Here is a 115,343-nt window from a genome sequence, read left to right on the forward strand (position 1 = left end):
ACGCCTACCCCGCAGTCATCGACGGGCGCGTGAAGTGGATCGTGGACGGATACACCACCAGCAAGTACTTCCCGTACTCCACGCAGCAGGAGCTACAGGACGCCACCACTGACTCCCTGACCCCCGGCGCTGCGGCCCTGCCGCAGGAACAGGTGAACTACATCCGCAACGCGGTGAAGGCCACGGTTGACGCCTATGACGGTTCCGTGGAGCTGTACGCCTGGGACACCGAGGATCCGCTGCTGCAGTCCTGGCAGAGCGTCTTCCCCTCCACCCTGAAGAAGTACAGCGACATGTCGGCGGACCTGCTGGCGCACGTCCGCTACCCGGAGGACCAGTTCAAGGTCCAGCGCGAGCTGCTCGGCAAGTACCATGTCACCGAACCGGATTCCTTCTACCAGAACGATGACGCGTGGAGTGTTCCTGCGGATCCCACGGGCGGCAACGGCAATATCAAGCAGCCTCCGTACTACCTGTCGCTGCAGATGCCGGGACAGGACGAGGCAACCTTCTCCTTGACCACGCCGTTCATTCCCTTCGTGAATGAGGGCGGGGACCCCCGCAACGTCCTGTACGGGTTCCTTTCCGCCGATGCGGATGCCGGCACCGGTGAGGCGGGCGTCAAGAGTGACACCTACGGGAAGCTCCGACTGCTGGCACTGCCCACCGACACGGGCGTTCCCGGGCCGGGCCAGGCGCAGAACACGTTCAACTCGGATCCCACCGTTTCCAACGCGTTGAACCTCCTGCGCCAGGGTGCCTCGGAAGTCATCAACGGCAACCTGCTAACCCTCCCGGTCGGCGACGGCATCCTGTACGTCCAGCCGGTCTACGTCCAGTCCTCCGGTGAAGCGTCATACCCGACGCTGCAGCGCGTACTGGTCAACTTCGGCGAGAAGGTCGGCTTCGCCCCGACCCTGGATGAAGCGCTGAACCAGATCTTCGGCGGTGACTCCGGTGCCTCCACAGGGGATTCCGGCAACGTCGGAGCCACGCCGCCGGCTCCGGAGGGGACGGACGTCACGGCCCAGTCGGAGCTGTCAACAGCCCTTTCCGACGCCGGACAGGCCATCCAGGACGGCCAGGCAGCCCTTGGCCGCGGCGACTTCGCAGCGTACGGCGAAGCGCAGGCACGGCTCCAGGATGCCATCACCCGGGCCACGGCAGCACAGGAGCGGATGGAGGGTTCGACGGGCGGAGACGCCGCCGAGCCGGGCGCCACAGCGCCCTCCGACGAAGCCACCGCTCCGGCAGAAGAGGGCAACTAACCGGGCGCGGCGGAGCACTCCGGTGTTCCGCCGCAGCCGACTGCCGGTTTGCACCCTCGTCCCGCGGCGGGTAGAGTTAGATATTGCGCCGCGGGGTGGAGCAGTTCGGTAGCTCGCTGGGCTCATAACCCAGAGGTCGCAAGTTCAAATCTTGCCCCCGCAACCAAAAGCAAGTCCCCCGAGGATCCGTAAGGAACCTCGGGGGACTTTCGCTTGTCCGGGTGCGGGCAGAATTCGACTTCCTTCATGGGGAGCACCCCGTCGCGCATTCCAGGGGCTGGATAGTGTCCAGGCGGGTGTCTACCTGTCCCTGGGGGCGCTCTGCGTCCTCGTCACCGCGCTGCTGATGTCAACGGCTTGCAGACGGCGAAGGGCGGGCACCGGCGGCGCCCGCCCTCAATAGAGCCCCGGGAACGGGAAAGGCTAGTCCTCGAGGGCGGACTGCTTCGTGCCCGAAGACTTCAGGGCAGCCAGGCGGGCTTCCACCTCGGTCTGCTCGCCGAGATCTTCAAGGGATTCGAACTGCGCGTCCAGGCTGGAGGCCGCGAGCTCGTTGGCGCCGCGGACGCGGGCCTCTTCGCGCCGGATCTTCTCCTCAAAACGGCCCACCTCGGAGGTGGAGTCCATAACGTCGATGCTCTTCATGGCCTCGTGCATCTGCGTCTGGGCGGAGGCGGTGCGGGCGCGGGCAATCAGTTCATCGCGCTTGCTGGAGAGCTGGTCCAGCTTGCCCTTCATCTGGTTCAGTCCGGTCTTGAGGCGGTCAACGATTTCTTCCTGCGAGGCAATGGTCGGCTCGGCGCCCTTGGCCTCGTTTTCTGAGGCAATCTGCCGCTGAAGGGCCACCTTGGCAAGGTTGTCGAATTTCTCGGCATCCGCGGTGTTGCCGGCGGCACGGAACTCATCAGCCTTGCGTGAGGCAGCCAGCGCCTTGTTGCCCCAGTTCTGGGCGTTCTGGATGTCCTCGTTGTAATCGTCCTGCAGCATCCGCAGATTGCCGATGGTCTGCGCGACGGCGCTCTCGGCCTCGGCGATGTTGCTGCTGTAATCGCGCACCATCTGGTCGAGCATCTTCTGCGGGTCCTCGGCCTGGTCCAGGATGGCGTTGATGTTGGCCTTGGCCAATTGGGTGATACGTCCGAAAATCGACTGCTTAACCACGGTGTCTGCCTTTCAATCTGCTGTGTTCGGAAAATTCCCGCCTCCGCGTTTGACGCGGTACGGGTACATCTTGGTGCACTTTCGCTTCGTTCGACCCCGGCAGGCTAGAAGTTTCCGCCGGACGAGCCGAAGCCGCCGCCGCCACCGAAGCCGCCGCCACCGAAACCGCCGCCGCCGAAGCCGCCGAAGCCGCCGCCGCCCCATCCGCCGCCGTGCGAGCCGCCGCGCAGGATGGAATCAATGAGGATACCGCCCAGCAACGCGCCGCCCAGGCCGTTGCCCCCGCCGCCCCCGCCGTAACCGCCGCCGAATCCGCCGCCGAAACCGTCAACGTCCTGCTGAGCCATGTCCGCGGCCTGGGCGGCCAGGGCATTGGCCTGCTGGGCGTAGGCCAGGGCGCTCACCGGATCCCCGGCCTGCATGGCCACGGCTTGCTGCAGGTTGCGTTCGGCTTCAGCCAGGCGTGTGCGTGCCTCGCTTCCCACGCCGCCGCGGCGTGCGCGGATGTAATCGGAGGTGCCGGAAATCTGGGCCTGTGCGGCCATGATGGCGTGCTGCAGGGAATCCCGTGCCCGCCGTTCCTGCTCCTGGCGGTCACGGATCCCTTCCAGCGCGGCATCGAGCTGGGCGTTCGCCGTCTCCAGCCGGCGCAGCAGGTCCACCGGGTCAATGGGCCCGGCCTGCGTCGCCTGCTGGACTGCGTCAAGGGCGGAACGGACTCCCGCCGCAGGACCTGCGAGGCCGGGGGCAGTCCCGCCCTGGGCGATGGCGCCGGCCTGGGCGAGGTCCTGGTTGGCATCGGCAACGGCGCGCTGCAGTTCTTGCCGGGTGCCGTCGAGTTCCTGGCTGCGCTTGTCGATCGCGTCCAGCAGCACGTTTGCCTGATGGACCGCTTCTTCGGCAGCACGGACGGAAACCACGGCCGAGGAAGTATCCCCATCGGAGAGTTTTTCATTCGCCGTTGCGGCGGCATTGGTGACAAACGCCAGGCGTTCGTGGGCCTGGTCGATGTTGTCGCTGACCTGGCTGACCGCCGAGGCGGCATAGCGCGAACGCAGCGAGTCCAGCGTCGCCGCGGATGTGCTCAGGCGCGAGGCGGCCTGGTCTGCCGCCTCGCGTGCCTGCTGCAGTGCGGCCGGAGCGTTCTTCTCCAGTTCCCGGAGGGAATCGAACTCTTCCTTGTGCGCCTGCAGCGAATCATTGACGGCCTCGCACCGGCGGATGATTTCCTTCAGCCAGGTGCGCTGCTGCTGTTCGGTGTCCGGTATGTGGTCATCGAGCTGCTGCTGCAGCTTGAAGGATTCACCCATGTGGGCCCGCGCCGCGGCCAGGTCCTCCGAGAAGGTGGTCACGGCGTCTTCACCGTAGGCAGCCATGGCGAAGCCCAGCTCCTGCTCACTGGATTTGATTGCGTCGTCCGCTGCCACGAGCAGGCTTCCCGCACGCTTGCGGAGGTCCGGAACGCTCATGGTGTCCAGCGGATCCACGGGTGCCGCCGGCGCCTGCTGCTGCGCGGGGGCAGCTCCGGCGGATTTGCGGCGCCGGCTGCGGATCAGCAGGGCGGTTCCCAGTCCACCGGCCACCACCACCCCGCCGACCACCAGGGGAGCCACGGCGGCTCCGCCGGACTCCTGTGCGGCGGCAACCTCCCCGCTTCCCCCGCCGGCGATGTCGGCCAGGGAATCGGCGGCGTTCACGGCACTGTTGGCCCACTGGGCGGAGGAGATGTCCTGGGATCCCAGCAGGGGATCAGTGGCGGCGGCCAGGATGGCATTGCGGCGGGCCTGGGTGAGGACGCTCTGGTCCCCGGTGGAAACCTGGATTTTCCGGTCCTCGGTGGCAATGCTCAGGAGCGCTTCCTTGGCTCCCATGCCTTTGCCCTGGACCACCTCCCGGGACCAGGCCACGGGGTCCGAGGGGTTGGTGAAGGAATCCACGTAGACAACATAGAGGGTGTACCCGGTGTTGCGCTGCACCTCGGAAATGGCCTCCTGCACCTCCGAGGCATCGCTGCCCAGCACGTCGGCCGGGTCGACTATGTATTCGCCGGGCGGGATCCGCACGGGTGATTCGGCCGGAACACGGATAACCGATCCGGCCGCGGCCCGGGGAAGGTCCAGGGGTCCGGCGACAGCCGCGGCGGGGACCAGGACCGTCACTGCGCTCAGGCCGAGTACGGCCGCCAACCTGTTCCGTAACCGCATAAAACATCCTTTGGTTTTCGACTTGGCCGGTTCCACAGGCCGTGAGGGGCAGCATATGACCTTGGTACCGAGTCTAGGGGCCGCCCTATGCCGCGTCCACCGGGCCGCGGGCGGGCCGGCGCTGCGTAGACCTCCGGGCCGGGCGGCCTGACCTGCGCATTTACCGCAGCTGAGGGCGGTTCCCGATACAACGGGCATTCGGGTTGTTCACAGCCGATGTCCAGCAACCGTCCTCGTATGTCCCAGCTTGCACTGTCATAGTTGTACCAACACGTTGTCGCTAGACCATGGGCAAACCGAACCTTGAAAGGACAACCCACATGACTGAGCAACACGGGGGAGCCGACGAGCGTCCGCTGCCTCCCCGCCCGCCCGCTCCGCCGTCGTTCCCGGGAGCCCAGGGGGGTCAAACCTCCAATGCTCCTCAGTCCGGCGAGCGGATCAATCCGCCCACGGAGCCGCTTCAGGGCGCTCCCGTATCCGGACAGCCGGGCACCGGAAACGGACCCGCCGCCCCCGGCGCAGCTCACGGATCCTCCCCGTACGGGGCTGCGCACCCCGGCACCGCATTCCAGGCCCCTGCCGGAACCGCACCGGCACGCGGGTCACGGGCGAAGAGGTTCGGCGCCGGCACACTGGTTGGGGGCATGCTGCTGGCAGGGCTGCTCGGCGGCGGCGTGGCTGTAGGGGCCAACGCCCTCATGGACGACGGCGACGCAGCTGCCCGGGCCAGCCAGCCGCAGACCGTCGTGGTGAACAACGAAGACAGCGTCAACTCCGTCACCGCAGCGGCAGTAAAGGCCGGTCCCAGCGTTGTCACCATTGAAGTAGCCGCCTCGGGAAGCACCGGCACCGGGTCCGGGATCATCCTGGACAACGACGGCCACATCCTGACCAATACGCATGTGGTGACGCTCGGAGGCACCGCCGCCAACCCCGACGTCGAGGTCCAGACCTCCGACGGACGGGTGCTGACCGCCACCGTGGTCGGTACGGATCCGGTATCGGACCTCGCCGTGATCAAGGTGGATGCCGACGACCTGACGCCGGCTGCACTGGGAGACTCCGGGAAGCTGAATGTCGGAGACACCGTTATTGCCATCGGTGCGCCGCTTGGCCTGTCCGGAACCGTCACCGACGGTATTGTCTCCACACTGAACCGCACTATCAGCGTCCAGTCCTCTGCCGCCCCGGAGGGGTCGGACAGTTCCGATGCCCCCGAGGACAACGGTTTCGGCTTCCGGTTCGCGCCGCCGGACGGCTCCTCGCAGGATCAGAGCACCGCTGAGAGCTCGATCTTCCTCAACGTCATCCAGACCGACGCCGCCATCAACCACGGAAATTCCGGCGGCGCCCTGGTGAACACCGACGGCGAGGTCATCGGCGTGAACGTGGCCATCGCCTCGGCCGCCTCGGGTTCTGCCGGCGAGGACAGCGGCAACATCGGCGTCGGCTTTGCCGTGCCGATGAGTTACGCCGAGCGCGTCGCCGAGGAAATCATCAAGGACGGGTCGGCTACGCACGGCTACCTCGGTGTTTCGGTTACCCCGGCAACCGCGTCCGACTCCTCCTCGACCTTTACGGTAGGGGCGAAAGTTGCCGAGGTAGTGCCCGGCTCGCCCGGTGAAAAGGCAGGACTGCGCGCGGGGGACGTGGTCACCTCGGTGGACGGCATCCCCGTGACCGATGCCCAGTCACTCACGGCTGCGATCCGCATGCAGCCTGCCGGAGGCAAGGTGACCGTCGACTACACCCGCGGCGGGAAGGCAGACAGCGTCGACGTCACGCTCGGTGATTCGGCCAAGCAGTAAGCGCATCTGTTTCGGCAGGAGCCTTATGGCGGCTCACTGAACAAGGGCAGGGCCGTCCTGCGGAAGACCTCCGCAGGGCGGCCCTGCGGCTGTCTGCCGGGGCTCCGCCGGGGCTGACGGGAAAGCCCGTCCAGTGTGTGATTAGCTTTAATGGCACCGCTGCCCGGGCGGTGCGCGTCGGCGGGGGAATCCCTTAGCCGCTGAGAACCGATTTCCTTACCGGAAAGGCGCCGAATGCAGGAGTCAGCCACCCGTCCGCTGAACATTGTTGTTTTGGTCAAGCATGTCCCCGACGCACAGTTTGACCGGCACCTCACCGGACCCGGGCATACCCTGGACCGCGCCGAAAGCATTCTCTCCGAGCTGGACGAATACGCCCTCGAAGCCGCGCTGCAGCTGGCCGAGGCACGCGGCGGGGAGAGCGCCGGCAACCGCGTCACGGCCCTGGCCATGGGACCGGCGGCCGCAGTGAACGCAGTGAAGAAGTCCCTGCAGATCGGCGCCTATGCCGGCGTACACCTGACCGACGATGCCCTCGCGGGATCCGACGCGGCCGGCACCTCACTGGCCCTCGCCGCGGCCGTGCGTGCCCTCGAAGAAACCCAGGGCCCGGTGGACCTGGTGATCACGGGGATGGCATCCACCGACGGCGAAACCTCGCTGGTTCCGGCGCAGCTCGCCGAAAGGCTGCAGCTGGCACAGGTGACCTTCGCCTCCGAGCTCGCAGTCGCCGACGTCGACGGTGCGGCGGTAGTGACGGCCCGCCGCGACGGCGACTCCTTCACGGAGACGGTCGACGCACCGCTGCCCGCGCTCGTCTCGGTGACGGACCAGGCCAACAACCCGCGCTACCCGAACTTCAAGGGCATCATGGCGGCCAAGAAGAAACCCGTCACCGTCCTGACACTCGCCGATATCGGCGTGGACCCCGCACAGGTGGGGCAGGACGGCGCCTGGACCGCCGTAGCGGCTTCGGCCCCCCGGCCGCCGCGCTCGCAGGGAACCGTCATCACCGACGACGGCACAGCCGGCGTGCAGCTGGTGGAATACCTCGCCGCGCAGAAACTGATCTAAGACTTCTCCTGCATTGAACCGGCGCTGCGCAGGCGCCGCCGCCTACATCCCGAAGGAGCGCATCATGGCGTCCGTCCTGGTTTTTCTTGATGTCCCAGCCCTGCCCCTGCCGCGGGCTGCCCGCGAACTGCTGACCCTTGCGGGCACCGTGGGGACACCGGTGGTCGCTGCCGCACGCCGTGTGGATCCGGCCATGCTCGATGCCCTCGCCTCCCACGGCGCCGTGAAGGTCTACGAACCGGCAGGGGAGCTGGACGCCGTCCTGGTGGCCGCCAAGGCCGCCTTCCTGGCAGATGCGGCGAAGACCGAACAGCCCGACGCCATCCTGCTGGGCAATTCCTTCGAGGACCGGGAGATCGCCGCCCGCACCGGCATCAAGCTGGGCTCCGGTGTCATTACCGACGCCGTGGCCGTGGCTCCCGATCTCGCCGTCACCAAGTCGGTGCTGGCCGGGTCCTATACGTCCACGTGCCGGGTACGGACGGGCACGCCCGTGATCACGGTCAAAGCCAACAGCGTCGAACCCGCACCGGCCGATCCGGCTGCCGCGGCCCCGCAGCTGGTTGAGGTGCCGCTTTCCGACGCCGGCCCCGCCGCCCGGGTCACCGGCCGTTCCGGCAAGCGCGTCAGCGGACGTCCCGAACTGGCCGAGGCGCGGGTCATCGTGGCCGGGGGCCGCGGCATGGACGGGAACTTCGGTCCCGTGGAAGAACTGGCGGACCTGCTCGGCGGCGCAGTGGGTGCCTCGCGGGCGGCGACGGATGCCGGCTGGATCGAGCATTCCGCCCAGGTGGGCCAGACCGGCAAGACGGTTTCCCCGCAGCTGTACATTTCCGCCGGCATCTCCGGTGCCATCCAGCAGAAGGCCGGCATGCAGACCGCCAAGGTGATCGTTGCGGTCAACAAGGACGCGGACGCGCCGGTGTTCGAGATTGCGGACTTCGGCATTGTGGGCGATGTGTTCTCCGTGCTGCCCCAGGCGGCCGAGGAGATCCGGAAGCGCAGGGCCTAGCATGGAGTCCCTGCAGACCCCGGCCCGGGTCCTGGCTTTCGCCGCCCATCCGGATGACATCGATTTCGGCGCGGCCGGAACGCTGGCCGGCTGGGCACGCTCCGGTGCCGAAATCACTTACTGCATCATGACCGCCGGAGACGCCGGCGGTTTCGATCCCTCCGACCGCTCCGGTGTCACCGAACTCCGCAGTGCGGAGCAGCGCGAGGCCGCCCGCCGGGTGGGTGTGCGGGACATTGTGTTCCTGGGGGAGCGGGACGGCTATCTGGAGGTGAACCACGCGGTGATTGCCCGGGTGGTGGAGCAGATCCGCCGGGTGCGTCCCGACGTCGTGCTGTCCATGCACCCCGAGCGGAACTGGGACCGCCTCCAGGCGAGCCATCCGGACCATCTGGCCTGCGGCGAAATTGTCACGCGGGCCGTGTACCCTGCCGCCGAGAATCCGTTCGCCTATCCGGAACTCGCGGAGCAGGGGCTGCAGGCGTACAAAGTGCCGTGGCTGTGGTTTTACGGTGCGCCGCGGGAGCGGGAGAACACGGCGGTGGATGTCAGTTCCACCGTGGACGTCAAACTCGCCGCCATCCGGGTCCACGCGAGCCAGCATCCGGACCTTGAGGGCATGGATGCCTCGGTCCGCCGGTTCCTGCAGGACAATGCCCGCCGGCACGGCCTTCCGGAGGGTGCCAGCGCGGAGACGTTCCACGCAGTGGGCGTGAACACCCCGGAGACCATCGCCGGGTTCTAGCGGGGGCCGCTGCTGCCGGACCCCCGCTGCTGCCGGACCCCCGCTGCACGGGGTACTAGGGGCGGACGGCCGTGGCGATGAGGGTGCCGGTATCGAGGGCGAAATCCTCGCCGAGCTCCGCCAGGAAAGCGGCACGGACCCGCTCCACCGCTGCCGGATCTTCGGGCAGGAGCAGCCGGTAGCCGCCGCCAAGCACCATCGACCAGGCCAGTGAGGGACTGAGCTGGACCTGCCCCGGCGTGGCCGCGATGGTGATGTCGGTCAGGCCCAGGGACTCCAGCCAGGAGGTGAGCTTCCCCGGTGTCTGCAGCCGCTGCACGTTCCGGCTTCCTGACAGGGGAAGGTCGGCAAGTTCAGGGCGTTCCTGCAGGCAGGCTTTCCACAGCAGCTCCCGGAACGGCTCCCAGGATCCTTCGGCCCAGGTGCTGAGGGCGAAGCGCCCGCCGCTGCGGAGCAGCGACACGAGGTGGGCGGCGCCGGCATCCATATCCGGGAGGAAGAACAGGGAGTAGGCGCTGACCACCGCGTCATAGGGTGCATCGGACTGCCAGGAGGTGACGTCCGCCTGCGTCAGGAAAACATTGCTGAGTGCGAGGGTGTCTGCCTTCGCCTGGGTCAGGGACAGCATCTGCGCGCTGAGATCCACGCCGTCGACGAGGCCGTCGGGGCCGGCGAACTGCGCAGCCGGAATGGTGGTGGCACCGCTGCCGCAGCCGGCGTCCAGGACCCGGTCGCCGAGGGTAATGTCAGCCGCAGCCACGAGGGCGTTTCCCATGGGGTTCCAAAGCGAAGGTGCAAGCCGCTCGAAGTCGGCGGCGCCGGCGTCGAACGCGTCGCCGAGGTGGAGTTCAGGCATGGGAAGTGTCCTTCGCTAGAGCTGGGCGCCGGCGAAACCGTGCTGGCGCCAGGCTTCGTAAACGGCAATGGAGGCGGAATTGGCAAGGTTCAGGGACCGCAGGGACGGCAGCATGGGAATCCGTACCCGGGCGGTGATATGCGGATCTTTCTTCACTTCGTCTGACAGTCCCACCGACTCGCGGCCAAACATCAGGACGTCTCCGGCACGATACTCGATATCGGTGTGGGTGGTGTCCCCGTCCGAGGTGAACGCATACACACGTTCGGGTTTCAGGGCATCCCAGGCGTCCTGCAGGTTCGCATGGACGTGCAGGACGGCCAGGTCATGGTAGTCAAGCCCGGCACGGCGCAGCTTGGAGTCCTCCAGGCTGAAGCCGAGGGGCTCCACCAGGTGGAGTTCGGCGCCGGTGATGGCCGCAAGGCGAATCGCGTTTCCGGTATTGCCGGGGATTTCAGGGGAATGGAAAAGGATACGGAACACAGCCCCATCCTATGCCCGGCTTTGCGGGCCGAACGCATCGGTTAACGGGCAGACGCGTCGATCAGCGGTGCCAGCACCGGCAGCTGGACGGTGTTCGGCTGCGGGCCCTCGGCAAAGAAGCGGCGCAGTTCCCGCAGCAGGCCGCCGGGGTTGGCGACGTGCAGCGTGGCGGGTGCTGAGCGGCTAAGCGCCGGCGGGTAGTCAACGATGGGTTCGAAGGGGTTTCCGTTGGGGCTGTGGAGGACAAGCCAGCCTGTGACGTTGCACTCGGGAAAGCGGGTCTGGAGGGTCCGCACCGCATCGGCCAGCCGCAGGGTGGAAACCTCCCGGCCGCGGTGCAGCAGGTGCTGTCCGTCCCACCGGTAGTTGCCCGGCGAGGCCATCAGCGACCCCAGGACCGCCATGCGGTAGCCGCCCAGCAGTACATGGCCCACGTCGAGGTTGCCTCCGCGCGGGCCCGCATCCGGGATATGGAGGCCGTTGACCAGGCGCCCGGCCGGGTAGTCCTCCAGCAGTTCACGCTCCAATAGGCGGATGGTGAGGTTCTCGGCATCAAACCGTCCGGCGGCGGCACCGAACCGGGACAGTAAACCGGGACGGCGCGGTGCGCCGTGTACCTGCTGTCCGGCCAGGACCAGGGGGATGAGGGGAGGATCCTTCGGGGAGAAATCCGGGACAAACACCGGCGGCCGATCCAGGTCCGCCGGAGTCCGTTCCGGGGCGGACCGGGTTCCCGCGGCCCGGCTGGCCGGGCTGCCGGAGCTGCTGCCGGCAGCGGCGCCGGGGCTGCCGGCGTCCGTGCCCTGGCCGAACCGGCGATCGTATGCGGCCTTTCGCTGCGGATCGGAGAGCACCCGGTAGGCTTCCGTGACCCGGTGGAAGCTCTCGCTCGTGCCGCCCTGGTCCGGATGGGCGTTCCTGGCTGCCTTCCGGTAGGCGGTCTTGATTTCGAGCGCCGATGCCGCGGGGGTCAGGCCTAAAACCTCATAGAGCGTCGGGTCTGACGGGCTCAAAGCGGTTCCTCTCGGGCGGCTGGTCCGGCTGCGTGAGGCAAGTCTACCGGTCGTCCCTGCACCGCGTCCGGGCGCGGAAGCGCTATCCGGCAAGATGGTTTTTCCGCGCCGGGGGCAAAGGAGGACAGTGTGTGTCCTGCGGGATCCGTATGGTCGGCGTACATCGGGGATTTGTCCCCGACCTACGACCGGCGGAGGAACCCGTGAATGAGCAGATCCAGCCCTTCAGCATCCCGATCGACCCGGCTCTGGTAGACCGGCTCGGCCACAGGCTCCGGGGAACGCGGTTCGCGCCCGCACTGCCAGGGGAAGAATGGGCAACGGGTGTCCCGGCCGGCTACCTCGAACGCGTGGTTGCGTACTGGGCCGATGAATACGACTGGGCGTTGCAGGCAGCTGCCCTGAACGGGCTGCCCCAGTTCACCACTGTCATCGACGGCCAGCGGATCCACTTCCTCCACATCCGCTCGAAGGTCGAGGGCGCGTTGCCGCTCCTTCTCACCCACGGCTGGCCCGGTTCCTTCGTCGAGTTCCTGGATCTGATCGGCCCGCTCACCGACCCGGCCGCGCACGGCCGGGACACTGTGGATGCTTTCGACCTGGTGATCCCCTCCCTCCCGGGGTTCGGATTCTCTACCCCCGTGACCGAGGACACGCCGCGGGAAACGTCAGGAAAGTCCCAGCCGCCCGAATCGGCAAGAGCCGCCATGACCGCTAGAATTAGCTGGTGCCCGTGTATCTAGATCACGCGGCGACCACGCCGATTTCGGCTTCGGCCCTCGCCGCACTCACCTCAGAACTCAGCCGCAGCGGCAATCCCTCGTCCCTGCACGGTTCGGGCCGCCGCGCCCGGATGGTCGTGGAAGACTCCCGGGAAATGCTGGCCGCAGCTGCCGGCTGCCACCCCTCGGAGATCATTTTCACCTCCGGGGGCACGGAAGCGGACAACCTCGCCGTCAAGGGCCTGTTCTGGGCGCGCCGCGACGCTGGTCCGGCCCGCACCCGCATCCTGGTCTCCGGCATTGAGCACCATGCCGTCCTGGATACCGTCCAATGGCTGGAGAAACACGAAGGCGCGGTGCCGGTATGGATCCCCGTGGACGGGGACGGCGTGATTTCGCTCAAGGCCGTCCGCCGGGAGCTGGAGGCGAACGCCGACAGTACGGCGCTTTTGACTGCCATGTGGGCGAACAACGAAGTAGGCACCGTTCAGGACATCCGCGCCCTTGCGGCCCTGGCCCACGAATACGGCATCCCGGTGCATTCCGATGCGGTGCAGGCCTTCGGTGCCCTCCCGGTGGATTTCCGCGGCGCCGGCCTGGACACGATGGCCCTCAGCGCGCATAAGATCGGCGGTCCCGTTGGCGTGGGCGCACTGGTTGTGGGCCGTGCCGTGAAACTGACTCCCGTCCAGCACGGCGGCGGGCAGGAACGCGATATCCGCTCCGGCACCCTGGACACTGCCGGGATCGCGGCCTTCGCCGCGGCGGCGCAGGAAGCCGTCGAGCATCTCGCGGACGAATCCGAGCGCCTGCGCACCCTGCGGAACTACCTCATCACCGGCGTCGAGCGGGCCATTCCGGCGGCCGTCCTGCGCGGGGCACGTGACGACGACGGCGGGGGCCGCCGACTGCCGGGCAACGCCCACTTCACGTTCCCGGGCTGCGAAGGGGATTCACTGCTTTTCCTCCTGGACCTGGCCGGCGTCGAATCCTCCACCGGATCCGCATGCACGGCCGGGGTCCCGAGGCCCTCGCATGTGCTGCTGGCCATGGGGCTGAGCGAAACCGAGGCACGTGGCGCACAACGCTTCAGCCTCGGGCATACAACCACTGCCGAAGACGTTGACACATTGTTGCAGGCACTTCCCGACGCGTATGAGCGGGCCAAGAAAGCCGGCATGGCCGGACACGTAAGCAGCATCCAGACAGCAGGAACAGGTTTTAGTTCATGAAGGTTTTGGCAGCAATGAGTGGCGGAGTCGATTCCGCCGTAGCCGCGGCACGGGCAGTGGAGGCAGGGCACGACGTCGTCGGCGTCCATCTGGCACTGTCCCGGATGCCGGGCACCCTGCGCACCGGCAGCCGGGGCTGCTGCACCATCGAGGACTCGCGGGACGCCTGGCGCGCCTGCGACATCCTCGGCATTCCGTATTACGTCTGGGACTTCTCCGAGCGGTTCAAGGAAGACGTGGTGGACGACTTCGTGGCCGAGTACGCCGCCGGCCGCACCCCCAACCCCTGCATGCGCTGCAATGAGCGGATCAAGTTCGCCGCCCTGCTGGAAAAGGCGCTGGCGCTGGGCTTCGACGCCGTGTGCACCGGCCACTACGCCAAGGTCCTCACCAACGCCGACGGCGATCCGGAGCTGCACCGCGCCGCCGACTGGGCCAAGGACCAGTCCTACGTGCTGGGCGTGCTGACCGAGGAGCAGCTGCGCCACTGCATGTTCCCGCTGGCCGAAACCCCGTCCAAGGCCGAGGTGCGCGCCGAAGCCGAACGCCGCGGCCTGTCCGTGGCCAACAAGCCGGACAGCCACGACATCTGCTTCATTCCCGACGGTGACACCCGCGGCTGGCTCGAAGAGCGCATCAACATGACCGAGGGCGACATCGTGGACGAGACGGGCGAGAAGCTTGGCACCCACCCCGGTGCCAATGCCTTCACCGTGGGCCAGCGCCGCGGCCTGAAGCTCGGCACCCCGGCCGCGGACGGCAAGCCGCGCTTCGTGCTGGAAATCCGGCCCAAGGAAAACAAGGTAGTGGTCGGCCCCGAGCAGCTGCTGAACATCGACCAGATGCGCGGCATCAAGATCTCCTGGGCCGGACGCCCCATTCCCGAGATCGCGGCCCGGACAAGGTTCAGCTGCACAGTCCAGGTGCGGGCGCACGGCGACCCCGTGGCAGCCACCGGCTGGATGGAAGACGTAACCGATGACGCCTCCGGGGCAACGCGTTCCGAGCTGGTGGTCCGGCTGGCGGAACCCATGCGCGGAGTGGCCCCCGGCCAGTCCATGGTGCTGTACCAGGGCACCCGCGTGCTGGGCCAGGCGACCATCGACTCGGCGCGGTCGCTGGAATGGGACCCTGCCGCCGTCGCCTAGCAACGGCATCCGTCCGGCCCCCGGGCCGGCGGTTCCGCGGAATCCGCGTAACCTGGCCCGGGTCGGGAACCGCGTCCGCCTAAACTGGTGCAATGAGCCAGACAGGACAGCACAGCGCTTCACCGGACGATGAGTTTGATCCACGGGCAAGTTCCCTCTCCGGGAAGGTTGCCGAGGAGGTCATGGAGGAGCTGCTTGCCATGCGCAGCAGCATCGATAACATTGACGCGACCCTCGTGTATCTGCTCGCCGAACGCTTTAAGGCCACCCAGCGGGTGGGCCACCTGAAGGCCGAGCATCATCTGCCGCCGGCCGACCCGGGACGGGAAGTGGCGCAGATTGCACGGCTGCGCCGCCTCGCCGAGGACGCCCACCTGGACCCTGCCTTCGCGGAGAAATTCCTGAATTTCATCATCAGCGAAGTCATCCGCCACCACCAGGCGATTTCCGAGACCCGCAACGGCGGAGCAGATGCAGCAGGGCGCTGATCCGGAACGCCGGGGCAGCACGGTTCCGGAGCTTCCGCCCCGCCCCGAGGCCCGCACCGGAACCGTCACCGCGACGGCGGCGGGCAGCTGGCCCGGCACCGATCCGGTCGAATCAAGCCGGGTGGTCCGCGGCGAGCTGGGGGATCCGCATCTGCCCTTCCTGGTTGAACTGCCCCAGCGCGGTCCCGGAGCGGACCCGCTGGGACGCAGCGCCGCCCTGCTGGTGGATCTTTTCGTGGACCTCCAGCCGCACGGCTGGCGCCTGGTGGAACGCCCCGGCAAGGAGCACCGCCGTGCGGTTTCCCTGCTGACCCAGGACCTGAATGCACTGGCGGACGTCATCGGCGCCGAGGAACGCCCCGGCGAGGCCCTGAAAATCTCCCTGCGCGGGCCGCTCTCGCTTGCGGCGAACCTGTACCTGCACAACGGTGAGCGGGCACTGGCCGACGCCGGTGCGCGCCGGGACATTCTTCAGTCCTTCACGGCCGGAATCGGGGACTACGTGGCACGCGCGGAGTCGTCGGCCCCCGGCGCACGGATCACCGTGCAGGTCGACGAGCCTGACATTACCGCCGTCCTGGCCGGCGGGATCCCCACCGCCAGCGGCTACCGCACCCTCCGTTCCGTGCCCTCCTCCGAGGTTTCTGCCGCCTGGCACCAGGTCTGCGGGGCAGTCTCGGCCGCCGGAGCCGACACTGTTTTTGCCCTGCCCCGGGCGGAAAGCTTCGGCCCGCTCCGGGCCGGCACGCAGTCTCCGTTCGAACTGGCACTGGGCGCCGGTGCTTCCGGCGCGGCGCTGGCGGCGGACGGGCTGGACGCCCGGGACTGGGAAGGCATTGCCGAAGCAGTCGAGGGCGGCCGAAGGGTCTGGCTGGGAGTCCTGCCCGTGTCGGCGGCCGGTACCGATGTGCCCCAGGTGAGCGCCCTGGTGGAGCGGGTGCTGCGGCCCTGGCGGAAACTGGGCCTCTCGCTGCAGGACCTGCCCGCGCTTCGGCTCACGCCTTCCGAAGGCCTCGCCGAGGTGTCACCGGATGCGGCACGGAAAGTGCTGTCCCGCCTCACGCAGACGGCCTCCGCCCTCGACCAGGTGGTGGCGGAGGGATAGGCCCCTGCCTGCCCGGCGGCGCCGCTGTCCCTAGGTGCGGTGCTCCCAGCGGCGGGGGACGACCTCGGCCGGAAGGGCGCCGTCGAACTCCCGGTAGGTGTAGGTGAACGCGCCGTCGTATTCGAAAACGGTGCCGACCTGCCGCTGGACAACCCGGGTGCGGATCCGGAACCGGTGCTGCTGCGTGTCCCACCACTGCTCCACCTGGGCGTCGGCGGCCGCGAAACGGGGGAGGGGCAGCCGTAGCGGACCGAGGAAGAGCCTGCTGTCCGGGGAAGTCATGTGCAGGTGCCCGTCCTCCGAAACCCGCAGGGCCAGCCCCGTGGCGAGGTTGCGCCGCCGTCCGAGGTAATCGGTCAGGGTCCCGGAGCCGCTCAGCACGGTGGTGTCCTCGAAAATCCGGCGCCTGCCGGGAAACTCAAAGCGGCGGACAGCGGTCAGCGCCGGCCTGCCCCACGGATCCCGGTGCGGAAAGTTGCGGATGGAGAAGGGAACGTTGGTTCCGAACTCCGGGAAGAACGCGTTGGACACCGGAACCAGCGGCAGCAGCGGCCGCAGCCAGGGCCGCGGGCAGCCGGCCCGCAGGAAGACGCCGGTGCCTTCCCCGTATCTGCCGCTGTCCGCGCCGAGGCCGAAATACTCCTGCAGCTGCGGCTGCAGGCGGAGGAACCCTGAGCCCAGGACCTGCCGGTACACGGAGTCCACGGCTACAGCTTTCCGGTGGCTTTGAGCCGCAGGTACATGTCCGCCAGCTTCGGTGCCAGTTCGTGCGGCGGCTCGTCCACCACCTCCGCACCCATCGAACGCAGCTGCGCGCTGACGGCCGCCCGGTCCAGGAGTGCGCGTTCGGCGGCAGCGGCACGGAAGACGGCCGGCGTTGTCCCTCCGCCTGCGCGCAGTTCGTCCAGCCCCGGGTCCCGGACCGAGGCAACCACCACCACATGCTTGGCCAGCAGCTGGGGCAGGACCTGCACCAGGCCCTCCTCAACCGCTCCGGAATCCAGTGCGGAAATCAGGACCACCAGGGACCGGCGTGCCGTCACGGCCTGCACGGCTCCGGGCAGCAGGGAAAAGTCCGCCTCAATGAGCTCCGGTTCCAGGGGTGCCACGGCCGTGACCAGCCGGCTCAGCAGGTTATCCCGTCCCCCGGAGTCCACCCGCGCCCGGATCCGGCGGTCGAAGGCCAGGAAATCCACGCGGTCCCCGCCGCTGCGCGCAAGCACCGCCAGGAGCAGGGTGGCTTCGATGCCGGTGTCCAGGCGGGGTTCGTCCTCGATCCGGGCGGCGGACGTGCGCGAGGTGTCCAGGGCAATGACCACCCGGCGGTCGCGTTCCGGACGCCAGGTGCGCACCACGGTGTCCCGGCGCCGTGCGGTGGCACGCCAGTCAATGGACCGGACGTCGTCGCCGCGGACGTATTCGCGCAGGGAATCGAATTCGGTTCCGGCGCCGCGCAGCTGCACCGAGGTATTGCCGTCCAGTTCCCGAAGCCGGCGCAGCCTGGAGGGCAGATGCCGCCTGGAGTGGAAGGGAGGCAGCACGCGGATTTCCCCGGGTACCGGAAGGGTCCGCTGGCGTGCGGCAAGCCCCAGCGGACCGAAACTGCGCACCGCCACATGCGCGCTCTTCAGGATGCCGCGGCGGGCAGGTTCCAGCCGGACATCCAGGGTGCGGGCTTCACCGGCGGGGACCGTTGCGTGCTGCTGCGGGTTCCTGGCCCCGGCGGAGGGCTGCCACCCGTCGCGGACCATGGCCTGCAGGCGGCGGCCGCCGTTGTTGCGCAGGACCAGGGTCCCTACCGTGGAGTCGCTGAGCCGAACACTTGCCGGCAGGCGGCGTTCCACCCTCAGCTGCCGCGGTGAGGCTGCGAGCAGCAGGTCCAGGCCGGCTGCGGCAGCCAGGAACGCCAGCCAGAGCAGGATGGCGGCGGCACCGGGAAAGAAGACCACGGCAGCGGAGCCCAGGAGCGCCAGCAGGACGAGCCGGCCCGAGACAGCCATCAGCGCTACCGCGGGACCGGCACGGTGGCGAGGATGCTGCCCAGTACGTTGTCCGCATCCACCCCGTCCATCTGGGCCTCCGGTCGAAGCGCCACCCGGTGCCGCAGGGCCGGCAGGGTCAGCGCCTTGACATCGTCCGGTGTCACGAAGGCGCGTCCCGAGAGCCAGGCCCAGGCCCGCGCGGTGTTCAGCAGGGCGGTGGCGCCGCGCGGCGAAACCCCCAGCTGGAACGACGGCGCCGCGCGTGTGGCGCGTACGAGGTCCACGATGTAGGCCAGGACCTCGGGCGCCACCGTGACCCGGGCCACCGCCTCGCGTGCCAGCTCCAGGTCCCGGGCGGACGCCACCGCCCGGACTCCTGCGGCAGCCAGGTTCCGGGGATCAAAGCCGGCGCTGTGCCTGCGGATCACCTCGATTTCATCGTCCCGGCCGGGCAGGTCAAGCGTGAGTTTCAGGAGGAAACGGTCCAGCTGGGCTTCGGGGAGCGGATAGGTGCCTTCGTACTCCACCGGGTTCTGTGTTGCCGCAACAATAAACGGCTCCGGCAGGGGACGGGTGACGCCGTCCACGGTCACCTGGCGTTCCTCCATGGCCTCCAGCAGGGATGCCTGGGTTTTGGGCGGAGTGCGGTTGATTTCGTCCGCAAGCAGGATATTGGTGAACACCGGTCCTTCCCGGAAGGAGAACTCCGAGGAACGGTTGTCATAGATCAGGGAACCGGTCACGTCGCCGGGCATGAGGTCCGGTGTGAACTGGACGCGCTTGGTGTCCAGCTCCAGCGCCGCGGAAAGGCTTCGGACCAACAGTGTCTTAGCCACGCCGGGCACCCCCTCAAGGAGCACGTGTCCCCTGGCGAGCAGGGCAATGATCAGCCCGGTTACGGCTGCGTCCTGGCCCACCACGGCCTTCGCCACTTCCCGGCGGACCTGGGCGAGGGCCTCGCGGACGGGATCCTCGTCCGGCGGGAGGGGCGGCGCCGTTGCGGTGCCGTTGGCGGCTCCGGAAGGTGCGGGTGCATACGGCTCGTACTGCTGGCTCATGATGAAGTGGCCTCTTCCTCTAGGTCTTTCAGGTCCCGGGCCCAGTGCACGAGTTCCGTGCCGGTTCCGGGGAGTCGCTGGTTGAGCAGGTCATCGGTGGCGGGATAGCTGCGGCCGGAGGCGTCCGCCGCCGCACGGGTCACGTCCTCGGCGCCGGCTTCCGGCCCCAGGCGCAGGTGTGCGGCCAGCCGGGTCATGGCGGCGGCACGCAGGGTTGCGGCCGCGTGGCCGACGGCGCGGCTGTCCTGGTACAGGCGGGCCCTGCCCTCGGCGGTTTCTGCGGCATGGACAACCACGGGCAGGGGTTCCTCGACCAGGGGGCCCAGCCGGCGGCCGCGCCAGAACGCGGCCAGGGCGGCGACCAGCCCGAGCCAGAAGAGGAGCGGGTTCACCCATGGCGGCAGGAGGGAGAAAGGATCGACGGGTACCTGGGACGGGGGAACATCGAAGGGGTCGGCCTGGTACCACACCAGGGTGTCGTCCGCGCCGAGGGTGCGGAACGCCAGCGCCGCGTTGCCCTCGCGGGCAAGGGTTTCATTGGCGAGCAGGCCGGCACCGCCCAGCACCACTGCGGAGCCGTCTTCGGTGGCCGCGTACGAGCCTGCGGCGTCCGTACCCGTGCTGCCGGGTGCCGGGAAACACGTGACCGGCCCGCGGTAGGTTTTGCCCCCCGCCTCTATGCTGCCGGCCGCCTCCGCATCAGCATTGCTGCATTCGGCCTCCCGTTGTTGGCCCTCGGCAGCCGGGGGAAGGAGCCCGGCCGAGAGGATCTGCGGGGCAAAATCGGCCAGCTGGTCAAGGGACGGTTCCACCAGCACCACCCGGCCGGCGGCGTCGGCCAGATCCCGGCGCTGTTCACCGGTGAGGTACCCGGCGGGATCAAGGAAAAGCAGGGTGGCTCCGGGATTGTCCTCCAGGGCAGCCCGTGCCTCGGCCTGCAGTTCGTGGTGCTGGACGTCCACACCCCGGTCCGCCAGGATCTCGGCAGCGGCCATGGCGCCGTTGGGGGCGGGATTGGCGGGGGACAGGGCACTGCTGTCCTCGTCCGTGCGGCCCCAGGCCGAGGCCAGGGCCACTGCCGCCAACAGCGCGAGCAGCAGCAGCGGGACCCGGTGCCGGCGGAGCCGGGCCATGAAACGGGTGCGGACAGAAGGTAGCTGCGGCTCCTCGCCGCCTGCCCCGTTCCGGCTCCCCGCTTCGCTGAGATTCGCCTTTTCGGCAGCAGCCGCGCTCATCTGGGCACCGCCGGGACGGGGTCGTTGGTTGCGGAGGTGGAGGGGCTGGCGGCCTCGAGGGCGGTATCCAGCGCCTGTGCACGGCGGTAATCCGCGTCGTCGGCGCCCGCCTTGCCGTAGAGGACTTCATCAAACCGCAGCCGCAGCTCCATAAGCTCCGGACGGAAGGCCGGGAAGGCGCCGGCCAGGCGGGCGCCCGCCTCGGCTGCCGTACGGGCTGCCTTGGCTTCGAAGATGACGCGTTCCTCCGCTGAGCGGACCATGGCCCGGAAGCGCTCGGTCAGGGCCTCGTCCCAGCGGTGCTCGGCGGCGGCCTGTTCGGCACGTGCCCGGTGATCGGAAGCCCGTTCCACCACGTCGTCGGCGAAGACACCGGAGCCCTTCCGGACCTTGGCGTTCAGCCGCGGGCGGATGATGAGGACGGCGGCGGCCACCAGCACGACGGCGGCCAGCATCAAAACGAGGCTCCCGGGCCCGGCGCCCAGACCGTCGGCACCTTCGAACAGGTTGTTCAACCAGGCGCTCACGCGCTCCCAGAGACGGTCAAGCAGACCGGGTTGGGCCTCCTGGTAGACCTGCTTCCTCAGTTCCTCCCGGGCCCAGTCCCGTGCCTGGTCGGCATCCGGTCCCACCGGAGCCTCCAGGGACAGCACGCCCGCAATCCGATCCGCCGCCGGACCCGCCGTCGAACGCAAAGAGGACAGCACGTCTACTGCGTGCCTGCCGACGGACCGTACGGCCCGTGCGCCAGGGGGACGGCTTTCCGGCCGGGCAGGAAATCCGGGTCCAGGGACTCGGGGCTCTCCTGGTACTTCATCAGCGTAAGGTCGAAACCTTCCCGGCGGATCCGGAGATCGATATACAGCAACGCGGTGACCGCGGATTGGAAGGCGCTGGCCACGGCCCCCATGAGCAGGGAAACGGCCACGAGCAGGACACCGCTGAGCACGGCCACGGCCACGCTCGGCACCAGGGTGAGGGCACTGACGGCGAAGCTCAGGGGTACCGAAACGATCTGGGTCAGGACGTTCACGATCAGGCTGGTAAGGGCCAGGATCCCGAAGGTCCGCCACCAGTTGCGGCCGGTCATCTGCCAGGACCGCCGAATGGCGGCAAAGACACCGATGCCCTCCAGCACCAGCGCCGCCGGGGCCAGGGACAGTTTCACCGCAACCCAGACGACGGCGGCGAACACGGCGAACACTGCCGGAATCACGACGAGCAGTCCCATGTTGCCGACGGAGTCGATGATCAGGTAGCCCACAACGACAAGGACCGTGACGCCGACGGCCGCGCAGGCAAGCAACAGCAGGGCGAGGCCCGCCAGCGGCCCGAGGGAACGGCGGCCCAGCCGCCAGACCTGGCCGAAGCCGGTTTTCAAATTCAGGGTGGACCGCACCACAGGCAGCACGAGCAGGCCCTGGACTATCAACACCCCGATCACGGACAGCGCGCCCAGGAGGGACACCGAGCCCACTATCGTTCCCACCAGGGGGCCGGTGACCTCCCCGCTGGAAGCATCGCTCTGCAGCCAGCCGTCGACGGACGCGATCAGCCCCGCCCCCATCCCGATGAGCAGCAGCATAATCACCGCCTGGACCACAAACGCATTGCCGAAGGCAGCCAGCACATTACGCCGGCAGGCCTGGAAGGCTCCGTCCATGATTTCGCCGAGTCCCAGGGGACGCAGGGGAATGATGCCGGGCTTGGGCGGGGGCCTGTACCCGGGGCGGGGGACGGTGCCGGCGGCGGCAGCATAGGGGTTCGGCTGGTCCCAGGCGGATCCCTGCGCGGGGGCCGGCTGCCCCCAGGGATTGCCCTGCTGAGCCTGCGCCCAGGGATTGGTGCCGGGAGGGGGCATGTCCGGAGAGGGCATATCCGGACGCTGCATGTCCGGCGCCGGCGGGGCAGGGTGCCGGAAACCGGCCGGGCTGCCTTCGGGGCTCCACGGTCCGGAGCCGGACTCCGGTGTCCCCGGCTGCGCGGGGCCCGCGGGCACGCCGTCGCCGTCGTTCCGGTTCTCCCGGCCCGTATGCTGCCGGCCGCTGTGTTCTTCCTCGCTCATGTGTACCCGTTTCCCCCGCAGGTGCTGGCGTTTATTACCTTGACTATAGTGATGCTCCGCGCAAACAGCATCCGGCGAGCCGCGGCGCCCGATGTGTCCCTTAGGATGATAGGGATTAACGTAGGCGGCGAAAGCCCGCCGTGGGGAGCGGCAGCCGTCAGGACTGCTGCAGCACCCGCGCAGCGGCGTGGGTGAAGGCAAGCAGCGGAAACAGGGAGTTATGAAGGCACGCATTCTGGTCGTAGACGACGACGAAGCACTCGCCGAAATGATCGGGATCGTCCTGCGTAACGACGGGTTCGATCCCGTGTTCTGCAGCGATGGTTCTTCCGCGCTGGAAGTGTTCCGCAGCAGCAAGCCTGACCTGGTCCTGCTTGACCTGATGCTCCCGGGCATCGACGGCATTGAAGTGTGCCGGCAGATCCGCGGCGAGTCCGATACGCCCATCGTGATGCTCACCGCCAAATCCGACACGTCCGACGTCGTGCGCGGCCTGGAATCCGGTGCGGACGACTACGTGCCCAAGCCCTTCAAACCCGCAGAACTGGTGGCGCGGGTCCGTGCCCGGCTGCGCCCGGGGGACCAGAAATCTCCCGAGACCCTGCGGATCGGTGAAGTCTCCATCGATGTGGCGGGCCACTCCGTGGCGCGGGGCAGCGACAGCATCTCGCTGACGCCGCTGGAATTCGACCTGCTTGTTGCCCTGGCCCGCAAGCCCTGGCAGGTCTTCACCCGCGAAATGCTGCTGGAGCAGGTCTGGGGATACCGCCATGCTGCCGACACGCGGCTGGTAAATGTGCACGTGCAAAGGCTCCGCTCCAAGATCGAACGCGACCCCGAAGCACCCGAGATTGTACTGACGGTGCGCGGTGTCGGATATAAAGCGGGCCAGAGCTAAGGTGCCGGGTTTCCTGGCCGGGATGGCTGGAAACCCGAAGTATTCTTCGTCGCTGCAGGCCCTGGCGCGCCACGGTGATGCGTTTAACCGGGCCATTTTCCACCGCATAGCCCGCCAATGGCGCAGGTCGCTGCAGTTCAAGACCGTTGTCTCCACGCTCCTGCTCGTGGCCCTTGCCGGTGCCGGCATCGGTGCCTTCCTCTCGCATCAGATTGCCGGGTCCCTGTACGAAGAGCGGCTGGCCCAGTTCCGCACCGAAGCGACGACCGGCCTGTCCAAGGTCAAGGACAACTTCCGGGACACCGCCGCCAGCGACCGGGAAAGCACGGACCGGCTGGTCATGGACACCCTTCCGCTGCTTCAGGGACAGGGAGCAGACGCACAGCGCACCTATCTGCTCACCCCGTTGCCGACGGATGACCCCCTCTACATCACCTCCTCGGTCAACAGCGGAACCATCACTGCCAACGGCATCCCCGTGGCACTCAGTGAGACCGTGGCCGCCAGTGAGGCCTCGGAATCCGATGCGGATTACGTGTTCTGGTCTCCGCTGGAACTCGCCAGCGGAGAACCCGGCATCGCGTTCGGCACCAAGGTCACGCTGCCGCCGGACAGCTCCGAATATGCCCTCTACCTCATCTATGATCTCCAGTCGATGCAGGAAACCCTCGACAAAATCCACGGCATCCTCTGGATTGCGGGTTTCCTCCTGCTCGCCATCAGCGGCACCATCGCGTGGATCGTCGCCAAGGCGGGGCTGGGGGCAGTCAGCGACGCGGCAGCCGTTTCGGAGAAGCTGGCTGCGGGCGAGCTGCAGGAGCGCATGGAGGTCAAGGGTGAGGACGAAGTAGCGCGGCTCGCGGCGTCGTTCAACCACATGGCCGGTACCCTGCAGGACCAGATCACGCAGCTGGCCACACTGTCACGGATGCAGCAGGTCTTCGTCTCGGATGTCTCCCACGAGCTGCGGACGCCGCTCACCACTGTGCGGATGGCCGCGGAAGTGCTCTACGACGCGCGCGAGAGCTTCGATCCCATGTACCGCCGCTCCACGGAACTTCTCTATCACCAGGTTGAACGCTTCCAGGCGCTGCTGGCTGATCTGCTGGAAATTTCCCGGTTCGACGCCGGGGCGGCGGCCCTCGACCTCGAGCCCACCGACGTTTTCCATATTGTCCGGGACGTCATCGACGCGACCGAACCGCTGGCCAACAACTGCGGTTCCGAGGTGATCATCGTGTCCCGGGAGGCAAGCTGCGTAGTGGACGCCGATCCGCGCCGGATCGAACGGATCCTGCGCAACCTGTTGGTCAACGCGCTGGAACACGGCGAAGGAGAACCCATCGAAATTGCCATAGCGGCTTCCGACGACGCCGTAGGCATAGCGGTCCGCGACCACGGCATCGGGATGACCGAGGAGGACGCCGGCCATGTTTTCGACCGCTTCTGGCGGGCGGATCCGGCCCGCGCACGCACCACCGGAGGCAGCGGCCTGGGGCTGTCCATCGCCACCGAAGACACGCGCCTTCACGGCGGCCGGCTTGAGGCCTGGGGTGAACCGGGAAACGGATCGTGCTTCCGCCTGACCCTTCCGCGCCGCCACGGGGCGGGCTTCGAAGCGTCTCCCGTGCCCCTGTCACCCCGCGAGAACACTGCCGGACCCCTTGCGCTTGCCGCGGCGGCCCCGGGCCGGGAAGAGGAACCTGATGCCTAAAAGGAACATGCTGCCCGGGCGGATGCTGGTTCTGTGGCTGAGCGCCGTGCTCATGCTCGCCGGCTGCTCATCAATACCCACCGTCGGACCGGTCGGCACGGCCTCGGCCGAACACAAGGGGGAGACCGGGGAAGAAGCCGTGTTCTCGCCGGAGGGTCCGGCCGACGGTGCTTCGCCGCAGGACATCATCAGGGGCTTTATGGATGCGGGCAAGGGAGCCGCGGATGACTACAGCGTTGCCCGGCAGTTCCTGGCTCCGGAACTGGCGAATACCTGGTCGCCCACCGAACGGGTGACCATCTACCGGTCCTCCCGCGTCGTGGCCGTACCGGAGCCGGACATGTTCCAGATCCAGCTGGAAATGCACGGAAGCATGGATTCCCGGGGCATCCGCACCGACGCCCCCGACGGCAGCACCGAAACGTTCCCCGTGCGGCTCGAACAGGTCGACGGGCAGTGGAGGCTCAGTGCCGTTCCTGACGGCATCATGGTGTCGCTGGCGAACTTCCCCGTGCTTTTCATAGCCCACAACCTCTACTTCTATTCCAGCGATTACCAGTACTGGGTACCGGACACCCGATGGTTTATCCAGCGTGCCGGCATCGCCGCCAACATCGTCAAGGAGCTGCTCGTCGGCCCGGCGCCGTACCTGCAGGGCGCCGTCGTCAGCGCCTTCCCCGCCGGGACCACGATGGCCCGCGATTCGGTGCCTGTGGCCTCCGGGGAGGCCGTGGTGGATTTCGCGGCCGAATCGCTGCGGGACTCCAGTGACTTGAACCGCCAGCAGATGCTGAATCAGCTTGAACAAAACCTGCGCGGCCTCAACAACGTGACCGGCGTAAGCATGGTGGTGGGCCAGCGGGACGTGGACCTCGGCAAGGGCAACGGCCAACTCCAGTCCGCGGTCAAGGACCCCTCGGCCGGTGCGACGCAGATTGTGGTCAGCCAGGGGGAACTGGCCTACTACACCGACGGACCCGAGCCAATCGCGGATGTGCCCTCGGTGGCGGAATACGGTCCCCGGGATCCGGGCGTGTCCGCGGATGGATCGGTGATCGCGTTCCTGGACAGCCGGGAGGACACCCTGTTGATCACCGGACCCGGTCAGGGTGTCCGGACGGCGGCGGAAGCCGGGAAGTTCACGCCTCCGAGCGTGGATCCGCGCCGGTGGGTGTGGACTGCCCAGCCCTCCGGTACCGGGTCACAGGTCTTCGCGGTACCACCCGGCGGAGACCGCAGTTCCGCCGCGGTCCTTACGGCGCCGTGGCTGGAGGGGCTGACGGTCACGGAACTGAGGGTCTCCCGCGACGGTGCACGGGCACTCGTGGTGGCGAACCGGGGCGGACGCAGCGAAGTGATGATCACCGGCCTCGTCCGGTCACCGGAGGGGGATCCCGTGTCCCTCACGGCGCCGATGACCCTTCAGGTGCCCTCGAAGGCCGGAACCGTGAACCGGGCCAAATGGGCATCCGAGGACACGGTGGTTGCGGTGCAGACAGGAACCGAAGAAGCCGCCCCGGTCATCCTCGGCACCGGACGCGAATCTGAAATGCTGTCCCCGATGGCAGGAATCGCAGGTCTGAGCGCCGGAAACGGAGTCGAAGACATCTTCATCCAGACCGAAGAGGGCATCTTCAACAAGGTCGGAAGCAGCTGGTCACTGCGGACGGAGGGAACACAGGACCCGGCCTTCCCGGGCTGACGCGGGAGCACCTTCCCTCCACACCCGGACACCTGCGCAGACGCGGGCAGGCGGAGGCAGCGGAAGGGCCTGGGCCGGCGCTGCCTTCCCGCCGCCGCTCCAGACTGAAGCGATGGACATGCCACTCCGGCAGCTGGACCGGCTGCTGTACTCCCGTCCGGGACAGAGATGCGCCGCCGCCGCGGCCGGACTTGCCGCAGTGCTGGCACCGGTTTGCTGCGTGGTGTGCGGAGCCCCGGACAGCTCGCTGTGCAGCGGTTGTGCCGGGCGGATCCGCCGCGGCACACTGCATCCGTATTTTGCACAGGAGGGTGCGGATGCCCTTCCCGCAGCGGAACCTGCAGCCCCGGAACCGGGGACGGGTCCGCCCGGCACGGCGTCCGGCGGCTGCGGCGACGCGTCCTTTACTCCGCTGCCGGTGATGGCCGCTGGACTGTACACCGGCGGCCTCGCCCGGGCACTGCTGGCCTTTAAGAACCGGGGACACACCGACCTGGCGGGGTTCCTCGCACCGGTGCTGGCCGGCGCCGTGCAGGCATCGGTGCTCCGGATGAGGCGGGACAGCGGAAGTCCTCCACTGGTCCTGGTGCCGGTTCCCGGCACCGCGGCCTCGCGCCGGAAACGCGGCTATATTCCGCTGGCACTGCTGCTCAGGCGGCTCCAGTACCGGCAGCTGCTGCCGGCCGGCTGCACGGTGGCGTTCCTGGTCTCGCCGGTAAAAGCCCACGGCCCGGCGGAAACGCTGCGGCGGCTGTGGAAAGCCGGCGCGCCGGTGCCGGGTCTGTCCGGTCCCGGCCCTGCGGGGTCCCGGGGCCCGCAGAAGGGCCTCAGCCGCAAAGCGAGGCGGCGCAGCGTCCGCGGTACCCTGACCGCCGGTCCGCCCGGTGCCCTGGCCGGAGTCAACTGCCTCGTGGTGGATGATGTGCTGACCACCGGGGCCACCATTGCGGAGACTGTGCGGGCGCTGCGCGCCGCAGGGGCGACGGTCCTCGGCGCAGCGGTCATAGCGGCAACGCCCGCCCCGTCGCGTAACACTGGCCCCGCAATCGCTGCCGTTCCGGGGGCGATTCCACGGGCAGTGGAAACGGAATCGTGAGACGTGAATAAAGCCCGGCAGTGATCTAACGTGTTGGTTATGGATAGCTTCAAGTAGCGGGGCTATCCTGCGGCAACGGTCGCGAAGGAAACTGACAGCGGCCGTTGTTGTGTCACCGAAATCTATTGGAGGGCACCATGGAATTCATGATCAGCGGACGTAACGTTGCAGTATCGGACCGGTTCCGCGAATACGCCGAAGAGAAGATCGGCAAAGTGGAAGCGCTCGGCGACAAGGTTCAACGAGTGGAAGCCAGGGTCACGAAGCAGGGTAACGTCCGGGACGCTGACAGCGCCCTCACCGTGGAAATCACGGTCACCGGACGTGGCCCGGTAGTCCGTGCCGAGGCAACATCCGGGGACAAGTTCGCGGCGTTCGACCTCGCGTACGGAAAGCTGCTGGAACGGCTGCGCCGGGCAAGTGACAGGCGCAAGGTGCACCACGGACGTCACGCACCGATACCCGTCCGGGTTGCCACCGCTGATCTCGGTCCCGTAAGCACGTCCGAGCCGCTCTACGCGCAGGTGGCTGCGGCCTCGGCGGAGAGCGAAGAGGACGCCGAGGACACGGCAGCCGATGAAGTCACCGGTGAATGCCCCGTATTGATCCGCCGCAAGGTTTTCCCGGGTGCCCCCATGAGCCTTGACGATGCCGTGGACAATATGGAGCTGGTCGGCCACGACTTCTACCTGTTTGTGGATTCCGCCACGGGTGCGCCGTCGGTGGTGTACCGCCGCCGCGGCTGGACCTACGGAATCATCTCCCTGGACTCCAAGTGCGCCGACGGCGCGGAAGAGCCCCGGGAGGAAACCCGCGGTTACCGCGTGGCGGAAACGCCCACGGACGGCCGCGCCACTGCCTGACCGTCCGGCCGGAGGCCCCTAGGATAAGGGGATGAAAACCCGGCTCTCGCTCCGTCAGGCCCGCCGCACCGCGCTGGCGGCGCAGGGACTGGCACGGGAACGGCCCACCGGCCTTGTTAACTCAAGGCAGGTGGGCCGTACCTTTGACAAGCTGGCCCTGCTGCAGATCGACTCCGTGAATGTCCTCACCCGCAGCCATTACCTGCCGCTGTTTTCCCGGCTGGGTCCCTACGACCAGACACTCCTGGATCGGATGGGGACCCGGAGGCCGCGCCGGATGGTCGAATACTGGGCACACGAGGCAAGCTTTGTCCGGCCCGGGCTGTTCGCGGATCTGCGTGCCGTCCAGCGGCGTACCTGGATGACTGCCGGCTCCCTGCCGCCGGAGCTGGCCGAGGACCTGCGGCACCGCATCCTGGGCCTGTTGTCGGGTGCCGGCAGGCCCCTGACGTCCCGCCAGGTGATGGGGCTGCTGGGACACAGCACGGCCCGGGATACCTCGGACTGGGGCTGGAACTGGAACGCCGCCAAGCGTGTCCTGGAGGACCTGTTTGCCGCCGGCCTGATCGGATCCGCCGGGCGGACGCCGCAGTTCGAACGGCTGTATGCTCCCACCGCGGCCATCCATCCTGCCGGCGCTGCTGCGTTGGAACCGTCCGACCCGGAGCAGGCGGTGCTGCGGCTGACCGAGGCTGCAGCCCGGGCCCACGGCATCTCCACGGTCCGGGGGCTCGCCGACTATTTCCGTCTCCAGCTGGGGGAGACCGCTGCCGCAGCCGAGGTCCTGGCGGGAAAGGGCATCCTGCAGCCGGTGGAGGTCGCCGGCTGGCGGCAGCCGGCGTATCTGCATGCAGAAGCGACGGTTCCCCGGACAGTATCCGGCCAGGCACTGCTGAGTCCGTTCGATTCGCTCATCTTCGAGCGCCGCAGGGTCGAAGAACTCTTCGGCTTCCACTACCGGATCGAAATCTATACGCCGCTGCAAGCCCGAAGGTATGGCTACTATGTGCTCCCGTTCCTCCTGGGGGAGGAACTCGTCGCCAGGGTGGACCTCAAAGCGGACCGTGCCGCGGGTATGCTGCTTGTGCAGGCAGCCTATTCGGAACCCGGGGCACCTCCGCATACGGCGCGTCAACTCGCCGCGGAGCTGCGGCTCATGGCACAGTGGCTGGGGCTCGGGCAGATAATGGTGAAGCCCGCGGGAGACCTGGCTCCCGCACTGAAGCTGGCAGTATGCAGGGAATAACGGTCATAAAGGAACAACGGACCGTCACCGTACGTCTCTCACGTAGACTGGGGACGCCAGATTTCGGCAACTAGATTGGGAGCAAATCAGTGGCATCACTACTCGAACGAGTTCTTCGCACCGGCGACAAGAAAACGCTGAAGACACTGCGTAACTACGCCGACGCGATCAACGTGCTCGAGGACGAGTTCAAGGGCATGACCGATGCCGAGCTCAGGGGTGAAACGGACCGCCTCAAAGAGCGCTACAAGGGCGGGGAGTCCCTCGACGATCTCCTTCCCGAAGCCTTTGCCGCTGTCCGCGAGGCCGCCGGCCGTACCCTCGGCATGCGGCACTTCGATGTCCAGCTGATGGGCGGCGCCGCCCTGCACCTGGGCAATATTGCCGAAATGAAAACCGGTGAAGGCAAGACCCTGGTGGCCACGGCACCGGCCTACCTCAATGCGTTGACCGGACGCGGCGTCCACATCGTCACGGTCAATGACTACCTGGCGGAGTACCAGTCCGACCTGATGGGGCGCGTCTTCCGCTTCCTCGGCATGACCAGCGGCTGCATCCTCTCCAACCAGGACCCTGCCACCCGGCGTGAACAGTACGCCGCCGACATCACCTACGGAACCAACAACGAGTTCGGTTTCGACTACCTGCGCGACAACATGGCCTGGAGCGCCGCCGAGCTGGTGCAGCGCGGCCACCACTACGCCATCGTCGATGAAGTGGACTCCATCCTCATTGACGAGGCCCGTACCCCGCTGATTATCTCCGGCGCGGCGAGCGGCGACGTGAACCGCTGGTACACCGAATTCTCCAAGGTCGTGCAGCGGCTGACGATCGATACGGACTACGAGGTGGACGAGAAGAAACGGACCGTCGGCATCCTCGAACCGGGCATCGAAAAGGTTGAGGACTACCTCGGCATCTCCAACCTGTACGAGGCCGCAAACACTCCCCTGATCGGCTTCCTGAACAACGCCATCAAGGCCAAGGAACTGTTCAAGCGGGACAAGGATTACGTGGTCCTGAACGGCGAAGTCATGATCGTTGACGAGCACACCGGCCGCATCCTCGCCGGACGCCGGTACAACGAGGGCATGCACCAGGCGATCGAGGCCAAGGAAGGGGTGGTCATCAAGGCCGAGAACCAGACCCTCGCCACGGTCACCCTGCAGAACTACTTCCGCCTCTACGAAAAGCTCGCCGGCATGACGGGCACGGCCGAAACCGAAGCCGCCGAGTTCATGAGCACCTACAAGCTCGGTGTGGTGCCCATTCCGACGAACAAGCCCATGGCCCGCATTGACCAGTCCGACCTGATCTACAAAAACGAAGTGGCGAAGTTCGACGCCGTCGTGAAGGACATTGCCGAGCGCCACGCGTCCGGCCAGCCGGTGCTCGTCGGCACCACCAGCGTGGAAAAAAGCGAGTACCTCTCCAAGCAGCTGGCCAAGGCAGGCATCCGGCACGAAGTCCTCAACGCGAAGAACCACGCGCGTGAAGCCGCCATCGTCGCGCAGGCCGGACGCAAGGGAGCCGTCACGGTAGCCACCAACATGGCAGGCCGCGGCACCGATATCATGCTCGGCGGCAACGCCGAGTTCAATGCGATTGCCGAGCTGGAACGGCGGGGCCTGGACCCGAACGAGAACCCCGAGGACTACGAAGCCGCCTGGCCTGACGCCCTCGAGAAGGCACGCGAGGCCGTCGCCGCCGAGCAGCAGGAAGTGGTTGAACTCGGCGGGCTCTACGTGCTCGGCACCGAACGCCACGAGTCGCGCCGCATCGACAACCAGCTGCGGGGCCGCTCCGGGCGGCAGGGCGACCCGGGCGAATCCCGTTTCTACCTTTCCCTGACCGATGACCTGATGCGCCTGTTCAACTCCGGTGCCGCGGAACGGATCATGAACAGCGCGTCGATGCCCGACGACGTCGCCCTGGAATCGAAGATGGTGTCCAAGGCCATCCAGAACGCGCAGGGACAGGTCGAAGGCCGCAACGCCGAACAGCGCAAGAACGTCCTGAAGTACGACGACGTCCTGAACCGCCAGCGCGAGGCGATTTACGGAGACCGCCGCCGCATCCTGGAAGGTGACGACCTGCAGGAGAAGATCAGCTTCTTCCTGGAGGACGTCGTCACCGCCGTGGTCAACGAGGCGACCGCTGAGGGCCATGGCGACGACTGGGATCTGGAGCAGCTGTGGACCAACCTCAAGACGCTGTATCCGATCAGCCTGACCATTGACGAGGTGGTCGAGGAGGCCGGCGGCAGGTCCCGGCTTTCCAGCGACTTCCTGCACAAGGAAATCCTCTCCGACGCGAAGCTGGCCTACCAGGCCCGCGAGGAAGCCCTCGGCTCAGCCACCATGCGGGAACTTGAGCGCCGCGTGGTGCTGTCCGTCATCGGGCGCAAGTGGCAGGAGCACCTCTACGAGATGGATTACCTGAAGGAAGGTATCGGCCTGCGGGCCATGGCCCAGCGCGATCCCCTGGTGGAATACCAGCGCGAGGGATTCGTGATGTTCCAGACGATGATGGAAGCCATCCGCGAAGAAAGCGTCGGGTACCTGTTCAACGCCGATGTGCAGGTCAGCCAGCCCGCGGCCCCGGCTGCGACGGCACTGTCCGGCATCAAGGACGCCCGCGGCGTCGTGGCCGCCCCGGTCATCAAAGCAGCGGGGCTGGAGGAGCCGAAGCAGCCGGCCAGCCTGCAGTTCACCGCACCGGACAGCCAGGGTGGGGTGGAGACCAGGGTGGAGCGCACCGCATCACGCGGCACTGCGCAGCCGTCCGCCCGGAACGCCAACAAGTCTGCGGGCAAGAAACCCAAACGACGCAAGTGACCGGTTGGATCGGCCGGGCCCCCGGGCCTAGCCGATCTCCAGGGCAGTGACTTTCCAGAGCCCGCGCCGCAGCTGAACCCTCAGCGCGACGGCGCGGGCTCTTTCGTGTTCCACGACCACCACCGCGGCCTCGTAGATTCCCTCCGACACGGGGCAGAGGCGGCAGGAGCGGATCCGCACGCCGCGGTGCAGCAGCTGCGGATCCGGCGCCGTCCTGGACCGTGTCCGTGGATCCTGCTGCAGCCCCCGGACGAGGTTGGCACGCATCTGCAGCCGCTCATAGTTGTCCGGATCCAGCCAGCGGGCCATCTGCTGCAACGGACGGACGCCGGCCAGCACTTCCAGCGCCGCCAGCGCCACCGATTGGCAGATCGCTTTGACCCGGGTGTCGTCTTCCGGGGACGAGGTCCAATTCCCGGCTCCCGGTGCGGGACCTGGAGACGGATCCGCCGGCCGGCGGCAACGTTCGCGGGGTGTGGCGGGGACAGGGGCGGGAAGCACCTCCCGGGAGGGGGACAGATAGACGGCGATGGGTCCGGACGCTCCGTCAGCCGGTGGGCCCGGGGATGCAGGCGGGGCATCGGGAGCGGGTAGGAATATCACGCTGGTCATGGTGCGTCCTTTCCTCTCGCGGAAGTGCTGGGCAGTGCTGATGGAAACGGTCGGGTCGGCTGCAGGCGGGGAACACATCACGGGGGTGGAACGGCCAGGACCTGGCCGGGATGGATCAGGCCCGGGTCAGGCCCGATAACCTCCCTGTTCAGTTCGTACCAGCGGGGCCAGTGGGCGGCAGTCTCAGCGTCCGTGGCCTGTGGCCCAAGCTGGGCTGCAGCGAGCGACCAGAGGGTGTCTCCCGCGGCCACCACCACCTCCCGTTCATCGCGGCGGGGAGTCCCGGTCAGCAGGCCGCCGTCCGGTGGGGAAGAAGCCGGGGGAGAAGGCCGCCACAGCGGAGAGACGGTGTCCGCCGTGTCTTCCGGTCCGCCGGCCGGCCGTGCAGCAACCGCCTCCGGCCCCGGGACGACCAGCGGCGAACCGGTCCCGGAGCCGGTGGCCTGGAAGACAGCTGCGGCGGAAGCGGATGCGGCGGGCAGTGCTCCCAGGGGGCCCCCGGCAGCCAGCGAGATCCCCAGTGCGGCCGATGCCAGCCGCCGCAGCGGCCCGGGCGCCAGGGCCAGCGTCCGCCTGCCCGCGCTCCGGAACCCGGAACGGTGAAGGAGGCACCCCGCCAGCGCGCAGGCAAACCCTGCCGTCCACCAGAGGGTCAGCAGTACCCCTGCTGACGCCGCTCCCAGGCCGGCGATCTGTGTCAGGGCTGTTCCGGAAAGCCCCGCTCCCCGGTGAGGGGAGAGCAGGGGGACACCTGTTCCCAAGGCCTCGGGCTGGATCCTGGACCCGCACCACAGCAGGATCACGCCGGCGGCCGCAATGCCTGCGGTGACAAGGGCATCCGCAGCCAGCCCGGGGCGGGAGGTCATTCCGGTCATGGCGTTCTCCGTTCTGGAGAGTGAGCAAAAGCAGGTCGTCCTGCTCGTTTAGGCTCATTTGATGAGTTTGGTGCCGATTAGCTTGCTTGGTCGGTTTTCTGCGTATTTGGTGCCGTATGACTCATGTGATGCCCGTGTCTACACTTCGCTTCGGTTGCTGTCCAGAGTGGTCGGCATCCTCTCTGGACGCTAACCTTGGGCGATGCGATGGGATGCCCTGTTCGGGGACATGGAGGCACAGCTGGCCGCAGCTGCCGGGCTGGCCGCGGAAAGCGAGATTTCGGAGCGCGTACGGATGGAACTGGGCGGCATCCGTCTCCAGGACAGGCTGCGCAGCCAGAGCGGAAGGGAGCTGCTTTTCGAGCTCGGGGCGGCCGGAACAGTGCAGGGAATCCTGCGGCATGTGGGGGAAGGGTGGGTAGTGCTGGAGCAGGAGCGCGGCGCAGTCCTGGCGGTGTTGTCGCACGTAGTTGCCATCAGGGGCATGGACCGGTTCGCGGGCGGTCCGGCAGGACACGTGCGGCTGGGGGTGGCGTCCGCGCTGCGCAGCATCGCCAGGGACCGAAGCCCGGTGGTGATCCGCTCGGCCGGGGCAGCAGCCGAACGTGCCCTGCACGGAACCATCGACCGCGTGGGCAGCGACTTCCTCGAGCTGGCAGTCACACCGTCGGATCTGCCGCGCCGCAGCACCAACGTCACCGGGGTTTACGTCCTTCCGACAGCCACCGTGGCAGCGGTGCTTTCCCAGCGAAACGGCTGGAACTGACGGAAGGAAGGGAAAAGGGTCCCCGTCCGGCCTGAACCCGGCTCAGCTCCCGGCGTTTTCCTCCAGCGGTATGCCCTGCCGCACCGCGGCAGCCGACCTCCGGTAGGCGCGGGCAATGTAATCCTCCAGCTGCTGGGATTCGACCCGCCACTGGCCCCTTCCCCCGATCTGGATCGCCGGAAGCTCGCCGCTGCGGACCAGGGCATACGTCTGTGAAGAGGAAATGTTCAGCACTTCGGCGACATCGGCCAGTGTCAGGAATCTCTTATCGCCCATGCCGCTCACCTTCCGTACCGCACTCCTGCGGTTTGCACCCGTTGATTACCACGCAGCACCAGTGTGACACCGGCAGCATAGTACCCGGAGGTTATCCACAGATTCGACTTTCCTCCAAACCACCGTTTGCTTCCCCGCGCAGTTCCCCCACAATGACCCCAGTCGCTGCCGCGGTCCGGGCAGCAGGAAACCAGGGGAGAAACGGGGGAGCATGAGCCTGCACCTAACCGACCGCGCACGGGGTGCGGAACCGTCAGCGGCACGGCTGCGCAAACCTTCCTGGCGGGACCCCCGGCTTCTGCTGGGGATCCTGCTGGTACTCGGCTCCGTTGCAGGGGTCGTTACCCTGGTGGACAGCGCCGACCGGACAACGGAGGTCTATGCCGTCTCCCATGATGTCCCTCCGGGTACGCCCCTCCGTGCCGGTGACCTGCTCGCGGTGCCGGTCCGGCTCGGCAATGCGGAGGAACTTTACCTGCCCGTTGCCTCGGGGATACCGGAGAATTCCGTCGCGGGGGCCGCGCTCCGCAAGGGTGAACTGGTTGCACGGTCCTCCCTGGTCGAACCGGACCAACTGGACCGCAAACCGGTGGGCCTGCGGATTGAGGACCCGTTGCCGGCCAGCACGGAGGCGGGATCACGCGTGGACATCTGGGCGGCCATGCCCAACGCGCGGAACGGGTTCGCGGAACCGAAGCAGTTGATCGAGTCCGCGGAGATATCGGAACTGACCGTGACCGAGTCCGCGCTGGGAGCCACCCGCAGTACGGAGCTGCTGGTCCTGGTGGATGACTCCGATCTGCCGCTGCTGCTTAGCGCGTTGTCCAACCAGGCCAAGATCACCGTGGTCCACAACCCCACTCCGGGCCCGTGAATATTCCCGTCGCCACCGTCGGGGCCGCCACCGCCGATGCCCTTGACGGGTTGGAGCGGCTGCAGGGGCCCGTGACCGTGGTTCGCCGGTGCACCGAGCTGACGGAGCTCATAGCCGTTTCCCAGAGCGGAACCGTGCGCGCCGCCGTCGTCGCCGACGAGGCAGGGGACCTCACCGCGGCACTGGCGGAACGCCTGGCCGCCGCCGGAGTGGCGCTCGTGGCGCTCGCCGACGATCCGGTCCTTCGGCAGCGGCTGGACGCCCTTCGCATTGTCAATGCTCCCGGCGGCGTCCACCCGGGAGTGCTCGCCGAAATGATTTCCGCGGCAGTGCAGGCCCTGGAGGAGCCGTTGGACGGCCCGCGGACGGCGGCCGGCAACAGCTTCGCGGACCCGGCTGCTTCCTTCGGATCAGGGGCCGCCGATCCGGGTCCGGAAGAGGCAGCGGAACCGGACGGCCGCCGGGGCACCGTCACCGCTGTCTGGGGACCGGCGGGTGCCCCGGGCCGGACCACGCTCGCAGTGAACCTGGCTGCCGAGGCGGCAGCGGCGGGTGCAGAAGTGCTCCTTATCGACGCCGACACCTACGGCGCCAGCGTGGCCGTCAGCCTGGGCCTGCTCGATGAATCCGCGGGACTTGCCCAGGCCTGCCGCCTGGCCGATCAGGGGCTGCTCGACGACGCCGCGCTGCGCAGGCTCTCGACCGGCGTTTCCCTCCGCGGGCGCCGGTTGTCAGTGCTGACGGGGGTCATCCGCTCGGACCGGTGGGTGGAACTGCGTCCTGCCGCCCTCTCGGGCGTCCTCACCGCGGCCCGGCGGAGCGCAGACCTGACCGTCGTGGACTGCGGATTCTCACTCGAAACGGACGAGGAACTCAGCTTCGACACCATGGCCCCGCGGCGCAATGCCTCCACCTTGCTGCTGCTTGAAGCGGCGGACACCGTGTATGCCGTGGGGACGGCCGATTCCGTCGGAGTTCCGCGTCTTGTCCGTGCCCTTTCGGACCTGGCCGAGGCGGTTCCGGGCCTCGAACCGCGCGTCGTCCTGAACAAGGTTCGGGCTTCCTCCGTCGGACGGCAGCCGGAGAGCCAGCTGCGCGGCGTCTGGGAACGGTTCGGGCCGGGCGGGGGAATCACCGCCTTCCTTCCGGCCGATTACGCCGCCGCCGACGCCTCCCTGCTCTCCGGGACGGCACTGCTGGAAACGGCGCCCGGCTCGCCCCTGCGTGCCGCCATAGCGGAACTGGCCGGCGTGCAGACACCCCGGCGACGCCGCGGCGCACCCCGGATCGGGGCAAAGTGACCTTTCGCGTATTCGCGGCTAGGCTCAATAGGAAGAGGCTGCAACGGCGCAGTTGGACGTAGGTACTATCGGAGGCGTATTACATGTCGTCAGGATCCCGCATTGCGGATCTTTTCAGTTCGGACACTTCCCTTGATGAATTCATCGGGAACTACTACGAGCACCTGGCGCGTGAAGATGCGCAGGCCTATGCTCCGCCGGTCCTGAGGGAGCGGGCGCAGAAGCACATGGAACTGGCGCTCAAACGCGCCGAAGGCACCGCCGTCGTCGACGTCCTGGACCAGGGCGACACCAGCGTCATCCTGATTGTGACTGACGACATGCCCTTCCTCGTCGACTCCGTCACCGCAGAGATCGTGCGCCGGAACGCCGCGATCCGGCTCGTCGTCCATCCGATTTTCCTGGCCACCCGGGATCCGCGGACGGGTGAACTGCAGCAGGTGCAGCGTGTTCCCGCAGCTGCCGGTGTCTCCAGCGGAGACACGGCTGCCCTCCCCAACCTGGCCGACCTGCTGGGCGGAAACAGCGGCACCACGCGGGTGGAATCCTGGATTGCCGTCGAGGTCGCCCGCATCACCGGCGAGGACAAGCGGTCCGAGCTCGTTGACCGCCTGCAGAAAGTCCTCGGTGATGTCCGTGTTGCCGTAGCTGACTGGCCCGCCATGCGGACGAAGGTGCACGAGATAGCCCGTTCCCTGGAGACCGTGCCCGGCGCGCGCGACATTCCCGACCTGCAGCAGGCACGGGAACTGCTGACGTGGCTGGACAACGGCAACTTCACCTTCCTGGGCTACCGCGAATACGACCTGATTACCGAAGACGGGGAAGACGCGCTCCGCCCCACTGAGGACACCGGCCTGGGGCTGCTGCGCCTGCATTCCACCCGGCGGGTCCAGCGGCTGACCGGTGCTGGCCGTGCCAAGGCACGTGAAAAGCGTGCCCTGGTCATTACCAAAGCCAACTCGCGCTCCACGGTGCACCGTCCCGCCTACCTGGATTACCTCGGGGTCAAGCGGTTTGACGAGCAGGGCAATGTCAACGGGGAACGCCGCTTCATCGGGCTCTTTGCCACCGGGGCCTACACCGGTTCCGTGCGCAGCATCCCGATTGTCCGGGACAAGATCCGCGACGTCATGCGCACCTGCGGTTTCCCGGCGGATTCGCACTCGGGCAAGGACCTGCTCTCCATCCTGGAAACCTACCCCCGCGACGAACTTTTCCAGATTGACCCGTCAACTCTGCTGGACACCTCGCTGGCCATCCTCCGGCTGCAGGAGCGGCGCCGGACCCGGCTGTTCCTCCGGCCGGATATCTACGGCCGGTTCATGTCCGCAATCGTCTTCCTGCCCAGGGACCGCTACACGACGCCGGTCCGGCTCCGGATCACGGACGAGCTGCGGGCCACGTTCAATGCCGAGTCCATCGATTTCGAGGCGCGGATGACAGAATCCGCGCTGGCCCGCCTGTTCTTCCGGATCCGGCTTCCCCGCGGCCAGGAAATCACCGAGGTGGATTCCGCGGCGCTGGAGGCACGCCTCGTGCAGGCCACACGGTCCTGGAGCGAGGGCATTGAAGAGGTGGTCCGGACCAAGTTCGCCCGCCCGGAAGCGGAAAAACTGTCTGCCCTGTGGGCCGACGCCTTCCCTGCCGCCTACCGGGTGGCCTACGAAGTCGAGGACGCGCTCGAGGACATTGCCCGGTTCGAGGCCCGGTTGGCCCAGCCGGACACCGCTCCGGAACTGTTCGTCTACATTCCGACGGCGGCGGACGGTGAAGGTCCTGCAGACGCCCGCCTGAAGCTCTACCTGACCGAGCCGAAGTCGCTGACCCAGATCCTGCCGTTCCTGCACAACCTCGGGATGGAAGTCCTTGACGAACGGCCCTACGAGATCCTGCGGGGCGACGGCACCGGGTTCTACCTGTATGACCTGGGCCTGGTGTACCCCGCCGGCATCGACCCGCTGCAGACCGGCACCCTCCTGGCCGAAGCGTTCCGGGCGGGCCTGTCCGGCACCGCTGAGTCCGATGCCTTTGACCGGCTGATCCTCGGGCAGGGACTGCGCTGGCGTCAGGTGGTCATTCTCCGGGCGTATGCCAAGTACATGCGCCAGGTCGGCACGGCAAACTCCTACGGTTTCGTGGCCGGCACGCTGCTGGCCAACCCGGACGTTGCGCATGCCCTGATAGCCCTGTTCGAGGGGCGGTTCGATCCGGACCTGACCGAGGATGAGCGCCGCGCCGCCGTCGAGCAGGCCGGGGCCGCGCTGGAAACCGGTCTGGAGAAGGTGCCGACACTTGACGCCGACCGTGTCCTGCGGACCTTCGCCACCCTGATCAACGCCACGCTGCGCACGAACTTCTACCAGGACAAGCCGTACGTCAGTTTCAAGCTGAATACCGGCGCGATTGACGGTGCCCCGTTCCCGCGGCCGAAGTACGAAATCTGGGTCTATTCCCCCCGGGTGGAGGGTGTGCACCTGCGCTTCGGCGAGGTGGCCCGCGGCGGGCTGCGCTGGTCCGACCGGCGCGAGGACTTCCGCACCGAGATCCTCGGCCTGGTCAAGGCACAGACGGTGAAGAACGCCGTCATCGTGCCCACCGGCGCCAAGGGAGGGTTCTACGCCAAGAAGCTGCCCGATCCTGCCGTGGACCGCGGTGCCTGGATGGAGGAAGGCAAGAACAGCTACCGCACCTTCATCAGGGGTCTGCTGGACCTCACCGACAACCTGGTGGTGAAGGAGTCCGGCGAGGAGGTAGTGCCGCCCGAACGCGTGGTCCGCCACGACGGCGACGACAGCTACCTGGTGGTCGCCGCGGACAAGGGAACGGCGTCGTTCTCCGACATTGCAAACTCCATTTCCGCGGAGTACGGCTTCTGGCTCGGTGACGCCTTCGCCTCCGGCGGGTCCGTGGGCTATGACCACAAGGCCATGGGCATCACCGCCCGCGGCGCCTGGGAATCGGTCAAGCGGCACTTCAGCGAACTGGGCATCGACACCCAGAAGCAGGACTTCACCGTGGTGGGGGTCGGCGACATGAGCGGCGACGTCTTCGGCAACGGCATGCTGCTGTCCGAACACATCAAGCTCGTGGCGGCCTTCGACCACCGCCACATCTTCCTGGATCCCAATCCGGACGCTGCCCGGTCCCATGCCGAGCGGCGGCGCCTGTTCGAGCTTCCGCGCTCATCCTGGGCGGACTACGACGAGTCCCTGATCAGCGCCGGCGGCGGGATCTTCCCTCGCCAGTCCAAGAGCATCCCGCTCTCGGCCGAGGTCCGCGAAGTGCTGGGCCTGCCGTCCTCGGCAACCAAGATGAGCCCGCCGGAGCTGCTCAGGGCCATCCTGACGGCACCCGTGGACCTGCTCTACAACGGCGGGATCGGCACCTACGTGAAGTCCTCCGCGGAAACCTCGGCCGATGTGGGCGACAAAGCCAACGACGCCATCCGCGTGGACGGCCGGGACCTGCGGGTGAAGGTGGTCGGTGAAGGCGGAAACCTGGGCATGACCCAGCGCGGGCGCATCGAGGCGGCCCGTGCCGGCGTCATCCTGAACACCGACGCGATCGACAACTCCGCCGGCGTGGACTGCTCGGACCACGAAGTCAACATCAAGATCTTCGTGGACCGGATGGTTGCCGCCGGCCGCCTGGACCCGGAGGAGCGCGCGGAATTCCTGCACTCCATGACGGACGAAGTCGGCCATCTGGTCCTGCAGGACAACATTGACCAGAACATGCTGCTGCTCAATGACCGGCAGCGGGTCTTGGAAGCGAACCCGAGCTTCGAGCGCCTGATGGACTGGCTCGAGGAAAACGCCGATCTCGACCGCAGGCTAGAGGCGCTGCCCGGCAACGACGAACTGCACGCACGCATCGCAGCGGGGGAGGGCCTCACCTCACCTGAACTCGCCGTGCTGGCCGCTTACGCCAAGATTGAGCTGACGAAGGCGCTCACCCGCTCGAACCTGGCGGACGATCCGTACTTCGCCGGAACCCTGCGGCGGTACTTCCCGAAGCAGATTGTGGAGCGGTTCGGCGACCAGCTGGACACCCATCCGCTGCGGCGGGAGATTATCTCCACCGTGGTTGCCAACGACATGATCAATATCGGCGGCATCACCTTCGCCTTCCGGGTGATCGAGGAAACCTCCGCCACCGAAGCGGAGGCTGCCCGCGCCTTCACGGCCCTGCGGGAAATCTACGGAATCGACCAGGTCCTCGCGGAGCTGGGGTCGCTGCCCGCCGGCTTCCCCACCGACACCTGGTCCATGATCCATCTGGACCTGCGCCGGCTGCTGGACCGTGCCGTGCGCTGGTTCGTCAACCACGTGGGCCGGGGAACAACGATCACCGAGGACATCGAGGCGTTCAGGCCGGTCCTCCAGCCGCTGCTCGCCGATCTGTCGCGGTACCTCCGCGGCGGGGACGCGGAACGGGTGGAAGCAATGCTGCAAAAGTCCCGTGAGCTGGATATCCCGACGGAGCTCGGCAAATACTGGGCCGAACAGTTCGAATCCTTCGGCCTGCTCGACGTCGTGCTGGCCAGCAGGGCAAGCGGCGAACCGGCCGCGGAAGTCGCCGGGGTCTACTACGCCGTTTATGACAAATACGACATTGACGACCTGCTGAACCGGATCACCAAGCTGCCCCGCGAGGACCGGTGGCAGTCGCTGGCCCGGGCCGCACTGCGGGATGATCTGTACTCGACCGTTGCGGATATGACCGTGGCTGTCCTGGAAGCCACCCCTGACCGGTCAGGCACGGATCCGCAGGAGCGCCTGCACATCTGGGAAGAGGAAAACGCCGACCACCTGGGACGTGCTTCCAAGATGTTCAACGAAGTGAACCACCTTGAGCAGGATGACATGGCGTCCCTCTCGGTTGCGCTTCGCCTGCTTCGCTCCATCGTCCGCCGCTAGTCCGGAGTATCAGTGGCAATCTTCACCGATCCAATCAAGGACCACGCAGACTTCGGTCCGGGCGACGCCGAATGGCTGCACCTGCTGGTGGGCGACTGGCAGCTGGTTGCGGACCTTGCCTTTGCCGACCTTGCGCTGTGGTTCCCCGTGCCCGACGGCGGCTACGTGGCTCTGGCACATGCCCGGCCCTCGACGTCGCACACGGTGTTCCACAGCGACTTCGTCGGCGAACGCATCCGCGCGGACCTGCACCCCCTGGTCGACGCTGCCTATCGAAGCCGGCACATCGAGCGGTCGAGCGAAACCAGCTGGACTGCCGAGACGGCCATGCGGGTGGAGGCCATTCCATTTGTCCGCAACGGCCGGACCCTGGCGGTGGTGACGTCGCACATGGACCTGTCCAGCTCCCGGATGCCGTCCCGCCTGGAATTGACCTACCGGCAGTGTGCGTATGACCTGCTGCGCATGGGAACCCTGGGCCTGTGGCCGGACTTTGCCACGCCCACGGGGTCCCGGCGGGGTGCCCCGCGGGTGGGCGACGGGCTGATCCGCCTCGATGCCGAGGGTGTTGTGCAGTACGCCAGCCCCAACGGCGTCTCCGCCTTCCGCCGGCTCGGCGACATGGAGACGCTCGAGGGGCGGTCCCTGGCGGAAATCACCACGGCACTGCTTAAGGACCGACGCATGGTCGATGAAACGCTGCCTTTGGTGGTCACCGGCCGGATGCCGTGGCGGACGGAAATCGAATCGCGCGGGGTCAGCCTGTCCCTGCGGGCGATCCCGCTGCGGGACGAAAAGGAGCGTTTCGGCGCCCTGGTGCTGTGCCGTGATGTCTCCGAGCTGCGCCGGCGCGAGATGGAACTGGTGTCCAAGGACGCTACCATCCGTGAAATCCACCACCGGGTGAAGAACAACCTCCAGACCGTCGCAGCGCTGCTGCGGATGCAGTCACGGCGCATGGAGAGCGAGGAAGGCCAGCAGGGCCTGGCCCAGGCGATGCGGCGGGTGTCCACCATCGCGCTGGTCCACGAGACCCTGTCACAGGGCCTGACGCAGAACGTGGACTTCGACGAGCTGATTGACCGGCAGTTCCGGTTGTCGGCCGAGGTCGCTTCTCCGACGCAGGAGGTCCGCACCCGCCGCGAGGGATCCTTCGGCGAACTCCCCAGCGACCTGGCCACTCCACTGGCTCTGGTCATTAACGAGCTGGTGACCAACGCCGTCGAACACGGGCTGGCGGGACGGCGGGGCACCGTTGGCCTGGCTGCCCTTCGGCACGGAAAGAAAGGCCGGGAGGAACGGCTCACCGTGACGGTGACCGACGACGGCGTGGGGCTGCCGCCGGGACCGAGGCATGAGGGACTCGGCCTGCAGATTGTCCGCACCCTGGTCCAGAGCGAACTCGACGGGACCATCGAATGGCTGGCCGGCGAGGCGGGCGGCACGGAAGTCCGCATCGACATGGGCCTGGATACCGAGTACCGCCGCAGCTGAGGCACGCCCGGGGGAGACGGCGGGCCCGGCGCACCGGGAGACGACGAAGGGCCGCTGCCAATGGCAGCGGCCCTTCGATGATCCGGCATCCGTGCCGGTAAATCCTGCTTAGGAGGCGCGGCGGGCGCGGGCAGCGCGGCGCTTCAACGCACGGCGCTCGTCTTCACTCATGCCGCCCCAGACGCCGGCATCCTGGCCGGTCTCGATTGCCCACTGCAGGCACGTGTCGATCACCGGGCAGCGCCGACAGACACTCTTGGCTTCTTCAATCTGAAGAAGAGCCGGGCCGGTGTTGCCCACGGGAAAGAAAAGCTCCGGATCTTTGTCCAGGCAAGCTGCGCGGCTCCGCCAATCCATGTTGATCACTATCTCCTCTGAAAAGTTGACTCCTACGTGTTTGTGAAAACATTCACGAGCAACTACAAACTAAAGGGGCCGGTTTCGGCCCCTGATTTTCCTCTTACTAGCGTGGCACGTCAGTCCACACCAGACAAGGGGTTAAGGGCTGCGAATATGCCCGCGAGGCTGAGGGATGCGTCACACGAGGGTTTCGCAGGTGCCCCGTGCCGGGTGGGGGAACGGGCAGGCCACGGGCCCGGCAGCTGGCCGGGTCCGGTAGTCTGCCAGTGTGTCAACATCCCAAAATCCCCGCCGCGCGCAGCGTGCCCCCGCTGTTTTTATCATCTCCGCGGTACTGGTTCTTGAAGCTCTGTGCCTGCTCGGCTTCGCTGCCTGGTACGGCTATCAGCTGGCGACCTCGGCGCCGTTGTCCCTGGGTGGGGCGGTCTTCACTCTGGTGTTTGCCGTAGCCCTCGCCGTCTGGCTGCTGGTGGTAGGGCACTTCTTCTTCCGGGGCTACCGGTGGACCCGGTCCGCTGCTTTGGTCTGGCAGCTCTTCGTGGTCATCCTCGCGGTTCCGACCCTGCAGGCAGGGCTGATCCTGCCCGGCCTCGTCCTGCTCCTGCCGGCAGCAGCGGTCCTGCTGCTGCTGTTCACGAAGCCGGTACTGGAGCACACCAGCAGGCTCACGGACAGCGGCAAGACCTTCTAGGTTGGTTCCCGGTGTCCCGGCCGCGCCGCAGGGCGCGCTGCCAGGGCGGCCGGCGGGACCGGTTCACCCGGCGGGTGCATAGGCGGTCTGTGCCTCCACCACTTCCGTTCCGTCGATGAGGAAGCACCGGCCCGGCGGACGGCGGCTCCCCGGGCTGATCCGAACTCCGAAAATGTCGCCGTCCGCCGGGGAAGCGGGTCGAAGCAGCGCCCCGTGCGGTGCCGAACGGACCTGCAGGGCCAGCGGGACGCGCGTCGTCAGCTGATGCCCGGGCACGGCGGCGAGTACGATCCTCGCACCGCGGCCCTGCAGCTGTGCCAGCTTCCCGTGGACTGCGGCAGGGAAGGACTCTGCATCATCCACCAGGAGCAGAAGGCCGCGGAGATCCTTCCCGGGCTGTTCCAACATGGACAGCACCGCCCCGGCATCCTCCTGCATCGACACCATGTGAGATTCAAGTGAAGCATCGGCGGCCCGATGGAGCTGGCGCAGGAACGACGTCCTGCCCGAGCCCCGCGGACCGGCGACGAGGAAGACCGCACCGGGCGGGAGCCGGACTGCCGCGGTCCCCAGTTCGTCACCGCAGATGCCCACAGGCAGCCGGTCTGCAGACAGAGACTGTTCCAGCGCCTCCGGAGCGGCAAAGGCAGGGAGACGCTCAATCCGGTGCGGCCGCCGGACTCCGGACGGCAGCGGCAGCATCAGCTCGGGCGCAGGCGGACTATCCGGCGCAAGCAGTTGGGCCGTGAGTCCCTCGGCGGTTCCGCACCGCCCCTGGACCAGGGCACGCCCCCGGATCCGGTCCATCGGAGGCAGGCGGGGCCAGGTCAGCAGTGTCTCAGCGCTTGCGTCGGCCGGGAAGTACAGCCGGTTCGGGATCAGGGGAAAGAACCTCGCGCTGAGGACCTCACGGTCCCCGGCCAGAACCACGGCGATGTCCGCGCGTTCGCCGTCCCTGACGAGGTCTGACAGATCCTCCTCGCCGGTCAACCCGCGGCCCGAGCGAAAAGCCGTGCACCAGCGGGACCATCCCGTGATGATCAGCGTCGCCCCCGCAACAGATCCCGCGGCTGCCGGCGTCCCGGGGACTCCGGCGGCCGGTGTTCCGCCCTCGAATGCGGCGCCCGGGGATGCTTCCGGATCGAGGCGGTGCAGAACATCGGCGGCGAGGTAGGCCAGCACGCGGGAAGCGCGTTCGACGTCCTGCGGGCCGACGTAGGCGCCGGTCTGCTCCGCGGCCGCGAGCCAGGCGAGGCTGCCGTCCGAATCAAGGACGTAGAGGTGCCGTCCGGATAACCCGGTGACGTGCCCTGCGGCGATAAGGGCGAGCGAATCGGGTGCGCCCGACCTCGGAGCTCCGAGTACCGCCAGATGTGAATCGATGCCGGGATCCCACGCCAGGATCCTCTGGCCCTGCCGCTCCGGATCGTCCAGCAGGCCCAGTACCAGCCCGTCCGGGGGTGCCCCGGCGGGGACACACCAATCCGCGAGCAGATCCTTTGTCAGGGCAGGTGGCAGCGGAGGACAGACCGGATGGAAGGGAACGTGATGGCCCCCGGTGACGGCGGCTTCCCGGATAGCCGAGACGAGCCCGGAGAGAGCCTCCGGATCCGCCGTCGTTCCTGTCCGGGGCCGGGCGCCGGCGGACCATGCGGCGAAATGCTCGGGCAGTTCCTTCAGGGGGCTGTCATCGGTGCCGCTCCGCAGGGCCGTTGAAAGGCTTTGAAACAGCAACGGAGGCCTGCCGCCACTGCTGACATAGGCCCGGCCCGGAAGGTCCGGCGGGATGGCGGATGCGATGTCGGCATTGATGACGTCCCGGGATTCTGCGGCGGATTGGACCCGGAGTGCAACGCTGGTGGTGATATTCGCGCGGATATCGGTGGTGACGGCACCCTGCGGCCGCTGAGTGGCCAGGAGCAGATGCAGGCCGAGCGAGCGTCCGATGGCCGCTATCCGCATTAGCTCGGGCAGGGCATGAGGCACTTCCTCGGCCAGCATGCGGAACTCGTCAACCACCACCAGCAGCTTGGGGACCGTTTCCGTCGCGGGACGGCAGGAGTTGTAGGCGGAAAGGTTGTCTGCTCCGGCAACGGCAAGCAGGGCTTCGCGGCGTTTGACCTCTGCTCTCAGGGAGTTTAGGGCCCGGGCCACGTTCTCTGCGGAAAAGTCGGTCAGGAAACCCACCGTATGGGGCAGCGCAGCAAGCGGGCCGAGCCCGGAGCCGCCTTTGAAATCGATCAGGAGAACACTGATATCGGAGGGTGGATGCAGCGTGGCCAGGGAGGCTATGAAGGCGCGCAGGAACTCGGATTTCCCGGACCCCGTGGTTCCGGCCACCAGGAAATGCGGGCCGTCATGATCCAGGTCCAGACGCACCGGGCCCGAGGATGACCGGCCCACGACGGCGGCAGGTCCCGGTCCGGGGGCCTGCCAGCGGTGCAGGAGCGCTTCGACGGACCCGGCGGGATGACAGTCGTCGAAAGCCGCGGCGGACGGCAGCTCCCGGCTTCCCCCGGTTCCGCCCGGGTTCTGCCGGGGGTCCGAAGGCGAGCGGGAAGCAAGGGCACGACACAGGCGTTCGAAGGTCTTCGGTCGAATCAGATCCGGGACAAAGTCCGTGCTCCGGCCGGCGGCGACCAGCGTTCCACGGTTTGCCAGCAGCGTGACGGACACCGGGGCGGGAGGACCGCCGAACCGGATAATACTCACAAATGGGCGCCGGGCTTCGGGAAATGCCGGGAGCAGCTGCCCGGCGTATTCCGCCCAGGACGCGTGGATGAACAGCACCAGTGCGGACTGCCCTGCCGCGGCGCCCGGTGCGGGCGGGGAGACGATTGGGCCGAGGACCCGGATGGCAGCTTCGACAGCCGAGGGGGAAGCCGGCGGAAGTGCCGCCAGCGCGACCCCGGGCAGGAACCTCGCATGTGGTTCGAGCTCCGAGGCGGTTCCGATGCAGACAATATTGGGCACCAGTGCTGCTGCCGCCTGGAACAGGAGTGTCCGGCCCAAGCCGGCCAGCTCCCGGTCCGGACCGTCCAGCCGAATGTCCCGGTCCCTGCCGAGCGCGAGGACAATCGGAGCAGCGGGAATCTGCGGGGGCGTGAAGTCTGCGCGCGGCGGCAGCACCTCAAGGTTTGCGGGCACGGTGCCCGCACCGATCCGGACCGGATACACCGGGGCGGAACCTGCATCCCCCGGCGGCGGGGGACCGGGAAGGGCGCCCAGTGCCCGTGTTCCGGGATCCGGTGCCGCCCGGCGGAGCCGGTCTCCGTCCTCCTTCGCGGCGCAGGCGATTGCCGCTGCCTGATTGCGCCGCCGCCGCCGGGCCCCTGCCGCGCCCAGCACTGCCGTCACCGCCGACAGTGCGCTGAAAGCCAGGAACATCCACATGCCTGTCGCCACGGCCAGCACCACGCCAAGCAGGAGCGGCAGCAGTGCGGAGACCAAGAGGAGGCCGGTCTTTTGCCCTTGTTCGGGGAACCTGAGGGTAAGCGGGATGAAGGGATCCTCCGGAACGGTCCCGTCCCCGTGTTCTGCCCCTGGAATGAGTAACCGGCACTGGCTGTAGCCGAACCGCAGGATGGAATCCGTATCCACCGTGGCTGTTCGCACACGCCGTCCGTCGACCCAGGTGCCGTTGGCAGAGCCAAGATCACGGACGGTCACGAATTCGGCTCCCACCACAAGCTCTGCGTGGTGTCGGGAAAGGGCCGGATCGGCGATGCCGATCCGGTGTGCCCGCCCGGAGTCGGCTTGTAGTTCCCGGCCGATGCTGTAGGTCCCCCGTTGCAGGTCCGTGATGCCGCCGGCATCAGGGCCGGAGCACACAATCAGTAGCAGGGGAGCGGGCGTCTGCGGCGGTGCGTCTGCCGGAAGGTGTGCTCCGGCAGGACCTGCGCTGCGCAGGATGACAGCGCCGTTGACCAGCGGAGCCCTGCCCGGGGTCAGCTCCTGCAGCCTCGTGCCCTGGACTGTATAGCGGGCGGGCCCGTAGCGCTCCTCGAGCATGGACGTCACTGAGGCTCCCGAGGACTTTTCCGAGAGGTTGATCACCAGATCACGGAGACTCGGCAGGCCGGGCGGGTCCGCATGGGAACCTCCCGGTCCCGCTGCTAGGGTCACATGAAGCAAATGTCCTTCCATGGCATCCTCCGGAGAATGCGAAACGGCGTATGGAGGGATGAGCCTACGGAAATCCGGAGCTCGTTCGGTGCCATGCCCGCCGCTGCGGGGGATAACTTTTTCGCCGCCTTCGTCTGTGGAGGGAGGGTTGTCCGCCAGCGGTACACTGCTGGGGGGGATTTTCGGCATCAGAAAGGCTAGTGTGACTCACCCGTACCCGGTTCTACCGCATGCTGTAGACCAGCCCTCCCCGCCCGTAAAAGCAGCCAAGCCCGGTTTTCGGCCGGAGGTGCAGGGCCTGAGGGCGCTCGCGGTACTGATGGTCGCCAGCTACCACATCTGGCTGGGCCGCGTGTCCGGCGGCGTGGACGTCTTCCTCCTGGTCTCCGCCTTCCTGCTCTCGCTGTCCTTCCTCCGGAAGGGCGAAGCCGGCCGGAGCCTGCAGCTGAGGCACTATTGGACGCACGTTTTCAACCGTCTGCTGCCGGCCGCGGCCGTCGTCATTGTGGGAACCCTCGCCGCCACGGTCCTGTTTGTTCCCCGAAGCCGCTGGGCCGAGATCTTTTCGCAGGCGTGGTCATCGCTGCTGTATGTCCAGAACTGGGCCCTGGCCGCGGATTCGGTGGATTACTACGCCGCCGACCACAGCATTGCCAGCCCGTTCCAGCATTTCTGGTCACTTTCGGTCCAAGGCCAGGTCTTCATCCTGTGGCCCCTGCTGTTCGCGCTTTCCGCCGTCATCGCCCGGATTGCGCATCAGCGCTTCCGGCGCGTTGTCCTGTGCGTCTTCGGAGCAGTGTTCGCGGTGTCGTTGGTTTTTTCGGTCTACGAGACCTACACGAACCAGGCCCATGCCTACTTCGATACCCGAACGCGACTGTGGGAATTTGCCTTCGGAACCCTCCTAGCTCTGGCCATTCCCTATCTGAAGCCCGGCCGCGGATTACGGGTCGCAGCCGGATGGATCGGCCTGGCAGCCATGCTCAGCGGCGGATTCATCCTTGACGTGCAGGGACAGTTCCCGGGCTTCGTAGCCCTGTGGCCGCTCACGGCAGCCGCCCTGGTGATCATCGCAGGACAGACGGGCAGCCGCTTCGGTGCGGACCGCGTCCTCTCCTGGGGGCCGCTGGTGCGGATGGGGGATATGTCCTACGCCCTGTACCTCTGGCACTGGCCCATACTGGTGATCTACCTCGCCTGGCGGGGCCGCCAGGAGGTTGGCCTGGTGGGCGGTGCACTCATCCTCGGCCTTTCGCTGATCCTTGCGGCCCTGACGACGCGTTTTGTGGAAAAGCCTGTCCGGGCAGGGGAACGGCACGGAACCTGGCGCCGGTCCGCCGTGGTGATAGCGGCATGCCTGGCCATAGTGGCCGTGCCGCTGGCAAGCGGCCAGTACCTCCTCAAGTCCGCCGATGACAGGCTCCAGGCCGAAGCCGAGCTCAATTACCCGGGGGCCCGTGTCCTCGCACCGGATTACGACGGCGAGCCCACGGGGGTGCCGGTCCGGTCCGTGTCCTCGACGGACCCGGACAGCTGGGGCTCCCTCCCGCAGGAATGCTCGGACGTCCCGGACGGACCCACGGACCCGGTGCTGACCAGCATCTGCTTCAGCACGCCGAACACCGACTCGGCGAAGCGGACGGTCCTCATTATCGGCAGTTCGCATGCCCAGCAGTGGATCGAGGCAGTGGAGCCCATGGCCCAGGCCCATGACTACCGTGTCATCGCGCTGCTGAAGGGCGGATGTGTTTATGGTGACACCGTTGCTTCACGCTCGGAGGACTGCAACCGCTTCAACGAGGCTGCCACGGAGTACGCGCTGGAAATGAAACCCGATGCGGTGATTGCGGTCGCAACGGCCGCCATGCCTGAAGACGCCGCGGATCCGCTGGTGGAGGGACTTCCGGAAGCCGCGCAGAAGCTTGCAGGGGAAGGGATTGACGTCATTGGCGTCCGGGATAATCCCCGCTTCCCCTTCAACATGCAGGTTTGCGCCGAGACCAACGGTGCCGATTCGTGCACCGCGCCCCTGGTGGACAAGCAGTCGCCGAATTTGCCGACGGCGGAGGACGCCGCAGGGATTACCCTCCTCGATTTTTCCGATCTGATCTGCCCGGAAGGCATATGCAGCCCTGTTGTGGGCAACACCTATGTCTTCCTGGACGACAACCACCTGACCACCGCGTATGCCGCTTCCCTGGCAGACGAATTCGACCGGCGGTTCCATGAAGCCGTCGGTTGGTGACCCCGCCCAGCAGTGCCACCGCGGCTGTTGACGCGGGCCCGCACCCAACGCGGAAAGTGCCTGCTGTCCAATAGTCGGATACCCTTGACCCGGGTGTGCGCCGGTTCGGCCGCACCGTACAAAACAGGAGAAACAAGTGAACGTTGACCTCGTCGTCGTCGGGTCGGGCTTTTTCGGCCTGACCGTAGCCGAGCGCGCTGCCAAGGAACTGGGCCTGAAGGTCGCGGTCCTGGACCGTCGCCATCACATTGGCGGCAACGCCTACAGTGAGAACGAAGCGCAGACCGGAATCGAAGTGCACCGTTACGGGGCGCACCTGTTCCACACCTCCAATGAGCGGGTGTGGGAATACGTCAACCGGTTCACTGAATTCACCAATTACGTGCACAAGGTCTACACCAGCCACAAGGGCGAGGTGTACTCCATGCCCATCAACCTGGGCACGATCAACCAGTTCTTCCGTGCTTCGATGGGCCCGGCCGAAGCGAAGGCCCTGATCCAGGAGCAGGCCGGCGAGCTCGCCGGAACCGATCCCGCGAACCTCAATGACAAGGGCATCCAGCTCATCGGGCGTCCGCTGTACGAGGCGTTCATCAAGCACTACACGGGCAAGCAGTGGCAGACCGATCCCAAGGACCTGCCCGCCGAGATCATCAGCCGCCTGCCCGTCCGGTACAACTATGACAACCGGTACTTCAATGACAAGTACGAAGGGCTGCCGGTTGACGGCTACACCGCCTGGATCGAGCGGATGGCGGACCACCCCAACATCCAGGTGCACCTGAAGACCGACTTCTTTGACGACGGCCACGAATTTTCCCGCGACAACACCGTGGGCCAGGTTCCGGTCATCTACACCGGTGCCGTCGACCGCTACTTCGACTACGCCGAAGGCGACCTGTCCTGGCGCACGATCGACCTCGAAGAGGAAGTGCTCCCGATCGAGGACTTCCAGGGCACCTCGGTGATGAACTACCCGGACGAAGACGTTCCCTACACCCGGATCCACGAGTTCCGCCACTTCCACCCCGAGCGCGACTACACCAAGGACGCCACGGTCATCATGCGCGAGTACTCGCGTTTCGCGGAAAAGGGCGACGAGCCGTACTACCCCGTGAACACCGCGGAGGACCGGGCCAAGCTCCTGGCTTACCGTGACCTCGCCAAGGGTGAGAAATCGGTGCTCTTCGGCGGCCGCCTCGGAACCTACAAGTACCTGGATATGCATATGGCCATCGGCTCGGCGCTGTCCATGTACGACAATAAAATCAAGCCCCACTTCACCGGTGGCGCGAAGCTGGAAAGCGGAGGGGTCGACGCGTGAGCAACGCAACAGTAGAGCGGTCCACCGCGGCGGACGCGGCCGGACGTCAGTGGTCCGCGGTCCAGCGGGTGGTCCTTCCGTCCCTGGACCAGCTGGACACCGTGCCCCTGTACATGGACACCGGCAGCGCCACCGGCGTGCAGCTGTCCACCATGAACGGCGACGCCAAGACCGCCGCCTCGGCTCCGGCATACGCAGCCCCCAGCAAGGAAGCGCACGCCGAGGATTTCCTGTCCCGGCGGTCCACTTCCGTCCGCGCCGGTGAGCGCATCTCCTTCGGCACCTACTTCAATGCCTTCCCGGCCAGCTACTGGCGCCGCTGGACCAGCCTGGACACCATCCGGCTCAGCGTCCGGACCACGGGGGAAGGCGCAGTCAGCGTCTACAAGTCCAATGCGCGCGGCGCCCTGCAGCATGTCGAGACCCAGCGGGTGAAGTCGCCGGCCACCAGCACCTTCGAGCTCAGCCTCAAGCCCTTCGGCGACGGCGGCTGGTACTGGTTTGACCTCGTTGCCGGATCCGAGCCGCTGATTCTCGAAGAGGCCGAATGGCAGGCGCCGGGCGAGCCGGTAACCCCCGGCAGCGTGACCCTCGAGATCACCACCCTGAATAAAACCTCGTTCTGCATCAACAACCTCCGCATCCTGGGGGAACACCCCGAAGCGCTGGCGTACGTCAAGGAAGTCCTGATTGTCGATCAGGGCTCCGAGAAAGTCGCTGATGCCGAAGGGTTCGCCGACGTCGAAGCCAAGCTGGGCGGCAAGCTGCGGATCATCAACCAGGCCAACCTCGGCGGATCGGGCGGGTTTGCCCGCGGCATGTACGAGGCCGTCGAAAGCGGCAGCGACTATGTCCTGCTGCTGGACGACGACGTCGTGATGGAGCCGGAGAGCATCTCCCGCCTCGTGACCTTCGCTGACCGGTGCAAGACCCCCACTATTGTGGGCGGGCACATGTTCGACCTCTACAACCGCACCGTGCTTCACACCTTCGGCGAAACGGTGAACCCCTACCGGTTCCAGCCGGACCAGCCGCACGCCGACATGAGCCTCGGCCATGACTTTGTCCGTTCCAATCTCCGCCACACGTCCTGGCTGCACCGCCGGGTTGACGTGGATTACAACGGCTGGTGGATGTGCCTGATCCCGACCCAGGTGATCCGCGACATCGGCCTGTCGCTGCCCGTCTTCATCAAGTGGGACGACGCCGAGTACGGACTGCGCGCCAAGAGCGCCGGTTATCCCACGGTGTCGATGCCCGGTGCGGCCGTCTGGCACGTTTCATGGATCGACAAGGATGACCTCGTCGGCTGGCAGGCGTACTTCCACACCCGCAACCGGATGATTGCCGCCCTGATCCACAGCCCGTACGAGCACGGCGGGCGGGTTGTCCGCGAGACCGGCTACATTGACCTCAAGCACCTGATCTCGATGCAGTACTTCACCGCACAGGGACGTGTCATGGCGCTTCGGGACCTGTTGAAGGGGCCGGAGCACCTGCACGCGATCCTTCCGACCAAGCTGCCCGAGATCCGGGGCATGAGCAAGGACTTCAGCGATTCCCAGTTCCAGCCCGATCCGGAAGCCTTCCCGGCCCCGGTGATGCACAAGCCGCCGCGGCACGGCCAGGGATTCTCCGCCCCGTCTTACGCGTCCCTTATTCCGTGGGCCGCCAAGACGGTGGTGAAGCAGCTGACCAAGAAGGTTCCGGCGACCAGCCTTGAGCACCCGCAGGCCTACATTGCGCACCAGGACAACAAATGGTGGCGGATGTCCCAGTACGACAGTGCAGTGGTGTCCAATGCCGAAGGCACCGGTGCCTCCTGGTACAAGCGCGATCCGAAGCAGCTGCGGGTCCTGCTGGCCGAAGCAGTGCGGCTCAACGCCGAGATCCTGAAGAACTGGCAGAAGCTCAGCGACCAGTACCGGGAGGCGCTTCCGGAGATCACTTCCTTCGAAGCCTGGAAGAAAACCTTCGCCGAACATTCGGAAGAGAGTAAATAAGCTTGTCCACCGGCGCACTCGAAACACCGGGGCGGGGAGCGGGCCTGGCGGATATCCTCCGGTCCCGCTTCCTGCTCAAGCTGCTCGTCTCCAAGGAACTGAAGGTCCGCTACCGCGGTTCGATCCTGGGACTCCTGTGGTCCTATGTGAAGCCCGGCGTGCAGTTCGTCGTCTTCTACATCGCCCTCGGCGTCTTCCTCAACCTCGAGCGGAGTCCAGGCAATCCGGACGGCTTGCCCAACTACGCGATTTACCTCTTCTCCGGCATCGTCCTGATTAACTTCTTCACGGAGGCGCTGGGAAACGCATCGCGCTCCATTGTGGGGAACGGGGGGTTGATCAAGAAGATCTATCTCCCGCGGCAGCTTTTCCCTGTTGCCTCGGTCTGGGTCTCCGGCGTGCACTTCGTGCCCCAGCTGGTGATCCTGATCGTGGCCTGCCTGTTCAACGGCTGGCGGCCCTCGCTGCTGCAGCTGGCCGCAGCCGTCGCCGGTTTCATCATCGTCGCCCTGTTGGCTACGGGCCTCGGACTGCTCTTCGGAGCTGTCAATGTCTACTTCCGGGACGCGGAAAACCTCGTGGACATGCTGCTCATGATCGCCACGTGGGCGTCACCCGTGTTGTATTCCTGGCACATGGTCAGCAACAAGCTGGGAGAGACGTTCTTCACCGTGTACCAGCTGAACCCGATCACGGTTGGTGTTGAAGCGTTCCATTACGCGTTCTGGCTGCCGACCACGGACGGTGCGGAAGCTATTCCGCCGCACCTGCTGTCCGTCTGGATCCCCGTTGGACTGGTCATCTCGGCAGCTGTGCTGCTGCTTGGCCAGCTCGTCTTCCGCCGCCTTGAGGGCCGTTTCGCGCAGGAGCTCTGAACCGTGGCAAACGCCATTGAAATACGCAACATCAACAAACAGTTCGTCCTGCGGCACACGCGCTCCATGAAGGAGGCGTTTGTCTGGCTGGTCAAGGGACGCAAGGGAGACCTGTCCGAGAAGTTCCACGCACTCAAAGATGTTTCCCTGAACATCGAGCAGGGGGAGACCGTGGCCCTGCTGGGCCTGAACGGCTCCGGTAAATCCACCCTGCTCAAGCACATCTCCGGAGTCATGCGACCCGATTCCGGGAGCGTCGGCACCCGGGGACGGGTTGCCGGGCTGATCGAGGTGGGCGCCGGTTTCCACCATGACCTGAGCGGCCGCGACAACGTCTACCTGAACGGCGCCATCCTGGGCATGACCGAGGAGGAGATCAACGAGAAGTTCGACTCGATCGTCGAGTTTTCCGAGATCGGCCAGTTCATCGATACCGAGGTGAAGTTCTATTCCTCCGGCATGTATCTCCGGCTTGCCTTCTCGGTGGCGGTCCACACGGATCCGGAGGTTTTCCTGGTTGACGAGATCCTGGCAGTCGGTGACGAGCCGTTCCAGAAGAAATGCATTGACAAGATCAAGGAACTGGCAGGCGAAGGTAAAACCCTCGTGGTCGTCAGCCATGACCTGGACCTGGTTTCACGCATATGCGAGCGTGGGGTCCTCCTGGAGCACGGCCAGATCATCATGGATGCGCCGGTGACCGAGGTGGTCAACAGGATGCGCGGCGGCTCCTAGCCCTCCCGCCTACACGCCTCTCCCGACCATCGCGTATTAGTATGCCGTTACGAATGACGGCACCGGAAGGAACATAGTGACCTGGATTTCCGTCACGCCTCAGATTTTCGCCGCCCTGTGCATCATCCTGGTCCCCGGCGGACTGCTGGCATTCGCGGGGTTCCGCCTCCGGTGGCTGGCCGCCCTGGCCGTCGCACCGGTGTTGTCCGTATCCCTGGTGGCAGTTGCCGCCGTAGCTGCCGATTTCGCAGGTATCGGGTGGTCGCTGCTCCCGGTGGCCGTCCTGACCGTGCTGGCGACGGCTGCCGCCGCCGGCCTCCGCTTTCTCTGGACCCGGCGGGAAGAACCCACGGCTCCCGCGGCCACCCGGGACCCCGCCATCCACCTGGCAGAGGCCGCCGCAGTCCTCGGCGCCGCCCTGTTGGTTGGCCGGCGGCTGGTATTTGCCTTCGGGAATCCGGAGAACTTCTCCCAGACCTTCGACAACATCTTCCACCTCAATGCCATCCGGTATATCGCAGAGACCGGGTCCGCGTCTTCCCTCAGCATCGGCTCCATGACCGGCATCGGATTTTACCCGTCAGGCTGGCACGGCCTGGTATCGCTGGTCAATTCGCTTGCCGCCTCACCCATTCCCGTCAGCGTAAACGCGGTCAACCTGGTGATTGGCGCGGTGGTCTGGCCCCTCGGATGCATCTTCCTCGTCCAGCAGATTGCCGGACGGAAAACAGTCCCCACACTGATCGCCGGGGTCCTGTCCGCAGCGTTCGGCGCCTTCCCGCTGCTGCTGGTGGACTTCGGAGTCCTCTATCCGAACTTCCTCGGTGTCAGCCTGATCCCGGCCGTCCTCGGAATTCTGATCAGCGTCCTGGGTCTGGCCCGCCGGACCTCTTCCCTCCGCCTGATGTGGCTGCTGCTGATCCTGGCGGTGCCCGGTTTGGCCCTGGCCCATCCCAGCGCCTTCCTGGCCGTGACCGCGTTCTCCGTTCCCCTGGTGATAGCTGCAGCGATCCGACGTGTCCGGATGGAGCACTCCGCCAAACGGGCCGGGCGCTCATGGCTCTACATTGCCGCCTTCGTGCTGTACGCCGTCGGCGTCGTGATGCTGTGGAACGCAGTCCGGCCGGAGCAGGACACGCTGATCTGGCTGCCGTACCAGACCCAGGCTCAGGCCATGGGCGAGGTGCTGGCCGGCGCTCCGCTGCTGTCTCCGGTCTCCTGGGGCGTACTGGTGCTGTCGCTGTTCGGTTTCGCTGCCCTGATCCTTCGACGGGCGCCCTGGTGGACCGCGGGTATCTACGTCATGGGCGGCTTCCTCTACGTCGTGGCGACCGGTGCACCCGACGGGGACTTCCGTGACCTCATCACCGGTGGTTGGTACACCGACAACAACCGGCTGGCGGCGCTGCTGCCGATTGTCATCCTCCCGGTGGCCGTCCTGGGCGGCACGCTGATTGTTGAGGGCCTGGACAAAGCGTTGTGGCGCCCCGCGATGGAGCGGCTGTCCGCCCGGGGCTGGCGCGCGGACATGGTGCGCGGCGCCACGGCTGCTGCACTGGTGCTGGTAGTACTGGTGACGGCTTTGGCCACGCAGAGGGAGAACGTCCGTGCCGCCGCCCGCTCAGCTGCCGGCAACTACGTGCTGGGCGAGGAAGCACCCCTGGTGTCGCGGGATGAATATGAGCTGATGGAACGCCTGGACGGGAAGGTCGAGGAGGATGCCCGGTTTGTCGGAAATCCGTGGACCGGGAGCTCGCTGGTCTACGCCCTTGCCGGCTACCATCCGATGCAGCTGCACACAATCGCCGCACTGGACCAGGGGGAAGATGAAATCTACGCGGATCTACGCAATGCCCTGACGGATCCGGATGTCTGCCCTGCCCTCGAAGCGGAGCAGGTGGGCTATGTCCTGGACTTCGGCGACCAGGAAATCCATGGCGGCACCCACCCCTATCCGGGGTTGGAAGACCTTGAATCCAGCGGGGTGGTGACCCTCGTCGACAGCGAGGGCGAGGCGAAGCTGTACCGGATCACCGCCTGCGGATAGCGGAAGCGGCCTAGGGGCGTTCAACCCGGGTGTGCGTACCCGGCAGATCCCCGTACTTCCTGGAGCTTCGGCGGAAGTAGCGGCGGACGACGCCGAGCTGGTACACCGCAACGGCAAGCTCGGAGACCGCTACGGCCCAGGCAACCGCGGACACTCCCAGGGTCAGCGCCCCGGCGACGATCAGGGGAACCCCGATGGCGGCACCGAGAACCGTGGAAACGGCGAGGGCCTTGCCTTCGCCCAGCGGGATCAGGCAGGCCAGCCCCACAACCTGGGACACCGTGACTGCTCCGAAAACGACACCCATGGGCACGCTGAGGTCGAATCCGACCTGGATCTTTCCCTGGGACAGTAAATCGCTGGCCCAGGGGATGCACAGCGCCATGGCCGCAGCGCAGAACGCAGCCGCGAGGGGGGCCCACTTGGCGGCGACACGGATGCGTGCCTCCTGGAGCGCCCGGTCCGGATCCGCAATGGAGCCCTGAAGCACCTGGACCACCGGCCCGACGGCGGTCAGCCCGTACTTGAAGAACTTCTCCGCCATGGCATACAGCGCCACGGCACCGGGCAGGACGGCTCCGACAACCAGAAGCGGGGTGTTGACGTAGAGGCTGGACGTGGCAGCGGTGACAACTCCGTGCCGTTGTCCTGCCAGGCGCCGCACCGCCCGGCCGGGGTGGACGTCCAGCCGGGGAACCGCGGCGGACCGGGTGCGGATCAGCAGGGCGCTGACGGTAACGCCCAGAAGGTTCATGGCCAGCTGGATGGCCAGGTACACAAAGACGTCACCGGTCAGGATCAGGCCCACCAGTCCGAGCACCGTGCCGAGGGTGACGGGAATCGTGTCGAACACCAGCAGCCTGCCCGGACGGGCATCGCCTACGAAGAACCACGAGGCCCCCAGGAACGGAATGAGATAGGCGAGGCAGGCCAGGGCAGCCACCGGCGCGGAATCACCGCCGGCTATCAACCAGACGGTCAGGACAGCAAGGGGTGCGGTGACGACGAACAGGTAGACGCGGCTGACCAGGGAATCCAGGAACATCTGGGGCCGCTGCTCTGGGAGCATGCCGGCCACCATTGCCGGACCGACTGTTCCCCACCCGAAGGACACCAAAACGCCGAACAGCAGGGCAGCGGACTGGCCCAGGGCGATCACGCCCCACGCCTCGCTGCCGGCGTTGGCTATGACGACGGGTATGGCCAGCAGGCCCACCAGCGTGGTGATGACTACCGAAGCACCGAATGCTCCCAGACGCCGGATATGCTGACGGACCGTACGCTGACCCAAGAAATAGCCTCCGTTGCTGGGTGCGGGCACGCGGCGGACCGTGTGCCCGGACGTGCTCCCGCAGAAGATTCTAACCTAGGGGTCCGGCCGTGTTGATATCATCTAGCTAGCGCCGCCCACCTCCTGCATGCCTTCCGGCGCTCCATGAAGGCGTGCTTTGACGATGGGAACTCTTTGTCTGTAGCAGCGGTTGTTGTCTCCTATAACCGAGTTGATTTGCTCCGTAAGTGCCTTGCCGCCCTTGAAAGCCAGGACCGGCGGCCGGACGAGATTATCCTCGTGGACAATGGCTCCACCGACGGCAGCGTCGCCATGGTGCAGGAGGAGTTTCCCGGGGTTTCCGTCTTCGAGACGGGGATCAATCTCGGCGGGGCCGGCGGGTTCGCGTGGGGCATTGAACGTGCGCTGGCTGCCGGCCATGATGCTGCCTGGCTGATGGATGATGACGCAGAGCCGCTCGCCGGCAGCCTGGGTCCCCTCGTGGAGGCCATGGAGAAGGCACCCGACCGGCCGGGCTTCGTCACCTCGACGGTGGTCAACCCGGAGGGAGAGCCGAACAGCGGACACCTTCCCGATCTGTCCCCGGACGTTGCCCGGCAGGCGAAGGCCGGCGAGCTGGGCGGAATGGCCGTGAACAGCGCAAGCTTCGTGGGAGTGCTGATCGACTTGGTGGCCGCGGCCAAAATGCCGTTGCCCTATGCGGATTTCTTCATCTGGTTTGACGACGCCGAGTACACGCGCCGCCTCAGCCGGGGAGCCTACGGAGTCCTCCTGCCCGCCAGCCGCATCCGCCACCCCGAGAAGCAGAACCAGGTGGACATGGGCGGTCGCCTGTTCTACTACATCCGCAACAACCTGTGGCTTCGGCGCCTGGACCCGAGTCCGAGGACGCTGCTGCAGAACCCCGTCCGCTGGGGAGCCGGAATGGCCGTCCTGGCCCTCCGCCAGGGGCTGCAGGCGCAGGACCGCCGCCTTTGGCTCCGATCAGCGGCCAGGGGATTGTATGAAGGCCTGGCACGTTCACCCCGGACCATCTGGCCGGGCCAGCTGCTGTCCAAGTCCGTCCAGCTCGGCCGCTAGGCCCCGGGCAGGCGGGCCTTCGCCGCTGCCCTTCCGTTCCGCCCCGTTCCAGTCAGAGAGAAACATATGACCTCCCCGCACCGCGTTGCAGCGGTTATTTCCGCCTACAACCCGCCTGCCGACCTCATCGAAAAGGTGAAGCGGCTGGCCCGCCAGGTTGAGCGCATCATTGTGGTCGACGACGGTTCGCCCGCCGACGTGTCAGAGGTTCTGCAGGGGCTCGAGAGCGCGGGCGCCGTCGTCCTCAAACAGGGCTCCAATACCGGAATTGCGGCCGCCCTCAACGCCGGAATCCGCTATGCGGCAGAGTCGTCCCCGGATTTTTTCCTGACCCTGGACCAGGATTCCGAACTGGACCCGGATTACGTTGCCCGTGCCCTTGAGGCCTTCGCGGGGGCGACACAACAGGGCGTGCCGGTGGGCATGATCTGTGCCGAGTCGCACAACAAGCAGCCGGTCATGCTGCAGAAACCCGGAGTTCCGTTCCCGGAGGCCTTTGACCCCATGCAGTCCGGAACACTGATTCCCGCTGCGACCTTCGACGCTGCCGGCCTCCTGGAGGAGGACCTGTTTATTGACTGCGTCGATTCCGAGTTCACGGCGCGGATCCGTGAGATGGGACTGAAGGCGATCATTGCCCCCGGCTGCAATATCAGCCACGCGGTAGGGGACTCCCGCCCCATGCTCGTGGGCAGGTGGCATGTCACCGTGGGCGGGCAGAAGCGCTTTGTGCATTCCCACGCGCCCTTCCGGGTGTATTACATCACCCGCAACGGTCTGGTGATGTACCGCAGGTACCTTACCCGGCAGCCCGTCTGGGTGCTGCGCCGGATCGGACTCGAAATAGTGTTCTACGGTGTGCGGGTGGTCTACGGGCCGCACCGGCTGCGTCAGATCGCTGCCATTGCTTTCGGAATCCGGGATGCGCTCACCGGACGAATGGGCCGGATCAGCGCAAAGGAAAACGCCGTGGTGTCTCCACGGAAGAAGAAGACCGCAGCCTAGGAGCGGGCGCGGCTGCGGGCGCGCAGCCGCGCCCGTGCCACGAGGAAGGCCCGCGCCAGCATGATCCGCGAACGCAGGATCAGCATCAGGCTGCGGGCCTTCTTCGGGGTGGTGTTGTTGTCATGGAGCCGGCGGTTCAGGGAATCCGCTTCCAGATGTGCCATTGACCCCGCGAGGTTGCCGACCAGGGCAATCCACTGGTCATGGGTTTCCACCAGGAACGAGGGGAAGGGCAGAACCACGTCCTTGATGCTGCGCCGGAACGCCATGGCACAGCCATAGTAGGGCCGTATCCCGATCCACAGCATCATGAGGTTGGCCCAGCGACGGCTGCTGTCCGAGCCGCGCAGCCGCAGCGATTCAATCTTTCGGGGCGTGTGCCCGAAGTACCCGAAGTTGCTGGCCACTACGTCGGCATGGCCGAGCTCGGCAACCATTGCCTCCACGCGTCCGGGGATCCAGACATCGTCCTGGTCCGAAAGGAAAATGTACTCGCCGCTGCTTGCCGTCAGGGCGGCTTCGAAGGTCCTGACGTAGCCCCGGTTGACGGAGGACCGGATGAGTTTGATCCGCGGGTCCTGCAGCGCCTCGATGACCGCGGCCGTGTTGTCCGTGGAGGAGTCGTCAACAATCACCAGTTCATCACCGGGTGCCAGCTGGGGCAGGATCGAGGCGATCTGTTCCTCGATGTGTGCAGCGCCGTTATAGGCCGCCATACACACGCTGACCTGGCCGCGGTTGGCAGCGGACGGGGAGATACTGGGGTTCATTCTTGTCCTGGTCATTGGTCGGCATGGGCAGGGATACCCGAACCAGCTTACCGGTTCCCCGGTTTCGCCTTAGCCGCACACCCTCCATATAGTGGAGTTGTTCCCCGACCCTGGGGCCGCCTCCTGACCGCGGCGCCACCGCCGGCTCTGCCGCCGTCGAACCCGATGTGAAAGAAGCCATTCCTTGACTGCCGTAGATGTTATGTTCCCGTACTACGGGGACGTTGAACTCATGAAGCAAGCCGCCCGGAGCGTGATGGGCCAGCAGCATCAGGACTGGCGCCTTGTAGTCATCGATGACGGCTACCCGGATCCGGAGCCTGCCCGCTGGTTCGCGGAGATCTCGGATCCGCGGGTCAGTTACCAGCGCAATGACGCCAACCTCGGGGCCAACGGCAATTACCGCAAGGCTGTGGACCTGATCGAGGCGCCCATCGCCGTCATTATGGGAGCGGATGACATCATGCTCCCGAACTACCTCACGACCATCGTCGAATCCTTCGATGAGTTCCCCCAGGCCAGTGCCGTGCAGCCCGGCGTGCAGGTCATCGACGAGCTGGGCCGCGCGACCATGCCGCTGACGGACCTGGTCAAGAAGGCAGCCACCCCCCGCGGCGGCCAGCGCCGCCTGCTGGGCGGTGAAGCCCTCGCCACGAGTCTTCTGCACGCAGGCTGGCATTACTTCCCCTCGATTGCCTGGAACTCCGAGACCTTGAAGCGTATTGGTTTCCGGTCCGAGTTCGATGTTGTCCAGGACCTGGCACTGCTGCTCGATATTGCGGCCGACAACGGTTCGCTCGTGATGACTCCCGAGCTGGCGTTCCTGTACCGTCGCCACTCCGGATCCGATTCTTCGGTCCGGGCTTTCGACGGGCGCCGCTTCGACGAGGAGCGTCGGTTCTTTGAAGGCGAGGCTGCCCGGTTCGAGCGGATCGGCTGGACCCGTGCTGCACGCGCTGCCCGTCTCCACGTCACGTCCCGGCTCAATGCAGTAACGCTGATTGCCCGTTCCGCGGCCGGCCGGAAGTTCGGTTACATCCCGAAGCTGGCCAGGCACGTCATCGGCTAGGACAGGCAGGAAAAAGCAGGGCGGACCCGACGGGTCCGCCCTGCTTTTTGTCTACGGCACCGCGTCTGCGGGCCGGGGAAGCTGCCTTACTGGCTCAGGTCTTCGGCATCCCGGGCTTTGGCGACGGTCCAGGGCTTCGGCGCTTCGTCCAGGGCAATGCGCCGGGAGAGCGTCGTGATGGACGTTTCCATGTTGCGGAAACGCTGGTAGGTGGTGGCCATGAAGACGAAGAAACTCACGATGGTGGCGTAAAGCACCAGGTCAGTGCCGCGCCCGATCCCCAGGAACCCCGCGATCCGGGTCAGGGTGTCCGGGAAGAAGATGGACAGCGCTGCAGCCACGGCAAAGATCATCAGCATGATGCGGCGGACGGCCAGGTGTTTGGCATTGACCCCGCCCCGCATCATTACCAGCGAGACGAGGATGACGGCGACTACGAGTGCGATCTGAACGATGAGTAGCAAGGAGGTCACCTAAAGAAGAGTTCGGCCAGGATATTCACGGAGTTGAGGAGGGACTGCCCCTTGGATTTGGAGTAATCCGTATAGATGATCTCCACCGGGTGTTCAACCCACCGCGGCTTGATGGTGGCCAGCTGGTTGACCAGCTCGGAGGCGTGGGCCATCCGGTTCTGTGTCAGGTGAAGCTTGGAGGCGACCTCGCGGTTGATGGCACGCAGCCCGTTGTGGGCATCCGTCAGATTCATGCCGGTGGCCATCCGCGACTGCACCGCAGCGGTTTTCAGGACAATCCTTTTCTGCACGGAAATCTTGGTGCGGTCATCCAGGAACCGTGATCCCAGGACGATTTCGGCTTCCCCGGACTCGATCCGGGCCACCATGGCCTTGGCATCAATGACGCGGTGCTGCCCGTCGGCGTCGAAAGTGACGATACTGGTCATCTCCGGGTCCTGCAGGGCGTACTCGATGCCGGTCTGCAGGGCAGCGCCCTGGCCGAGGTTGATCGGGTGCTGGACTACTACGGCGCCCGCCGCACGTGCGGCTGACTGGGACCCGTCACGGCTGCCGTCATCCACGCAGACTACGTACGGGAACGTCTTTCGAAGATCTTCGATGACGGAGCCAACAACGGTTGCTTCGTTGTACATCGGGATAACAATCCAAGTGCGGCTCACGGTTTCAGTATCCCATACCGCGGCCGGCGGCCGCCCCGTCGACCGCTGACGCGCCCGCCAGATACTCGGCCAGGCGTTCCCGGCCGTCCGCCGGGGCAAAGCCGGCTGCTTTGATTTTGTCCAGCGGAAGCACGCTGTTTTTCGGCCGCGGGGCTGCCTGCTTGCCCTGGAAGTACTCCTCGGTGCTGACCCCCGTCACGGAGTCGCCGGAGTGGCCTGTGAGTTCATAGACACGGCGGGCCACATCCGCCCAGGAGGCCGGTTCGCCGTCGTTCGTGAGGTTGTAGACGCCGTAGGGTGCACCCGTGGACAGCAGGTGGACGATGCCGGCCGCGATGTCCTGCGTGAAAGTGAGCCGGCCAACCTGGTCATTCACCACGGACGGGGCAATGCCGCGCCCGGCCAGCGATGCCATGGTCCGGACAAAGTTCTTTCCCTCACCGATGACCCAGCTGGTGCGCACCACGTAATGCGCCGGAACGGTGGAGACAACGGCGTCGCCGGCCGCCTTGGTCTGGCCGTAGACGCCCAGCGGTGAGAACGGTTCGTCCTCGGGATGCGCGTCCGCGGTGCCGTCAAACACATAGTCGGAGGACACATGGACCAGCGTGATCCGGTTCTCGGCAGCCACCCGGGCAAGGTTGGCCACGGCCGACACATTGATGGCCCAGGCAGCGCGGCGGCCTTCGGGGGACTCGGCGTCGTCCACCGCGGTGTACGCGGCCGCGTTGATGACCGTTGAGTAATTCTTCCAGTTCCGCCCCGTGTAGGAGCGGGGATCGGTGAGGTCGAAATCGGAGCGGGCGGCGAATTCGATGTGTGCCTGGCCGGCGAAGGCGGAGCGGAGCGCCTTGCCCAGCTGCCCGTCGGAGCCCAGGACCAGGATCTTTTTCGGGGACATGGGAACGACGGCGGACAGGCGCGGATGGGCCCGGTCCTTGTCCGAGAGCTCGGCCCGGTCCAGCGCGATGGGCCAGTCGATGGCCGCGGTCTCGTCCGCGAGGTTCAGGAAGGTGTACTGTCCCTGCGCGTCGGCGCTCCAGTGGTCATTGACCAGGTAGGAGTAGGCGGTGTTGTCCTCCAGTGTCTGGAACGCGTTGCCGACGCCGCGGGGGATGAAAATGGCCTGGCTGGGATCCAGTTCCGTGGTGAACACGGTTCCGAAGGAGGGGCCTTCGCGCAGGTCCACCCAGGCGCCGAAGATGCGCCCGGTGGCTACGGAGATGTACTTGTCCCACGGCTCGGCGTGAATGCCGCGGGTGGTTCCGGCTTTCTCGTTGAAGGAGATGTTGTTCTGCACCGGGCCGAAATCCGGCAGGCCGAGGGCGAGCATCTTCTCGCGCTGCCAGTTTTCCTTGAACCAGCCGCGGTTGTCGCCGTGGACGGGCAGGTCATAGAGCACGACGCCGGGGATGGGGGTGGGGTGCGCCGTCAGGGACTTGGAGAATTCAGGTGCCACGGTGCTACTGACCCTGTTCCTTGTACTTGGCTTCGGTGGCATCCTTCTGCGGCCGCCACCAGGCCTCGTTCTCCCGGTACCAGGCGATGGTGTCTTCAATGCCCTGCTCAAAGTCGGAGAACCGGGGGCTCCAGCCCAGTTCCCGGCGCAGCCGGGAAGAGTCGATGGCGTAGCGCAGATCGTGCCCCGGACGGTCGATGACCTGGTCATAGGAGTCGGCGGGCAGGCCCATGTGCTTGAGGATCAGCTCTACAACGTCCTTGTTGTTTTTTTCGCCGTCGGCACCGATCAGGTAGGTCTGGCCGATTTCGCCCTTTTCGATGATTGCGAGCACCGCGGAGGAGTGGTCGGTGGCATGGATCCAGTCACGGACGTTTTCCCCGGCTCCGTAGAGCTTGGGGCGGACCCCGTCGATCACGTTGGTGATCTGGCGCGGGATGAACTTCTCCACATGCTGGTACGGGCCGTAGTTGTTGGAGCAGTTGCTGATGGTGGCCCGCAGGCCGAAGGAACGCACCCAGGCGCGCACCAGCAGGTCCGAGCCGGCCTTGGTGGAGGAGTAAGGGCTGGACGGGTTGTACGGCGTCGACTCCGTGAACCGCTGCGGATCATCCAGTTCCAGGTCTCCGTAGACCTCGTCGGTGGAGATGTGGTGGTAGCGGGTGTCATGCTTTCGGGCCGCTTCAATCAGCGTGTAGGTGCCGATGATGTTGGTGTCCAGGAACGGCCGGGGATCATGCAGTGAATTGTCGTTGTGGGATTCGGCGGCAAAGTGGACCACCACATCCGTGTCAGCAACCAGCCGGTCCACCAGTTCCGCATCGCAGATGTCACCCTTGACGAAGGTGAAGCGGTCCTCGGGAAGTCCCTTCAGGGACTCGAGGTTGCCGGCATACGTGAGCTTGTCCAGGACGGTGATGGAGTAGTCGGTGCTCTCAAGTGCGTAGTGCACGAAGTTGGAGCCAATGAAGCCGGCGCCGCCGGTGACCAGGAGTTTCTGCATGTGGATAAACTTTACCGGATTTGCCGTGGCACCACCGAGCCGGAATGATGTGGAGCATGCGTGGAATCATATTGGCAGGCGGAACCGGGTCCAGACTGCACCCCATCACCCTCGGCGTCAGCAAGCAGCTGGTGCCGGTTTACGACAAGCCGATGATCTACTATCCGCTGTCCACCCTGATCCTTGCGGGCATCAAGGACATCCTGATTATCACCACCCCGCACGACGCGGACCAGTTTGAGCGCCTCCTCGGAGACGGCAGCCAATTCGGCGTCAGCATCACCTACAAGCAGCAGCCCTCGCCGGACGGACTGGCGCAGGCTTTCGTGCTCGGTGCCGAACACATCGGCAACGGTCCGGTGGCGCTGGTGCTGGGCGACAATATCTTCTATGGCCAGGGCATGGGCACCCAGCTGCGCCGGTTCGCGGACATCGACGGCGGTGCCGTCTTCGGCTACTGGGTTGCCGATCCTTCCGCTTACGGCGTGGTCGAGTTTGATAAGTCCGGACGGGCTATCTCGCTTGAGGAAAAGCCTGCTAACCCGAAAAGCCATTACGCCGTGCCCGGCCTTTATTTCTACGACAATGACGTGGTGGAAATAGCCCGGAACCTGGAACCTTCTCCGCGCGGGGAACTGGAAATCACGGACATTAACCGGATTTACCTGGAAAAGGGAAAGCTGCAGGTGGAGATTCTGCCGCGGGGAACCGCATGGCTGGACACCGGCACCTTTGACTCCCTCAACGAGGCATCGGACTTCATCCGCACCGTGCAGAAACGGCAGGGCCTGTCCATCGGCTGCCCCGAGGAAATCTCCTGGCGGCTGGGCAACATTACCGACGACGAACTGCGCCGGCGCGCGGAGCCTCTGGTAAAGAGCGGCTACGGCCAGTATCTGCTGGAGCTCCTCAAGCAGAACTAGCCCGCTGCCGGAAGGCGGATTGCGCAGAACAGAGCCGGCCGGGGATATCCCCGGCCGGCTCTGTTCTGCGCGGAGCCAATTCCACGCGGGCGCTTACACGCAGAGTTACTTCCGGGTGACGACGGCGCCCCCGGCCTTGGTCCAATCGATCCGCCCGCCCTGGAAGGGCTGGGTGCATTTGCCGGCCTTGCAGCTTTCGTCTGCGGTGGGGTAGCCCAGGACGCCCTTCTCAAAGCCGGTGGACTGCCACTTCCTGCGGATTTCCCCTCCAGTCGGGTGTGCTCCAACAGACTTCGTCCAGGTGATGGCTCCACCCTGGTAATTCTGGTAGCAGCCGTTGTCCTTGATGCCGCAGACCTCCCCGCTGGTGGGGTAGCCGAGGCCGCCGTTCTCGAAGCCGTGTTTCTGGTAGGCGGTCCGGATGGCGCCGCTCGGGCTGGGCTGGGCTCCGGTGGCGGGGGACCAGAGGATGGCTCCGCCCTGGTAGTTCTGGTAGCAGCCGTTGTCCCTGATGCCGCAGACCTGTCCGCCGGTGGGGTAGCCGAGGGTTCCGCTTTCGAAGCCCTGTTTCTGGTAGGCGGTCCGGACCGGACCGTTCGGGCTGACCTGGGCTCCGGTGGCGGAGGACCAGAGGATGGCTCCGCCCTGGAAGTCCTGGTAGCAGCCGTTGTTTTTGATGCCGCAGACCTCGGGGCCTCTGGGGTAGCCCAGTACTCCGTTTTCGAAACCGGCAGCCTGGTAGGCAGTGCGGATTGCACGGTTGGCACTGACCTGGGCTCCGGTCGCGGCAGACCAAAGGATGGCTCCGCCGGAGAAGTTCTGGTAGCAGCCGTTGTCCTTGATGCCGCAGACCTGTCCGCTGGTCGGATAGCCCAGGCTGCCGCTTTCAAAGCCCTGTTTCTGGTAAGCGGTCCGGATGGCACCGTTCGGGCTGACCCGGGCACCGGTGGCGGAGGACCAGAGAATGGACCCGCCCTGGAAATCCTGGTAGCAGCCGTTGTTCTTGATGCCGCAGACCTCGGCGCTTCTGGGATAGCCCAGGACTCCGTTTTCGAACCCGCTGGCCTGGTAAGCCTGGCGAATGGAACCGTTGCGACTGGGATATGCCCCCGTCGCGGCAGACCACAGCACGGCTCCGCCCTCGAAGTTCTGGTAGCACCCGCCGTCCTTGAGCCCGCAGTTCACTGAACTGGTGGACTTTCCCAAAACCGGGTTGGCTGCCGCTACCCGGCTGATGGCCGTCGCTGCGGGTGAAGAGCTGCCGGCGGACGACGCACTGCGAACAAAGTGGTCCAAATCCGCGGTGGTTCCCTTGAAGACGTTCGAGTCGCCGACAAAGGGGCCGGTGCTGGAATACTGCCAGACGTTGTAGGCCGCCCAGCCGTTGGGGAGGGCTCCGGCGGCCTGTCCATAGGAGGCGAGGTGCAGCGGATGGTTGGAGAAGGCGTTCGTGTTGCCGGTGCAGGTACGCCACCAATCGGTGGTCGTGTAGATCATCGGCACGCGCCCGGTCCTGGCCTGGATGGTATTGGAGAAGTCCCGGATCCAGGTGATCATTTGCGTGGCACTGAGGTTGTAGCAGGTGTTACCCAGTTGGGGGTAAGGGTTGTACTCAATGTCCAGGAGCGGCGGGAGGGTGCGCCCGTCAGCGGACCAGCCGCCGCCGTTGTCCACGAAGTAGTTCGCTTCCTGTGCGCCGGAGCCAACCGCGGGGATGGCGAAGTGATAGGCGCCGCGGACCATGCCGGTGTTGGCCGAACCGTTGTATTGCTGCTTGTAGTAAGGGTTCTTGTAGTAGGTTCCCTCGGTTGCCTTGGTGTAGGCGAAACGTGCTCCCTGGCGCCAGGCTGCCGCCCAGTCGACGTTTTCCTGGTGGCTGCTGACGTCCAGCCCCTGAATTCCCGCAGGCATCCAGGTGTTCGCCGCGGTTGCTGCGAAGGCCGGGGTGGCGAGGAATCCGGCCGAGGTGGCGGCGGGTGCCTCGTCCGCGGTGGTGTCGGGAGTGTCCAGCGGCGTCTCCAGCTGTCCAGCTTCGGCGTCAAGCTTCTGCTGCTTTTCCTCGGGGGTGGGGACCTGGGGATCTCCCGTGGCCAGCAGCCGTTCCATGCCCTGTCCCATGCGGGCGCCGAGCAGCCCTGCTTCGTCTTTGATGTCCGCTTCGAGGCCGGGCGCATCGGCAGGAGTTTCGGACAGGTGTTCCGCCGTGGGGCCGGCCGTCTGTGAGTCGGAATCGGTGACAGGCGCCGGCACGGGTTCCGGCAGCGGTACCGGTGCCGCAGGAACCGGGCTCGGCAAGGATTCCGGAGCCGCCGGCGCAGGGGACTCAGATGCAGGGGTGGCCGGGGCGGTGGGATTCAGTGGTCCAGCCAGGGCGGGTGACATGCTGCAGACTAGGGCACCGGTAAGGGCCGCACTCCCAAGCCAGCGGGTGAGCGTTTTTGTGTTCACGGTTTCTCCAGGTGTTTGCCCCGGTAGGGCACGGGGCATCTACGGAGACTATCGGCTGCTTCCATGGATCCGGTAGGAAACAGCGGATTGAACACCTAGATGACGGAAATCGGGTCCAAGTAATTCGTGCTGCTTCCAGCAGGAGCCCTGTCCTTGGTGGTGATTCCCGTTATATGCAGGGGATGGAAACCTCGTTGCATTATGCTTGCGACGGTGCTCGGGGGGAAGCAGGTAAACAGCTGCGGTTTCGGTTGTGGGCAAATCTCCGGGGCGACCAGGTCTCGCTTGTTAGTCGAAAGATATATAAATGCCCGGTTTCCTACGGCGGTCTCTACAAAACCGCCGCTCATCCCCTTTGACGCTGGCAGAATTGTTTGACGCCGGAAACAACTCATTGAACGCAATACGGCTGATATTTTCCTGCCTCGTAGTGGTGTCCCACGCCCAGGTTATCGGGGGACTGGGAGAGGAACCGTCGCTGGGAGGCCGGACACTGGGCGCCTGGTCGGTTGTTGGCTTCTTCGGCATTTCCGGGTACCTGATTACCCGGAGCCGGCTCAACGGGCAACCTGCGGCACGCTTCTTTCGTGCACGCTTCCTGCGCATTTACCCCGGGTTCCTGGTTGCCCTTCTGCTGGTGGCCTTTGTCTTTGCGCCGTTGTCCGCGGTGCTGGGGCCGGGCTCCAGCACTTTCGCGGATTCGCTCACCTATGTGCTGCGCAACCTCCTCCTCTACCCGCCCTTCGTCTCGCAGACCACCATTGGAACCACCCTGGCGGAGGGAGGCATCTGGAACGGTGCGTTGTGGAGCCTTTTCTGGGAGGCCTGCTGTTATCTGGGTGTCGGTGTATTGGGGCTGGCAGCGCTGAAGTCCCGCCGCACGGGCCTGCTGGCCATTGCGTTTATCTTCGCTACGGGAGCATCGCTGGCAGCGCACACAGGACTCGTGCCGCCCAGCGAACTTACCCTGGCACCGCCGCTGGTAGCCGCTTTCGCAGGCGGGGCCCTGCTTTACGTCCACGCGGAGCGGATCAGGGTCCTGCCCGCCGTGGCTGTGTCCACCGTCCTCCTCGCGGTCTCCATCGGAACCGGAACGGCAGCCGTCCTGGCGCCGCTGCCATTCGCACTGCTGGTCTTCATCCTGGGTGCGGTACTGCCGCTGCAGCGGGTGGGAGCCAAACGCGATCTGTCCTACGGCATCTACATCTACGGGGTCCCGGTGCAGAACCTGCTCGAAATCTGGCTGCCGGAGCTTCCACTGCCCCTCTACCTGATCCTCACGTTCGCCGTCGTCGTGCCGCTGGCGCTGGCCAGCTACACCTGGATTGAGGCGCCCGCAATGCGCCTGAAGAAGAGCGCTCCGAGCACCCCACCGGTCCGGCCCGTCCAGGTATAGGGGACCGGCCGGCCTCACGGTGCGGTGCGGGCTTCCCGTCCTGCCGGCAGGGACAGCGGCGTCTACAGGTCTTCACACCGGAGCGTCGCGGCCCACCCCTCGGGTGCTTCCAGGAGCTGAACGCTCTCGAGCGTGGGATCGGCGTCGCAGGACTGCCGGGCGGAGCGGACCTGCTCTGCCCAGAGCGGGCCGGAGCTGCGTGCTGCATCGGTTGGAAAATAGTGCACCGCCTGCAGGACGATGAAGGCGCCCAGCACGCCCCAGCGGAACCGGGAGCTCCGGAGGAAGGCCGGGACGCGGCCCGGTGCCGCACCGTTCCCGGATGGGCGGGCAACGAGCAGCGGTATCAGGGCGAGCAGGAACATTGAGGGAAGGGTGCTGTAGCGGCTGAGGAAGAAACCGGCCCAGCTCCCGGGAGAGTCGAGCTGTGAGTAGTAGAAGTAGGGCGCCGGGTTGATGACAACAGCTGCCGTCCACAGTGCACCGGAGGCCAGCAGCCAGACGGCGCCGGTGGTGCGCTGCATCCGGTCCCCGAAACGTGCCAGCGCAAACACGGCCAGGGCAAAGGGCACGGCGCTGAGAACAATGGGAAGTGCACCGAAATCCTGCACATGCTCCCTGACGGCGTGGCTGTTGCCGTAGAACAGGGCGGCGCAGGTGTTGAGGAAATACCCGTAAATGATGGACAGCAGGTCGCCCGGTTCACCGGTTCCGCCCGAGATTCTGGGAAAGCGCCACAGAGTGTAGAACTGGCAGGCTGCGCCGGCCGCCAGTGCAGCCTTCGCCCACCAGAGGCTTCTGTCCCGCAGCCGGAAGAGCAGCAGCGGAAGGAACAGCGCCGCCTGGATCTCGCTCAGTCCAATGACCAGGGCGGATGCCGCCAGCAGTACCTTCTGCCCCGGTCCCGACGGCGGTTTCATCAGGACCCAGGGCGCCAGCCACAGCAGGTACCAGTGCAGGTTGGCCAGGTTGGCCATGGTCTCGAGGGCTCCGGGGGCCACGAGCACGGGAATGGAGGCCCAGCCAAGCCGTACCGCGGGATTCTCCGTCACCGCGGACCCGCAGTAGAAAGTGAACGCTGCCACCAGGCCCAGAACAATGCTGCAGGCCACCGTGACCGCCAGCGAGTAGGCTTCAATGCCGAAAACGGGGGTTACCACGGCAACGATGAACCGGGGCAGCAAATGCAGATACCCGTCGTAGGGGTTGAGGAGCCCCGGCCCCTGGTCCAGGTACTCGTGGAGGAACACCTGCCCGTCCTCCGCCCAGAGCGTCCGTGCGGTGAGGGGCGGGACACGGAAAAAGGCCAGTATGGTTCCCGCGTAGGCGATGGCCGGGAAAAGCAGGAAGGACGCCGGACGGGGCCGTTTGTCCGGCCGGCCCATGAAGGACATCATCCGGTGCCCCTGACCTCGGCTCCTGAAAGAAGGATATAGACCTGCCCCGACGATGCCTACGCCCCGCATGCGTCTTTGCGCCCGGGCCACCCGTATTCCGTACCCGGGTAGCGAATACCCGGTTATCCACACCCACACCGGATACCCTCGCCAAAGCCCGCACCCGCTCCTAGCCTGACCTCCGTGGCCGCCAACAGCGGCCGGCCAGTCTTGATCCGGGCCCTGCGGCCCGGCCACTACGGGGGATGTCGATGGATGCTGTGCAGATCGTCGAAGACGAGGTGCGGGAACTCATCCGTGTGCGCGGACTGGATCCGCAGGAACAGTCCGCGGAAGTCCGCCGGCTGGTGGATGCGGCGGTGTCCGACTATGACGAACGGTCGCTGCTGGGAAGCCTTCCGCCGTTGGGCCGGCTGGAAGCAGTCCGCCGGCAGGTGTTCGACGCCGTTGCCGGTTTCGGGGCGCTCCAGCCGCTGCTGGATGACTCCACAGTGGAGGAGGTATGGATCAACTCCCCCTCGGAGATCTACCTTGCACGGGACGGCCGGTCCGAACTGACCTCCCTGACCCTGACCTCGGAACAGGTTCGGCTGCTGGTGGAGCGGATGCTGAAATCCTCGGGCAGGCGCCTTGACCTCTCCTCACCGTTCGTGGATGCCGCGCTGCCTGACGGTTCCCGGCTGCACGTGGCCATCCCCGACGTGACCCGGCGGCACTGGGCAGTGAACATCCGCAAGTTCGTAGCCCGTGCCCGCCGGCTTGACCACTTGGTTGAGCTGGGCACCTTGACCCCCGGCGCTGCCCGCTTCCTCGGGGCCGCTGTCGCCTCGGGGCTGAACATCCTGGTGTCCGGAGCAACGCAGGCAGGAAAGACCACCATGCTCAACTGTCTGGGCGCCTCCATCGGTCCGCGCGAACGGGTGGTGACCGTTGAGGAGATTTTCGAACTGCAGCTGCCGCTGCGTGATGTGGTGGGCCTGCAGTGCCGCCAGGCCAATCTGGAGGGGCAGGGGGAGATCCCGCTCCGTCGGCTCGTGAAGGAAGCGCTGCGGATGCGCCCGGACCGGCTGATTGTGGGGGAGGTGCGGGAAGCCGAGAGTCTGGACATGCTGATTGCGTTGAATGCAGGCCTGCCGGGGATGTGCACCATCCACGCGAACAGTGCCCGGGACGCCGTGACCAAACTGTGCACCCTGCCGCTGCTGGCGGGCGCGAACATCTCCAGTGCCTTCGTCGTTCCCACCGTGGCATCCTGCATCGATCTGGTGGTCCATTGCACCCGGACGGGCACAGGACGGCGGGAGGTCAGCGAGATCCTGTCCCTGGGCCGGCGGGTCGAGGGCGGAATCATTGAATCATCTCCCGTGTTCGGGCAGGTGGACGGGATACTGACCGTGACGGCCGCGTCCATGCCGGCAGCCGACAAATTCGCTGCCGCCGGCGTCAACGTCGCTGCCCTGCTTGGAGCCGCGGCATGAGCGCCGCGGCCGGGCTGATCCTGGGCATGGGGTTGTTGCTGGTGTGGCAGTCCTGTTGGAGTACGCCGGGGAACCGCCCCAGGCGCCGCCGCACCGGATATCTGGAGGACCTGCTGCGGCAGGCGGGAATCGAACGGGTCGGGACGCCGGGGCTCCTCGTCAGCTGCGCGCTCGCGGGCGTCTGCGTGATGCTCCTCTTGTTCATCCTGACCCTTTCCCCGCCCATCGCGGTCTGCTTCGGCCTGTTCGGTGCGGGACTGCCCTACACGCTGGTCCGTTTCCAGGCCCGCCGCAGGAGAGCGTCGCTGGCGGAACTGTGGCCCGACGTCGTCGACCATCTGCGCTCGGCCATCCGGGCCGGACTGTCGCTTCCGGAGGCACTCATCCAGTTGGCCGGGAACGGGCCGGAGGAGCTGCGCGGATATTTCCGCTCGTTTGCCGCGGACTACCGGGCCGGGGGCAGCTTCGAGGACTCCCTCACCCGGCTTAAAGACAACCTGGCGGACCCCGTCGCGGACCGGATCATCGAAGCGCTGCGGATCACCCGTCAGGTGGGCGGTACCGACCTGGGCCGGCTCCTTGGCACCCTGGCGGGTTTCCTCCGCGAGAACGCGCGGACCCGGAGTGAACTGCTGGCCCGGCAGTCCTGGACGGTGAACGCGGCGAGGCTGGCGGTGGCGGCCCCCTGGGCGGTGCTGCTGCTGCTGGCAACGCAACCGGAAACCGCGGCAGCGTACAACTCGGCCGCCGGTGCCACCGTCCTCGGCGCAGGAATCGGCATCTCCGTCATCTGCTACCGCCTGATGATGCGGATAGGGGCCCTGCCCGAAGACGTGAGGGTACTGCGGTGACGCCCGGCTTGGCAGCCGCGGTGCTGGCGGGAGTCCTGCTGGGCACAGGACTGGTACTGGTGTTCCACCGGCTGCCGCCGCTGCGCCAGACAACGTTCGCCGAACGCGTGGAACCACAGCTGCGCTCGGTCGCCCCTGCCTCCAGGCTCCTGCTGCCCGCCCCGGATCTCACCCTGTTCGGCCCGCTGGAGCGGATCCTGCGGCCGCTGCTCCGTGACGCCGTACACCGGCTCGCCCGCTGGTCTCCGGCCAACCGTGCCCTCGGTGTCCGGCTGCAGCAGGCCGGAGGCAGCAAATCGGTGTCGGATTTCCGGGCCGAACAAGTGTTGTTTGCCGGCGGCGGGTTTCTTGCCGGGGGTACGGCCGGGGTGGTCCTCGCCGGGAGCGGCCGCATTGGTGCCGTGTCGGTTGTGCTGCTGACGTGCGCCTGCGCGGCTGCCGGGTTCCTGCTGCGTGACTACCTGCTGACGCAGCACATCGCACGCCGCAACAGCCGGATCCTCGCCCAGTTTCCCAGCCTGGCCGAAATGATGGCGCTCGCCGTCGGTGCCGGGGAGAGCGCCGGCGGAGCGTTGGAACGTGTCTGCGCTGCGGCGCAGGGGGAACTGGCGGATGAGTTTGACCGGGTCCTGGCCCAGACCCGCTCCGGTCAGCCGCTGACCACAGCCCTGCAGGACTTCTCGCACCGGATCCGGCTGGCGCCGCTGACGCGGTTCGTGGACGGCGTGACCGTTGCGGTGGACCGCGGCACACCGCTGGCAGACGTGATGCGCGCACAGGCCCAGGACGTACGCGATACCGCCAAACGCGACCTGATGGAAACAGCGGGAAAGAAGGAAATAGCCATGATGGTGCCGGTCATCTTCGGAATCCTGCCGCTGACGGTGCTGTTTGCGGTCTTCCCCGGCCTGGCACTGCTGCGGCTGGGGCTGTGAGGGGACATCGGGGAAAGACGCAAAAACAACGAATCGCCACGCGGGACAAGCCAGGGAAAGCCCTACGAAACGGATGGAATCATGATGAACCGCAGCAGCAGAAAACAGGACTACACACAGATCACCGGCTGGGCCGCCCTCGCCGTAGCGGCGGCAGGGTGGTGGTACGGGCTGCTCCGGCAGATCCGGACGGCTTTGACCCCTGCGGATCCGGAGCGCGGCGACGTACCGGGGTGGGTCATGATCACCCTTATGTCCGCCATCCTCGTCGCCGGGCTGCTGGCCCTGGTCCAACCCGCCCTCAAGGACCTGTTCGAATCCGCGATAAAACAGGTGAAGCCATAAACCGGAGGCGGCGCCGTGCCGCCGTGCTCCGGGACGGCCGGCACGGCAGCGACTGCCGCGGCGCGGACCGGGATCGTGGATCCGCCGTCGTTGATTTCGTCCTGGTGGGAGCGCTGGTGAGCCTGGTGTTCATGGCCGTGATCCAGCTGGCACTGGTGCTGCACGTGCGCAACACGCTGATTGACGCCGCCGCAACCGGAGCGCGCTACGGGACCCTGGCGGACCGCAGCCCGGCGGACGGCGTCGAGCGCGCGGTGTCCCTGATCGGCGGGGCGCTCGGGGAGGGCTATGCCGCGGATGTCACCTATGCGGAGCAGACCGTTGACGGGGCGCGGCTGCTGGAGATCACGGTGCGGGCACCGCTGCCGGTGCTCGGGTTCATTGGTCCCGGCGGCGGAATCGAGGTGCGGGGACATGCGGCTCTGCCGTGAGGCGTCCGGGCTCCGGGCGGAATCCGTCCGGGCGGACTCCCAGCCGGAAGCCGGGGAAGAGGGGAGCGCCGTCGTCGAATTCATTTTCCTGGGCCTGCTCCTGCTGGTGCCGGTGGTGTACCTGGTGATAGCCGTCGGCCAGGTCCAGGCGGCATCATTCGCGGCGGTCGGGGCTGCCGACGCGGCAGCTGCGGTCTACGCCGGCGCCCCGGATGCGGAGGCCGCGGAGAAGAATGCGGCCGACGCCGCCGGGCTCGCCCTGGGCGACTTCGGATTGGAGGCGGACGCCATGCTGATGGACATCAGATGTTCCGACACCTGCCTGGCGCCCGGCTCGACCGTCACGGTCAGCATCCGGGTCGAGGTGCCCCTTCCCGGGCTTCCGTGGACCTCCGGATCGCCGGTAGTGGTGGATTCCGAGTCCACGCAGATTGTGGAGCGGTTCGGATGAACCGCGCGTTCCACCCGGGTCTCCGGACCGGACCGGCAGGCAGCCCGCGGCAGGACAATGACCTGGGGCAGGTGGGCGTGCTGATCATCGGATACGCCCTGTTGGCACTGCTCACGGTCACGGTGGTGATGGCCGCGTCCTCCGTCTATCTCGGGCAGAAGAAGCTGCTCTCGGCTGCTGACGGCGCGGCGGTGGCGGCGGCGGACACCTTCTCACTGGGGGAAGACGCAGCGGGAGCCGGTCCCGCTGCGGTGCTGGAAGCCGACGCCGTGCGCAGCGCGGCCCGCAGCTATCTCACCGTCACGGGGGCGCCGGCGCGGTTCAGCGACCTGGCCGTGGCACAGGAAACCGGCACAGTGGACGGCCGCACGGCCCGCGTGGTGCTGACGGCCAGGGTCCATCCGCCGATAGTGAATTTCCTGGTGCCGGACGGCATTTCGATCACCGCGGTCAGTGAAGCCAGGGCACGGCTGCTGCAGTGACCTTCGGGAGGCAGCGGCGACGGTGCAGTCCCCGGACTATGAGGCCTTCCGCTCCTGAGCCTCCCGGGCCTCCCGGGCCGGCCCATGGCCCCAGCCTCCGTGGTCGATGTCCAGGATCCGGCCGTCCTCGCCGTAGCAGATGGTCACGGGCTCGCCGAACTGTTCACAGTCGCGGTCCGGGCACTTGTCCTTCATATTGCCCACGTACTCGTTGGAGAAGTGCTGCTCCCACTCGTCCACTTTCCCCATGGCCCAGGGATCCCCCTGCTCCGCAAGGTCGTTGAGTTCGTCCAGGGTGTACATGCGTCCGCGCTCGGGATGGGTCAAGTCGGGCTCCTTCGACAGGGCGGTACATATTGGCGTATCTGTCCTTTTAATCTAACGCCGGCCACCTGCACTCCGGCCCGCATCAGCCCGGCGCGTCCCGCTCTTCCGGTGCCCGGCACGACGACGGCGGCGGGCGGCGGCACAGGGACATGGCGTAGGCTGTAAGCACCATGGCAGAAATAGATTTTCCCGCAGAAATCCGCGCCCTCCGCTCCACCTTCGCCTCCATTGAAGAGGTCTCGGACGTGGCAAAGATCAAAGAGGACATCGAAGAGCTCAGCGAGATGGCCGGTGTTCCCGACCTCTGGGACGACCCCGCCGAAGCGCAGAAGGTCACCTCCAAGCTCTCGCACCGCCAGTCGGAGCTGGAACGCCTGCAGACCATCGAGTCCCGCATCGACGACCTTGAGGTCATGGTGGAGCTGGCCCAGGACGAGGCAGACGCCGAGACCAGGGCCGAAGCGGTCACGGAGCTGGAATCCCTGCGCAAATCCCTGTCGCAGCTGGAAGTGGTCACCCTGCTCTCCGGCGAATACGACGAACGCGAAGCGGTGGTCACCATCCGCTCCGGCGCCGGGGGAGTGGACGCCGCAGACTTCGCCGAGATGCTGCTGCGGATGTACCTGCGCTGGGCCGAACGCCACGGGTACCCCACCACTGTCTTGGATACGTCCTACGCCGAAGAGGCCGGCCTGAAGTCCGCCACCTTCGAGGTCAAGGCCCCCTACGCCTTCGGCACACTGGTGGTGGAGGCCGGGACGCACCGCCTGGTCCGCATCAGCCCGTTCGATAACCAGGGCCGCCGGCAGACCTCCTTTGCCGCGGTTGAGGTGATCCCGCTGATTGCCCCCACGGACCACATCGACATCCCGGACAACGAAATCCGCGTAGATGTCTTCCGCTCCTCGGGCCCCGGCGGCCAGTCCGTGAACACCACCGACTCCGCCGTCCGGCTCACCCACCTTCCCACCGGCACGGTGGTCTCCATGCAGAACGAAAAGTCGCAGCTGCAGAACCGTGCCGCGGCCATGCGGGTGCTGCAGTCCCGCCTGCTGCTGCTGAAGAAGGAACAGGAGGACGCTGAGAAGAAGGCGTTCGCCGGAGATGTGAAGGCTTCCTGGGGCGACCAGATGCGCTCCTACGTGCTCAACCCGTATCAGATGGTCAAGGACCTGCGCACCGAGCACGAGGTGGGCAACACCTCCGCCGTGTTCGACGGCGAGATTGACGACTTCATCGACGCCGGCATCCGCTGGCGCGCGCACGGCAGCGTGTCGGCCCGCAAGTAGGCCGCTGCGGGCGGGGCCACCCGGCGCCGCCCGGCTGGAAGCACCAGGCTGGAAGCACCAGGCTAGAAACACCGCCCGGCCGGGAACACCGCCCGGCTAGAGGCCCAGCCCGGTGCGCAGCGGCTGCACCAGGGTCCGGGCGAAGGTATCGGTCATGTGGTTGTCCCGGTAGACCACGACGTTGCCGACAACGCCCGGGCACCGTTCCTCTTCGCAGAAGTAGTCCGTCAGGTCGACGCTGACGCTGTTGTCCAGCAGTTCGGCTGCGTCCATCAGGGGATCATCCTGGACGGCAAGGCCGGACCGGGGCACGAAGCAATCGTCCGCGTTGTCCTCAGTGTTCAGGCAGTCGGGGATGCTGAATCCCGGATAGGGAAGGTCGGCGATGACGCCGACGCGGATGCCTGCCTCCTCGAGCGGTTCCAGCACCTTCTGGTACCCGTCCACGGCACGGCTCCCGGAGTCCCAGCTCCAGCCAAGGGCGTCCTCATAGCTGTCCGGCCGCATGGCAGACGTGACCACGAGTTCGGGCTCGATTTCCAGGATGTCCTGAACGGTTTCCAGGTTCTGGGCAGCGCATGCCGTGTAGGTGAGCGATTTGCTGTGCAGCGGTTCGGCGCTGAACGGGCACCCGTTGCGGGTCAGGACATAGAGCCGGTAGCCCTCTTCCCGTGCAACTTCGTCCAGCGGTGTCATGTACTGCGCTGCATGGGAATCTCCCACCAGGACTACCGCCCTGGCACCGTCGGCGTCCCCGAATACACAGTCCTCGTAGGACGTTTTCGCCGGTTCGTAGACCTTGCAGGCATCATCAAAGACCGGCATATCCGCCGCTGCGGCCTCGGGTGCCGGCCGCAGCGCCTGGTCTTCGGGCACTGCTGCGGGGTTCTGGGAGTCAAAAGCCATGGCGCCGGGATAAGGGCCGGAATCGTATTCCGCAGTCAGGCCGGTGATTTTCTGCTGGACAAGCCCGTAGGGTACGGCGGCCGCGGCAACCGGAACCGCGATCAGGACCGCCGCGAGTGCATACGCCGCGCGGTCCGTGACCTTCCCGGCCCCCGGGCGGCCCGCGGAACCGGTTTTCCCGCGGGCACGGCGGAACGGTTTCTCAATGAACCGCGTTGACAGCACGGCCAAAAGGACACTGGCGGCAGCAATGGCGGCGCCTGCGGCCAGCCCCGGAGTACGGCCGAGGAAATACACGGTGAACACGGTGACCGGCCAATGCCACAGGTACAGGGAATAGGAAATGTCCCCTGCATAAACCACCGGCCGCAGTGACTGCCACCAGCCGGCCGAGATCCACGGTGCGGCGGACCGGCCGCCCTGGCCGGCGAGGAGACACAGTGCAGCTCCCGCCGTGGGGACCAGCGCCACCCATCCGGGAAAGGACATTGCCGTGGAAAAACCGAACGCCGCCGCGAATACCAGCACCATCCCGGCCCATCCGAAAACGGTGGATAGCCGCCGCGGCAGGGCTCCGCCGGCCGCCGTGAGTGCCAGGATTCCGCCGAGGCCGAGTTCCCAGATCCGGGTGGTGGTAAAGAAATAGGCCAGGCCGGGGTCCGACGTCGAGAACTGTACCGAGTGGATGAAGGACACTGCCGAGACACCGCAGATCACAGCCAGTCCCACGGCGGACATGCCGGCGCGGATCTTCAGGGCACGCGCGGCGGCGGCTGCGGCGAGCAGGAGTACAGGTACTACCAGGTAGAACTGTTCCTCCACCGCCAGGGACCAGTAATGCTGCAGCGGGGACACAGCTGCCGTGGCCCCGGCGTAGCTGGTGGTGCTGAAGGCCTGGTTCCAGTTCTGGACATTCAGGCTCGACGCCGCAACATCCCGGGCTACCCCCTGCCACCGCGCCTCCGGGAAGAGGAGCACCGTCGCGGCCAGGGTAGCGAGCAGGACCGTTGCCGCCGCGGGAAGCAGCCGGCGGATCCGCCGGGCGTAAAAGGATGCCAGCGCGATGGTTGAGGTGGCGTGGAGTTCCCGGACCAGGGACCAGACAATCAGATAGCCGGATATCACGAAGAAGACGTCCACGCCCACAAAGCCGCCCGGCAGGGCGTCGGGCCAGATGTGGTAAATCATCACCAGCACGACGGCGAGGGCGCGCAGGCCTTGAATGTCCCGGCGGGTACCGGTGGAACCGCGGGGGCTGCTGCGCAGGGCATGGCGTCCCCGGCCGGCTGTGCGGGGGTGCCCGGCCAGGTCCGGTGATCCCGGAATCCCGGCAATGGCTTCGGCGTCGGGAGCTGCTCCGGTGGAAACTGTGGGCACCGCAGGACTCTACCGCATGAGGTGCCCCCTTTTCGGCCTGATGTGCACTCCGACACGCACGGTGGGGTTGTGGCTCACTCCGTGGAAGGTGGTTATAGTCGAGAAGCCGGTGCCCATACCCCGAACCAAGGCCCGTGTCTCCGGCCGCTTCATGGGCACTAAGTAGTGATGATCACTTTCGACAATGTCACCAAGCTTTATGACCGGAAATCCCGGCCCGCGCTCAACTCGGTCAGCCTCGATGTGGACCGCGGCGAGTTCGTTTTCCTGGTGGGCGCTTCCGGCTCCGGTAAATCGACCTTTATCCGGTTGATCATGAAAGAGGAACATGCCACCAGGGGCACGGTCTACGTGGCCGGTGCCAACGTGGCGCGGATCCCGAGCTGGCGGGTGCCGCGGCTGCGCCGTGGAATCGGCGTCGTTTTCCAGGATTTCCGCCTGCTGCCCAATAAGACGGTTTTTGCGAACGTTGCCTTCGCTATGCAGGTGATCGGGCGCAGCCGTGCCGTGATCCGCGATTCCGTTCCCGAAGTCCTTCGGACCGTGGGACTGGAGGGCAAGGACAGCCGGTTACCGCACGAACTTTCCGGCGGAGAGCAGCAGCGCGTCGCCATTGCCCGGGCCATTGTCAACAAGCCGGGCATCCTGCTTGCGGATGAGCCCACCGGAAACCTCGACCCCACCACTTCACTGGGCATCATGAAGGTGCTGGACCGGATCAACCAGAACGGCACCACAGTGGTGATGGCCACGCACGACGACGACATTGTCAACGCGATGCGTAAACGCGTGGTGGAACTGCGCAGCGGCAAGATCATCCGCGATGAGCAGGAAGGCATTTACCTGGGTGAACCGGCTCCGGACCGGGAACCGGGCAACGGCCGCCTGGAGAGCGGGGTATCCGAGTGAGGCTCGCATTTGTCCTGGGTGAAATCGGCTCCGGCCTGCGCCGGAACCTTTCCATGGTGGTTTCCGTCATCCTGGTGACCTTCGTGTCGCTGACCTTCGTGGGGGCCGCCGGGCTGCTGCAGCTGCAGATCGGGCAGATGAAGGGCTACTGGTATGACCGCGTGCAGGTTGCCGTCTACCTGTGCACGGACAACGACACTTCCGCTTCCTGTGCCTCCGGAGCCGTCACCGACGAGCAGCGGGCAGCCATTGAGGCGGACCTGCGGGCGGACCGGTACGTGGAGTCCGTGGAGTATGAAGACCAGGAAACAGCACTGACCCATTTCCGTGAGCAGTTCGCCAACTCGCCGATCGTAGACAGCATCACGGCCGGGATGCTCCCCGAATCCTTCCGGGTGTCCCTGGTGGATCCGGAAAAATACGAGGTCATCAACGAGGCGTTCTCCTCCAAGCCGGGCGTCGAGTCGGTCAGCGACCAGCGCGAGCTGTTCGAAAAAATGTTCACTTACCTGAACCTCGCCTCGGTGGCCGCCTTGTCCATTGCCGGCGTCATGCTGGTCTGTGCCATCCTGCTGATCGCCACCACCATCCGGCTCTCAGCCTTCAGCCGGCGGCGGGAAACGGGCATCATGCGCCTGGTCGGCGCATCCAAAGCGGTCATCCAGCTGCCGTTCGTGCTGGAGGGCGTCATAGCCGCCGTCATCGGCGCGGTCCTGGCGTCCGCGGCCCTCTGGAGCACCGCACACTTCTTTATCGGCGCCCTGGCCCGCCAGTACCCCACGACGGCGTTCATCTCCTCGGAACAGGTCCTGTATCTAACCCCCCTATTACTTGTTCTCGGGGCGCTGCTGGCCGGAGTATCCTCGCTCTTGACACTCCGCCGCTACCTGAAGGTCTAGAGTCATGAGCACTGGGAAGACAATGCTGAAGATCATGGAGAGTCTCGTCAATGGATAATGCTGTGCCCAAACGGAGTGGACGTGCACCCGCGTCCCGGGCTCTGGCGGCCGCTGCCGCCATCCTGTCCCTGACGCTTTCCGTTGCATTCAGCAGCACCGCCAGCGCCGACGAGCTGGAGGACCGCAAGGCGGCCATCGAAGCCGAGAAGGACAAGGTCCATCAGGATTACGAGTACCTCGGTGAGGACATTGCCGAGACGGTGGCCAAGCTCAACGTCTACAAGGGCCTGCTTCCCGGCGCCCAGCAGCAGCTCGCCGACGCGGAATCCCGGGTTGACAGTGCTGCCGGCAAGGTCAGTGCCTTGAACGAACGCGTGGCCCTCGCCCAGGACACCCACGAGACAATCACGGCGCAGATCACCAAGGACCGCGAGGACATCGCGGCCACCGAAAAAACGATCGGCCAGATCGCCTCCCAGGCGTACAAAAACGGCGGCGTCCCGTCCACTCTCTCCCTGATGTTCGGTGCCAAGGGCGCCGACAGCCTCAGCGATTCGCTCGGCATGGCGGAACAGGCGCTCAAGGGCCAGAACGCCGCCGTGGAAAAGCTTTCCCAGCAGAACGCCAACAACGTGAACTCCGAGGCCCGGCTCGAAGCCGTGTCGGAAGAGATCAACAAGCTCAAGGCCCAGGCCGAAGAAGCGCTCGCCGCTGAGCAGTCCGCACGTGACGCGGCCGCGGCGGAGAAGCAGAAAGTGGATGACCTCGTTGCCCAGACCTCGGCAATGAACCAGGAGCTGGAGGCGCAGAAACCGAAGCTGCAGGCCCAGATGGCCACCCTGGAAAAGGAAAGCGCGCAGGTGACTGCCGATATTGCAGAGCAGCAGCGGGTCCTGCTGGAGGAATACCGCAAGCGCGAACAGGCACGGATTGATGCCGAGAACCAGGCCGCCGCCGAAGCAGCGGCCCGGAACAACCGGCCCGCACCGCCGGTCGCCACTGTTCCCCGGCCCGGCAGCCCGTCCTCCTTCGGGCTGCGGTACCCGGTCAACGGAGCCCCGGTCTCCTCCGGATTCGGCTGGAGGGCCACCCCTCCCGGATCCATCGATTTCTTCGGCAACGGCGGTTACCTGCACTCCGGCATCGACTTCGCCCCTGCCTGCGGCACCCCTGTCTATGCCCCCGCCGCGGGACAGGTGTGGCGGGCGGATCAGGGCGGCGGAGAAATGATCGGCACCGGCAACCGGATTGTCCTCAATCACGGCGTGGTGGGCGGCAACGTCCTGGCGACCAACTTCTACCACCTCAACGGGTTCGCCGTCTCCGTGGGGCAGTGGGTCAACCAGGGACAGCTGATCGGCTACGTCGGAAGCACGGGGAACTCGACCGGCTGCCACCTGCACTTCGAGACGGTGCTGAACGGTGAACTCGTTGACCCGATGGGGCTGCTGTAGGCCTACAATGGAACTTTCGTTTCAACCTACTAAGGAGTTGCCCCGTGCCTAAGGAAAGTGGCCGTAAGGTAGTGGCCACCAATCGCAAGGCCCGGCACGACTACGAAATCCTCGACACCTACGAAGCCGGCATGGTTTTGATGGGCACCGAGGTGAAGTCGCTGCGTGAGGGCAGGGCTTCGCTGGTGGACGGGTTCGCGACGTTCTACAACAATGAGCTCTGGCTTGAAGCGGCCTATATTCCGGAATACCTCAACGGCAGCTGGACCAACCACTCCGCCCGCCGCCGGCGCAAGCTGCTCCTGCACCGCGAGCAGCTGGAAAAGATTATGCGCAAGACCAGCGAGTCCGGGTTCACCATCGTGCCGCTGCAGCTGTATTTCCTGGACGGGCGGGCCAAGGTGGAGATCGCCGTCGCCCGCGGTAAACGGGAATATGACAAGCGCCAGACGCTGCGCGAGAAGCAGGACAACCGCGAAGCGCTGCGGGAAATGCGCGCGAAGAACCGCGGCGCGTAAGCGGAACCGCCGGCTCCGGCGTTCACCCGTTGTGATCTTCGGAATCCGGGTCCGAGCCGTCCCGGCATCATGCGCTACAATAAGTGTTCCGGCTCCGGCCGGGTTGGTAACTCAATAAGGGGATGACCGGTTTCGACGATGTTTTGTTGAGACAGGGGAAGCGGGCCGAGGATACAGGGTTATCTCGTTAACGATCTCTGTAAACCAATAAGTGCCGAATCAAAGCGCACTGACTTCGCTCTTGCTGCCTAAGCAGTAAGGCATAGTCCGTCAGCCCGGGGATGCTCTCGCCCCGGTGCCTGGCGTCATTTAGAGGGCCACTGCTGAACACCTTCGCCGTTGGGGTGTTCGGGACTTTTAGACGGCTGGGTCCGGATCAGCCACTTGTTTGCGTGATGGCTGGGACCGAGAAAATCCGATGCAGACTGCGCCCGGAGAAGCCCTGACAAAGCGACATCGGACGGGGGTTCGATTCCCCCCATCTCCACTGAGAATCTCCACCCGAAGCGGGGAGCGTCTGCGGACGCTCCCCGCTTCGGTGGTTAAGCCCCCATGGCCAGGAGAGTTGTTTCTCACACCCGCGGCGTTTCACCCGTCCCGGAGGGCAATCCAGTCCGCTCGGCCACGGTGCGTTGGTAAACTTTGATTTAGGCAGTACCCGCGCCGGCATGACCCGGAGCGGGCGGTATAACCGGTCGCAAGACCTCGTAGGAGACGCACCACTTTATGCAAAGCCCGGCACTCGAATCCCAGCATGACGACCTTTGGAACCGACGCTATGAGCCCAATGTCGCCGAGGTGAACCAGCTTTGCGACGCCCTGGCTGAAATGAAGCCGGGAAGCCAGGTGCCCTACATCGATCCCATGCACGACGTCGGGGAGTGCCGGATCGTCACCCTGTTTTCCAATATCGGTACCGCCCACGAGTCGGGATTCATCACCCCCGGCGACAACGAGGCCGTTGCACGGCTTCTCGGCGTGCATTGGCAGGCGGGGCTGCGCCCCGAGTTCGTGATGCCGTGGAATGCCTACCCCTGGCACGTACCGGGCGAACCCAACGGCAAGCTGAGCAAGGAGCAGGTCCAGGAAGGCCTGCGCCCGCTGCTTCGCTTCCTGGCGCTGGTGCCCCGTGCCTCCGTCATCGTGGCGCACGGCACCGAGGCCCAGCGGCTGGCCGCACTGTTCCTGAAGACCGAGAACCGGATGATCTACCGCCGCAGCATCAAGGTCTACAAGGCCCGCTCGCTGTCCGGCCGTTCCTTTGGCGCCACCGCCGAACGCCAGCAGGAAGCGCTGGATGACATGCGCGCCGCCTACACCGATGCGATGGCCCGCACAGGCCTCACCGCCGCACGCTAAGCCTCGGGGCAGCGCCCCTGCACAGGGACTTTCAGGGGCGCTGCCCCTGAAAGTCCGTGCTGAGAGGCCGCTGCCCGGCGCCTGGACAGGCAGGCCCGGTGCGGCCGGGGCGGCGCCGTACCGCCGTCGTCGGCTCAGTCGTCGGCAGTGTCCCCGGCCGTATCCACCACTCCGATGAAGCGGGTTCCGACGCCGGGGTACTCGGTGCGTTCCGCCCCGGCCGGCAGTTCCGGCAGTTCCCGCACGCGGTGGTCCTCACAGGCGATGAAGGTGAACTCCGGCCACCACTTTTTCGGCCGGGCAGCTTCCGTGTAACCGCAGACGGTGCAGGAAAGCTGGACCCAGACGGGCCGCTTTCCGGTGCGGTTGGCCCGGGACTGGACCAGCCATCCGGGCGGGTCGGCCTGCAGCCGGGCCAGCTCGGCGTCATCCATCCGTGCGGGAATGCCGTGGCGGGTGGCCATTTCGAGCGGGATATCAAGGACCTGGGCGGCTTGGCGTCGTGTAATCATCGCCTTAAACGATACCGGGGCGCGCGGCGCCGGACTAATACTGCCTGTCCGGCCGCCGCCCGCCCGGCGGGCGTCACCGGTTCACGCGGCGATGCCTTCTTCATCCTCCCGGACACCGGCCAGCTCGTCGGCCAGCCGGATGCGCCGGATGCTCCAGAAATGCGTCAGCGCCAGCAGCAGCGACCCGGCCACCAACCAGAGGGCCAGCTTGAGGCCGTCCATTCCAAACGTCTGGCCGGGGAAGTACACCAGGCTCTGCGCTGCATGCAGCCAGGCAGCTCCGTTCCAGAACGTACCCAGGGCCGCGAAGAACGGGGGCAGGGTATGGGCAGTAAAAATGCCGCCGGAGCTGGTGAAGTTCAGCATGACGAACAACAGGGTCAGCATGGGCGTGGTCCATTTCCGCAGTACCGGGTGAAGCGCCACGCCGAGCAGGGCGATGGTGAGCACGTAGAGCCAGGACAGCAGCCAGATGCTGAACTGGCTGTGTTCAAGAATGCCGTAAATCGGGCCGGCAATGATGACACCCATGGCCGCAATGACGGCGGACGAGGCCACCGTCACGGCGGCGCGCCAGAGCACGGAGATACCGGAAGCGACGGCGGAGATCGCCACGGCGCTGGAATATCCGCCGACGCTCATGCCCACCAGCAGGAAGAACAGGCCCTGGGACGTGGGGTCATGCTGGTTGGTCGGCACGACGTCGATGATCTCCAGCGGCAGGTGCTGCCCGAACGCGACGGGCTGGAAGACCTTCTTGGCAATTTCAGCAGTGGTGGCGGAATCCGCCGAGGATACGTACAGGGCCGCTTGCGTCTGCCCGGGCTCATAGGCAGCGGCCACAATGCGGTCCTTGATCAGGCCGCGCGCTTCCCCGGAATCGGCCACGGTGCGCACGTCCAGGGCCCCCGGCAGCGAATCGTGGAGCTGCTGGGCGAAGGCCTCCGTGGAAACGCCGGTGCCTACCACTGCCACGGGGAGGTGGGTGGGCTCCGGCTCGTGGAAGGCCCCGAGGTAGGCCAGGCCCATGCCCGCCGCCAGGAAAAACGGAATCAGGATGTGCAGGCCGAGCTCACGCCAGAACGCAGCCGGCGGCACGGGGTGCCGCCGCGGAGCCTGCCCCCGGTGCTCCGCCGGACGCGCGGGGGAATGTGCGGGAGCGGCGGTGTCGGGTCCGGGCGGCAGCTCCGTCAGCACAAGCTCTGCGGAACGTGGGGAACCGTGGGGGGAACCTGGGCTGGGGTGGTGGGAATCGGACATGGGACCTTTCGTGGCGGGAGGCGCTGGGGGCGCCCAAAGCAACTGTTGCATTGCGCAACACCATATTGTTGCACAATGCAACAATCGCTCCCGTTCGTCTCCGGAGCCCGGGGCCGGCAGGTAGGTTGGATATGTGGCACAACAGCAGGGATCATCCGAAAACCCCGTCGGTGGCGTCTATGACCAGATCGACACCATTTACCGCCGTGCGGTGGCACGCTCGCGGCGGATCAACGCACCGCTGACACAGGTTGAACACTCTCTCCTGGCGTATATCGGAGGGCATCCCGGCTGCAGGGCCACCGATATTGCCGCTGACTTCTCCCTGAACCGCTCCACGGTGTCACGGCAGCTCCGGGAACTTGCCGCGCTGGGCCTGGTGTCTGCCCGGGAGGAGGACCAGGGCCGGGGACGCCGGGGGCGGATACTCCATGTCACTGACGAAGGGGCAAGGCGGCTCGAGAGGTCCCTGGCGGTCCACCGGGATGCCGTCCGGTCCCGCCTGGAAGGCTGGAGCGAGGCGGAGGTGCGGGATTTCCTCGCCGCGCTGCAGAGGTTCAACGCGGGCAGCGACAGCTAAAGGGAGCTGCCGGCATGCGAAGGGACGGCAGCCCAGCGGCTGCCGTCCCCTCGCGTAGTGCCCCCGCGGTCCTGCTAGGCGGGTGTCGACTCGAAGAATGCTTCCCGGAGGTTGGCTTCCTCATCCTTGGAGAGGTTCGTGTAGATCAGCTTCGCGCCGGCGAAATCCTTGAAGGCGTCCGCGACCCGGTCCTCAACGGCGTTGCTGGACAGGACGAACAGCGCCGAGGTCCCCGGGGTGACTTCCTGACGGACCTGGGAGATGAAATCGTCACTGATGCCAACGTCGATCATCGATCCCGACAGCGCGCCGATGGCTGCACCCACCGCGGCGCCGATGAGCGGTACAAAGAAAATCAGGCCAAAGAGCAGGCCCCAGAAACCGCCGCCCAGGGCACCGGTCCCCACCATGTTGTGCTCCTGGATGGTCTTGGGCTTTTTCCGCCCCTCGGGCCAGGTGACGACGGCTTCGTCCTGGACACTGATGAGGCCCTGGGACTGCAGGCTGGCAAGGGTTTGCGTGGCGCGTTCCGCAGCGTCCGCATCAGAGAATTTCCAAACGGTCAGTGTTGCCATGGCAGTTACTCCAAACGGTAGAGTTCGGGACAAGTCCGTCTACGGGACCTGTCGGCAGCGCCAACGTTAGTGCTGGATCCGGGCGGGTACAAGGAAAACGGACGTCCCGGGGCCAGCCTGCACCGTAACTCCCGGCGACCCTGTGCGGGCCGCAGGAGCGGACGTACTATGCATGGACGCGATGAAAGGACGGACGTCCGTGGAGGATCCGAATCATTTCCCCTGGTGGGCGGACGCAGTTGTCTATCAGATCTATCCCCGCAGTTTCGCCGATTCCACCGGAGACGGTGTGGGGGACATCGGCGGCATCATCCAACACCTCGACCACCTGGTGGACCTCGGAGTGGACGTTGTCTGGCTGTCGCCGGTCCACCAGTCGCCGCAGTTCGACAATGGCTACGACATCAGTGACTACCGGCGCATTGACGAGCTCTTCGGCACCAACGAACAGTACGAAGAGCTGCTGGGCGGGCTGCATGAACGGGGCATCAAACTGATCATGGACCTGGTGGTGAACCACACCTCCACTGAATATCCGGGCTTCGTGGAATCCAGGTCCTCCCGCACCTCCCCGCGGCGGGACAGCTACTGGTGGAGGGATCCACGGCCGGGCTTCGCACCGGGGGAACCCGGCGCCGAGCCCAACAACTGGCGCTCCTTTTTCGGCGGATCGGCCTGGACCTTCGACGAGGCCACCGGACAGTATTACCTCCACCTGTTTACTCCGCAGCAGCCGGACCTGAACTGGGAGACCCCCAGGGTCCGGGAACGGGTCTACGAAATGATGAACTGGTGGCTGGACAAGGGTGTGGACGGCTTCCGGATGGACGTCATCAACTTCATTTCCAAGGATCCCACCCTGCCGGACGGGGTGGCGGAAGCCTCCGGGGCCTGGGGGGACGGCAGCCCGCACTTCGTCAACGGGCCGCGGATCCATGAGTTCCTGCAGGAGATGCACCGGCGGGTCTTTGCCGAACGGAGCGGTGACTATCTGACCGTGGGGGAGACCCCCGGCGTCACCGTGGAGCAGGCCCGGCTGTATACGGACCGCCGCCGGCAGGAGCTGGACATGGTCTTCCAGTTTGAGCATGTGAACCTGGACCAGGGCCCCGGTGGAAAGTTCGATTACCGCGGCCTGTCCCTGGCGGATCTGAAGACCAGCTGGAACCGCTGGCAGCGCGGCCTGGGGGAGACGGGCTGGAACAGTCTCTACCTAAGCAACCACGACCAGCCGCGGATCGTGTCCCGCTTCGGCGATGAAACCCGCTACCGGTATGAATCGGCCACCATGTGGGCCACCCTGCTCCACCTGCAGCGCGGCACGCCCTATGTCTACCAGGGCGAGGAAATCGGCATGACCGGTGCCGGATTCACGTCCATTGACCAATACCGGGACGTGGAGTCGCTGAACTATTACGACGAAGCCCTGGAGCAGGGCATCAACCGGACAGCGGTGCTGGAATCGCTTCGGCGGATGAGCAGGGACAACGCCCGGACCCCCATGCAGTGGACGGCCGGCCCCAACGCCGGATTCAGCGAGAACACGCCGTGGATTCCCATGGGGGCAAGCCATCCGGAAGTGAACGTCGACGCCGACCGGGCCGCGGAGAAATCGGTTTTCCGCTATTACCAGGCCCTGATCCGGCTGCGGCACGAATCGAAATTGGTCTCGCTGGGTGAATTCCACCTGCTGGAACCGGAGCATCCGGTCCTGTTTGCCTTTAAGCGCACGTACGGGGACCACGCCCTGCTGGTCCTGGGCAACGTATCCGGCGAGGACCTCGAGGTGCCGTCAGACCTCGAATCCGGTGAGCTGGTCCTGGGCAATTACGCCGACGCCGGTGAACGGAGCCTGCTGCGCCCCTGGGAAGCGCGGATCCTGGACATTTCCACGTATGAGGGTGGCTGAGCAGGGCTATTGGGCGGTGAGGCTGCGGCTGTACAGGTCCACGAGCCCCGCCGGGCCGCCGGAGTGGAAGGCAGCCCGCTGCCGCTGCGCGCCGGTGCCGGTGGCCAGGATCCTGGCGATGCCGGCAGCGGCGAACTCCCCGTCTCCGGCGTCCTCCAGGGCGTCCGCAACATAATCCAGCAGGGCATGCAGGAGTTCGGCGGCCGGGACGCTGCCGCCGGGATATGACACCAGGTTGCCGCCCAAACCAAAGCGTGCAGCCTGCCACAGTCCGACGTCGAGCAGTTCCGGATCCGGGGCTGCGCCCGACGCCGGCTCGGCCGAAGCCAGGGTCTTCACCAGCGCCCGCACCAGGACGGCCAGCAGCACGGTGTCCCCGGCCTGAAGCTGGGCATCCGCAATGCGGACCTCAACGGTGGGGAAGTGCTCGGAGAGCCGGGCTGCCCAGCCCACGTGTCCGGCGTCGGGCACCACGTCCGTGGCGAGGAGGAGGGCGTCGAGCCGCCGGGCATAATCGAGGGCATCCGAGAAGAGGGGAGGGCACCCCTGAACGGACCAGCGCCGGTAATGGACCATCCGCCAGCTGGCGAAGCTGCTGTCGGATCCGCGCCAGTAGGGGGAGTTCGCGGCGAGGGCCCCGAGCAGGGCGAGCCAGGGACGGAGCCCGTTGAGCACCCGCACGCCGGTGTCACGGGAGTCAATGCCCACGTGCACATGGACGCCGTTGACGTATTGTTCGCGGGCGACCGCCCCGGTGAGGAGGCCCATCCGCCGGTACCGGTCGGAGGAATTGAGCACCGGCGGGGCATCGGGGATGTTCGGGGCTGCCCCGGTGGGGGCTACCCGGACGCCCACGGACGCTGCCGCCGTGGCCAGCCCCGAGCGGAATGCCAGCAGGGCCTGGAGCGCTTCGTCCCTGGTGGTGCAGACCGGGGTGGAAACCTCCACCTGCGCGTCCAGCAGCTCCGCGGAACTGGGAAGGGACCCGTGTTCGGGGGACATCAGCGCACGGGCCAGTTCCCGGGATCCGGTGGGAAGCCCGGTCCGGGCATCCGTCAGGAGAAACTCTTCTTCGATACCGAAGGTGAAGACCATGCGCGTTTTCTCCCTGCACCAACCTGCCGGACTTGGACAATTGTAGGTAGCCGGGCCGGGCAGTGCACCAGGACCGGGAGGACTATCCCTTCGGCGCCGGTTTCACGCCGCCCGGACTGCCCGCCACGATAGCGTAAGGTACGGCAGGTCCAGCACCTCACCGGGTGCGTGGCCGAGGTGTTCGTAGAGGTACCAGGACAGGTTCGCCTGCAGCTTCTCCCGGGCCGCGGGGCCGGCCGAGAGGTAGAACGCCCGTGAGCGGGCCAGCTCGAACAGGTCTTCGGGGGTCATGGGCTGCGCCCAGGCCACGGTCGAGGACTCGTCCAGGCGGAAACCGGGCCCCAGCTCCGGGCGGAATCCCGGGCGCAGCACATCCCCGGCATGGATGATGCGTGAGTAGCGGTGGACCCACGGGACACTGACGTCCAGCTGGTTCCAGACCAGACCGACGACGCCGTGCGGCCGCAGGATGCGGTCGAACTCGCGGCAGGCTGCCACCGGGTCGCACCAGTGCCAGGCCTGGGCCACGGTAACGGCGTCCACGCTGGACGGCGGCAGGCCGGTGTTTTCGGCGGTGCCGATCCTCACCGGAACGTCCGGCAGCAGGCGGGACAGCTGGTCGAGCATGTCTCGGGAGGGATCCACGGCACAGACGTTCAAGCCCGCGGCACGGAGTTCCCGGGTGTACTTTCCCGTACCGGCGCCGACGTCGGCCGCGTCCCGGACCGCAGGGGCGTCCGGGACGCCGGGACAGGTGAGCAGCCACTGCACGGCTTCGGCGGGGTAGCCGGGGCGGATGCGGTCGTAGTGTTCCCCGCCCGCCTGGTAGCTGTCCGCCAGCTGCCGGCGGCGCAGCCCCTCGAGCCGGGGTCCGGAAGCGCCCACAGTTACAGGAGGTCGTCCAGGTCGGGATTCAGGCGCTGGAGCACTTCGCTGTGGAGCGTCCCATTGGTGGCCAGGGCGTTTCCGCCGAACGGACCGTCCTCTCCTTCGAGGGAGGAGAACCGGCCGCCGGCCTCGGTGACGATGGGTACGAGGGCCGCCATGTCATAAAGGTTCAGCTCAGGCTCGCAGGCAATGTCCACGGCCCCCTCGGCCACCATGCAGTAGGACCAGAAGTCACCGTAGGCACGGGTGCGCCAGACGGACTCGGTCAGGTCGAGGAACTCTTCCAGGTTGCCGCGGTCCTTCCAGCCGCCGAGGCTGGAGTAGGACAGCGAGGCATCCGACAGCCGGGACACGTTGGAGACGCGCAGCCGGGTGGCTGCGGCGAGGGAACGGCCCATATAGGCTCCGGTTCCTGTGGCGGCCCACCAGCGCTTGCCCAGCGCGGGCGCGCTGACGACGCCGACCACGGGTACGCCGTCGTCGACCAAGGAGATCAGGGTGGCCCAGACGGGGACGCCGCGGATGAAGTTCTTGGTGCCGTCGATCGGATCGATGATCCACCGGCGCGGGCCGGAGCCGCTGGACCCGAATTCCTCGCCCAGGACGGCATCGCGGGGCCGGGCGCGGGAAAGCTGCCCGCGGATGGCGTCTTCAGCGGCCTTGTCGGCATCGGTGACAGGGGTGAAATCCGGCTTGGTCTCGATCTTCAGGTCCAGGGCCCGGAAGCGGGACATGGTCTGGTCATCCACGGAGTCGGCCATGACATGGGCCAGGCGCAGGTCATCGTTGTAGTTCTGAGCGAACGGCATACTGTCCAACTTATCCTTTGTCGGCGGGCAGATGCCCGCATTACGCCCGGGACGGGCAATGTTCTGGTGAATCCCGCGAGGGAACCCCCGGCTGGAAACCGGGCGGGAAGCTATTGCTCGCCCAGTTCCTTGGCGGAGGACTTGTTCTCCGTGCGGGTTCCCGTACCGAGCAGCCGCCGCAGGGAGGCGAGCCGGGCCGGTCCCGACGGGCCGGCGTGCCCGCCGTCCACCCAGGGGTCCAGTCCGCAGCCGACGGCGGCCGAATCATGCCGGCAGCCGCGTTCGCAGTCGGCGGTACCCGGCTCCAGGTCGGGGAACGCCTGCAGGATCCGGTCCGGATCCACATGGGCCAGGCCGAAGGAGCGGATCCCCGGAGTGTCAATAATCCAGCTGCCCGGCGGCGAATCGCTCAGCCGCAGCGCCAGCGCCGAGGAGGACGTGTGCCGGCCGCGCCCGGTGACGGCATTGACGCCCCCGGTGGCGCGGGTGGAACCGGTCAGGGCATTGACGAGGGTGGATTTGCCGACGCCGGAGGGTCCCACCAGCACGCTGACGTTGCCCTTCAGCACCTCATGCAGTGCCTCGACGGCGGTGCCCTGTAGCCGGGCGGAGAGCCCGTCGTCGGAGCGGGCATCGATGCCGGACGCATCGGCGGCCGCAGTGCGGCTGATGATGACGTCCATATCCAGGTGCTCGTAGTTGGCCAGCAGCTCGGCCGGGTCCTTGATATCCGCCTTGGTAATGCACAGGACCGGGGAGATCCCGGCGTCGTACGCGGCCACCAGGGCCCGGTCTATGAAACCGGTCCGCGGCTCGGGGTTGGCTGCGGCCACCACGATCACCAGCTGGTCCGCGTTGGCCACCACCACGCGTTCCACGGGATCCGTGTCATCGGCGCTGCGCCGCAGCACCGTGGCCCGCTCCTCCACGCGCACCAGCCGGGCGAGGGTGTCCGGGGCGCCGGTGACGTCTCCGACCAGTGCCACCCGGTCTCCGGCCACTACCGGGGTGCGCCGCAGCTCGCGGGCACGGGCGGCAATGACGGTGCGTTCATCGGGGGTGTCTTCATCCACCACGGCGGTGTACCGGCCGCGGTCCACGGTGATGATCCGGCCGATGACGGCGTCGTCGTGGGCTGGCCGGTCCTTGGTGCGGGGGCGGGACCCTTTTTTGTTCGGGCGGACGCGGACGTCGGATTCATCCCATCCGCTGGTGCTGCGTGTCATGCTTCCGCCGTTCGGGTCAACTGCCGCCACAGCTCGGGAAACTGGGGCAGCGTTTTGGCTGTTGTCTCAATGTCGCGGACGACGACGCCGGGTACGGCCAGGCCGATCAGGGCGCCGGCGGTGGCCATTCGGTGGTCAGCGTAGGTTTCCCAGGTGCCGGCGTGCAGGGGAGCGGGCCGGATGACGAGGCCGTCTGCGGTTTCTTCCGCGTCGCCGCCGAGCCGGTTGATTTCGGTGACCAGTGCGGCCAGCCGGTCGGTTTCGTGGCCGCGCAGGTGGGCAATGCCGGTCAGGGTGGAGGGTGAGGCGGCCAGGGCGCACACGGCGGCCACCGTGGGGGCAAGCTCGCTGGTGTCGGCCAGGTCAGCGCCGCGGATGCTGCCGGTGCCGGTGACGGTGAGGGTTCCGTCCGCCAGTTCCACGCGGGCACCGAGCGCGGGGAGGATGGTCCGCCATTTGTCGCCCACCTGGGTGGTGGAGGCGGGCCAGCCGGTCATCCGGACCGTTCCGCCCGCGACGAGCGCGGCGGCCAGGAAAGGGCCGGCGTTGGAGAGGTCCGGTTCAACGGTGGCGTCGAACGCAGCCACGGGGCCGGGGGCCACGCGCCATTCGTTGGGCACGGAATCGTCAACATCCACGCCGACGCCGCGCAGCACGGCCACCGTCATGGCAATGTGATCCGGGCTGGGGACGGTGCTGCCGCGGTGCACGAGGTGCAGGCCGTCGTCGAAGCGCGGGGCCGCGAGCAGCAGGGCCGAGACGAACTGCGAGGAGGCTCCGGCGTCAATTTCCAGGCGGCCGCCGGCAATGTGCCCGGATCCGGTGACGGTGAAGGGAAGGGCTCCGGTGCCGCCGTCGTCCACCTGCACCCCGAGGGCGCGCAGCGCGTCGATGACGGCGGACATGGGCCGGGTCCGGGCATGCGGATCACCGTCAAACGCCGTGGTGCCGCCCGCGAGGGCAGCCAGCGGCGGCACGAAACGCATGACCGTGCCGGCCAGGCCGCAGTCCACCCTGCGCGTACCGGGGGCTGCCGGGGGAAGGGGATCGATCAGCAGATCCGGTCCGAAGGCGCCGTCACCGGCGATTTCCGTGACGGTTGCTCCGAGGCTCCGCAGCGCGGAAACCATCAGCTCCGAGTCCCGCGAATGCAGGGGTGCCCGCAGCCGTGACCTGCCCTCGGCAAGGGCGGCGAGGACCAGATAGCGGTTGGTCAGCGACTTCGAGCCCGGTACGGAAACGGTTGCGTCCACGGGCGAAGCGGCGAAGGGTGCCGGCCAGTGTGCCGGCACCCCGGCGTTCGGAGCACTCATTGCTGCTAGGAACCGACGATGTCCGAAGCGGCGTTGGACACGGCCTTGAGCTGCTTGCGCGTGCCCTTGGACACTGACTTCGACACTGCGCGGGTCTTGCGGCTGGTATCCGAGGCCAGATGGCCGGCACGCCAGGCCAGGCCCGGACGGCCGTTGGTGTCCACGGCGGCGAGCAGGACGCCGCCGATGAGGGAGAGGTTCTTGAGCAGCTGGTAGCGGCGCTCCTTGCGGTCTGCCGCGGTGGAAGCCTCGGCGTTGCGGTACTCCACCACGGTGTTCAGGGCCGCGGTTCCGGCCAGCAGGAGGGACGCCAGCCGGGCGAACTTGCCCGTGCCGAGCATTGAGGCAGCTCCCACCTGGGTGTAGCCGACAACCTTGGCGACCAGTGCCGGGTTGGACGTGAAGGCTGCGGCGGAAGGAACGGTGCTGCCGATCTTCTTCAGCGTGGGGGCGAGCTGTTCAGCGGTCTGGTCAGCGTTCCGGAGGCGCTCCACGCCTACGGCAACGAAACCGGTGGCGAGCAGCGGGCGGGCAATCAAACGGACTATCGACATAAGTGCACTCCTGGGAAATTCATCAGTTACGCGTACAAAAACGAGATGTGGTGCTGCTTCCACCTTAGTCTGGCATTTTGCGCGACCGCACACGTGCCGCCTGCGTGCCTTTACCGGTCCCGGGGCCGTTCTCCGGGGAGGCGGAGGGAATACGGGGCACGGCGCCGTCGTTGGGACCAGTATCAGGATGTGCATTATCAACAGTCAGGAGACAGCATCGTGCCAGCCGCCACGCTGACGACAGCGCGGACCACCCGCGGGCCGAAGCTCAACGTGCGGGTTCCCGCCCGCACCGTAGACTTGGAGGTGATGAGAACTGATGCGCCGGAAGGCAGCCCCCACGTGGAAAACTTCGAGCTCGACGTTGCCACCGAATCGGAAGAGGCACGCAAGCTCCGCTTCGAGCAGGACGCCATGCAGTATGTGGACCAGCTCTATTCGGCGGCCATGCGCATGGCGCGCAACCCCTCGGATGCGGAGGACCTGGTCCAGGAGGCCTACACCAAGGCGTTCTCCGCCTTCCACCAGTACCGGCCGGGTACCAACCTCAAGGCCTGGCTGTACCGGATCCTGACCAACACCTACATCAACCTTTACCGGAAGCGGCAGCGGGAACCCCTGCAGGCCAACTCCGACGGCGTTGAGGACTGGCAGTTGGCCCGTTCGGCCGAACACACCTCCACTGGGCTCCGCTCGGCGGAAGCAGTTGCCCTGGACCATCTGCCGGATTCCGACGTAAAAGACGCCCTGCAGGCCATTCCGGAGGAGTTCCGGCTTGCCGTCTACTTCTCCGATGTGGAGGGCTTCGCCTACAAGGAAATTTCAGAAATCATGAACACGCCGATCGGCACCGTGATGTCCCGGCTGCACCGCGGGCGCAAGATGCTCCGCGAGCTGTTGGCGGAGTATGCACACGAGCGCGGTATCAAGGGCAAAATGTCCGCAGCCGAAGCCGCCGGCGGATCAACCAAGAAACAGGGGAATGAGCTATGAGCGATTGCCAGAGCCTGGGCGATTGCGACGACGCCCGCATCGAACGGCTGTACGAATACCTGGACGGCGCCCTGTCCCATGATGACCTCGTGGAAATCAAGGAGCACTTGGACGGCTGCCCCGAGTGCGCCCAGGAGCATGACCTGGAGTGCGTGATCCGTTCCGTGGTGAAGCGCTCCTGCACGGAGGCTGCACCTGAAACGCTGAAGGCCAGCATCCTCTCGCGCATCAGTCAGATCCAGACGGCAGACCACTAGGATCCTGCGCGCGGCCGATGGGCCGCGGACAGAAAAAGAACCCCCGGCACCTACTGGTTCCGGGGGTTCTTTCTGCCTGACCAACTGGTCACGCGGCTACCAAAGCTTTGCTTAGGTGTTGGGACGCTTACCGTGGTTAGCGCCGCCGCGCTTACGGTCACGACGCTTGCGTGCACGCTTGCTCATAGCTGCCTCCTTCGATTCGAAAAGTTCTGCCCTCCAGTGTCCCACATGCCTCACGCGCACGCCTAACGCGTGCCTGCGGCTGCGGTGCCGGGCCGGGAGCGACGGTAACCTGCCGGGCCCTCCCGGCGTCTACACGAACGCTGATTTCCCGGTCACGGCGCGGGCCACGATCAGGGAATTGATTTCGTAACTGCCCTCGTAGGTGTAGAGGATTTCAGCGTCGCCGAAGAGCTTGCCCATCTCATAGTCCGTGCTGATTCCGTTGCCGCCCAGAAGGGAGCGTCCCATGGCCACCGAGGCGCGGGCCAGCCGGGTGGTGGTGGATTTGGCCATGGCCGCCTGAACCATCTCCAGCTTTCCGTCCTGCTGGATGGTGGCAAGCTGGGCCATCAGCGCGAGTGAGACGGAGGCATTGCCCAGGATCTCGGCGAGCTGCTGCTGGATCAGCTGGAACCGGGCAAGTTCCTTGCCGAACTGTTTCCGGCTCAGGGCGTAGGAACGGGCGACGTCGAAGGCGGCCAGCTGGATGCCGACGGCCTGCCAGCCCACCCAGGCACGCGAATCGCGCAGCAGTTCGTTGGCCTTGGAAAAGTCGGTGGCACCGGGCAGCAGGTTGGCTGCCGGGATGCGGACCTCGTCGAGCACGATATCCGCGTTCTGCATGATCCGGAGCCCGATCTTGTTTGCGATCTTTGTGGCGGTGTAGCCGGGCCGGTCCGTTTCGACGATAAAGCACTTGATCTGCTGGTCCGCGACATCCCTGGCCCAGACCAGGGCAAAGTCGGCAATGGTGCCGGCGCCGATCCAGCGCTTGGCGCCGTTGATCACCCATTCGTCGTCCTCGCGGCGCGCCGTGGTGGCGAGCCCGCCGGAGATGTCCGATCCGTGATCCGGCTCGGTCAGGGCGAACGCACCGATCCGGGTCAGGGCATGAAGGCCGGGCAGCCAGCGCTTCTTCTGCTCCTCGGAGCCGAGGGAGTCCACCATGCCGACAATCAGCTCGTTGTGGATCCCCACGAGGGCGGAGAGGGAAACATCCGCCCGCGCCACCTCCGCGTACATGAGTCCTTTGAACAGCTTCGAGGTTCCGTCGGTCTGCAGGGCGCCGAGGCCGTACTTACCCAGCTCGGCGACCAGCTCAACGGGGAATTCCTCCCTGTTCCAGTAGTCGATCGACGCCGCCCGGATGCGCGACTGGAGAAAGGCCCGGACCTCCCGGTAGCGGGTTTTCTCCTCCGGGGACAGCAGGTCGACGATGTACATGAGGTCGACGTCCGGGAAGGGCGGGACCGGACCGCCGCCCGTAGTCTCCCCGGCGTCCTGCTCGGCGAGGTCCTGGCTGGTGGCACGTGTCTGTGGCTGCACGGGCGGGCATCCCTTCGTTGTGGTCCGGCATGGGCAAGCCGGCTCTTCCAAACCCTTGGACGTCCTAGTATATTCCAGAGTGACGGGGATCACTATCGCGCCGGTGACCGGCCGGGCCCGTTGCCTGCAGGCCGCCATCTTCGAAGGGTGCACTATGACAGTGACCAGCCGGTTCCGCGAAGCACGGGACCGCCTGCTGAGCCTCCGCGAGGATTATGAGGAGGCGCGGCGCGGGTTCGCATGGCCGCACTTTGAGCACTTCAACTTCGCGCTGGACTGGTTTGACCAGATTGCGCAGGACCCGGAGAGGGCCGATAATCCGGCACTGGTGATCGTCGAGCAGGACGGGTCAGCCACCCGGTGCAGCTACGCGGACCTGTCCCTCCGCTCGGCGCAGGTAGCCAACTGGCTCCGCGGCCACGGTGTGCGGCGCGGGGACCGCATGATCATCATGCTCGGCAACCAGGTGGAACTGTGGGAGCTGATGCTTGCGGCCATGAAGCTGGGTGTCGTGATGATTCCAACCACCACACTGATGGCCCGGGCGGACCTCACCGACCGGGTGGAGCGGGGCGGGGCCCGCTGGATTGCGGTCGGCAGTGCCGACATTTCCAAATTTGACGAGGTGCCGGGCAGCTACACGCTGATCGAAGTGGGCGGCCGGGGTCCTGCCGTGAAGCCCCGGGCGCTGCAGTACAGGGAATCTGCGGAGGCGGGGGAGGGCTTCACCCCGGACGCGCCGACGCGTGCCGACGAAACCCTGCTGCTCTACTTCACCTCAGGCACCACCTCCAGGGCGAAGCTCGTGGAACACACCCACACCTCCTATCCGGTGGGGCATCTGTCCACGATGTTCTGGATCGGACTGGAGCCGGGGGACGTGCACCTGAATGTGGCTTCGCCGGGATGGGCCAAGCACGCCTGGTCCAATGTCTTCGCGCCGTGGATCGCCGAAGCCTGCGTCTTCATCTACAACTATGAACGCTTTGACGCCAAGGCACTCATGGAACAGATGGACCGGGAAGCCGTCACCAGCTTCTGTGCGCCGCCAACTGTCTGGCGCATGCTCATCCAGGCGGACCTGACGGTGCTGGAGAACCCGCCGGCAAAGGTGGTCTCCGCGGGTGAACCGTTGAACGCCGAGGTGATCGACCAGGTCCGGCGTGCCTGGGGGCAGACCATCCGGGACGGCTTCGGCCAGACCGAAAGCACCGTGCAGATTGCCAACACTCCGGGGCAGCCGGTAAAACCCGGTGCCATGGGAAAGCCGCTGCCCGGTTACGACGTGGTGCTGGTGGATCCGGCCACCGGCGCGGAGGGGGATGACGGTGAACTCTGCCTGCGGCTTCACCCCCGCCCCGTAGGGCTGATGAAGGGCTACAACGGAGATCCCGAAAGGACCGCCGCAGCATTCCGCGACGGCTATTACCACACGGGCGACATGGCTATCCGGGACGGGGACGGCATCATCACGTATGTGGGCCGCAGCGACGACGTGTTCAAGTCCTCGGACTACCGGCTCTCTCCGTTCGAGCTGGAAAGCGTGCTGATCGAGCACCCGGCCGTAGCCGAAGCGGCCGTTGTCCCTTCCCCGGACCCGATTCGGCTCTCCATGCCCAAGGCCTTCGTGGTGCTTGCCGCCGGTTACGAACCCGGCCCGGAGCTGGCCGAGGACATTCTGCTGTACTGCCGCACCCACCTGGCACCGTTCAAACGGATCCGCCGGCTGGAGTTCGCCGAACTGCCGAAAACCATCTCGGGAAAAATCCGGCGGGTTCAACTGCGGCACAGCGAGGAACTCCGCCACGGCGCAACGGCTTCGGAGGCGACGGCGGTCCCCGGGACGGAGTATTCCGAAGCCGATTTTCCGGCACTGAAAAGCTAGGCTTGGACCTATGACATCCAGGACGGGCCGCCGGAGGTGCCGTGGCAACGCCGCTGCCGCGTGATCCCATAGCGGACGCCAGGGGAAACTGGGAGCGGGCCGGCTGGTCCGACGTCGCCGCGCCCATGGCTGCGGTGACGGCCATTATGCGGACCCAGCAGCTCCTGCTGGCCCGGGTTGAGGGTGTCCTGAAACCGTTCGGGCTGACGTTTGCCCGGTACGAACTTCTTGCGCTGCTCAGCTTTGCCCGCAGCGGGGCGCTGCCCATGAACAAGGCCAGCGCGCTTCTCCAGGTGCACCCCACCTCGGTGACGAACGCCGTCGACCGCCTGCAGGATGCAGGACTGGTGGTCCGTTCACGGCATCCCACCGACGGGCGCACCACCCTGGTTGAGCTCACCCGCCAGGGGAAGACCCTGGCCAGGCAGGCGACCCTGGCGCTGAACGAGGAGGTGTTCGCCTCTTCCGGCTTCCCGGAGCAGGACGTGGATGACCTGATTCAGATCCTGGGCCGTTTCCGCCGGAACGCCGGCGACTTTACCGACTGAACCGCGCCGCCATAGCAGCACGGACTGAACGGCGTCCGCCGGCCCTCCCGGCGCGGGAGGGCCGGCGGATGCGTAACGTACAGGTCAGCGGTGGGTGAAGCCGGGCCGGCGCTTCTCCACGAAGGCCGCCATGCCTTCCTTCTGGTCCTCGGTGGCGAACAGCGAGTGGAAGACGCGCCGTTCGAAGAGCACGCCCTGGGCCAGTCCGGTCTCGAAGGCGGCGTTGACCGCTTCCTTGGCCACCGTGGCCACGGGTTTGGACTTGGAAGCAATGACCTCGGCGGCCTTCAGGGCTTCCTCCACCACGTCTGCGGCCGGAACGATGCGCGAGACCAGGCCGGCCCGTTCGGCTTCCTCGGCACCCATCTGGCGGCCGGTCAGGATCATGTCCATGGCCTTGGACTTTCCGACGGCACGGGTAAGCCGCTGGGAGCCGCCCATCCCGGGCAGTACTCCGAGGTTGATCTCGGGCTGGCCGAATTTCGCGTTGTCGCCGGCGATGATGAAATCGCACATCATCGCCAGCTCGCAGCCGCCGCCCAGTGCGAATCCGGACACTGCGGCTATCACCGGGATACGCAGGCGGGTGAAGTCTTCCCAGCCACGGAACCAGTCCGCGGCATACATTTCCATGTAGCCCTTGGACTGCATTTCCTTGATGTCCGCCCCGGCGGCGAAGGCCTTCCCGGAACCGGTCACCACCACCGCGCCGACGGCGGGATCGGCATCCATGGCGGTGACGGCGGCTACGAGTTCATCCATGGTGGCCTTGTTGAGCGCGTTCAGCGCCTCGGGCCGGTTGAGCGTCACGAGCCCTACCCGGCCGCGCTGCTCTACAAGAATGCTGGTGTAATGCTCTGTCATATCTGGCCCTTCAGCTGCTGTGTGAGACTACCTAATTCGCGAAAACGCTACCGCGCGGATTTGTCCCGGATGTCGGTGATGATGCCGGAGAAATCCCGGCCGGCGCCGCCGTCGGCCGCAAAGTCATCGTAGATGGCGGACGCGAGCGGCCCCAATTGTGCGGCGACACCCGTGCTCTCGAGCGCGTTGAGGGCCAGCTTCAGGTCCTTGGCCATCAGGGCTCCGGCGAAACCGGGCTCATAGTTGCGGTTGGCGGGGCTGGCGGGCACCGGTCCGGGCACGGGGCAGTTGGTGGTCAGTGCCCAGCACTGGCCGGAGGCTGCGGAGGCAACGTCGAACAGGGCCTCATGGGTCAGGCCCAGCTTTTCGCCCAGGACAAAGGCCTCGCTGACGGCGATCATGGAGATTCCGAGGATCATGTTGTTGCAGATCTTGGCGGCCTGGCCTGCACCGTGGTCTCCGCAGTGGACCACGCGCCGGCCCATCACCTCCAGCATCGGCTGCACTGCGGTGAAATCCTCCGGCGGTGCGCCCACCATAAAGGTCAGTGTGCCTGCCTCGGCTCCGACGACGCCGCCGGAGACCGGCGCATCCACCGCCCGGTGGCCGGCTGCCACCGCCAGTCCGGCGGCCTCCCGGGCTTCCTCCACGTTGATGGTGGAACAATCCAGGAAAAGGGTATTGGGCGCGGCCGCCGCGAGGAGCCCGGGCCCGCCGCCGGTGCCCCGGTACGCGTCCAGCAGGTGTTTGCCGCTGGGGAGCATGGTGAGGACCACCCCGGCGCCGGCCACCGCATCCGCGGCGCTGGAAACGGTGGTGATGCCGTGCGCCGCGGCGGCCTCGAGTGCGCCCGGCACTACGTCGAAGCCGGTCACGGAGTAGCCGGCGCGAACCAGGTTGACGGCCATCGGCCCGCCCATGTGGCCCAGCCCGAGGAAAGCGATGGGCGCCGTCGGGGCAGCGGGCCGGCCGGGCAGGGGAGTTGCTGGTTCAGACATTGTTGTGCTCCTTGGAAAGTCTCAGTTCACGGGTCCCCAGCGGTGCGAAATAGGCGGCAACGTCCTCGTCGCCAACCTCGGCCAGCGTGGCCGGCTGCCAGTGCGGGGTGTAATCCTTGTCCACTACCTGCGCGCGGATGCCCTCCCGGAAATCGGCTCCGGCCAGGAACCGCAGCCCCACCCGGTACTCCTGCTCCAGGGCTTTCGCCAGGGGCATCCCCTTCACCCGGCGCAGGGATGCCAGGGCCACTTTCACTGCCGTGGGTGACTTGGCCGCGATGGCCTCGGCGGCCGCGGCTGCGTCCGCCCGGGCCTCCCCGTCGACGCTGCGGAGCCGGCGTAGGATCTCCCCGGCATCGTTCCCCGCGTAGCAGGCATCGATCCAGTCCTGCCCTGCCAGTTGGGACGGCGGCGCCTCCTCGGCGAAGCGCGCGACGACGGTGTCCGCCGAGCCGTTTTCCGGCCCAGCCTCCTCGAGTGCGGCGGCCAGATCCGCCAGCCGTGTGGAGGGAACGTAGGAGTCCGCGAATCCCAGGAACACTGCATCGGCGCCGCTGAGGTGGGCGCCGGTGAGGGCTGCGTGGGTCCCCGTCTCTCCGGGTGCGCGCGAAAGCAGCAGCGTGCCGCCGACGTCGGGCACAAAACCGATGGTGGTTTCCGGCATGCCCAGGCGGGTGCGCTCGGTGACAATCCGGACGGAACCGTGGGCGGAAATGCCGACGCCGCCGCCGAGCACCAGGCCGTCCATGAAGGCCACATACGGCTTGGGATAGTCCGCGATGAGCGCGTTGAGCGTGTATTCCTCCGCCCAGAAGTCCGCGGTGGCGCTGCCGCCGTCGAGCATGTCGCGGTAGATGGCTACGATGTCTCCGCCGGCGCAGAGCCCGCGCTCTCCTGCTCCCTGCACCAGTACGGCCGCCACGGCGTCGTCGGCCGCCCAGCGCGTGAGCTGCTCCAGCATGGCCGAGGCCATGCCGGCAGTGAGCGCGTTGACCGCCTTGGGCCGGTTCAGCGTGATGACCCCGAGCCGGCCGCGGCGTTCGAAGAGTACCTCCTGCGTGTCGGGGACCTCCGGGCCCGCGGCGGCCATCAGCTTCCCTCCGGCATGACAAAGCTGGCACCGGTGCGGATTCCCGACGGCCAGCGGGTGGTGACCGTTTTGGTCTTGGTGTAGAAGCGGAAGGCATCCGTGCCGTGCTGGTTGAGGTCGCCGAATCCGGACGCCTTCCAGCCGCCGAAGGTGTAGTACGCGATCGGCACGGGAATGGGGACGTTAATGCCCACCATGCCGACCTGGACCCGGCTGGCGAAATCCCGGGCGGAATCGCCGTCGCGCGTAAAGATGGCCACCCCGTTGCCGAACTCGTGCTCGCTGCACAGGCGCAGCGCCTCATCGTAGTCCTCTGCACGGAGCACGCTGAGTACAGGGCCGAAAATCTCTTCCTTGTAAATCGACATGTCCTTGGTGACGTTGTCGAAGAGGGTGGGGCCCACCCAGAAGCCGCCCTCATACCCCTCAACCCGGAGGCCGCGCCCGTCCGCCAGCAAGGTGGCGCCCTCCTCCACGCCGGCGGAGATATACCCTTCAATCCGTTCCTTGGCGGAGGCGGCAACGACGGGGCCGAAATCAGAATCCTTGGCGAGGCTGTGGCCGACCTTCAGGTCCGCAATCCGTTCCTCGAGCTTCGCCACGAGCGCGTCGCCGGTGGCCTTGCCGACCGGTACCGCCACCGAGATGGCCATGCAGCGTTCCCCGGCGGAGCCGAAGCCGGCGCCGATCAGGGCATCGGCGGCCATGTCCAGATCAGCATCCGGCATGATCACCATGTGGTTCTTCGCACCGCCGAAGCACTGGGCGCGCTTGCCGTTCGCAGCGGCAGTGGCATAGATGTACTGGGCAATCGGGGTCGAGCCGACAAAGCCGATGGCAGAGACCCGTGGATCCTCCAGCAGCGCATCCACGGCTTCCTTATCCCCGTTGACCACGTTGAAGACGCCGTTGGGAAGGCCCGCCTCGGTAAAGAGCTCGGCCAGCCGCAGCGGCACGGAGGGGTCCCGCTCGGACGGCTTGAGGATGAAGGAGTTGCCCGCGGCCAGTGCGGGACCGGATTTCCAGAGCGGAATCATGGCGGGAAAGTTGAACGGGGTGATTCCGGCGACGACGCCGAGCGGCTGGCGCAGTGAGTGGACGTCGACACCGGCAGCGGCGTTGTCCGAGAACTCGCCCTTGAGCAGGTGCGGGGCGCCGGCAGCGAACTCCACCACCTCGATACCTCGCTGAATGTCGCCACTGGCATCCGGGAGGGTCTTGCCGTGTTCCGAAGACAGGAGGGCGGCCAGCTCCTCCATGTTCGCGTTGACCAGGTCAACGAATCGAAGCAGGATCCGGCCGCGCCGCTGGGGGTTCATGGCCGCCCATTCGCGCTGGCCCTTCTCCGCGTTGGCCACCACGTTGCCCACTTCCTCGGCGCCGGCAAGCGGAACCCGAGCGGAGACCTCGCCGGTGCAGGGATCGTAGACATCACTGAAGCGACCGGACGTGCCTTGGACATGCTGTCCGTCAACATAATGGGATAGCTCGCGAACCATAGGGTAATGCTCCTTTGCACCGTGGACTGTCGAAGCCGCATCGCGGCTACTGTGAGCCGCGACACTTCTCCGCACCCCAACATACCCCAACTAAATCCCGGGCCGGGGCGGACAGCGAAACGGCGGCGGCGTTCCCGGGGGTCGTGCTTCCCGGACACGCCGCCGCCGCTTGTGCCGGCGCAGGTACCCTATTCGCCGCCGGCTGCCAACAGTGCGGTGCGCTGCTCGCGGCGGTAGGCCTGCTCCGCCGGGTCCGGCACCGGGGCCGCTGCCAGGAGGCGGCGGGTGTACGGATCCTGGGGGTATCGAAGGATCTGCTCGGTGGAACCCTGCTCCACCATCCTGCCCTTGTTCAGCACCGCGATGTGGCTGGCGAGGATCTCCACCACCGCCAGGTCATGGCTGACGAAAAGGCACGCGAAACCGTACTCGCGCTGCAGGTCCTGCAGCAGCGCCAGGACACGGGCCTGGACGGACACGTCCAGCGCCGACGTCGGCTCATCGGCCACGAGCAGCGACGGGCGCAGGGAGAGCGCGCGGGCAATACCCACGCGCTGGCGCTGGCCGCCGGAAAGCTCGTGCGGGTAGCGGTTGCGGAAGCTCTTGGGCAGCTGGACGTCGTCGAGCAGGCCCTCCACCCGCTTGTCCAGTTCGGTCTTGCCCAGCTTTTCATGCAGGAACAGCGGTTCCCCGATGCTTTCACCGATGGACATGCGCGGGTTCAGCGAGGCCGCCGGGTCCTGGAACACGATGGCGAACTTCCGCCGCAGCGGACGCATCTTCTTCGGTGACAGGCCGGCGATGTCGGTTCCGTTGATCCGGACGCTGCCTTCGGCCACCGGCAGCAGACCGGTGACGGCGCGGCCGATGGTGGATTTGCCCGAACCGGATTCACCGACCAGGCCCATGACTTCGCCGGGCATGATGGTGAAGCCGACATCGGAGACCGCCCGGAAGGCCGGCTGGCGGAACCGTCCGGGATACTCGATGGCGACGTTCTCCAGCTGCAGCGCAGGGGTCTGCGACGACGTCGGTTCGGCGGCCTCCTCGGAAGCGGCAAGGACCGCCCGGGGGGCCTCGCTGATCTGCAGGGAACCGTCATCCTCCACCTCGACGGCTGCCAGCACCCCGCCCACCTTCGAGCCCAGGTGCGGGACGGCGTCGAGCAGGGCCCGGGTGTAGTCCTGCTGCGGAGCGTTGAACAGATCCGCCGCGGAGGCGGCTTCCACAATGCGGCCGTTCTGCATCACGATGACGTTGTCGGCCAGGTCGGCCACCACACCCATGTCATGGGTAATGAGCAGGATGGCGCTGTTCAGGCGCTTGTTGAGCTTGCGCAGCAGCTCGAGCACTTCGGCCTGCACGGTGACGTCCAGGGCGGTGGTGGGTTCATCGGCGATCAGCAGGATCGGGTCATTGGCGATGGCGATGGCAATCATGGCCCGCTGGCGCTGGCCGCCGGAGAACTGGTGGGGGTAGTTGCCGTAGCGGGTTTCGGGATCCGGAATCTCCACCATGCGCAGCAGCTCGATGGCGCGTTCCTTCGCCTCCGCGGGGGAAGCATCCGTGTGCTGCTCGATGATCTCCTTAACCTGTTCACCCACCGTCAGGACCGGGTTCAGGGCGGTCATGGGTTCCTGGAAGATCATGGCAATGTCATTGCCGCGGATCTTGCGCAGCGCGGACTGCGGGGCACCCAGCAGCTCCTTGCCGAGCAGCTTGGCACTGCCGGTGGACCGTCCGTTGCCGGGCAGCAGGCCGAGCAGCGCCATGGAGGACATGCTCTTGCCGGAGCCGGACTCGCCGACGATGGCGAGGATCTCCCCGGGGTAGACCCGGTAGTGGACGTCTTCGGCGGCCATGACCCATTCGTTGTCGACGCTGAAATCGACGCCGAGTCCGCTGACCTCGAGGATGGGGGAACCGGTTTCCGTAGCCTGCGTGTCGCTGTATACCGGTGTGGAGGTCATTGCTTGTTCCTTGTCTGTCGGGGATCAAAAGCATCCCGGAGCCCGTCGCCGATGAAGTTGACGGCGAGGGCGATGGCCACGATGAACACGCCGGGCCAGAGGAAGACCCAGGGGCGCACCGTCATCGCGGAGCGGTTTTCATTGATCAGCTTGCCCAGCGACGTGTCCGGTTCCTGCACGCCCAGGCCCAGGAAGCCCAGGGCCGTTTCAAGCAGGATGGCTCCGGAGATGGCCAGCGTGGCCGAAACGATGATGACGCCGACGGTGTTGGGCAGGATGTGCTTGAAGATGATCCTGGCCGAGCTTGCGCCTACGGACTTGGCGGCCTCGACGAACTCCTTCTCCCGCAGGGAAAGGAACTCGCCGCGGACAATCCGCGCGAGGCCGGTCCAGGTGAGCATGCCCAGGAAGATCGCGAACACCACGATGCCTGCCTTGGCCACGACCGTGGACAGCACGGCAGCGACCACCAGCAGGGGGATGGTGATGATGACGTCGGTGAAGCGCATCAGGACGGCTTCGACCTTGCCGCGGTAGTAGCCGGCAAGGGCGCCGACCACGGTGCCGATGACGGTTCCGACAATGCCGACGATGAAGGCGATGATCAGCGAGATCTGCGCGCCGCGCATCGTCATGGCGAAGTAGTCCCGGCCCAGGGCGTCCTGGCCGAACGGATGCTCTCCCAGTCCGGTCCAGGACAGGGTGGGCTTGCCGCCGTCGACGGTGGCCTGGACTTCGGAGAAGGTGTGCTTCCACCAGCCCGGTATGTGCAGCGGGCCGATGTTGAAGCCGATGGAGGAGAACGCCAGCAGCAGGATCAGGGCCAGGGCGATCATTCCGCCCATGGCGCCCTTGTGCCGCAGGAAGCGCTCACGCACCAGCTTCGACTGGCTCTTGGCCTCGGTGATTTTCGGTTCGGCCACGACAGCCCGGGTTGCGGGGGAGTCCGCCGTGACGGTCCGCTGGCTTTCCAGCGTCATGGCCGTCAGCTCAGGGCTGCTTTCCTTGGGCCCGTCCGCGGAAATCTTGTTATCAGTCATTGCTCTACCAATCAGTTCAGGCTGATGCGCGGGTCGAGGAACGCATACGCGATGTCAGCCAGCATGTTGAAGGTCACCGCGGCCACGCCGGTGACAAGGAAGAACGCCATGATGACGTTGGGGTCCACGTAGTCCAGGCCGTCGGTGAACATTTTGCCCATGCCGTTCCAGCCGAACACCGATTCCGTGACCACCGCTCCGCCGAGCACTCCGGCGAAATCGAAGGCCATCAGCGTGGTGATCGGGATCATGGCGTTGCGGAAGGCGTGCTTGACCACGACGGTCCGCTCGCTCAGGCCCTTGGCCCGTGCGGTGCGGATGTAATCCTGGGTCATGACATCCAGCTGGCTGGCCCGGGTGTAGCGGGTGTACATGGCGAACGAGATCAGCATGATGGCGATGGTCGGCAGCACCAGGTACAGCGCGTAGTCCAGGTTCACTTCCCAGAAGGTCCCCTCCAGGTTGGGGGTGGAGGAGCCGGTGGTGGGGATCGGCCGTCCTCCGGTCTTGCGGGAGAGCGACGGGTAGGCATGCAGGAGCGCGTCCAGGAACACGATGAAACCGATGAGCACGCCGACGACGGCGGTCAGCTGGCGGGCCTGCTTGGCGTACGGTCCGCCCACGAAGTGCCCGATGGCTGCCGAGACGACAACCGTCACCACTGTCAGGCCGGCGATGGTCAGCCAGGAGGGATCTTCCATGATGCCCCTGGTGAGGAGATAGCCGATGAAGCCCGCGGCGGCCGTGGCGAGGGTGGCATGGACAACCCGCCGGCGTCGGAAACCGGCAAACAGCGCGGTAGCGCCGAGGGCTATGGCGAAGGCACTCACCAGGATGCCGAAGGGGCCGAAACCCGGGGTCTTGAACCAGTTGCTCAGCAGCAGCGCCAGCATGGTGCCGGAGGTGGCCACGAAGGCGACAGCGAAGACCTGCAACCGGCGGCGGCGGTCTCCGCCGATGATGATCATCCAGATCAATCCGGCGGCCAGCCCCAGGAGTACTATGCCCAGATAGGACATTGCTGGATCAGCGAGCCAGGTGTTGAGGCTGATGGCAAGGTACTGCTTGAGCAGGGTGGAGAGCCAGAACAGCGGCATGGAGAAGAGCAGGAACGCGACGAACGTGATCGAGTAGTCGAACACGCTGTACTGCCGCAGTGCGGTGACCACGCCTACGAGGACGCCGAGGACGATCGCAAGCACCGTTGCCACGACCACCAGGCGGAACGTTGAGCCGATGGCGCCCTGCAGCTGGACGATGACGGGGTTGCCCACACGGTCCAGGCCCAGGGTGCACTGTGCGCCGCCGGGGATGATGCACCGGCCGATTTCCTGCAGCCACAGCAGATAGCGAATGTAGACGGGCTGATCAAGGTGCATGGCCTCGGTGCGGGCGGCGATCCGGGATTCCCGGTCCGCGTTGCGCAGCTCGGCCAGGTCATGCAGCGGGTCGCCGGAATTGACGGCCAGGACAAACATCAGTGCAGTGGCGGCCAGAAGGATAAAGAACGAGGTCACCGCTCTTTTAAGAATGAAGTAGAACACCGTGGGGCTCCTTGGGGTGGGACTAAAGAAACGCCGCGGACACAAGCAGGGGGATGGGCAGACCAGGGGTCTGCCCATCCCCGCTTATGCTGCGGCTAGCGTGGTGCTGCGGCTAGAGCTGCTTTGTCCACTTGTAGGCATTCCAGGTGATGCCGTTCTGGCTCGGGTTCAGTTCCACGTTCTCCAGCTTGGAGGAGTGGGCAACCACACCGGAGTTCGCGTACAGGACCACGTTGTAGACCTCGGCGGCGAGGATTTCCTCAGCCTTGGTCTTCAGTTCCTTGACTTCATCTTCGTCAGTGGAGCTGGCAATCTGGTCCCAGAGACCATCCAGTTCGGCGTTGGCGAACTTGCCGTAGTTCTGCTCGCCGTCGGAGACGTAGATGGACTGTGCGCTGGCGGCCAGGCCGGAACCGGCCCAGGCGAACAGGACGGCGTCCCAGGCTCCGGGCTCAGCGAGCTTGGCGCTCCAATCCTTGTCCGGAGTCGGAACGATTTCGAAGCCGGCCTCCTTGCAGGAGTTCTGGATCAGGGTGACGATGTCCGCGCGGAGCTGGCTCGTGGCGGAGAACATCAGGCGGACCTTCACGGGTTCGGTCTTGCCGGCATCGGCGAGCAGCTTCTTGGCGCCCTCGATGTCTACTTCGTCGTACTCGCTGGCAGACGGAGCACCTGCGAGGACGTCTTCGTAGTCCTCCTGGCCCGGCTGGTATTCGCGCAGGTTGTCCACCGAGGCGTTCTCATCGATGGGCTTGGCGAACTTCTCGACGATGTCCGCGCGCGGAACGCACTTGGCGAAGGCCTGGCGAACGGGAAGTTCCTTGAACACGCCGCTTTCGGACTGGTCCAGGTCAATGTGGCTGAAGGTCAGTTCCGGGCCGGTGAGCATTTCGACGGTTTCGCCGATGTTCTCGATGGCGCTCTTCGTGTCAACGGTGGGGCCGGACGGCTCGATGATGTCGACTTCGCCGTTTTCCAGTGCCTGAACGGCCTCCGTGTCTTCGATGGCCTTGAAGACGATGGTCTCCGTCTGGCCCTTGCGTTCTTCGCCCCAGTAGTTCTCGTTGCGCTTGAGGGTCAGGGTGCCGTCGGTGGCGTTGTCCAGCAGGTAGGGCCCGGAGGACGGGATCAGTGCGGCATCCGGCAGCTTGGTGAGACCGGCTTCGTAGTTCCAGCCGGTGTTCCAGAACTCTGCCATCGGGGTCAGGGCCGCGGTGTCGTTGTCCTGGATGGCCTTGATGAGGGCCTCGCCGTTGTTTTCGGTGCTCAGCTTGCCCTGCTCTGCGGCTACGTGTGCCGGCATGATCGGGCCGATCATCAAGGCTTCCCAGTCCGCATAGGGGGTGTTGAAGACCATGTCGAACTCTTTGTCGCCGGCTTCACCCTCGATCATCTTGGTCTGCGAGAAACCGTTGGTGGAGGACGGCTGGAAGATGTTTTCACCGTCGGCGCCCGTGACCTGGCCGGAGAAGGCGGCCCAGTTCAGCAGCACGTCATCGAAGTCAATGGGAGTGCCGTCGGACCACTTGGCGTTCTCGTTGATCTCGTAGTGCACCGTCAGGGGATCATCGCTGGTCTTTTCGAAGGTACCGAACTCTTCGTCATGGATGATGCCGTTGGGGCTGTACTCCACGAAGTTGCTGTGGACCAGGTTGTCAACGTAGCTGTTGTACGAGCTGTTGGTGTTGGCAGTGCTGGAGTTGTAGGCATCCGGCGCCTGGCTGATGGCGACGTTGATTGTCGAGGCGATGTTCTCGGTAGTTGCCTCCGAGGTCTCATCGCTGTTGGTTCCGCCCCCGGCGGAGCCGCAGGCGCCCAGGAAGAGGGCCCCCACGGAGAGTGCGGCAAGAGCTGCCGTGCGCTTAGTACGCATCTGTAGTCCTAACTGATGATGAGGAGTCAGGAACCACCCATGATGGCCCCCCAGCGGCGAGTGATAGCCGCCACATGTGGAGAAACACTAGCCACTAAATGTTTCGGGAGTTGTACAGGTTACGGGTTGTTAACTGATTGTTACCTGATCGACGCTGGCCGGAGGAATAAGTCAAGTCCTGCGCGCAGACCCGGCGCGCAAACACAAAAACCCTCCCGGCAAGGCCGGGAGGGTCTGTGTGGCGTGATGTGAGACGCCGGTTTTTCAGTTCATGTCAGGCAGGTCCAGCCACTGGTACCAGCCGCGGTGGAGCACCAGCCAGGCCATCAGGCCGTAACCGGCCTGGCCCGGCGTGCCGCCGTTGGCGGCCAGGTCGGTGCGCCACTGCTCATGGTTCAGCAGCGGATTGAGGGTATCCACGTACACGTGCTTGCGCCGTGTGGTGACGTCGCCGAAGGCCGCGGAGAGATCCGCGAGCTTACGGTTCCGTTCGGGGTCAAGCCCCGGAGGAGGTCCGACGACGAACACCTTGATGCTCATCTGCGCGGCACCGTCCAGGATGTTGGCCAGGTTCAGCCGGCTTCGGGCGGTGCTCAGGTCAAGGTCAAGGTCACGGTCCGACAGGCCGATGACCAGGCGGTTTTCACAGCCGTTTTCAAACCGCCTTCCCGCCTCGGAGAGCCAGCGGTTGGCCAGCGCTTCGGTGCCCTCGTTGGGTGCTGCCAGGCTGTAGGCCTGCAGGTTGACGTTCTCGGGCGATGTCCGTGCAAGGACCCGTCCGAGCCAGCCGAGGGCGCGCGGATCCCCGTGTCCGGCCAGCAGCTCATCACCTACAGCAGCAAGCCGAATTCTGCGTTGTTCCACTAGTCACCTTCTCGAATTCCAAAAAACAGGGTGGGACGCCGAAGCGTCCCACCCCAAACCTAGCCTACTGACGTTCGAAGGCCTTCTTCACCAAAATGTCCTGCTCCACGGCGTGG

General features: G+C 66.4%; 100 protein-coding genes, 1 tRNA gene and 1 other RNA gene (2 of these 102 only partly in view). 55 read left to right on the top strand and 47 right to left on the bottom strand.

Annotated features, from left to right (window positions below; all coding sequences use genetic code 11):
• Positions 1–1,268 carry the end of a UPF0182 family membrane protein gene (locus GD627_RS05480; protein WP_425481883.1) on the top strand. Its footprint begins 1,738 nt before the window's first position, so only the last 1,268 of its 3,006 coding nucleotides appear in the window; its start codon lies beyond the left edge, outside the window; it ends in the stop codon at positions 1,266–1,268.
• An 89-nt stretch (positions 1,269–1,357) separates the two neighbouring features.
• Positions 1,358–1,434 (top strand) — tRNA-Met (locus tag GD627_RS05485).
• A gap of 257 nt (positions 1,435–1,691) precedes the next feature.
• On the opposite strand, the gene GD627_RS05490 is transcribed toward GD627_RS05485, so the two are convergent.
• A complete protein-coding gene (locus GD627_RS05490) occupies positions 1,692–2,429 on the bottom strand; it encodes a PspA/IM30 family protein (RefSeq protein WP_146361399.1) in 738 nt (245 codons plus the stop codon).
• 104 nt (positions 2,430–2,533) lie between these two features.
• Positions 2,534–4,633 (bottom strand): TPM domain-containing protein, encoded by a 2,100-nt coding sequence (locus tag GD627_RS05495; RefSeq protein ID WP_152271615.1) that lies wholly within the window; start codon positions 4,631–4,633, stop codon positions 2,534–2,536.
• Between the two features lie 320 nt (positions 4,634–4,953).
• On the opposite strand from GD627_RS05495, the gene GD627_RS05500 reads away from it, so the two are divergent.
• The 4 genes from GD627_RS05500 to GD627_RS05515 all read left to right on the top strand — a co-directional run bounded on the left by GD627_RS05500 (position 4,954) and on the right by GD627_RS05515 (position 9,275).
• Entirely contained in the window at positions 4,954–6,444 is a 1,491-nt protein-coding gene (locus tag GD627_RS05500; RefSeq protein WP_152271616.1) for a S1C family serine protease, read from the top strand.
• Positions 6,445–6,678: 234 nt separating this feature from the next.
• Complete coding sequence (locus GD627_RS05505) at positions 6,679–7,518, top strand: electron transfer flavoprotein subunit beta/FixA family protein (RefSeq protein WP_194265966.1); 840 nt, start codon at positions 6,679–6,681, stop codon at positions 7,516–7,518.
• A gap of 64 nt (positions 7,519–7,582) precedes the next feature.
• Positions 7,583–8,530 (top strand): electron transfer flavoprotein subunit alpha/FixB family protein, encoded by a 948-nt coding sequence (locus tag GD627_RS05510; protein ID WP_152271617.1) that lies wholly within the window; start codon positions 7,583–7,585, stop codon positions 8,528–8,530.
• A 1-nt stretch (position 8,531) separates the two neighbouring features.
• Entirely contained in the window at positions 8,532–9,275 is a 744-nt protein-coding gene (locus tag GD627_RS05515; RefSeq protein WP_146361403.1) for a PIG-L deacetylase family protein, read from the top strand.
• A 55-nt stretch (positions 9,276–9,330) separates the two neighbouring features.
• On the opposite strand, the gene GD627_RS05520 is transcribed toward GD627_RS05515, so the two are convergent.
• From GD627_RS05520 to GD627_RS05530, 3 genes are read right to left on the bottom strand one after another with little or no spacing between them, the layout of a single operon-like run.
• A complete protein-coding gene (locus GD627_RS05520) occupies positions 9,331–10,131 on the bottom strand; it encodes a class I SAM-dependent methyltransferase (RefSeq protein WP_152271618.1) in 801 nt (266 codons plus the stop codon).
• A gap of 15 nt (positions 10,132–10,146) precedes the next feature.
• The gene (locus GD627_RS05525; protein WP_146361405.1) at positions 10,147–10,614 is read right to left on the bottom strand and encodes a tRNA (cytidine(34)-2'-O)-methyltransferase; all 468 of its coding nucleotides are present in this window, start codon (positions 10,612–10,614) and stop codon (positions 10,147–10,149) included.
• A gap of 41 nt (positions 10,615–10,655) precedes the next feature.
• Positions 10,656–11,627: a J domain-containing protein gene (locus GD627_RS05530; protein ID WP_194265967.1), complete on the bottom strand. Its 972-nt coding sequence runs from the start codon at positions 11,625–11,627 to the stop codon at positions 10,656–10,658.
• A 203-nt stretch (positions 11,628–11,830) separates the two neighbouring features.
• Between GD627_RS05530 and GD627_RS05535 the strand changes: the two genes are divergently transcribed.
• The 5 genes from GD627_RS05535 (at position 11,831) to GD627_RS05555 (ending at position 16,322) form a co-directional block, all read left to right on the top strand.
• A complete protein-coding gene (locus GD627_RS05535; protein ID WP_210250457.1) occupies positions 11,831–12,370 on the top strand; it encodes an epoxide hydrolase family protein in 540 nt (179 codons plus the stop codon).
• On the top strand, positions 12,355–13,581 hold the full coding sequence (locus tag GD627_RS05540) for a cysteine desulfurase family protein (protein WP_152271621.1): 1,227 nt from the start codon (positions 12,355–12,357) through the stop codon (positions 13,579–13,581). The genes GD627_RS05535 and GD627_RS05540 overlap by 16 nt, the downstream gene beginning before the upstream one ends.
• Positions 13,578–14,729 carry a tRNA 2-thiouridine(34) synthase MnmA gene (mnmA, locus tag GD627_RS05545; RefSeq protein WP_152271622.1) on the top strand — a complete coding sequence of 384 codons (1,152 nt, stop codon included), beginning with the start codon at positions 13,578–13,580 and terminating at the stop codon, positions 14,727–14,729. Before GD627_RS05540 ends, mnmA begins: the two co-directional genes overlap by 4 nt.
• A 92-nt stretch (positions 14,730–14,821) precedes the next feature.
• A complete protein-coding gene (locus GD627_RS05550) occupies positions 14,822–15,217 on the top strand; it encodes a chorismate mutase (RefSeq protein WP_146361409.1) in 396 nt (131 codons plus the stop codon).
• Positions 15,201–16,322 (top strand): uroporphyrinogen decarboxylase/cobalamine-independent methonine synthase family protein, encoded by a 1,122-nt coding sequence (locus GD627_RS05555; RefSeq protein WP_152271623.1) that lies wholly within the window; start codon positions 15,201–15,203, stop codon positions 16,320–16,322. Before GD627_RS05550 ends, GD627_RS05555 begins: the two co-directional genes overlap by 17 nt.
• Before the next feature lie 30 nt (positions 16,323–16,352).
• On the opposite strand, the gene GD627_RS05560 is transcribed toward GD627_RS05555, so the two are convergent.
• Genes GD627_RS05560 through GD627_RS05585 form a run of 6 tightly spaced genes read right to left on the bottom strand, consistent with a single transcriptional unit; the run spans position 16,353 to position 22,662 of the window.
• Positions 16,353–17,027 carry a DUF4166 domain-containing protein gene (locus tag GD627_RS05560; protein ID WP_152271624.1) on the bottom strand — a complete coding sequence of 225 codons (675 nt, stop codon included), beginning with the start codon at positions 17,025–17,027 and terminating at the stop codon, positions 16,353–16,355.
• 2 nt (positions 17,028–17,029) lie between these two features.
• On the bottom strand, positions 17,030–18,322 hold the full coding sequence (locus GD627_RS05565) for a DUF58 domain-containing protein (protein ID WP_152271625.1): 1,293 nt from the start codon (positions 18,320–18,322) through the stop codon (positions 17,030–17,032).
• A 5-nt stretch (positions 18,323–18,327) separates the two neighbouring features.
• A complete protein-coding gene (locus tag GD627_RS05570; protein WP_152271626.1) occupies positions 18,328–19,362 on the bottom strand; it encodes an AAA family ATPase in 1,035 nt (344 codons plus the stop codon).
• Positions 19,359–20,597 (bottom strand): DUF4350 domain-containing protein, encoded by a 1,239-nt coding sequence (locus GD627_RS05575; RefSeq protein ID WP_152271627.1) that lies wholly within the window; start codon positions 20,595–20,597, stop codon positions 19,359–19,361. Before GD627_RS05575 ends, GD627_RS05570 begins: the two co-directional genes overlap by 4 nt.
• The gene (locus tag GD627_RS05580; protein ID WP_152271628.1) at positions 20,594–21,304 is read right to left on the bottom strand and encodes a DUF4129 domain-containing protein; all 711 of its coding nucleotides are present in this window, start codon (positions 21,302–21,304) and stop codon (positions 20,594–20,596) included. Before GD627_RS05580 ends, GD627_RS05575 begins: the two co-directional genes overlap by 4 nt.
• Positions 21,305–21,306: 2 nt before the next feature.
• Positions 21,307–22,662, bottom strand: a complete 1,356-nt coding sequence (locus tag GD627_RS05585; RefSeq protein ID WP_194265968.1) for a DUF7847 domain-containing protein — start codon at positions 22,660–22,662, stop codon at positions 21,307–21,309.
• 220 nt (positions 22,663–22,882) lie between these two features.
• Here GD627_RS05585 and mtrA point away from each other — a divergent pair, with 220 nt between their 5' ends.
• The 7 genes from mtrA (at position 22,883) to secA (ending at position 33,018) form a co-directional block, all read left to right on the top strand.
• Positions 22,883–23,560 (top strand): MtrAB system response regulator MtrA, encoded by a 678-nt coding sequence (gene mtrA / locus GD627_RS05590; protein WP_152271630.1) that lies wholly within the window; start codon positions 22,883–22,885, stop codon positions 23,558–23,560.
• Positions 23,561–23,582: 22 nt separating this feature from the next.
• Positions 23,583–25,274: an MtrAB system histidine kinase MtrB gene (mtrB, locus tag GD627_RS05595; protein ID WP_246165320.1), complete on the top strand. Its 1,692-nt coding sequence runs from the start codon at positions 23,583–23,585 to the stop codon at positions 25,272–25,274.
• A complete protein-coding gene (locus GD627_RS05600) occupies positions 25,267–26,976 on the top strand; it encodes an LpqB family beta-propeller domain-containing protein (RefSeq protein ID WP_152271631.1) in 1,710 nt (569 codons plus the stop codon). Before mtrB ends, GD627_RS05600 begins: the two co-directional genes overlap by 8 nt.
• A gap of 112 nt (positions 26,977–27,088) precedes the next feature.
• Positions 27,089–28,072, top strand: coding sequence for a ComF family protein (locus tag GD627_RS05605; RefSeq protein ID WP_152271632.1), 984 nt, complete (start codon positions 27,089–27,091; stop codon positions 28,070–28,072).
• Positions 28,073–28,209: 137 nt separating this feature from the next.
• Complete coding sequence (gene hpf, locus GD627_RS05610; RefSeq protein ID WP_146361421.1) at positions 28,210–28,935, top strand: ribosome hibernation-promoting factor, HPF/YfiA family; 726 nt, start codon at positions 28,210–28,212, stop codon at positions 28,933–28,935.
• Between the two features lie 31 nt (positions 28,936–28,966).
• Complete coding sequence (locus tag GD627_RS05615; protein ID WP_152271633.1) at positions 28,967–30,181, top strand: winged helix-turn-helix domain-containing protein; 1,215 nt, start codon at positions 28,967–28,969, stop codon at positions 30,179–30,181.
• Between the two features lie 89 nt (positions 30,182–30,270).
• The gene (gene secA / locus GD627_RS05620; protein ID WP_152271634.1) at positions 30,271–33,018 is read left to right on the top strand and encodes a preprotein translocase subunit SecA; all 2,748 of its coding nucleotides are present in this window, start codon (positions 30,271–30,273) and stop codon (positions 33,016–33,018) included.
• A gap of 27 nt (positions 33,019–33,045) precedes the next feature.
• Here secA and GD627_RS16765 read toward each other — a convergent pair whose 3' ends face one another.
• Entirely contained in the window at positions 33,046–33,630 is a 585-nt protein-coding gene (locus GD627_RS16765) for an Rv3235 family protein (protein WP_246165321.1), read from the bottom strand.
• 77 nt (positions 33,631–33,707) lie between these two features.
• Positions 33,708–34,505: a LysM peptidoglycan-binding domain-containing protein gene (locus GD627_RS05630; protein WP_152271635.1), complete on the bottom strand. Its 798-nt coding sequence runs from the start codon at positions 34,503–34,505 to the stop codon at positions 33,708–33,710.
• A 202-nt stretch (positions 34,506–34,707) separates the two neighbouring features.
• On the opposite strand from GD627_RS05630, the gene GD627_RS05635 reads away from it, so the two are divergent.
• Entirely contained in the window at positions 34,708–35,271 is a 564-nt protein-coding gene (locus GD627_RS05635; RefSeq protein ID WP_152271636.1) for a hypothetical protein, read from the top strand.
• A gap of 42 nt (positions 35,272–35,313) precedes the next feature.
• Here GD627_RS05635 and GD627_RS05640 read toward each other — a convergent pair whose 3' ends face one another.
• Entirely contained in the window at positions 35,314–35,547 is a 234-nt protein-coding gene (locus tag GD627_RS05640; RefSeq protein ID WP_146361425.1) for a helix-turn-helix domain-containing protein, read from the bottom strand.
• Positions 35,548–35,758: 211 nt separating this feature from the next.
• Between GD627_RS05640 and GD627_RS05645 the strand changes: the two genes are divergently transcribed.
• The 4 genes from GD627_RS05645 to GD627_RS05660 all read left to right on the top strand — a co-directional run bounded on the left by GD627_RS05645 (position 35,759) and on the right by GD627_RS05660 (position 44,138).
• Positions 35,759–36,421, top strand: a complete 663-nt coding sequence (locus GD627_RS05645) for a hypothetical protein (protein WP_152271637.1) — start codon at positions 35,759–35,761, stop codon at positions 36,419–36,421.
• Positions 36,418–37,722: a CpaE/TadZ family protein gene (locus tag GD627_RS05650; protein ID WP_152271638.1), complete on the top strand. Its 1,305-nt coding sequence runs from the start codon at positions 36,418–36,420 to the stop codon at positions 37,720–37,722. The genes GD627_RS05645 and GD627_RS05650 overlap by 4 nt, the downstream gene beginning before the upstream one ends.
• Before the next feature lie 83 nt (positions 37,723–37,805).
• Positions 37,806–42,644, top strand: a complete 4,839-nt coding sequence (locus tag GD627_RS05655) for an NAD-glutamate dehydrogenase (RefSeq protein ID WP_152271639.1) — start codon at positions 37,806–37,808, stop codon at positions 42,642–42,644.
• Positions 42,645–42,656: 12 nt separating this feature from the next.
• Positions 42,657–44,138: a sensor histidine kinase gene (locus GD627_RS05660; protein WP_152271640.1), complete on the top strand. Its 1,482-nt coding sequence runs from the start codon at positions 42,657–42,659 to the stop codon at positions 44,136–44,138.
• Between the two features lie 108 nt (positions 44,139–44,246).
• On the opposite strand, the gene GD627_RS05665 is transcribed toward GD627_RS05660, so the two are convergent.
• Positions 44,247–44,495 carry a WhiB family transcriptional regulator gene (locus GD627_RS05665; RefSeq protein ID WP_055239553.1) on the bottom strand — a complete coding sequence of 83 codons (249 nt, stop codon included), beginning with the start codon at positions 44,493–44,495 and terminating at the stop codon, positions 44,247–44,249.
• A gap of 271 nt (positions 44,496–44,766) precedes the next feature.
• On the opposite strand from GD627_RS05665, the gene GD627_RS05670 reads away from it, so the two are divergent.
• The gene (locus GD627_RS05670) at positions 44,767–45,189 is read left to right on the top strand and encodes a hypothetical protein (RefSeq protein WP_246165322.1); all 423 of its coding nucleotides are present in this window, start codon (positions 44,767–44,769) and stop codon (positions 45,187–45,189) included.
• Positions 45,190–45,252: 63 nt separating this feature from the next.
• Here GD627_RS05670 and GD627_RS05675 read toward each other — a convergent pair whose 3' ends face one another.
• Complete coding sequence (locus GD627_RS05675) at positions 45,253–49,314, bottom strand: FtsK/SpoIIIE domain-containing protein (RefSeq protein WP_194265969.1); 4,062 nt, start codon at positions 49,312–49,314, stop codon at positions 45,253–45,255.
• A gap of 289 nt (positions 49,315–49,603) precedes the next feature.
• On the opposite strand from GD627_RS05675, the gene GD627_RS05680 reads away from it, so the two are divergent.
• The 6 genes from GD627_RS05680 to GD627_RS05705 all read left to right on the top strand — a co-directional run bounded on the left by GD627_RS05680 (position 49,604) and on the right by GD627_RS05705 (position 58,543).
• Positions 49,604–51,559: an acyltransferase family protein gene (locus tag GD627_RS05680; protein ID WP_246165323.1), complete on the top strand. Its 1,956-nt coding sequence runs from the start codon at positions 49,604–49,606 to the stop codon at positions 51,557–51,559.
• Between the two features lie 136 nt (positions 51,560–51,695).
• Positions 51,696–52,883: a UDP-galactopyranose mutase gene (gene glf / locus GD627_RS05685; RefSeq protein ID WP_152271643.1), complete on the top strand. Its 1,188-nt coding sequence runs from the start codon at positions 51,696–51,698 to the stop codon at positions 52,881–52,883.
• A 113-nt stretch (positions 52,884–52,996) separates the two neighbouring features.
• Complete coding sequence (locus tag GD627_RS05690; protein ID WP_146361712.1) at positions 52,997–54,886, top strand: glycosyltransferase; 1,890 nt, start codon at positions 52,997–52,999, stop codon at positions 54,884–54,886.
• Positions 54,887–54,888: 2 nt separating this feature from the next.
• Positions 54,889–55,761, top strand: coding sequence for an ABC transporter permease (locus GD627_RS05695; RefSeq protein ID WP_425481884.1), 873 nt, complete (start codon positions 54,889–54,891; stop codon positions 55,759–55,761).
• Between the two features lie 3 nt (positions 55,762–55,764).
• Positions 55,765–56,496: an ABC transporter ATP-binding protein gene (locus GD627_RS05700; protein ID WP_146361434.1), complete on the top strand. Its 732-nt coding sequence runs from the start codon at positions 55,765–55,767 to the stop codon at positions 56,494–56,496.
• A gap of 76 nt (positions 56,497–56,572) precedes the next feature.
• Positions 56,573–58,543: a DUF6541 family protein gene (locus tag GD627_RS05705; RefSeq protein ID WP_152271644.1), complete on the top strand. Its 1,971-nt coding sequence runs from the start codon at positions 56,573–56,575 to the stop codon at positions 58,541–58,543.
• 10 nt (positions 58,544–58,553) lie between these two features.
• Here GD627_RS05705 and GD627_RS05710 read toward each other — a convergent pair whose 3' ends face one another.
• The gene (locus tag GD627_RS05710; protein WP_152271645.1) at positions 58,554–59,834 is read right to left on the bottom strand and encodes a lipopolysaccharide biosynthesis protein; all 1,281 of its coding nucleotides are present in this window, start codon (positions 59,832–59,834) and stop codon (positions 58,554–58,556) included.
• Positions 59,835–59,978: 144 nt separating this feature from the next.
• Between GD627_RS05710 and GD627_RS05715 the strand changes: the two genes are divergently transcribed.
• Complete coding sequence (locus GD627_RS05715; RefSeq protein ID WP_152271646.1) at positions 59,979–60,914, top strand: glycosyltransferase family 2 protein; 936 nt, start codon at positions 59,979–59,981, stop codon at positions 60,912–60,914.
• 66 nt (positions 60,915–60,980) lie between these two features.
• Positions 60,981–61,919: a glycosyltransferase gene (locus tag GD627_RS05720; protein ID WP_152271647.1), complete on the top strand. Its 939-nt coding sequence runs from the start codon at positions 60,981–60,983 to the stop codon at positions 61,917–61,919.
• Here the strand turns inward: GD627_RS05720 and GD627_RS05725 are convergent.
• Positions 61,916–62,689 (bottom strand): glycosyltransferase, encoded by a 774-nt coding sequence (locus GD627_RS05725; protein WP_246165324.1) that lies wholly within the window; start codon positions 62,687–62,689, stop codon positions 61,916–61,918. The two genes, GD627_RS05720 and GD627_RS05725, sit on opposite strands and share 4 nt — an antisense overlap.
• A 184-nt stretch (positions 62,690–62,873) precedes the next feature.
• On the opposite strand from GD627_RS05725, the gene GD627_RS05730 reads away from it, so the two are divergent.
• Complete coding sequence (locus GD627_RS05730) at positions 62,874–63,758, top strand: glycosyltransferase family 2 protein (RefSeq protein WP_246165325.1); 885 nt, start codon at positions 62,874–62,876, stop codon at positions 63,756–63,758.
• 86 nt (positions 63,759–63,844) lie between these two features.
• Here GD627_RS05730 and GD627_RS05735 read toward each other — a convergent pair whose 3' ends face one another.
• Genes GD627_RS05735 through rfbB form a run of 4 tightly spaced genes read right to left on the bottom strand, consistent with a single transcriptional unit; the run spans position 63,845 to position 67,355 of the window.
• Positions 63,845–64,231: a DUF2304 domain-containing protein gene (locus GD627_RS05735; protein WP_246165326.1), complete on the bottom strand. Its 387-nt coding sequence runs from the start codon at positions 64,229–64,231 to the stop codon at positions 63,845–63,847.
• Positions 64,228–64,893, bottom strand: a complete 666-nt coding sequence (locus GD627_RS05740; protein ID WP_246165327.1) for a glycosyltransferase family 2 protein — start codon at positions 64,891–64,893, stop codon at positions 64,228–64,230. The genes GD627_RS05735 and GD627_RS05740 overlap by 4 nt, the downstream gene beginning before the upstream one ends.
• 4 nt (positions 64,894–64,897) lie before the next feature.
• Complete coding sequence (locus GD627_RS05745; RefSeq protein WP_152271648.1) at positions 64,898–66,352, bottom strand: sugar nucleotide-binding protein; 1,455 nt, start codon at positions 66,350–66,352, stop codon at positions 64,898–64,900.
• A gap of 4 nt (positions 66,353–66,356) precedes the next feature.
• Positions 66,357–67,355 (bottom strand): dTDP-glucose 4,6-dehydratase, encoded by a 999-nt coding sequence (rfbB, locus tag GD627_RS05750; RefSeq protein ID WP_146361442.1) that lies wholly within the window; start codon positions 67,353–67,355, stop codon positions 66,357–66,359.
• 56 nt (positions 67,356–67,411) lie between these two features.
• Between rfbB and rfbA the strand changes: the two genes are divergently transcribed.
• Positions 67,412–68,278, top strand: coding sequence for a glucose-1-phosphate thymidylyltransferase RfbA (rfbA, locus tag GD627_RS05755; protein ID WP_146361443.1), 867 nt, complete (start codon positions 67,412–67,414; stop codon positions 68,276–68,278).
• Positions 68,279–68,383: 105 nt separating this feature from the next.
• Here the strand turns inward: rfbA and GD627_RS05760 are convergent, their stop codons facing one another.
• The gene (locus tag GD627_RS05760; RefSeq protein WP_194265971.1) at positions 68,384–70,528 is read right to left on the bottom strand and encodes a GH25 family lysozyme; all 2,145 of its coding nucleotides are present in this window, start codon (positions 70,526–70,528) and stop codon (positions 68,384–68,386) included.
• Between the two features lie 592 nt (positions 70,529–71,120).
• Here GD627_RS05760 and GD627_RS05765 point away from each other — a divergent pair.
• Positions 71,121–72,122, top strand: a complete 1,002-nt coding sequence (locus GD627_RS05765; RefSeq protein WP_194265972.1) for an acyltransferase family protein — start codon at positions 71,121–71,123, stop codon at positions 72,120–72,122.
• 62 nt (positions 72,123–72,184) lie between these two features.
• On the opposite strand, the gene GD627_RS05770 is transcribed toward GD627_RS05765, so the two are convergent.
• Positions 72,185–73,519: a hypothetical protein gene (locus GD627_RS05770; RefSeq protein ID WP_152271651.1), complete on the bottom strand. Its 1,335-nt coding sequence runs from the start codon at positions 73,517–73,519 to the stop codon at positions 72,185–72,187.
• 251 nt (positions 73,520–73,770) lie between these two features.
• On the opposite strand from GD627_RS05770, the gene GD627_RS05775 reads away from it, so the two are divergent.
• The 7 genes from GD627_RS05775 to GD627_RS05805 all read left to right on the top strand — a co-directional run bounded on the left by GD627_RS05775 (position 73,771) and on the right by GD627_RS05805 (position 78,492).
• A complete protein-coding gene (locus GD627_RS05775) occupies positions 73,771–74,997 on the top strand; it encodes a TadA family conjugal transfer-associated ATPase (RefSeq protein ID WP_152271652.1) in 1,227 nt (408 codons plus the stop codon).
• Positions 74,994–75,848: a type II secretion system F family protein gene (locus GD627_RS05780; RefSeq protein ID WP_152271653.1), complete on the top strand. Its 855-nt coding sequence runs from the start codon at positions 74,994–74,996 to the stop codon at positions 75,846–75,848. Before GD627_RS05775 ends, GD627_RS05780 begins: the two co-directional genes overlap by 4 nt.
• Positions 75,845–76,783 (top strand): type II secretion system F family protein, encoded by a 939-nt coding sequence (locus GD627_RS05785; protein WP_152271654.1) that lies wholly within the window; start codon positions 75,845–75,847, stop codon positions 76,781–76,783. Before GD627_RS05780 ends, GD627_RS05785 begins: the two co-directional genes overlap by 4 nt.
• Before the next feature lie 84 nt (positions 76,784–76,867).
• Positions 76,868–77,128, top strand: coding sequence for a hypothetical protein (locus GD627_RS05790; RefSeq protein ID WP_152271655.1), 261 nt, complete (start codon positions 76,868–76,870; stop codon positions 77,126–77,128).
• Between the two features lie 23 nt (positions 77,129–77,151).
• Positions 77,152–77,559 carry a TadE/TadG family type IV pilus assembly protein gene (locus GD627_RS05795; RefSeq protein ID WP_152271656.1) on the top strand — a complete coding sequence of 136 codons (408 nt, stop codon included), beginning with the start codon at positions 77,152–77,154 and terminating at the stop codon, positions 77,557–77,559.
• Positions 77,543–78,010 carry a hypothetical protein gene (locus GD627_RS05800; RefSeq protein WP_152271657.1) on the top strand — a complete coding sequence of 156 codons (468 nt, stop codon included), beginning with the start codon at positions 77,543–77,545 and terminating at the stop codon, positions 78,008–78,010. The genes GD627_RS05795 and GD627_RS05800 overlap by 17 nt, the downstream gene beginning before the upstream one ends.
• Positions 78,007–78,492, top strand: coding sequence for a pilus assembly protein TadG-related protein (locus tag GD627_RS05805; protein ID WP_246165328.1), 486 nt, complete (start codon positions 78,007–78,009; stop codon positions 78,490–78,492). Before GD627_RS05800 ends, GD627_RS05805 begins: the two co-directional genes overlap by 4 nt.
• Positions 78,493–78,528: 36 nt before the next feature.
• Here GD627_RS05805 and GD627_RS05810 read toward each other — a convergent pair whose 3' ends face one another.
• Positions 78,529–78,819 carry a hypothetical protein gene (locus tag GD627_RS05810; RefSeq protein ID WP_152271658.1) on the bottom strand — a complete coding sequence of 97 codons (291 nt, stop codon included), beginning with the start codon at positions 78,817–78,819 and terminating at the stop codon, positions 78,529–78,531.
• A 170-nt stretch (positions 78,820–78,989) separates the two neighbouring features.
• Here GD627_RS05810 and prfB point away from each other — a divergent pair, with 170 nt between their 5' ends.
• Positions 78,990–80,108, top strand: coding sequence for a peptide chain release factor 2 (gene prfB, locus GD627_RS05815; RefSeq protein WP_146361454.1), 1,119 nt, complete (start codon positions 78,990–78,992; stop codon positions 80,106–80,108).
• A 96-nt stretch (positions 80,109–80,204) separates the two neighbouring features.
• Here the strand turns inward: prfB and GD627_RS05820 are convergent, their stop codons facing one another.
• Positions 80,205–82,391, bottom strand: a complete 2,187-nt coding sequence (locus GD627_RS05820) for an acyltransferase family protein (RefSeq protein ID WP_152271659.1) — start codon at positions 82,389–82,391, stop codon at positions 80,205–80,207.
• A 168-nt stretch (positions 82,392–82,559) separates the two neighbouring features.
• Here GD627_RS05820 and ftsE point away from each other — a divergent pair, with 168 nt between their 5' ends.
• From ftsE to GD627_RS05850, 6 genes are all read left to right on the top strand, one after another.
• Entirely contained in the window at positions 82,560–83,300 is a 741-nt protein-coding gene (gene ftsE, locus GD627_RS05825; protein ID WP_152271660.1) for a cell division ATP-binding protein FtsE, read from the top strand.
• Complete coding sequence (ftsX, locus tag GD627_RS05830; RefSeq protein WP_152271661.1) at positions 83,297–84,199, top strand: permease-like cell division protein FtsX; 903 nt, start codon at positions 83,297–83,299, stop codon at positions 84,197–84,199. Before ftsE ends, ftsX begins: the two co-directional genes overlap by 4 nt.
• Before the next feature lie 62 nt (positions 84,200–84,261).
• Positions 84,262–85,653 (top strand): peptidoglycan DD-metalloendopeptidase family protein, encoded by a 1,392-nt coding sequence (locus GD627_RS05835; RefSeq protein ID WP_246165329.1) that lies wholly within the window; start codon positions 84,262–84,264, stop codon positions 85,651–85,653.
• A gap of 44 nt (positions 85,654–85,697) precedes the next feature.
• Complete coding sequence (smpB, locus tag GD627_RS05840; protein WP_146361459.1) at positions 85,698–86,171, top strand: SsrA-binding protein SmpB; 474 nt, start codon at positions 85,698–85,700, stop codon at positions 86,169–86,171.
• Between the two features lie 118 nt (positions 86,172–86,289).
• Positions 86,290–86,661, top strand: a transfer-messenger RNA (tmRNA) gene (gene ssrA / locus GD627_RS05845).
• Positions 86,662–86,897: 236 nt separating this feature from the next.
• Positions 86,898–87,530, top strand: coding sequence for a uracil-DNA glycosylase family protein (locus tag GD627_RS05850; RefSeq protein ID WP_152271663.1), 633 nt, complete (start codon positions 86,898–86,900; stop codon positions 87,528–87,530).
• A 134-nt stretch (positions 87,531–87,664) separates the two neighbouring features.
• On the opposite strand, the gene GD627_RS05855 is transcribed toward GD627_RS05850, so the two are convergent.
• Positions 87,665–88,042, bottom strand: coding sequence for a hypothetical protein (locus GD627_RS05855; protein WP_152271664.1), 378 nt, complete (start codon positions 88,040–88,042; stop codon positions 87,665–87,667).
• Between the two features lie 81 nt (positions 88,043–88,123).
• Positions 88,124–89,302, bottom strand: coding sequence for an ABC transporter permease (locus GD627_RS05860; RefSeq protein WP_152271665.1), 1,179 nt, complete (start codon positions 89,300–89,302; stop codon positions 88,124–88,126).
• 133 nt (positions 89,303–89,435) lie between these two features.
• Between GD627_RS05860 and GD627_RS05865 the strand changes: the two genes are divergently transcribed.
• Positions 89,436–89,882 carry a MarR family winged helix-turn-helix transcriptional regulator gene (locus GD627_RS05865; RefSeq protein WP_152271666.1) on the top strand — a complete coding sequence of 149 codons (447 nt, stop codon included), beginning with the start codon at positions 89,436–89,438 and terminating at the stop codon, positions 89,880–89,882.
• Positions 89,883–89,956: 74 nt separating this feature from the next.
• On the opposite strand, the gene GD627_RS05870 is transcribed toward GD627_RS05865, so the two are convergent.
• Positions 89,957–90,457, bottom strand: a complete 501-nt coding sequence (locus tag GD627_RS05870) for a DUF1269 domain-containing protein (RefSeq protein WP_152271667.1) — start codon at positions 90,455–90,457, stop codon at positions 89,957–89,959.
• 172 nt (positions 90,458–90,629) lie between these two features.
• On the opposite strand from GD627_RS05870, the gene GD627_RS05875 reads away from it, so the two are divergent.
• Positions 90,630–92,366, top strand: a complete 1,737-nt coding sequence (locus GD627_RS05875) for a glycoside hydrolase family 13 protein (protein WP_425481885.1) — start codon at positions 90,630–90,632, stop codon at positions 92,364–92,366.
• A gap of 6 nt (positions 92,367–92,372) precedes the next feature.
• Here GD627_RS05875 and GD627_RS05880 read toward each other — a convergent pair whose 3' ends face one another.
• From GD627_RS05880 to GD627_RS05905, 6 genes are all read right to left on the bottom strand, one after another.
• Positions 92,373–93,461 (bottom strand): carboxylate-amine ligase, encoded by a 1,089-nt coding sequence (locus GD627_RS05880; protein WP_152271668.1) that lies wholly within the window; start codon positions 93,459–93,461, stop codon positions 92,373–92,375.
• Positions 93,462–93,563: 102 nt separating this feature from the next.
• Positions 93,564–94,346 (bottom strand): class I SAM-dependent methyltransferase, encoded by a 783-nt coding sequence (locus GD627_RS05885; RefSeq protein WP_152271669.1) that lies wholly within the window; start codon positions 94,344–94,346, stop codon positions 93,564–93,566.
• 2 nt (positions 94,347–94,348) lie between these two features.
• Entirely contained in the window at positions 94,349–95,158 is an 810-nt protein-coding gene (gene hisN / locus GD627_RS05890; protein WP_146361467.1) for a histidinol-phosphatase, read from the bottom strand.
• A 110-nt stretch (positions 95,159–95,268) separates the two neighbouring features.
• Positions 95,269–96,384, bottom strand: coding sequence for a ribosome small subunit-dependent GTPase A (gene rsgA, locus GD627_RS05895; protein ID WP_146361468.1), 1,116 nt, complete (start codon positions 96,382–96,384; stop codon positions 95,269–95,271).
• Positions 96,381–97,697 (bottom strand): 3-phosphoshikimate 1-carboxyvinyltransferase, encoded by a 1,317-nt coding sequence (aroA, locus tag GD627_RS05900; RefSeq protein WP_152271670.1) that lies wholly within the window; start codon positions 97,695–97,697, stop codon positions 96,381–96,383. Before aroA ends, rsgA begins: the two co-directional genes overlap by 4 nt.
• A gap of 5 nt (positions 97,698–97,702) precedes the next feature.
• Positions 97,703–98,251, bottom strand: a complete 549-nt coding sequence (locus GD627_RS05905) for a DoxX family protein (protein ID WP_152271671.1) — start codon at positions 98,249–98,251, stop codon at positions 97,703–97,705.
• 309 nt (positions 98,252–98,560) lie between these two features.
• Between GD627_RS05905 and GD627_RS05910 the strand changes: the two genes are divergently transcribed.
• Positions 98,561–99,244 (top strand): sigma-70 family RNA polymerase sigma factor, encoded by a 684-nt coding sequence (locus tag GD627_RS05910; RefSeq protein WP_146361471.1) that lies wholly within the window; start codon positions 98,561–98,563, stop codon positions 99,242–99,244.
• Complete coding sequence (gene rsrA / locus GD627_RS05915; RefSeq protein WP_146361472.1) at positions 99,241–99,501, top strand: mycothiol system anti-sigma-R factor; 261 nt, start codon at positions 99,241–99,243, stop codon at positions 99,499–99,501. The genes GD627_RS05910 and rsrA overlap by 4 nt, the downstream gene beginning before the upstream one ends.
• Positions 99,502–99,612: 111 nt before the next feature.
• Here rsrA and GD627_RS17020 read toward each other — a convergent pair whose 3' ends face one another.
• Both GD627_RS17020 and GD627_RS05920 read right to left on the bottom strand, forming a co-directional pair.
• Positions 99,613–99,687, bottom strand: coding sequence for a 50S ribosomal protein bL37 (locus GD627_RS17020; protein WP_369299106.1), 75 nt, complete (start codon positions 99,685–99,687; stop codon positions 99,613–99,615).
• Positions 99,688–99,816: 129 nt separating this feature from the next.
• A complete protein-coding gene (locus GD627_RS05920; protein WP_152271794.1) occupies positions 99,817–100,950 on the bottom strand; it encodes an acyl-CoA dehydrogenase family protein in 1,134 nt (377 codons plus the stop codon).
• 256 nt (positions 100,951–101,206) lie between these two features.
• Here GD627_RS05920 and GD627_RS05925 point away from each other — a divergent pair, with 256 nt between their 5' ends.
• Together GD627_RS05925 and GD627_RS05930 are read left to right on the top strand one after the other, a co-directional pair.
• The gene (locus GD627_RS05925) at positions 101,207–102,937 is read left to right on the top strand and encodes an AMP-binding protein (protein WP_152271672.1); all 1,731 of its coding nucleotides are present in this window, start codon (positions 101,207–101,209) and stop codon (positions 102,935–102,937) included.
• Between the two features lie 41 nt (positions 102,938–102,978).
• Positions 102,979–103,485, top strand: a complete 507-nt coding sequence (locus GD627_RS05930) for a MarR family winged helix-turn-helix transcriptional regulator (protein ID WP_152271673.1) — start codon at positions 102,979–102,981, stop codon at positions 103,483–103,485.
• Positions 103,486–103,569: 84 nt separating this feature from the next.
• Here GD627_RS05930 and GD627_RS05935 read toward each other — a convergent pair whose 3' ends face one another.
• The 10 genes from GD627_RS05935 to GD627_RS05980 all read right to left on the bottom strand — a co-directional run.
• Positions 103,570–104,349 (bottom strand): enoyl-CoA hydratase, encoded by a 780-nt coding sequence (locus GD627_RS05935; RefSeq protein ID WP_152271674.1) that lies wholly within the window; start codon positions 104,347–104,349, stop codon positions 103,570–103,572.
• A gap of 47 nt (positions 104,350–104,396) precedes the next feature.
• Positions 104,397–105,347 (bottom strand): 3-hydroxyisobutyrate dehydrogenase, encoded by a 951-nt coding sequence (gene mmsB / locus GD627_RS05940; protein WP_152271675.1) that lies wholly within the window; start codon positions 105,345–105,347, stop codon positions 104,397–104,399.
• Entirely contained in the window at positions 105,340–106,437 is a 1,098-nt protein-coding gene (locus GD627_RS05945; protein ID WP_152271676.1) for an enoyl-CoA hydratase/isomerase family protein, read from the bottom strand. The genes mmsB and GD627_RS05945 overlap by 8 nt, the downstream gene beginning before the upstream one ends.
• On the bottom strand, positions 106,437–107,936 hold the full coding sequence (locus GD627_RS05950; RefSeq protein WP_152271677.1) for a CoA-acylating methylmalonate-semialdehyde dehydrogenase: 1,500 nt from the start codon (positions 107,934–107,936) through the stop codon (positions 106,437–106,439). The genes GD627_RS05945 and GD627_RS05950 overlap by 1 nt, the downstream gene beginning before the upstream one ends.
• Before the next feature lie 188 nt (positions 107,937–108,124).
• Positions 108,125–109,906: an ABC transporter ATP-binding protein gene (locus GD627_RS05955; RefSeq protein WP_152271678.1), complete on the bottom strand. Its 1,782-nt coding sequence runs from the start codon at positions 109,904–109,906 to the stop codon at positions 108,125–108,127.
• Complete coding sequence (locus GD627_RS05960; RefSeq protein ID WP_146361480.1) at positions 109,903–110,946, bottom strand: ABC transporter permease; 1,044 nt, start codon at positions 110,944–110,946, stop codon at positions 109,903–109,905. The genes GD627_RS05955 and GD627_RS05960 overlap by 4 nt, the downstream gene beginning before the upstream one ends.
• Before the next feature lie 11 nt (positions 110,947–110,957).
• Positions 110,958–112,490 (bottom strand): ABC transporter permease, encoded by a 1,533-nt coding sequence (locus GD627_RS05965; protein WP_152271679.1) that lies wholly within the window; start codon positions 112,488–112,490, stop codon positions 110,958–110,960.
• A gap of 112 nt (positions 112,491–112,602) precedes the next feature.
• The gene (locus GD627_RS05970; RefSeq protein ID WP_152271680.1) at positions 112,603–114,363 is read right to left on the bottom strand and encodes an ABC transporter family substrate-binding protein; all 1,761 of its coding nucleotides are present in this window, start codon (positions 114,361–114,363) and stop codon (positions 112,603–112,605) included.
• 264 nt (positions 114,364–114,627) lie between these two features.
• A complete protein-coding gene (locus GD627_RS05975) occupies positions 114,628–115,227 on the bottom strand; it encodes a GDSL-type esterase/lipase family protein (protein WP_146361483.1) in 600 nt (199 codons plus the stop codon).
• Between the two features lie 64 nt (positions 115,228–115,291).
• A protein-coding gene (locus GD627_RS05980) for a multifunctional oxoglutarate decarboxylase/oxoglutarate dehydrogenase thiamine pyrophosphate-binding subunit/dihydrolipoyllysine-residue succinyltransferase subunit (RefSeq protein ID WP_152271681.1) crosses the window boundary here: on the bottom strand, positions 115,292–115,343 show its end. It continues 3,755 nt past the right edge of the window; 52 of the gene's 3,807 nt are visible here — the last part of the coding sequence; its start codon lies off the right edge, out of view — the gene reads right to left on this strand; it ends in the stop codon at positions 115,292–115,294.

This window comes from Arthrobacter yangruifuii, assembly GCF_009192775.1.
Classification (GTDB): Bacteria; Actinomycetota; Actinomycetes; order Actinomycetales; family Micrococcaceae; genus Arthrobacter_B; species Arthrobacter_B yangruifuii.

Bases quoted from the DNA above. Each gene is read 5' to 3' on its own strand.
- GD627_RS05905 (WP_152271671.1), bottom strand. From the start codon at position 98,251: ATGTCGATAGTCCGTTTGATTGCCCGCCCGCTGCTCGCCACCGGTTTC.
- GD627_RS05645 (WP_152271637.1), top strand. From the start codon at position 35,759: ATGAGCCTGCACCTAACCGACCGCGCACGGGGTGCGGAACCGTCAGCG.
- GD627_RS05635 (WP_152271636.1), top strand. From the start codon at position 34,708: ATGCGATGGGATGCCCTGTTCGGGGACATGGAGGCACAGCTGGCCGCA.
- GD627_RS05630 (WP_152271635.1), bottom strand. From the start codon at position 34,505: ATGACCGGAATGACCTCCCGCCCCGGGCTGGCTGCGGATGCCCTTGTC.
- GD627_RS05950 (WP_152271677.1), bottom strand. From the start codon at position 107,936: ATGGTTCGCGAGCTATCCCATTATGTTGACGGACAGCATGTCCAAGGC.
- GD627_RS05725 (WP_246165324.1), bottom strand. From the start codon at position 62,689: ATGAACCCCAGTATCTCCCCGTCCGCTGCCAACCGCGGCCAGGTCAGC.
- mtrB (WP_246165320.1), top strand. From the start codon at position 23,583: ATGGCTGGAAACCCGAAGTATTCTTCGTCGCTGCAGGCCCTGGCGCGC.
- GD627_RS05800 (WP_152271657.1), top strand. From the start codon at position 77,543: ATGCGGCTCTGCCGTGAGGCGTCCGGGCTCCGGGCGGAATCCGTCCGG.
- aroA (WP_152271670.1), bottom strand. From the start codon at position 97,697: ATGAGTGCTCCGAACGCCGGGGTGCCGGCACACTGGCCGGCACCCTTC.
- GD627_RS05910 (WP_146361471.1), top strand. From the start codon at position 98,561: ATGAGAACTGATGCGCCGGAAGGCAGCCCCCACGTGGAAAACTTCGAG.
- GD627_RS05850 (WP_152271663.1), top strand. From the start codon at position 86,898: ATGCAAAGCCCGGCACTCGAATCCCAGCATGACGACCTTTGGAACCGA.
- hisN (WP_146361467.1), bottom strand. From the start codon at position 95,158: ATGCCGTTCGCTCAGAACTACAACGATGACCTGCGCCTGGCCCATGTC.
- GD627_RS05575 (WP_152271627.1), bottom strand. From the start codon at position 20,597: ATGAGCGCGGCTGCTGCCGAAAAGGCGAATCTCAGCGAAGCGGGGAGC.
- GD627_RS05555 (WP_152271623.1), top strand. From the start codon at position 15,201: ATGCAGCAGGGCGCTGATCCGGAACGCCGGGGCAGCACGGTTCCGGAG.
- GD627_RS05665 (WP_055239553.1), bottom strand. From the start codon at position 44,495: ATGGATTGGCGGAGCCGCGCAGCTTGCCTGGACAAAGATCCGGAGCTT.
- GD627_RS05585 (WP_194265968.1), bottom strand. From the start codon at position 22,662: ATGAGCGAGGAAGAACACAGCGGCCGGCAGCATACGGGCCGGGAGAAC.
- GD627_RS05870 (WP_152271667.1), bottom strand. From the start codon at position 90,457: ATGGCAACACTGACCGTTTGGAAATTCTCTGATGCGGACGCTGCGGAA.
- GD627_RS05855 (WP_152271664.1), bottom strand. From the start codon at position 88,042: ATGATTACACGACGCCAAGCCGCCCAGGTCCTTGATATCCCGCTCGAA.
- GD627_RS05520 (WP_152271618.1), bottom strand. From the start codon at position 10,131: ATGCCTGAACTCCACCTCGGCGACGCGTTCGACGCCGGCGCCGCCGAC.
- rfbB (WP_146361442.1), bottom strand. From the start codon at position 67,355: ATGCAGAAACTCCTGGTCACCGGCGGCGCCGGCTTCATTGGCTCCAAC.
- mmsB (WP_152271675.1), bottom strand. From the start codon at position 105,347: ATGTCTGAACCAGCAACTCCCCTGCCCGGCCGGCCCGCTGCCCCGACG.
- GD627_RS05510 (WP_152271617.1), top strand. From the start codon at position 7,583: ATGGCGTCCGTCCTGGTTTTTCTTGATGTCCCAGCCCTGCCCCTGCCG.
- GD627_RS05875 (WP_425481885.1), top strand. From the start codon at position 90,630: ATGGACGCGATGAAAGGACGGACGTCCGTGGAGGATCCGAATCATTTC.
- GD627_RS05780 (WP_152271653.1), top strand. From the start codon at position 74,994: ATGAGCGCCGCGGCCGGGCTGATCCTGGGCATGGGGTTGTTGCTGGTG.
- ftsE (WP_152271660.1), top strand. From the start codon at position 82,560: ATGATCACTTTCGACAATGTCACCAAGCTTTATGACCGGAAATCCCGG.
- GD627_RS05570 (WP_152271626.1), bottom strand. From the start codon at position 19,362: ATGAGCCAGCAGTACGAGCCGTATGCACCCGCACCTTCCGGAGCCGCC.
- GD627_RS05655 (WP_152271639.1), top strand. From the start codon at position 37,806: ATGTCGTCAGGATCCCGCATTGCGGATCTTTTCAGTTCGGACACTTCC.
- GD627_RS05600 (WP_152271631.1), top strand. From the start codon at position 25,267: ATGCCTAAAAGGAACATGCTGCCCGGGCGGATGCTGGTTCTGTGGCTG.
- GD627_RS05550 (WP_146361409.1), top strand. From the start codon at position 14,822: ATGAGCCAGACAGGACAGCACAGCGCTTCACCGGACGATGAGTTTGAT.
- hpf (WP_146361421.1), top strand. From the start codon at position 28,210: ATGGAATTCATGATCAGCGGACGTAACGTTGCAGTATCGGACCGGTTC.
- GD627_RS05860 (WP_152271665.1), bottom strand. From the start codon at position 89,302: ATGTCCGATTCCCACCACCCCAGCCCAGGTTCCCCCCACGGTTCCCCA.
- mnmA (WP_152271622.1), top strand. From the start codon at position 13,578: ATGAAGGTTTTGGCAGCAATGAGTGGCGGAGTCGATTCCGCCGTAGCC.
- GD627_RS05500 (WP_152271616.1), top strand. From the start codon at position 4,954: ATGACTGAGCAACACGGGGGAGCCGACGAGCGTCCGCTGCCTCCCCGC.
- rfbA (WP_146361443.1), top strand. From the start codon at position 67,412: ATGCGTGGAATCATATTGGCAGGCGGAACCGGGTCCAGACTGCACCCC.
- rsrA (WP_146361472.1), top strand. From the start codon at position 99,241: ATGAGCGATTGCCAGAGCCTGGGCGATTGCGACGACGCCCGCATCGAA.
- GD627_RS05720 (WP_152271647.1), top strand. From the start codon at position 60,981: ATGACCTCCCCGCACCGCGTTGCAGCGGTTATTTCCGCCTACAACCCG.
- GD627_RS05605 (WP_152271632.1), top strand. From the start codon at position 27,089: ATGGACATGCCACTCCGGCAGCTGGACCGGCTGCTGTACTCCCGTCCG.
- GD627_RS05945 (WP_152271676.1), bottom strand. From the start codon at position 106,437: ATGGCCGCCGCGGGCCCGGAGGTCCCCGACACGCAGGAGGTACTCTTC.
- GD627_RS05925 (WP_152271672.1), top strand. From the start codon at position 101,207: ATGACAGTGACCAGCCGGTTCCGCGAAGCACGGGACCGCCTGCTGAGC.
- GD627_RS05515 (WP_146361403.1), top strand. From the start codon at position 8,532: ATGGAGTCCCTGCAGACCCCGGCCCGGGTCCTGGCTTTCGCCGCCCAT.
- GD627_RS05805 (WP_246165328.1), top strand. From the start codon at position 78,007: ATGAACCGCGCGTTCCACCCGGGTCTCCGGACCGGACCGGCAGGCAGC.
- GD627_RS05495 (WP_152271615.1), bottom strand. From the start codon at position 4,633: ATGCGGTTACGGAACAGGTTGGCGGCCGTACTCGGCCTGAGCGCAGTG.
- mtrA (WP_152271630.1), top strand. From the start codon at position 22,883: ATGAAGGCACGCATTCTGGTCGTAGACGACGACGAAGCACTCGCCGAA.
- GD627_RS05715 (WP_152271646.1), top strand. From the start codon at position 59,979: ATGAAGGCGTGCTTTGACGATGGGAACTCTTTGTCTGTAGCAGCGGTT.
- rsgA (WP_146361468.1), bottom strand. From the start codon at position 96,384: ATGACACGCAGCACCAGCGGATGGGATGAATCCGACGTCCGCGTCCGC.
- GD627_RS05920 (WP_152271794.1), bottom strand. From the start codon at position 100,950: ATGTACATCGTCGACCTGCTGTCCCCGGAGGAGAAAACCCGCTACCGG.
- GD627_RS05935 (WP_152271674.1), bottom strand. From the start codon at position 104,349: ATGACAGAGCATTACACCAGCATTCTTGTAGAGCAGCGCGGCCGGGTA.
- GD627_RS05880 (WP_152271668.1), bottom strand. From the start codon at position 93,461: ATGGTCTTCACCTTCGGTATCGAAGAAGAGTTTCTCCTGACGGATGCC.
- GD627_RS05690 (WP_146361712.1), top strand. From the start codon at position 52,997: ATGGACACCGGCAGCGCCACCGGCGTGCAGCTGTCCACCATGAACGGC.
- GD627_RS05970 (WP_152271680.1), bottom strand. From the start codon at position 114,363: ATGCGTACTAAGCGCACGGCAGCTCTTGCCGCACTCTCCGTGGGGGCC.
- GD627_RS05565 (WP_152271625.1), bottom strand. From the start codon at position 18,322: ATGGCTGTCTCGGGCCGGCTCGTCCTGCTGGCGCTCCTGGGCTCCGCT.
- GD627_RS16765 (WP_246165321.1), bottom strand. From the start codon at position 33,630: ATGACCAGCGTGATATTCCTACCCGCTCCCGATGCCCCGCCTGCATCC.
- GD627_RS05640 (WP_146361425.1), bottom strand. From the start codon at position 35,547: ATGGGCGATAAGAGATTCCTGACACTGGCCGATGTCGCCGAAGTGCTG.
- GD627_RS05770 (WP_152271651.1), bottom strand. From the start codon at position 73,519: ATGATGTCCTTCATGGGCCGGCCGGACAAACGGCCCCGTCCGGCGTCC.
- GD627_RS05955 (WP_152271678.1), bottom strand. From the start codon at position 109,906: ATGACCTCCACACCGGTATACAGCGACACGCAGGCTACGGAAACCGGT.
- GD627_RS05775 (WP_152271652.1), top strand. From the start codon at position 73,771: ATGGATGCTGTGCAGATCGTCGAAGACGAGGTGCGGGAACTCATCCGT.
- GD627_RS05615 (WP_152271633.1), top strand. From the start codon at position 28,967: ATGAAAACCCGGCTCTCGCTCCGTCAGGCCCGCCGCACCGCGCTGGCG.
- GD627_RS05790 (WP_152271655.1), top strand. From the start codon at position 76,868: ATGAACCGCAGCAGCAGAAAACAGGACTACACACAGATCACCGGCTGG.
- prfB (WP_146361454.1), top strand. From the start codon at position 78,990: ATGGCAGAAATAGATTTTCCCGCAGAAATCCGCGCCCTCCGCTCCACC.
- GD627_RS05505 (WP_194265966.1), top strand. From the start codon at position 6,679: ATGCAGGAGTCAGCCACCCGTCCGCTGAACATTGTTGTTTTGGTCAAG.
- GD627_RS05960 (WP_146361480.1), bottom strand. From the start codon at position 110,946: ATGACTGATAACAAGATTTCCGCGGACGGGCCCAAGGAAAGCAGCCCT.